101 protein-coding genes and 2 tRNA genes (2 of these 103 cut by a window edge) are annotated in these 113,257 nt (G+C 66.4%); 68 read left to right on the top strand and 35 right to left on the bottom strand.

Annotated features, from left to right (window positions below; genetic code table 11):
• A protein-coding gene (locus tag FEZ61_RS06185) for a GlxA family transcriptional regulator (RefSeq protein WP_160922678.1) crosses the window boundary here: on the bottom strand, positions 1-681 show its 5' portion. Its footprint begins 306 nt before the window's first position; only the first 681 of its 987 coding nucleotides appear in the window; its start codon is at positions 679-681; its stop codon lies beyond the left edge, outside the window.
• Between the two features lie 137 nt (positions 682-818).
• Here FEZ61_RS06185 and scpB point away from each other — a divergent pair, with 137 nt between their 5' ends.
• Complete coding sequence (gene scpB, locus FEZ61_RS06180) at positions 819-1,562, top strand: SMC-Scp complex subunit ScpB (RefSeq protein WP_173147787.1); 744 nt, start codon at positions 819-821, stop codon at positions 1,560-1,562.
• 244 nt (positions 1,563-1,806) lie between these two features.
• On the opposite strand, the gene gap is transcribed toward scpB, so the two are convergent.
• A complete protein-coding gene (gap, locus tag FEZ61_RS06175; protein WP_017641313.1) occupies positions 1,807-2,811 on the bottom strand; it encodes a type I glyceraldehyde-3-phosphate dehydrogenase in 1,005 nt (334 codons plus the stop codon).
• Positions 2,812-2,947: 136 nt separating this feature from the next.
• Here gap and edd point away from each other — a divergent pair, with 136 nt between their 5' ends.
• The 12 genes from edd (at position 2,948) to FEZ61_RS06115 (ending at position 16,746) form a co-directional block, all read left to right on the top strand.
• Positions 2,948-4,777: a phosphogluconate dehydratase gene (gene edd / locus FEZ61_RS06170; protein WP_173147785.1), complete on the top strand. Its 1,830-nt coding sequence runs from the start codon at positions 2,948-2,950 to the stop codon at positions 4,775-4,777.
• Positions 4,774-5,751 carry a glucokinase gene (locus FEZ61_RS06165; protein WP_064309577.1) on the top strand — a complete coding sequence of 326 codons (978 nt, stop codon included), beginning with the start codon at positions 4,774-4,776 and terminating at the stop codon, positions 5,749-5,751. Before edd ends, FEZ61_RS06165 begins: the two co-directional genes overlap by 4 nt.
• Positions 5,752-6,013: 262 nt before the next feature.
• Positions 6,014-6,754: a response regulator transcription factor gene (locus FEZ61_RS06160; RefSeq protein ID WP_017641311.1), complete on the top strand. Its 741-nt coding sequence runs from the start codon at positions 6,014-6,016 to the stop codon at positions 6,752-6,754.
• Positions 6,744-8,192, top strand: a complete 1,449-nt coding sequence (locus FEZ61_RS06155) for an ATP-binding protein (RefSeq protein WP_173147783.1) — start codon at positions 6,744-6,746, stop codon at positions 8,190-8,192. Before FEZ61_RS06160 ends, FEZ61_RS06155 begins: the two co-directional genes overlap by 11 nt.
• A 123-nt stretch (positions 8,193-8,315) precedes the next feature.
• Positions 8,316-9,578, top strand: a complete 1,263-nt coding sequence (locus FEZ61_RS06150; protein ID WP_173147781.1) for an ABC transporter substrate-binding protein — start codon at positions 8,316-8,318, stop codon at positions 9,576-9,578.
• A 141-nt stretch (positions 9,579-9,719) separates the two neighbouring features.
• Positions 9,720-10,637: a sugar ABC transporter permease gene (locus tag FEZ61_RS06145; RefSeq protein WP_017641308.1), complete on the top strand. Its 918-nt coding sequence runs from the start codon at positions 9,720-9,722 to the stop codon at positions 10,635-10,637.
• Positions 10,630-11,460 carry a carbohydrate ABC transporter permease gene (locus FEZ61_RS06140; RefSeq protein WP_017641307.1) on the top strand — a complete coding sequence of 277 codons (831 nt, stop codon included), beginning with the start codon at positions 10,630-10,632 and terminating at the stop codon, positions 11,458-11,460. Before FEZ61_RS06145 ends, FEZ61_RS06140 begins: the two co-directional genes overlap by 8 nt.
• A gap of 11 nt (positions 11,461-11,471) precedes the next feature.
• Positions 11,472-12,572, top strand: coding sequence for a sn-glycerol-3-phosphate ABC transporter ATP-binding protein UgpC (gene ugpC, locus FEZ61_RS06135; protein WP_173147779.1), 1,101 nt, complete (start codon positions 11,472-11,474; stop codon positions 12,570-12,572).
• 128 nt (positions 12,573-12,700) lie between these two features.
• A complete protein-coding gene (locus tag FEZ61_RS06130; protein WP_173147777.1) occupies positions 12,701-13,606 on the top strand; it encodes a carbohydrate kinase in 906 nt (301 codons plus the stop codon).
• Positions 13,607-13,646: 40 nt separating this feature from the next.
• Positions 13,647-14,858, top strand: coding sequence for an AGE family epimerase/isomerase (locus FEZ61_RS06125; RefSeq protein WP_173147775.1), 1,212 nt, complete (start codon positions 13,647-13,649; stop codon positions 14,856-14,858).
• Between the two features lie 221 nt (positions 14,859-15,079).
• A complete protein-coding gene (locus FEZ61_RS06120; RefSeq protein ID WP_173147773.1) occupies positions 15,080-16,480 on the top strand; it encodes a carbohydrate porin in 1,401 nt (466 codons plus the stop codon).
• 92 nt (positions 16,481-16,572) lie between these two features.
• On the top strand, positions 16,573-16,746 hold the full coding sequence (locus FEZ61_RS06115) for a DUF1289 domain-containing protein (protein ID WP_082900493.1): 174 nt from the start codon (positions 16,573-16,575) through the stop codon (positions 16,744-16,746).
• A 232-nt stretch (positions 16,747-16,978) separates the two neighbouring features.
• Here FEZ61_RS06115 and FEZ61_RS06110 read toward each other — a convergent pair whose 3' ends face one another.
• A complete protein-coding gene (locus tag FEZ61_RS06110) occupies positions 16,979-17,854 on the bottom strand; it encodes a LysR family transcriptional regulator (RefSeq protein ID WP_173147771.1) in 876 nt (291 codons plus the stop codon).
• A 140-nt stretch (positions 17,855-17,994) separates the two neighbouring features.
• On the opposite strand from FEZ61_RS06110, the gene leuC reads away from it, so the two are divergent.
• The 18 genes from leuC to FEZ61_RS06020 all read left to right on the top strand — a co-directional run bounded on the left by leuC (position 17,995) and on the right by FEZ61_RS06020 (position 36,124).
• Positions 17,995-19,419: a 3-isopropylmalate dehydratase large subunit gene (gene leuC, locus FEZ61_RS06105; protein ID WP_017641300.1), complete on the top strand. Its 1,425-nt coding sequence runs from the start codon at positions 17,995-17,997 to the stop codon at positions 19,417-19,419.
• Positions 19,420-19,430: 11 nt separating this feature from the next.
• On the top strand, positions 19,431-20,075 hold the full coding sequence (gene leuD, locus FEZ61_RS06100) for a 3-isopropylmalate dehydratase small subunit (RefSeq protein WP_173147769.1): 645 nt from the start codon (positions 19,431-19,433) through the stop codon (positions 20,073-20,075).
• Positions 20,076-20,120: 45 nt separating this feature from the next.
• A complete protein-coding gene (locus FEZ61_RS06095; protein WP_017641298.1) occupies positions 20,121-20,885 on the top strand; it encodes a class I SAM-dependent methyltransferase in 765 nt (254 codons plus the stop codon).
• A gap of 19 nt (positions 20,886-20,904) precedes the next feature.
• Positions 20,905-21,987, top strand: coding sequence for a 3-isopropylmalate dehydrogenase (gene leuB / locus FEZ61_RS06090; RefSeq protein ID WP_173147767.1), 1,083 nt, complete (start codon positions 20,905-20,907; stop codon positions 21,985-21,987).
• A gap of 57 nt (positions 21,988-22,044) precedes the next feature.
• Positions 22,045-23,157 carry an aspartate-semialdehyde dehydrogenase gene (gene asd / locus FEZ61_RS06085; RefSeq protein WP_007158663.1) on the top strand — a complete coding sequence of 371 codons (1,113 nt, stop codon included), beginning with the start codon at positions 22,045-22,047 and terminating at the stop codon, positions 23,155-23,157.
• 78 nt (positions 23,158-23,235) lie between these two features.
• On the top strand, positions 23,236-24,231 hold the full coding sequence (locus FEZ61_RS06080; protein WP_173147765.1) for an aspartate-semialdehyde dehydrogenase: 996 nt from the start codon (positions 23,236-23,238) through the stop codon (positions 24,229-24,231).
• Between the two features lie 123 nt (positions 24,232-24,354).
• Entirely contained in the window at positions 24,355-27,033 is a 2,679-nt protein-coding gene (locus FEZ61_RS06075; RefSeq protein ID WP_173147763.1) for a FimV/HubP family polar landmark protein, read from the top strand.
• A gap of 71 nt (positions 27,034-27,104) precedes the next feature.
• The gene (truA, locus tag FEZ61_RS06070) at positions 27,105-27,956 is read left to right on the top strand and encodes a tRNA pseudouridine(38-40) synthase TruA (protein ID WP_017641294.1); all 852 of its coding nucleotides are present in this window, start codon (positions 27,105-27,107) and stop codon (positions 27,954-27,956) included.
• A 54-nt stretch (positions 27,957-28,010) separates the two neighbouring features.
• On the top strand, positions 28,011-28,640 hold the full coding sequence (locus tag FEZ61_RS06065) for a phosphoribosylanthranilate isomerase (protein WP_173147761.1): 630 nt from the start codon (positions 28,011-28,013) through the stop codon (positions 28,638-28,640).
• 211 nt (positions 28,641-28,851) lie between these two features.
• On the top strand, positions 28,852-29,721 hold the full coding sequence (gene accD, locus FEZ61_RS06060) for an acetyl-CoA carboxylase, carboxyltransferase subunit beta (RefSeq protein WP_017641292.1): 870 nt from the start codon (positions 28,852-28,854) through the stop codon (positions 29,719-29,721).
• Positions 29,721-31,013 carry a bifunctional tetrahydrofolate synthase/dihydrofolate synthase gene (folC, locus tag FEZ61_RS06055; RefSeq protein WP_173147759.1) on the top strand — a complete coding sequence of 431 codons (1,293 nt, stop codon included), beginning with the start codon at positions 29,721-29,723 and terminating at the stop codon, positions 31,011-31,013. The genes accD and folC overlap by 1 nt, the downstream gene beginning before the upstream one ends.
• Before the next feature lie 3 nt (positions 31,014-31,016).
• Positions 31,017-31,676: an SPOR domain-containing protein gene (locus FEZ61_RS06050; protein ID WP_160922661.1), complete on the top strand. Its 660-nt coding sequence runs from the start codon at positions 31,017-31,019 to the stop codon at positions 31,674-31,676.
• Positions 31,677-31,730: 54 nt separating this feature from the next.
• Positions 31,731-32,276 (top strand): CvpA family protein, encoded by a 546-nt coding sequence (locus FEZ61_RS06045; RefSeq protein WP_017641289.1) that lies wholly within the window; start codon positions 31,731-31,733, stop codon positions 32,274-32,276.
• Positions 32,277-32,358: 82 nt separating this feature from the next.
• Complete coding sequence (purF, locus tag FEZ61_RS06040) at positions 32,359-33,867, top strand: amidophosphoribosyltransferase (RefSeq protein ID WP_017641288.1); 1,509 nt, start codon at positions 32,359-32,361, stop codon at positions 33,865-33,867.
• A 10-nt stretch (positions 33,868-33,877) separates the two neighbouring features.
• Positions 33,878-35,089 carry an O-succinylhomoserine sulfhydrylase gene (locus FEZ61_RS06035; RefSeq protein ID WP_173147757.1) on the top strand — a complete coding sequence of 404 codons (1,212 nt, stop codon included), beginning with the start codon at positions 33,878-33,880 and terminating at the stop codon, positions 35,087-35,089.
• Positions 35,086-35,853: an SDR family oxidoreductase gene (locus tag FEZ61_RS06030; RefSeq protein ID WP_017641286.1), complete on the top strand. Its 768-nt coding sequence runs from the start codon at positions 35,086-35,088 to the stop codon at positions 35,851-35,853. The genes FEZ61_RS06035 and FEZ61_RS06030 overlap by 4 nt, the downstream gene beginning before the upstream one ends.
• Before the next feature lie 80 nt (positions 35,854-35,933).
• A tRNA-Val gene (locus FEZ61_RS06025) sits at positions 35,934-36,009 on the top strand.
• 38 nt (positions 36,010-36,047) lie between these two features.
• Positions 36,048-36,124 (top strand) — tRNA-Asp (locus FEZ61_RS06020).
• A gap of 53 nt (positions 36,125-36,177) precedes the next feature.
• On the opposite strand, the gene FEZ61_RS06015 is transcribed toward FEZ61_RS06020, so the two are convergent.
• Both FEZ61_RS06015 and kdgR read right to left on the bottom strand, forming a co-directional pair.
• A complete protein-coding gene (locus FEZ61_RS06015; RefSeq protein WP_017641285.1) occupies positions 36,178-36,495 on the bottom strand; it encodes a hypothetical protein in 318 nt (105 codons plus the stop codon).
• Between the two features lie 22 nt (positions 36,496-36,517).
• Positions 36,518-37,300, bottom strand: coding sequence for a DNA-binding transcriptional regulator KdgR (gene kdgR / locus FEZ61_RS06010; protein ID WP_026083874.1), 783 nt, complete (start codon positions 37,298-37,300; stop codon positions 36,518-36,520).
• Positions 37,301-37,600: 300 nt separating this feature from the next.
• Here kdgR and FEZ61_RS06005 point away from each other — a divergent pair, with 300 nt between their 5' ends.
• From FEZ61_RS06005 to FEZ61_RS05970, 8 genes are all read left to right on the top strand, one after another.
• Positions 37,601-38,584: a sugar kinase gene (locus FEZ61_RS06005; RefSeq protein WP_017641283.1), complete on the top strand. Its 984-nt coding sequence runs from the start codon at positions 37,601-37,603 to the stop codon at positions 38,582-38,584.
• Between the two features lie 4 nt (positions 38,585-38,588).
• Positions 38,589-39,800 carry a D-mannonate dehydratase ManD gene (gene manD, locus FEZ61_RS06000; RefSeq protein WP_093251876.1) on the top strand — a complete coding sequence of 404 codons (1,212 nt, stop codon included), beginning with the start codon at positions 38,589-38,591 and terminating at the stop codon, positions 39,798-39,800.
• Between the two features lie 14 nt (positions 39,801-39,814).
• Positions 39,815-40,843 (top strand): Zn-dependent oxidoreductase, encoded by a 1,029-nt coding sequence (locus tag FEZ61_RS05995; RefSeq protein WP_093251871.1) that lies wholly within the window; start codon positions 39,815-39,817, stop codon positions 40,841-40,843.
• A 69-nt stretch (positions 40,844-40,912) separates the two neighbouring features.
• Positions 40,913-42,190 (top strand): MFS transporter, encoded by a 1,278-nt coding sequence (locus tag FEZ61_RS05990; protein WP_026083873.1) that lies wholly within the window; start codon positions 40,913-40,915, stop codon positions 42,188-42,190.
• Positions 42,187-43,620: a mannitol dehydrogenase family protein gene (locus FEZ61_RS05985; RefSeq protein WP_173147755.1), complete on the top strand. Its 1,434-nt coding sequence runs from the start codon at positions 42,187-42,189 to the stop codon at positions 43,618-43,620. Before FEZ61_RS05990 ends, FEZ61_RS05985 begins: the two co-directional genes overlap by 4 nt.
• A 1-nt stretch (position 43,621) precedes the next feature.
• A complete protein-coding gene (uxuA, locus tag FEZ61_RS05980) occupies positions 43,622-44,806 on the top strand; it encodes a mannonate dehydratase (RefSeq protein WP_173147753.1) in 1,185 nt (394 codons plus the stop codon).
• On the top strand, positions 44,806-45,816 hold the full coding sequence (locus tag FEZ61_RS05975; RefSeq protein ID WP_173147751.1) for a zinc-binding alcohol dehydrogenase family protein: 1,011 nt from the start codon (positions 44,806-44,808) through the stop codon (positions 45,814-45,816). Before uxuA ends, FEZ61_RS05975 begins: the two co-directional genes overlap by 1 nt.
• A gap of 13 nt (positions 45,817-45,829) precedes the next feature.
• Positions 45,830-47,386, top strand: a complete 1,557-nt coding sequence (locus tag FEZ61_RS05970) for an altronate dehydratase family protein (RefSeq protein ID WP_173147749.1) — start codon at positions 45,830-45,832, stop codon at positions 47,384-47,386.
• 332 nt (positions 47,387-47,718) lie between these two features.
• Here the strand turns inward: FEZ61_RS05970 and FEZ61_RS05965 are convergent, their stop codons facing one another.
• Positions 47,719-48,264, bottom strand: a complete 546-nt coding sequence (locus tag FEZ61_RS05965) for a ProQ/FinO family protein (protein WP_059315147.1) — start codon at positions 48,262-48,264, stop codon at positions 47,719-47,721.
• A gap of 348 nt (positions 48,265-48,612) precedes the next feature.
• Entirely contained in the window at positions 48,613-49,161 is a 549-nt protein-coding gene (locus tag FEZ61_RS05960; protein WP_093251852.1) for a cysteine hydrolase family protein, read from the bottom strand.
• A gap of 107 nt (positions 49,162-49,268) precedes the next feature.
• On the opposite strand from FEZ61_RS05960, the gene FEZ61_RS05955 reads away from it, so the two are divergent.
• Together FEZ61_RS05955 and FEZ61_RS05950 are read left to right on the top strand one after the other, a co-directional pair.
• Positions 49,269-50,258, top strand: a complete 990-nt coding sequence (locus FEZ61_RS05955) for a GlxA family transcriptional regulator (protein WP_173147747.1) — start codon at positions 49,269-49,271, stop codon at positions 50,256-50,258.
• A gap of 246 nt (positions 50,259-50,504) precedes the next feature.
• Positions 50,505-52,535: an ATP-binding protein gene (locus FEZ61_RS05950; RefSeq protein WP_173147745.1), complete on the top strand. Its 2,031-nt coding sequence runs from the start codon at positions 50,505-50,507 to the stop codon at positions 52,533-52,535.
• Positions 52,536-52,678: 143 nt separating this feature from the next.
• On the opposite strand, the gene FEZ61_RS05945 is transcribed toward FEZ61_RS05950, so the two are convergent.
• A complete protein-coding gene (locus FEZ61_RS05945; RefSeq protein ID WP_173147743.1) occupies positions 52,679-53,239 on the bottom strand; it encodes a hypothetical protein in 561 nt (186 codons plus the stop codon).
• Positions 53,240-53,568: 329 nt separating this feature from the next.
• Here FEZ61_RS05945 and FEZ61_RS05940 point away from each other — a divergent pair, with 329 nt between their 5' ends.
• Positions 53,569-54,084 carry a DUF1566 domain-containing protein gene (locus FEZ61_RS05940; protein WP_242455113.1) on the top strand — a complete coding sequence of 172 codons (516 nt, stop codon included), beginning with the start codon at positions 53,569-53,571 and terminating at the stop codon, positions 54,082-54,084.
• Positions 54,085-54,136: 52 nt separating this feature from the next.
• On the opposite strand, the gene FEZ61_RS05935 is transcribed toward FEZ61_RS05940, so the two are convergent.
• Positions 54,137-54,847, bottom strand: coding sequence for an SOS response-associated peptidase family protein (locus FEZ61_RS05935; RefSeq protein WP_093251832.1), 711 nt, complete (start codon positions 54,845-54,847; stop codon positions 54,137-54,139).
• A gap of 415 nt (positions 54,848-55,262) precedes the next feature.
• Here FEZ61_RS05935 and FEZ61_RS05930 point away from each other — a divergent pair, with 415 nt between their 5' ends.
• Entirely contained in the window at positions 55,263-57,671 is a 2,409-nt protein-coding gene (locus tag FEZ61_RS05930; protein ID WP_173147739.1) for a membrane-bound PQQ-dependent dehydrogenase, glucose/quinate/shikimate family, read from the top strand.
• Here the strand turns inward: FEZ61_RS05930 and FEZ61_RS05925 are convergent.
• From FEZ61_RS05925 to FEZ61_RS05910, 4 genes are all read right to left on the bottom strand, one after another.
• Positions 57,637-58,083: a DUF6691 family protein gene (locus tag FEZ61_RS05925; RefSeq protein ID WP_173147737.1), complete on the bottom strand. Its 447-nt coding sequence runs from the start codon at positions 58,081-58,083 to the stop codon at positions 57,637-57,639. The two genes, FEZ61_RS05930 and FEZ61_RS05925, sit on opposite strands and share 35 nt — an antisense overlap.
• On the bottom strand, positions 58,080-58,490 hold the full coding sequence (locus FEZ61_RS05920; RefSeq protein ID WP_178121337.1) for a YeeE/YedE thiosulfate transporter family protein: 411 nt from the start codon (positions 58,488-58,490) through the stop codon (positions 58,080-58,082). The genes FEZ61_RS05925 and FEZ61_RS05920 overlap by 4 nt, the downstream gene beginning before the upstream one ends.
• The gene (gene bigR, locus FEZ61_RS05915; protein WP_201973584.1) at positions 58,487-58,783 is read right to left on the bottom strand and encodes a sulfite-sensing transcriptional repressor BigR; all 297 of its coding nucleotides are present in this window, start codon (positions 58,781-58,783) and stop codon (positions 58,487-58,489) included. The genes FEZ61_RS05920 and bigR overlap by 4 nt, the downstream gene beginning before the upstream one ends.
• Before the next feature lie 155 nt (positions 58,784-58,938).
• Positions 58,939-59,802, bottom strand: coding sequence for an NmrA family NAD(P)-binding protein (locus FEZ61_RS05910; protein WP_173147733.1), 864 nt, complete (start codon positions 59,800-59,802; stop codon positions 58,939-58,941).
• Between the two features lie 106 nt (positions 59,803-59,908).
• On the opposite strand from FEZ61_RS05910, the gene FEZ61_RS05905 reads away from it, so the two are divergent.
• A complete protein-coding gene (locus FEZ61_RS05905; RefSeq protein WP_093251801.1) occupies positions 59,909-60,787 on the top strand; it encodes a LysR family transcriptional regulator in 879 nt (292 codons plus the stop codon).
• A gap of 109 nt (positions 60,788-60,896) precedes the next feature.
• Positions 60,897-63,098 carry an OsmC domain/YcaO domain-containing protein gene (locus tag FEZ61_RS05900; protein WP_173147730.1) on the top strand — a complete coding sequence of 734 codons (2,202 nt, stop codon included), beginning with the start codon at positions 60,897-60,899 and terminating at the stop codon, positions 63,096-63,098.
• Between the two features lie 41 nt (positions 63,099-63,139).
• Here FEZ61_RS05900 and FEZ61_RS05895 read toward each other — a convergent pair whose 3' ends face one another.
• From FEZ61_RS05895 to FEZ61_RS05840, 12 genes are all read right to left on the bottom strand, one after another.
• Positions 63,140-64,756 (bottom strand): gamma-glutamyltransferase family protein, encoded by a 1,617-nt coding sequence (locus tag FEZ61_RS05895; protein ID WP_173147729.1) that lies wholly within the window; start codon positions 64,754-64,756, stop codon positions 63,140-63,142.
• A gap of 16 nt (positions 64,757-64,772) precedes the next feature.
• Positions 64,773-65,861, bottom strand: a complete 1,089-nt coding sequence (locus tag FEZ61_RS05890) for a polyamine ABC transporter substrate-binding protein (protein WP_173147727.1) — start codon at positions 65,859-65,861, stop codon at positions 64,773-64,775.
• A 13-nt stretch (positions 65,862-65,874) separates the two neighbouring features.
• Positions 65,875-66,651: an amino acid ABC transporter ATP-binding protein gene (locus tag FEZ61_RS05885; RefSeq protein WP_173147725.1), complete on the bottom strand. Its 777-nt coding sequence runs from the start codon at positions 66,649-66,651 to the stop codon at positions 65,875-65,877.
• A gap of 2 nt (positions 66,652-66,653) precedes the next feature.
• Positions 66,654-67,421, bottom strand: a complete 768-nt coding sequence (locus tag FEZ61_RS05880; protein ID WP_173147723.1) for an amino acid ABC transporter permease — start codon at positions 67,419-67,421, stop codon at positions 66,654-66,656.
• 12 nt (positions 67,422-67,433) lie between these two features.
• The gene (locus tag FEZ61_RS05875; protein WP_017641252.1) at positions 67,434-68,240 is read right to left on the bottom strand and encodes an ABC transporter substrate-binding protein; all 807 of its coding nucleotides are present in this window, start codon (positions 68,238-68,240) and stop codon (positions 67,434-67,436) included.
• A 40-nt stretch (positions 68,241-68,280) separates the two neighbouring features.
• The gene (locus tag FEZ61_RS05870; protein ID WP_017641251.1) at positions 68,281-68,967 is read right to left on the bottom strand and encodes a GntR family transcriptional regulator; all 687 of its coding nucleotides are present in this window, start codon (positions 68,965-68,967) and stop codon (positions 68,281-68,283) included.
• Positions 68,968-69,146: 179 nt separating this feature from the next.
• Positions 69,147-69,974: a phosphodiesterase gene (locus FEZ61_RS05865; RefSeq protein WP_173147721.1), complete on the bottom strand. Its 828-nt coding sequence runs from the start codon at positions 69,972-69,974 to the stop codon at positions 69,147-69,149.
• A 9-nt stretch (positions 69,975-69,983) separates the two neighbouring features.
• A complete protein-coding gene (locus tag FEZ61_RS05860; RefSeq protein WP_173147718.1) occupies positions 69,984-71,015 on the bottom strand; it encodes an ABC transporter ATP-binding protein in 1,032 nt (343 codons plus the stop codon).
• A complete protein-coding gene (locus FEZ61_RS05855) occupies positions 71,012-71,806 on the bottom strand; it encodes an ABC transporter permease subunit (RefSeq protein WP_173147716.1) in 795 nt (264 codons plus the stop codon). Before FEZ61_RS05855 ends, FEZ61_RS05860 begins: the two co-directional genes overlap by 4 nt.
• Positions 71,803-72,660 (bottom strand): ABC transporter permease, encoded by an 858-nt coding sequence (locus tag FEZ61_RS05850; RefSeq protein ID WP_173147714.1) that lies wholly within the window; start codon positions 72,658-72,660, stop codon positions 71,803-71,805. The genes FEZ61_RS05855 and FEZ61_RS05850 overlap by 4 nt, the downstream gene beginning before the upstream one ends.
• A gap of 1 nt (position 72,661) precedes the next feature.
• On the bottom strand, positions 72,662-73,675 hold the full coding sequence (locus FEZ61_RS05845; protein ID WP_173147712.1) for an ABC transporter substrate-binding protein: 1,014 nt from the start codon (positions 73,673-73,675) through the stop codon (positions 72,662-72,664).
• Entirely contained in the window at positions 73,672-74,673 is a 1,002-nt protein-coding gene (locus tag FEZ61_RS05840; RefSeq protein WP_173147709.1) for a LacI family DNA-binding transcriptional regulator, read from the bottom strand. Before FEZ61_RS05840 ends, FEZ61_RS05845 begins: the two co-directional genes overlap by 4 nt.
• A gap of 277 nt (positions 74,674-74,950) precedes the next feature.
• Here FEZ61_RS05840 and FEZ61_RS05835 point away from each other — a divergent pair, with 277 nt between their 5' ends.
• From FEZ61_RS05835 to FEZ61_RS05810, 6 genes are all read left to right on the top strand, one after another.
• Complete coding sequence (locus FEZ61_RS05835; RefSeq protein ID WP_173147707.1) at positions 74,951-76,705, top strand: ABC transporter permease subunit; 1,755 nt, start codon at positions 74,951-74,953, stop codon at positions 76,703-76,705.
• Positions 76,706-76,718: 13 nt separating this feature from the next.
• Entirely contained in the window at positions 76,719-78,026 is a 1,308-nt protein-coding gene (locus FEZ61_RS05830; protein WP_173147705.1) for a nitrate/sulfonate/bicarbonate ABC transporter ATP-binding protein, read from the top strand.
• A 26-nt stretch (positions 78,027-78,052) separates the two neighbouring features.
• On the top strand, positions 78,053-79,111 hold the full coding sequence (locus FEZ61_RS05825) for an ATP-binding protein (protein ID WP_173147703.1): 1,059 nt from the start codon (positions 78,053-78,055) through the stop codon (positions 79,109-79,111).
• Positions 79,108-79,749 (top strand): response regulator transcription factor, encoded by a 642-nt coding sequence (locus FEZ61_RS05820; RefSeq protein ID WP_173147702.1) that lies wholly within the window; start codon positions 79,108-79,110, stop codon positions 79,747-79,749. Before FEZ61_RS05825 ends, FEZ61_RS05820 begins: the two co-directional genes overlap by 4 nt.
• 140 nt (positions 79,750-79,889) lie before the next feature.
• Positions 79,890-81,518, top strand: a complete 1,629-nt coding sequence (locus FEZ61_RS05815) for a methyl-accepting chemotaxis protein (RefSeq protein ID WP_173147700.1) — start codon at positions 79,890-79,892, stop codon at positions 81,516-81,518.
• Between the two features lie 254 nt (positions 81,519-81,772).
• Entirely contained in the window at positions 81,773-82,987 is a 1,215-nt protein-coding gene (locus FEZ61_RS05810; protein ID WP_173147698.1) for an HD-GYP domain-containing protein, read from the top strand.
• A gap of 34 nt (positions 82,988-83,021) precedes the next feature.
• Here the strand turns inward: FEZ61_RS05810 and FEZ61_RS05805 are convergent, their stop codons facing one another.
• The 3 genes from FEZ61_RS05805 to FEZ61_RS05795 all read right to left on the bottom strand — a co-directional run bounded on the left by FEZ61_RS05805 (position 83,022) and on the right by FEZ61_RS05795 (position 85,374).
• Positions 83,022-83,645 (bottom strand): VOC family protein, encoded by a 624-nt coding sequence (locus tag FEZ61_RS05805; RefSeq protein ID WP_064309523.1) that lies wholly within the window; start codon positions 83,643-83,645, stop codon positions 83,022-83,024.
• 370 nt (positions 83,646-84,015) lie between these two features.
• Positions 84,016-84,465 carry a hypothetical protein gene (locus FEZ61_RS05800; RefSeq protein WP_156522389.1) on the bottom strand — a complete coding sequence of 150 codons (450 nt, stop codon included), beginning with the start codon at positions 84,463-84,465 and terminating at the stop codon, positions 84,016-84,018.
• A gap of 75 nt (positions 84,466-84,540) precedes the next feature.
• The gene (locus FEZ61_RS05795) at positions 84,541-85,374 is read right to left on the bottom strand and encodes an IclR family transcriptional regulator (protein ID WP_173147696.1); all 834 of its coding nucleotides are present in this window, start codon (positions 85,372-85,374) and stop codon (positions 84,541-84,543) included.
• A gap of 82 nt (positions 85,375-85,456) precedes the next feature.
• Between FEZ61_RS05795 and FEZ61_RS05790 the strand changes: the two genes are divergently transcribed.
• From FEZ61_RS05790 to FEZ61_RS05755, 8 genes are all read left to right on the top strand, one after another.
• Complete coding sequence (locus FEZ61_RS05790; protein WP_173147694.1) at positions 85,457-86,269, top strand: enoyl-CoA hydratase/isomerase family protein; 813 nt, start codon at positions 85,457-85,459, stop codon at positions 86,267-86,269.
• Positions 86,266-88,353, top strand: a complete 2,088-nt coding sequence (locus FEZ61_RS05785; protein WP_173147692.1) for an acetate--CoA ligase family protein — start codon at positions 86,266-86,268, stop codon at positions 88,351-88,353. Before FEZ61_RS05790 ends, FEZ61_RS05785 begins: the two co-directional genes overlap by 4 nt.
• Before the next feature lie 217 nt (positions 88,354-88,570).
• Positions 88,571-89,398: an ABC transporter ATP-binding protein gene (locus FEZ61_RS05780; RefSeq protein ID WP_173147690.1), complete on the top strand. Its 828-nt coding sequence runs from the start codon at positions 88,571-88,573 to the stop codon at positions 89,396-89,398.
• 26 nt (positions 89,399-89,424) lie between these two features.
• Positions 89,425-90,192, top strand: a complete 768-nt coding sequence (locus FEZ61_RS05775; protein ID WP_017641233.1) for an ABC transporter permease — start codon at positions 89,425-89,427, stop codon at positions 90,190-90,192.
• Between the two features lie 42 nt (positions 90,193-90,234).
• Complete coding sequence (locus FEZ61_RS05770) at positions 90,235-91,233, top strand: ABC transporter substrate-binding protein (RefSeq protein ID WP_173147688.1); 999 nt, start codon at positions 90,235-90,237, stop codon at positions 91,231-91,233.
• Positions 91,234-91,297: 64 nt separating this feature from the next.
• Positions 91,298-92,548: an OprD family porin gene (locus tag FEZ61_RS05765; protein WP_064309519.1), complete on the top strand. Its 1,251-nt coding sequence runs from the start codon at positions 91,298-91,300 to the stop codon at positions 92,546-92,548.
• A gap of 18 nt (positions 92,549-92,566) precedes the next feature.
• Positions 92,567-94,648, top strand: a complete 2,082-nt coding sequence (locus FEZ61_RS05760) for a 3-hydroxyacyl-CoA dehydrogenase NAD-binding domain-containing protein (protein ID WP_173147686.1) — start codon at positions 92,567-92,569, stop codon at positions 94,646-94,648.
• A gap of 148 nt (positions 94,649-94,796) precedes the next feature.
• A complete protein-coding gene (locus tag FEZ61_RS05755; protein WP_173147684.1) occupies positions 94,797-96,122 on the top strand; it encodes a M20/M25/M40 family metallo-hydrolase in 1,326 nt (441 codons plus the stop codon).
• A gap of 54 nt (positions 96,123-96,176) precedes the next feature.
• Here FEZ61_RS05755 and FEZ61_RS05750 read toward each other — a convergent pair whose 3' ends face one another.
• Positions 96,177-97,301, bottom strand: a complete 1,125-nt coding sequence (locus tag FEZ61_RS05750) for an MFS transporter (protein ID WP_173147682.1) — start codon at positions 97,299-97,301, stop codon at positions 96,177-96,179.
• A 264-nt stretch (positions 97,302-97,565) separates the two neighbouring features.
• Between FEZ61_RS05750 and FEZ61_RS05745 the strand changes: the two genes are divergently transcribed.
• Both FEZ61_RS05745 and FEZ61_RS05740 read left to right on the top strand, forming a co-directional pair.
• On the top strand, positions 97,566-97,994 hold the full coding sequence (locus tag FEZ61_RS05745) for a DUF2231 domain-containing protein (RefSeq protein ID WP_158894380.1): 429 nt from the start codon (positions 97,566-97,568) through the stop codon (positions 97,992-97,994).
• The gene (locus FEZ61_RS05740) at positions 97,991-99,286 is read left to right on the top strand and encodes a sorbosone dehydrogenase family protein (protein WP_064309515.1); all 1,296 of its coding nucleotides are present in this window, start codon (positions 97,991-97,993) and stop codon (positions 99,284-99,286) included. The genes FEZ61_RS05745 and FEZ61_RS05740 overlap by 4 nt, the downstream gene beginning before the upstream one ends.
• A 45-nt stretch (positions 99,287-99,331) precedes the next feature.
• On the opposite strand, the gene FEZ61_RS05735 is transcribed toward FEZ61_RS05740, so the two are convergent.
• The 5 genes from FEZ61_RS05735 to FEZ61_RS05715 all read right to left on the bottom strand — a co-directional run bounded on the left by FEZ61_RS05735 (position 99,332) and on the right by FEZ61_RS05715 (position 104,280).
• Positions 99,332-99,640, bottom strand: coding sequence for a cytochrome C oxidase subunit IV family protein (locus FEZ61_RS05735; protein ID WP_173147680.1), 309 nt, complete (start codon positions 99,638-99,640; stop codon positions 99,332-99,334).
• Positions 99,637-100,266 carry a cytochrome c oxidase subunit 3 gene (locus FEZ61_RS05730; protein ID WP_173147678.1) on the bottom strand — a complete coding sequence of 210 codons (630 nt, stop codon included), beginning with the start codon at positions 100,264-100,266 and terminating at the stop codon, positions 99,637-99,639. The genes FEZ61_RS05735 and FEZ61_RS05730 overlap by 4 nt, the downstream gene beginning before the upstream one ends.
• On the bottom strand, positions 100,263-102,326 hold the full coding sequence (locus tag FEZ61_RS05725; RefSeq protein ID WP_173147676.1) for a cbb3-type cytochrome c oxidase subunit I: 2,064 nt from the start codon (positions 102,324-102,326) through the stop codon (positions 100,263-100,265). The genes FEZ61_RS05730 and FEZ61_RS05725 overlap by 4 nt, the downstream gene beginning before the upstream one ends.
• Positions 102,319-103,170, bottom strand: a complete 852-nt coding sequence (locus FEZ61_RS05720; protein WP_346342859.1) for a ubiquinol oxidase subunit II — start codon at positions 103,168-103,170, stop codon at positions 102,319-102,321. Before FEZ61_RS05720 ends, FEZ61_RS05725 begins: the two co-directional genes overlap by 8 nt.
• A gap of 210 nt (positions 103,171-103,380) precedes the next feature.
• Entirely contained in the window at positions 103,381-104,280 is a 900-nt protein-coding gene (locus FEZ61_RS05715) for a LysR family transcriptional regulator (RefSeq protein ID WP_173147673.1), read from the bottom strand.
• A 146-nt stretch (positions 104,281-104,426) separates the two neighbouring features.
• Here FEZ61_RS05715 and FEZ61_RS05710 point away from each other — a divergent pair, with 146 nt between their 5' ends.
• From FEZ61_RS05710 to FEZ61_RS05695, 4 genes are all read left to right on the top strand, one after another.
• Entirely contained in the window at positions 104,427-105,506 is a 1,080-nt protein-coding gene (locus tag FEZ61_RS05710) for a 4-oxalomesaconate tautomerase (RefSeq protein WP_173147671.1), read from the top strand.
• Between the two features lie 58 nt (positions 105,507-105,564).
• Positions 105,565-106,878 carry a C4-dicarboxylate transporter DctA gene (dctA, locus tag FEZ61_RS05705; RefSeq protein ID WP_173147669.1) on the top strand — a complete coding sequence of 438 codons (1,314 nt, stop codon included), beginning with the start codon at positions 105,565-105,567 and terminating at the stop codon, positions 106,876-106,878.
• 114 nt (positions 106,879-106,992) lie between these two features.
• Positions 106,993-108,306, top strand: coding sequence for a citrate:proton symporter (locus tag FEZ61_RS05700; RefSeq protein ID WP_017641218.1), 1,314 nt, complete (start codon positions 106,993-106,995; stop codon positions 108,304-108,306).
• Between the two features lie 72 nt (positions 108,307-108,378).
• Complete coding sequence (locus FEZ61_RS05695) at positions 108,379-109,632, top strand: OprD family porin (protein ID WP_173147668.1); 1,254 nt, start codon at positions 108,379-108,381, stop codon at positions 109,630-109,632.
• Positions 109,633-109,674: 42 nt separating this feature from the next.
• On the opposite strand, the gene FEZ61_RS05690 is transcribed toward FEZ61_RS05695, so the two are convergent.
• Positions 109,675-110,460, bottom strand: coding sequence for a substrate-binding domain-containing protein (locus FEZ61_RS05690; protein ID WP_093251664.1), 786 nt, complete (start codon positions 110,458-110,460; stop codon positions 109,675-109,677).
• A gap of 151 nt (positions 110,461-110,611) precedes the next feature.
• Between FEZ61_RS05690 and FEZ61_RS05685 the strand changes: the two genes are divergently transcribed.
• From FEZ61_RS05685 to FEZ61_RS05675, 3 genes are all read left to right on the top strand, one after another.
• The gene (locus tag FEZ61_RS05685; protein WP_173147666.1) at positions 110,612-111,289 is read left to right on the top strand and encodes a response regulator transcription factor; all 678 of its coding nucleotides are present in this window, start codon (positions 110,612-110,614) and stop codon (positions 111,287-111,289) included.
• The gene (locus FEZ61_RS05680; RefSeq protein ID WP_173147664.1) at positions 111,267-112,649 is read left to right on the top strand and encodes a HAMP domain-containing sensor histidine kinase; all 1,383 of its coding nucleotides are present in this window, start codon (positions 111,267-111,269) and stop codon (positions 112,647-112,649) included. The genes FEZ61_RS05685 and FEZ61_RS05680 overlap by 23 nt, the downstream gene beginning before the upstream one ends.
• A 119-nt stretch (positions 112,650-112,768) precedes the next feature.
• On the top strand, positions 112,769-113,257 hold the 5' end (the start) of the coding sequence (locus FEZ61_RS05675) for a D-alanyl-D-alanine carboxypeptidase family protein (protein WP_242455112.1). It continues 672 nt past the right edge of the window; only the first 489 of its 1,161 coding nucleotides appear in the window; it begins with the start codon at positions 112,769-112,771; its stop codon lies beyond the right edge, outside the window.

The following is a 113,257-nucleotide window of genomic DNA, read 5'->3' as shown; positions in this document are numbered from 1 at the left end:
GGCCAGGCGGGGCGTCCGTCCCGGATCGGGCGCCAGGCAGGCGCTGAATTGCGCCTGGCCACCGGGACGGCGAAGGAACATCACCAACCGACGCGCCACCGCCAGCGCCAGCGGACGTCCGAGATCGGCTTCCACCAGCGCCAGGGCCAGGTCGATACCGGCGGTGACGCCGGCCGAGGTAAAGACATGGGGATCGCCATCGCGCCCCAGTGGATCATAGGTATGCAGGCGGTCGCCCTGGACCTCGATGTCCGGAAAGGCCGCTAGTTCGTCGACATAGGCCCAGTGGGTGGTGGCCCGGCGGCCGTCGAGCAGGCCGGCGCTGGCCAGCATCAAGGCGCCGGAACACACCGAGCCAAGACGCCGCACCCGGGGTTCCAGATCGCGCAGCCAGGCCTGCAGGCCGGCATCCTGGCGTAGCGTCTCGATGCCTATGCCGCCAGGGATCAGCAGGGTGTCCACCTCATCCACGTCCAGGTCGTACCAACCCTGTTCGGCCTGGATGCCGATGCCGGCTGACGTCCTGACCAAGCCTTCGGCGGCGCCCAGCAGGCGCAGCTGATAGTAGGCGGGCAGGCCCTGACGTTCCCGTTCCAGGTTGGCCGAGGCGAATACCTGCAGCGGGCCGGTGACGTCCAGGCTCATGACGTCGGGGTAGAGCAGGGCAGCGATCAGCGGCATGGGTGGCTCTCCGTAGCAATCCGGGAAGCATGCCTGGGCGTTCCTATTGGCGACAAGGTCAAAGATCCCACGGATCTGGCCATCGGTTGGCAGGTTGCATTTGGCGTGACCCGCGCCCGGCCTTATCATCGCCGCCCATGAACTACACCGATCCCAAGCAACTGGCACCCTTGCTGGAAGCCATCCTGCTCGCTGCCGGCCGCCCCCTGACCCTGGAGCGTCTGGCCGAACTCTTCGAAGAATACGAGCGCCCCGAGCCCGCCCACCTGCGTGCCGGTCTCGCCGTGCTCGGTGGCTCCTGTCGCAAGCGCGGCTTCGAGCTCAAGGAGGTGGCGTCCGGCTATCGCCTGCAGGTGCGCGAAAAGTACGCGCCTTGGGTCGGGCGACTCTGGGAAGAGCGCCCGCCGCGCTATTCCCGCGCCATGCTGGAGACCCTGGCGCTGATCGCCTATCGCCAGCCGATCACCCGTAGCGAGATCGAGGAGGTGCGCGGCGTGGCGGTCAACAGCCAGATCGTCAAGACGCTGTTGGAACGCGACTGGATCCGCGTGGTGGGCTATCGCGACGTCCCCGGCCGCCCGGCCATGTTCGCCACCACCAAGGCCTTTCTCGACTACTTCGACCTGCGCAGTCTCGATCAGCTGCCGCCCCTGGCCGAGGTCCGCCAGTTGGAACCCGAACCGGCGTCGGTGCTGGAAGACCCCGAGTTGAGCCTGGCGGCACTGGGGGTAGGGGAGCCGGAGCAAGAAGAGGACACCCTGGTGGTTCCCGAGCGCACCAGCTTTCGCACCCTGCTCACCGAGCTGGACGCCATGGAGACCGGCCTCAAGACCGATTTCGACGACCTGCGCCAGGCGGCGGACGAAGAAGACGAGGGTTGAGTCAGCCCTGTTGGGCTTCGCTGCGCTCAGCCCAACCTACATAAGCCTCCCCAGTGGCTGATCCGTATCGCGGCCATGCCGGTGCGCCGTAGTGACCGCTCCTCCAGGCTCCGATTTAACTGTAGGAGCGGCCCATGGCCGCGATATTCGAATAGGTTGGCGCTTCGCATAGCGAAGCCCAACACTCTCGCCAAAACGAAAAAAGCGCCCGAAGGCGCTTTCTTCCAACCCAGACCTACAGACCTCAGGCCGGCGCGTTGACCAGCGCCTTGCAGGTATCGAGCATACGGTTGGAGAAGCCCCACTCGTTGTCGTACCAGGCCATGATCTTCACCAGCTTGCCGCTCACCTTGGTGTGGTTGGCGTCGAAGATCGACGACAGGCGGTTGTGGTTGAAGTCGATGGAGACCAGCGGCTTGTCGTTGTAGCCCAGCACCGGCGAGGCTTCGGCCGCGGCCTTCATGAAGGCGTTGATGGTCTTGGCGTCGGTTTCCTTGGCGGTCAGTATGGTCAAATCGACCAGCGACACGTTGATGGTCGGTACGCGCACCGCCATGCCGCTAAACTTGCCTTGCAGCTCAGGCAATACCAGACCCACGGCCTCGGCGGCACCGGTCTTGGTCGGAATCATCGACTGGGTGGCCGAACGCGCCCGGAAGGGATCGGAATGGTAGACGTCCGACAGGTTCTGATCGTTGGTGTAGGCATGGATGGTGGTCATCAGACCGTTCTCGATGCCCAGCTCGCGCTGCAGTACTTGGGCGACGGGCGCCAGGCAGTTGGTGGTGCAGGAGGCGTTGGAGATGATCTGGTGCGACTGACGCAGGATGTTGTCATTGACGCCATAGACGATGGTGGCGTCCACGTCCTTGCCCGGTGCCGAGATGATCACCTTGGAGGCGCCGGCTTCCAGATGGGCAGCGGCCTTGTCGCGGCTGGTGAAGAGGCCGGTGCACTCGAACACCACGTCGACCTTCAGGTCCTTCCACGGCAGCTCGGCCGGGTTGCGGATGGCCGTCACGGCGATGCGATCGCCATTGACCACCAGCTTGTCGCCCTCGACGGACACCTCGGCAGGGAAGCGGTCATGAACGCTGTCATACTGTAGGAGATGCGCATTGATGGCGGCGTCGCCCAGGTCGTTGATCGCGACGACCTCCAGGTCCTGGCGATAGCCTTCGGTATACAGCGCCCGCAGCACGTTGCGGCCGATGCGTCCAAAACCATTGATGGCAATACGAATACTCATTGAGAGAAACCTCGCGATAGCTGGGTTTTGTTGTAAAAAACATTACACATGACGCGTGCTAAGCGGAATAATAGCGCCAATTTGGCTGTGAATGTTTTAAATAACAACAAATTTAGCCCGGTGGAGAATCGAAACCATGCATCCTCGCGTCCTCGAAGTCACACAGCGGTTGGTGGAACGCAGTCGTCCGACCCGTGAGCGTTACCTCGCCATGATCCGGGCCGCCGCCAGCGACGGTCCGCAGCGCGGCAAGCTGCAATGCGCCAATTTCGCCCATGGCGTCGCCGGGTGTGGATCCTCGACGGATAAGCAGCGCCTCCGTTTGATGGACCAAGCCAACGTCGCCATCGTTTCCAGCTACAACGACATGTTGTCGGCTCATCAGCCCTACGAGCACTACCCGGAGCTGATCAAACAGGCGCTGCGCGAGATCGGCTCCGTCGGTCAGTTCGCCGGCGGCGTGCCGGCCATGTGCGACGGCGTGACCCAGGGCGAGGCCGGCATGGAGCTGAGCCTGGCGAGTCGCGAAGTCATCGCCATGTCCACCGCCGTGGCCCTGTCGCACAACATGTTCGACGCCGCGCTGCTGCTGGGCATCTGCGACAAGATCATCCCCGGCCTGATGATCGGCGCGCTGCGCTTCGGCCATCTGCCGATGATCTTCGTCCCGGGCGGCCCCATGCCGTCGGGCATCTCCAACAAGGAGAAGGCGCGCGTGCGCCAGGCCTTCGCCGAGGGCAAGGCGACCCGCGAGGAGTTGCTGGAGTCGGAGATGAAGTCCTACCACAGCCCCGGCACCTGCACCTTCTATGGCACCGCCAACACCAACCAGGTGGTGATGGAAGTGATGGGCCTGCACCTGCCGGGTTCTTCCTTCGTCAATCCCTACACCCCGCTGCGTGACGAACTCACCCGCGAGGCGGCGCGCCAGGTAACCCGCATCACCCATCAGGGCGGCAACTTCATGCCGCTGGGCGAGATCGTCGACGAGAAGTCCATCGTCAACTCCGTGGTCGCCCTGAGCGCCACCGGTGGCTCGACCAACCATACCCTGCACATCCCGGCCATCGCCCAGGCCGCCGGCATCCAGCTGACCTGGGACGACATGGCCGAGATCTCGGCGGTGACCCCGACCCTGGCGCAGGTCTATCCCAACGGCAAGGCCGACGTGAACCACTTCCACGCCGCCGGTGGCGTCAACTTCATGGTGCACACCCTGCTCGAAGCCGGGCTGCTGCACGAAGACGTCAACACCATCATGGGCCGCGGCCTGTCGCGCTACCTGCAGGAACCCTTCCTGGTGGACGGCAAGCTGGAGTGGCGCACTGGGCGCGCCGAGAGCCTGGACGAAGACATCCTGCGTCCGGCCAGCCGCCCGTTCAACGAGGAGGGCGGCCTGCGCGTCATGCAGGGCAATCTCGGGCGAGGTGTGATGAAGGTGTCGGCCGTGGCGCCCAAGCACCAGCTGGTGGAAGCGCCGGCGCGCGTCTTCCACGACCAAAGCGAATTGGCAGAGGCCTTCAAGGCCGGCCAACTGGAGCAGGATTTCGTCGCGGTGGTACGCTTCCAGGGACCCAAGGCCCTGGGCATGCCCGAGCTGCACAAGCTCACTCCCTATCTTGGTGTGTTGCAGGACCGTGGTTACAAGGTGGCTCTGGTCACCGACGGCCGCATGTCCGGCGCCTCGGGCAAGGTTCCGGCGGCGATTCATGTCTGCCCGGAAGCCATCGACGGCGGTCCGCTGGCCAAGGTCTGTGACGGCGATCTCATCCGCGTCGATGGGCGTACCGGAGAGCTGAGGATTCTGGTCCCGGCGGACGAATGGATGGCCCGCCAGACGGTCGAAGCGCCCCAGGGCACCGGGGTAGGCTGTGGTCGTGAGTTGTTCGCCTTCATGCGCGGCGCCATGAGCACGGCTGAATCGGGTGCCAGTGCATTTACTTCCAGCCTGGAGGCGCTGAAATGAGTTTGGCTTTGGTTGGCGACATCGGGGGCACCAATGCCCGCTTCGCCCTGTGGCGTGACGGTCGCCTGGAGGCCATCGAGGTCTTCGCCTGTGCGGATTACGCCTGTCCGGAAGACGCGGTACGCAAGTACCTGGCGCAGACCGGCGTGGCGCTGGATGACATCACCGCCGTGTGCCTCGCCTGTGCGGGCCCGGTGGGCGAGGGTGACTTCCGCTTCACCAACAATCACTGGGTGATCAAGCGCGAGCAGTTCTGCCGCGAGCTGGGTCTGACCCATCTGCTGCTGATCAACGATTTCACGTCCATGGCCTGGGCGATCGCCCGCCTGGATCCGGCGGACTCCGTCCAGGTGCGCGACGGCATCGCCTTGCCGACCCGCCCGCGCCTGGTGATCGGTCCCGGCACCGGCCTGGGTCTCGCCAGCCTGGTGCCCAGCGGCAAGGATCGCTGGATCGTACTGCCGAGCGAGGGCGGTCACGTCGACCTGCCGATCAACACTCAGCGTGAATTCGATATTTGGAAGATCCTCAAGCGCCAGTTCGGCAACCACGTCTCCGCCGAGCGCGTGGTGTCCGGCAGCGGCCTGGTCAACCTCTATCACGCGAGTTGCGAGCTGGACGGCCGGACCGCCGCCCTGCACAGCGCGGCGGACATCTGCGAGCTGGCGCTCAAGGGCGATCCCTATGCCGATGCCGTGCTGGAGCAGTTCTTCATCTGGCTGGCGCGGGTCGCCGGCAACGCGGCCCTGACCCTGGGTGCCCTGGGTGGCGTTTACATTGCCGGTGGCATCCTGCCGCGTTTCGTCGAGCGCTTCCAGAGCGGGGCCTTCGCCCATGCCTTCGCCGACAAGGGCAAGACCAGCAGCGCCTACCTCAAGGACATCCCGGCCTGGCTGGTGACCGCCGAGTATCCGGGGCTGTTCGGTGCCGGCGTCGCCCTGGATCAAACCATCGCCGAGGCGCGACAGGTCTAAGAGCCTGTTCAAAGTCTGCTACGCGTCGGCCAAACTGCGTCAAAAATGGCTTCGGAATGCTCATTTACCATTCGTAAACCCGAGCGCGGGTCCGATCCGCTTCCTCAGCCATTTTGGCCTTGTTTGGCTCTAGCTCGCGATCCTTTGAACAGGCTCTGATCCACCCCGGGGTGGGCGACTACTCAAGGTCGCCCGACCTCGGTATGCTGCCGGCACTACCGGTAGCTGGCCTCCGGCCAAGACAACAAGAGCGAACATCGCCATGTCCACCCTGGGCAAATCCCTCCTGGTCGTCGACGACGACGGGGAAATCCGTGAGCTTCTCGACGCCTATCTCACCCGTGCCGGCTATCAGGTGCGCGCCGTTGGCGATGGCCGCGAGCTGCGCCGGGCGCTGGGGGACTTCGTCCCCGACCTGCTGATCCTCGACGTCATGCTCCCCGGCGAAGACGGCTTCGCCCTCTGCCGCTGGATGCGCGAGCAGTCGAGCTGCCGCCAGGTGCCCATCATCATGCTCACCGCCAGTTCCGACGAGGCGGATCGGGTCATTGGCCTGGAACTGGGCGCCGACGACTACCTGGGCAAGCCCTTCAGCCCCCGCGAACTGCTGGCGCGCATCAAGGCGCTGTTGCGCCGGGCCGGCTTTGGCGAAACGCGTCCGGTGGCTACCGGTCTGCTGACCTTCGACGACTGGCGCCTAGATCCGGTCAGTCATCGGCTGTTCCACCGCGACGGCGAGGAGGTCATCCTCTCCGGCGCCGATTTCACCCTGCTCAAGCTGTTTCTCGACCATCCCCAGCAGATCCTTGATCGCGACACCATCGCCAATGCCACCCGTGGCCGCGAGGTGCTGCCGCTGGAGCGCATCGTCGACATGGCGGTGAGTCGCCTGCGTCAGCGTCTGAGGGACACCGGCAAGTCGCCGCGGCTGATCCGTACCGTGCGTGGTTCCGGGTATTTGCTCGCCGCCGAGGTCAGCGGGCTGGTCGCCGATGCGGTGTAGCGGTCCGCTCGCGCGGCTGGTGCCGCGTTCCCTGCTGGCGCGGATGCTGCTCCTGACCCTGCTGGCGGTGCTCCTGGCCCAGGGCGCCTCGGCGCTGTTCTGGTCGGCCGCATTGCGCAGCGATCGCAACCAGGGCCTGCAGACCGCGGCCCGCAGCCTGGGCTATTCCATCGCCGCCAGCGTGCGTTATTTCAGCCTGCTGCCACCGGCCTATCGGCCGCTGGTGCTGGAACAGCTGCGCAACATGGGCGGCACGCGCTTCTTCGTCTCGCTCAACGAAAAGCCGCTGACCATGCAGGCACTGCCCGCGACCCCGGGGCGTCGCGCCGTGCTGCAGGAGGTCGAAGCGGTGCTGCGCGAACGCCTGGGCGCCACCATGCCCATGTACGTGGAATTCATCGGCCCGCAGCAGCTGCGGCTGTTCAACGGTGCCTTGGCGCTCGACGAACTGCCGCGCTCCTGGGCGCACTATGCCCTGAGTCTGGAGCCACTGGAGCCGCCGGTGCTGGTGACCCAGATCCGCATCGGCGAAGGGGAGTGGGTGTATCTGGCGACCCTGATGCCGGCGCCTTACTACAGCCTGGACGAGTCCTGGCTGCCCCTGCAGCAGCTGCTGTTCATGGTCTTCAGCAGCGCCTTCCTGCTGCTGTTCATCGGCCTGCTGATCCGCTGGCAGAGTCGCCCGCTCAAGCGGCTGTCGCGCGCTGCGCGGGAGCTGTCGCTGGAGGTCCATACGCCGCCGGTGCGGGAGGAGGGCGCCCAGGAGATCCGCGAGGTCACCCGCGCCTTCAATGCCATGCGTGAACGCATCGCCCGCTATCTGGACGAGCGCGCCCAGCTGTTCAGCGCCATCTCCCACGACCTGCGCACCCCCATCACGCGGCTGCGGCTGCGTGCCGAGTTGGTGGACGACGAGGTGATGCAGGCCAAGCTCGTGCGTGATCTCGACGAGCTGGATCTGTTGGTGAAGGGCGCCCTGCAGTGCGTCAAGGACACCGACATCCACGAGAATCTGGAGCCGGTCGACCTGCAGGCGCTGCTGGTGCAGCTGGTGGAGCCCTTCACCCAGGAGCAGCCCCCGCGGGTATGCCTCACCGGAGAAGCCCAGGGCACCCTGCTGGGCAAGCCTCTGGCGCTCAAGCGCTGCATCGGCAATCTGCTGGACAACGCCCTCAAGTATGGCCATCGCGCTCATTTGCAGGTGGAAGACGACGGTCATGCCTTCGTCCTGCATGTCGACGACGAAGGGCCAGGGGTGCCCGAGCAGGAGCTGGAGCAGGTGTTCCAGCCCCATGTCCGCCTGGCCACCGACCGCCAGGGTTACGGCCTGGGCCTGGGCATCGCCCGCAACCTGGCCCACGCCCATGGCGGCGAGGTGGAGCTGCGCAACCGCCGCGAGGGCGGTCTGCGGGTGACCCTGACCCTACCGCGCAGCTAGGCAGGACCCTACCGCTATGTCACCAGCTCGTGACAAAACGCCTTCCCTTCGTTACCCACGGCCGCAGTCGTCTGACTAGACTCGGCTCAGCTCCAATAAAAAAACAACAAGGAACGACCCCTCATGAAGGCATTGAATCGTCTCGCTCTCGCCGTTTCCCTTTCCTGCGCCGCGCTGGCTGCCCCCCTAACCGCCCATGCCGGTGAGGTCGAGGTGCTGCACTGGTGGACCTCCGGTGGCGAGGCTCGCGCCGTCGATGTGCTCAAGCAACTGATGCAGAAGCAGGGCGATACCTGGAAGGACTTCGCCGTGGCCGGTGGCGCCGGCGAGGCCGCCATGACCGTGCTCAAGACCCGCGCCGTCTCCGGCAACCCGCCGTCCGCTGCCCAGCTGAAAGGCCCCGACATCCAGGAGTGGGCCAGCATGGGCTTCCTGGCCAACATCAGCGACATCGCCAAGCAGGGTAACTGGGACACCATCCTGCCCAAGCGCGTGGCTCAGACCATGCAGCACGACGGCGAGTACGTCGCGGTGCCGGCCGGCATCCACCGCATCAACTGGCTGTGGATCAACCCCGCCGTCTTCAAGAAGGCCGGCGCCAAGGTCCCCACCACCCTGGACGAATTCTTCGAAGCCGCCGACAAGCTCAAGGCCGCTGGCGTCGTGCCCCTGGCCCACGGTGGTCAGAACTGGCAGGACGGTACCATCTTCGAATCCCTGGTCATGGCCATCATGGGCCCGGAAGGCTACGACAAGGTCTTCGTGCATACCGATGCCGACACCATCCGCAGCGACAAGATGGTCGAGGTCTTCAAGACCTTCAAGCGCATCAAGGGCTACGTCGATCCCAACGCCGCCGGTCGCGACTGGAACCTGGCCACCGCCATGGTCATCGAGGGCAAGGCAGGCATGCAGATCATGGGCGACTGGGCCAAGGCGGAATTCACCGCCGCCGGCAAGAAGCCGGGCGTCGACTACGAATGCGTGGTCATGCCAGGCACCCAGGGCGACTTCATCTACAACATCGACTCCCTGGCCATGTTCAAGATCAAGAACAAGGACAACCAGAAGGCCCAGGACGATCTGGTGCGCACCGTCATCGACAAGCCCTTCCAGGAGGTCTTCAACCTCAACAAGGGCTCCATCCCGGTGCGTAACGACATCGACCTGTCCAAGTTCGACAGCTGCGCCCAGCAGTCCGCCAAGGACTTCCAGGCGGCCAACGCCGATGGCAAGGCCGAGCCGAGCATGGCGCACAGCATGGCCAACACCAGCTACGTGCAGGGCGCGATCTTCGACGTGGTGACCAACTTCTTCAACGACGCCAACGCCGATCCGAAGAAGGCCACCGAGCAACTGGTCGCCGCCATCCAGGCCGCGAAGTAAGCGCAAACAGCCATCGGTGAGGATTGTTTATCGCGGCCGTAGGCCGCTCCTACAGGCCGATCGTCGGCTGTAGGAGCGGCCCATGGCCGCGATCATCCAACTGCCTGACGCCCAGATAATACCACCCCTGAGAACGCCTCCATGGCTCTTACCGAAACTCTTCCTGCGACGGCGGTCAGCCGACGCCCGGACCGGCTGCAGCGCCTGCTGCCCAAGCTGGTGCTGGCGCCCACGGCCATCGCCATGGTCGTCTGCCTCTATGGCTACATGCTGTGGACGGCGGTGATCTCCTTTACCAACTCGCGCTTCCTGCCCAGCTACAATTTCGCCGGTTTCGCCCAATACGCGCGGCTGCTGGAAAACGATCGCTGGCTGGTGGCCTGCAAGAACCTGGCGATCTTCGGTGGCCTGTTCATCCTGTTGAGCCTGGCCATCGGGGTCTTCTTCGCCATCCTGCTGGACCAGCGCATCCGCCGCGAAGGCTTCATCCGCACCATCTACCTCTATCCCATGGCGCTGTCGATGATCGTCACCGGCACCGCCTGGAAGTGGTTGCTCAACCCCGGCATGGGGCTGGACAAGCTGCTGCGCGACTGGGGCTGGGAAGGCTTTCGCTTCGACTGGCTGGTGGACCCCGACCGGGTCATCTACTGCCTGCTGATCGCCGCCCTCTGGCAGGCCTCGGGTTTCGTCATGGCCATGTTCCTCGCCGGCCTGCGCGGCGTGGATTCCTCCATCCTGCGCGCCGCCCAGGTCGACGGGGCAGGGCTGCCCACCATCTACCTGCGCATCGTCCTGCCGAGCCTGCGGCCGGTGTTCTTCAGTGCGGTGATGATCCTCGCCCACATCGCCATCAAGAGCTTCGACCTGGTGATGGCCATGACCGCGGGTGGCCCCGGCTACGCCTCGGACCTGCCGGCGGTGTTCATGTACCAGCACACCTTCACCCGCGGCCAGATGGGCTTGGGTTCGGCCAGTGCGGTGTTGATGCTTGGCGCGGTGCTGGCGGTGCTGGTGCCCTACCTCTACTCGGAATTGCGGAGCAAGCGAAATGGCTAAGGCTCTGAACGTCAATCGCGTGGCCATCCACGCCACCCTGATCATCGCCTGCGCGGTCTATCTGGTGCCGCTGCTGGTGATGCTGCTGACCAGCTTCAAGACCCCGGATGATGTCCGTACCGGCAACCTGCTGAGCCTGCCCCTGGACTGGACGGTGATCGGCTGGCTCAAGGCCTGGGACGTGGTGCACAGCTACTTCTGGAACTCCTTCATGATCACCGTGCCCGCGGTGATCATCTCCACCTTCATCGGCGCGCTCAACGGCTACGCCCTGTCGAAGTGGCAGTTCCGCGGTTCGAATCTGCTATTCAGCCTGCTGCTGTTCGGCTGCTTCATTCCCTTCCAGGTGATCCTGCTGCCGATGTCCTTCACCCTTGGCCAGCTGGGCCTGGCCAACACCACCGCCGGCCTGGTGCTGGTGCACGTGATCTACGGCCTGGCCTTCACCACGCTGTTCTTCCGCAACTACTACGTGGGCATTCCCGATGCCCTGATCAAGGCGGCGCGGCTGGACGGAGCGGGCTTCTTCACCATCTTCTTCAAGATCCTGCTGCCGCTATCCACGCCCATCGTGATGGTCAGCCTGATCTGGCAGTTCACCCAGGTGTGGAACGACTTCCTGTTCGGCGTGGTGTTCGCCAGCGGCTCGTCGCAGCCCATCACCGTGGCCTTGAACAACCTGGTCAACACCAGCACCGGCGCGAAGGAATACAACGTCGACATGGCCGCCGCCATGATCGCCGCGCTGCCGACGCTGCTGGTCTACATCTTCGCTGGCAAGTATTTCGTCCGGGGCCTGACCTCGGGCGTGGTCAAAGGATAAGGAAGGCCACCATGGCAGCTCTCGAACTCAAAAGCGTACGCAAGACCTACGGCAACGCCGCCCAGGAAGCCCTCAAGGGCATCGACATCCGCATCGACGCCGGGCAGTTCCTCATCCTGGTGGGGCCCTCCGGGTGCGGCAAATCCACCCTGATGAACGCCATCGCCGGCCTGGAAGACATCAGCAGCGGCGCCATCTGCCTGGACGGCGAGGACGTCACCCAGGTCGAGCCCAAGGATCGGGATATCGCCATGGTGTTCCAGTCCTACGCCCTGTATCCGACCATGACCGTGCGCGAGAACATCGCCTTCGGCCTGAAGATCCGCAAGACGCCAAAGGAGCAGATCGACGCCGAGGTGGCGCGGGTCAGCAAGCTCCTGCAGATCGAGCATCTGCTCGAGCGCAAGCCGGCGCAGCTCTCCGGTGGCCAGCAGCAGCGGGTGGCCATGGGCCGCGCCCTGGCCCGGCGGCCCAAGCTCTATCTGTTCGACGAGCCGCTGTCCAACCTCGACGCCAAGCTGCGGGTGGAGATGCGCACCGAGATCAAGCTGATGCACCAGCGCCTGCAGACCACCACCGTCTACGTCACCCACGATCAGATCGAAGCCATGACCCTGGGCGATCGGGTCGCGGTAATGAAGGATGGCGAGGTGCAGCAGTTCGGTACTCCCGAGGAGATCTACAACAACCCGGCCAATCTCTTCGTCGCCAGCTTCATCGGCTCGCCACCCATGAACTTCGTGCCGGTGCGCCTGGAAGCGCGCGAGGGCAGGGTGGTCGCCCGCGTCACCGGCGATACCGGCGACAGCCAGGTGGATTTGCCCGATCTGGATCCGGCGCTCGCCGGGCGAGAGGCTATCCTTGGGGTGCGTCCGGAGCAGATTCAGTCGGCGCATCCGGCCGACAGTGCTGTGCCGGGGATCCTGACGCGGATCCAGGTGGTCGAGCCGACCGGCCCGGACACCCTGCTGTACGCCGAGTGGAATGGCACCAAGGTCTGCTGCCGGGTGGCCCCGGGCGAAGCGCCGCGGGCCGGCGACCAGGTGCTGTGGCGGATCGATTCGCGACGGGCGGTGCTGTTCGATCCAGCCAGCGGTCGCCGACTTTCTTGAACAGAGTTCATGGCTGAAACGTTACAGCAGTGGTAAGGTCCGCCCGCCGCCGCGCCTGAGGTCGGGTTGCGGCCTTACCAAAGGCTCGGGATCGACTCCCGGCTGCCGTGACAGACAGGAGAACAAGAATGGCACTACCCCGCGTTGTGGTCTTTGGCGAAGCCCTCACCGACATCGTCCAGGGTAATCCTGGCGAATGGCGGGGTTATCCAGGCGGCGCCCCCTGGAACGTGGCGCGTGGCCTGGCCCGGCTGGGCGTGACAAGCGCCTTCGGTGGTGCCATCAGCCAGGACGGTCTGGGTGACGAGATCGCCTGGCAATCGGAAACCGCCGGTCTCGATACTCGCTTCCTGCAGCGCGTCGCCGCCGATCCGCTGGTGGCCATCGTGCCGTCCAGTCGTCCGCCGCGCTATTTCTTCGCTGGCGAAGCCGATCTCCAGTTCGATCCGGCGCTGCTGCCCGAAGGCTGGCTGGAGGCCGCCGAAGTCTGCCATTTCAGCTGCATCAGCCTGGCCCGCTATCCGCTGGCCGATACCCTGCTGAGCCTGGCCCGCCAGGCCAAGGCCGCCGGCAAGCGTCTGAGCTACGATCCCAACTGGCGCAACCTGATGGACGATCGCTATCGCCAGCAGACCTTTCCCGAACTGGTGCGCCTGGCCGACGACATCAAGCTGTCCGACGAAGACATCCGCCAGATCTATCCGGGCCTGGACGAGCGCGCCGCGCTGGACGAATTGCGCGCCCTCAATCCACAGGCCCGCATTCTCTTCACCCGTGGCGAGCACGGCCTGGTGCTCTATACCCCGGACGGCGAATGGCAGCAGCCCGCCATCGCCGTGGACGTCGTCGATACCGTGGGCGCCGGCGATGCCTCCATGGCCGGCTGGCTGGCCTCGGGCCTGCTGGGCCTGACCGACCTGCAGCAGCGCCTGAGATTCGCCGCGGCCAGTGCCTCGGTGTCCTGCCGCCATGCCGGCGCCTATGCGCCGACCCGTGCCGATGTCGAAGCCCTGCTGCAGGTGAGCCCTCACTAGACCGCTTTCCCACAACAACAATAGCCGCCAAGGAAACCCGATGGACTTCCCCGATTTTCGTCGTCGCGACACCCTGCTGGAACACGTCCGCCACACCCTGGCGTTCTACCATCCCCGCTGTGTCGATCCCCAAGGCGGCTTCTATCACTTCTTCAAGGACGACGGCACGGTCTACGACCGCCAGACCCGCCATCTGGTCTCCAGTACCCGCTTCGTCTTCGATTTCGCCATGGCCTACCGGCACTATGGCGATCCGGCCTACCTGGATGCGACCCGTCATGGCCTGAGGTACCTGCGCGAGCGGCATCGCCAGGCCAACGGCGGCTATGCCTGGTTGCTCGACGGCGACACCGTGGTGGATGGCACCAATCACTGCTATGGCCTGGCCTTCGTGGTGCTGGCCTATGCCCATGGCCTGCTCGCCGGGATCGAGGAAGCGCGTGGCTGGCTGAGCGAAGCCTGGGAATCCCTGGAGACCCATTTCTGGCGTGAAGCCGATGGCCTCTACGTTGACGAGATCAGCGCCGACTGGCAGACCGTGGCCCCGTATCGCGGCCAGAACGCCAACATGCACGCCTGCGAAGCCCTGCTGGCCTCCTTCGAAGCCAGCGGCGAGGTGCGCTACCTGGATCGCGCCGAGACCCTGGCGCGCAACATGACCCAGCGCCAGGCGGCCTTGACCCAAGGGCAGGGCGGGGTGGCCGACGAGGTCTCCGGTGGCCTGGTCTGGGAGCACTACCACAGCGACTGGTCCATCGACTGGGACTACAACCGCGACGATCCGGCCAACCTGTTCCGGCCCTGGGGTTTCCAGCCGGGGCACCAGATCGAATGGGCCAAGCTGCTGCTGATCCTCGAACGCCATCGCCCCCAGCCCTGGCTGCTTCCGCGCGCCCAGGCGCTGTTCGATATCTCCTGGCGTCTGAGCTGGGACGGCGAGCACGGCGGCCTCTATTACGGCTTCGCCCCGGACGGCTCACCCTGCGATCCGGACAAGTATTTCTGGGTGCAGGCCGAGGCCCTGGCCGCCGCGGCGCTGCTGGCCGAGCGCAGTGGCGAGGCCCGCTATTGGGAACACTATGAGGCGCTCTGGCGCTACAGCTGGACGCATTTCATCGATCACGAGCACGGCGCGTGGTGGCGCCTGCTCGACCGTCGGAACCACAAGTACTCCGACGACAAGAGTCCGGCCGGCAAGGTCGACTACCACACCATGGGTGCCTGTTACGAAGTCCTCAACGTCCTGCCGTAAGAGCCTGTTCAGAGTCTCGCGAGCTAGAGCCAAACCAGGCGAAAAGGGCTGAGGAAGCGGAGTTTACGAGTGGTAAATGAGCATTCCGACGGAGCTGGCCTTCCAGGCCCTTTTCAACGCCGTTTGGCCGACGCGCAGCAGACTTTGAATAGGTTCTAAGTATTAGAGACGCGGGTTTCGTGCCCTGGGTGTCATCACTTCAATAAAAAGGGATCTCAGTAATGAACAAGCAAAACCACAAGAATCGTCCGGGGCGCGCACTGCCCCTGGTATCGCTGCTGGCCCTGGCGGTCGCCGCGGGTGCCCAGGCGGCGCCCCAGGCCAATCCGGGTGGCAACTTCAGTGGCGTCAACAACACCGAGGCCGCCTTCGAGCCGCTGGGCAACACCATGACCGGTGACTGGGGTGGCGTGCGCAAGGACCTGCGCGACAAGGGCTGGGACATCAAGCTCGAATACGTGGGCGAGGGCGCGACCAACCTGCGTGGCGGCTACGACGACGATCGCACCGGGCGCTGGAGCTCGCAGTACATGTTTGGCCTGTGGGGCGACATGAACAAGATCGCCGGTTGGGAAAACTCGGTGTTCAAGCTGGCCATCACCTCCCGTGACGGCCGCAACCTCACCGACGACCGCATCACCGATCCGCGCGTCGGCGGCTACTCCTCGGTGCAGGAAGTCTATGGCCGTGGCCAGACCTGGCGTCTGACCCAGCTGTGGCTGTCCAAGGGCTTCTTCGACGGTCGCCTGGATATCAAGGCTGGTCGCTTCGGCGAAGGCGAGGACTTCAACTCCTTCGAGTGCGACTTCCAGAACCTGGCGTTCTGCGGTTCCCAGGTCGGTAACTGGGAAGGCATCTGGTACAACTGGCCGGTCAGTCAGTGGGCCCTGCGCGTCAAGTACAGCCTGACCCCCGAGTTGTTCGTCCAGGTCGGGGCCTACGAGCAGAATCCGTCGCTGCTGGAAACCGGCAACGGCTTCAAGCTCAACAGCAGCGGCACCAAGGGTGCGGTCCTGCCGGTGGAAATGGTCTGGTCGCCCAAGGTCAACGGCCTGCCGGGCGAATACCGCGTCGGCTACTACTACAGCACTGCCGATGCCAACGACGTCTACGAAGACGTCAATGGCAACTCCGCGGCCCTCACCGGGCTGGACTACAAGGAGCACTCCAGCAAGCACGGCTACTGGGTCGTGGCGCGCCAGCAGATCACCGCGCACAACGATGACCCGAGCCGTGGCCTGTCGGTGTTCGCCAACTTCACCGCCCACGCCAAGGACGTCAACAAGGTCAGCAGCTACGTCCAGGCCGGCCTGGTCTACAAGGGCCCCTTCGACGGTCGTCCCAAGGATGACATCGGCTTCGGCATCGCGCGCATCAGCACCAATAGCGACTTCCGCGACAATCAGCGCGCCCTCAACCAGGCCGCCGGTGCCACCGATTACAACGATCCGGCCTTCACGCCGCTGCAGCACAACGAGTACGACGCCGAGATCTACTACGGCGTGCACGTGACCAACTGGCTGACCGTGCGCCCCAACCTCCAGTACATCAAGAGCCCGGGTGGCGTGCGTGAAGTCGACAATGCCGTGGTCGGTGGCCTGAAGGTTCAAGCGGTTTTCTAAATCGCCCCCATAGTCCGCCATCCTGCCCGATGGCGCTGGACAGGGCCCTGCAGTGGTTATACTGCAGGGCCTTTTTCATTTCCGAGGTTGCCGTGGGTAAGGTCGAAAGTCCCTGCATCAGCCAGTGCAAGATCAAAGATGACGTCTGCCAGGGATGTGGCCGCAAACGCTCAGAGATCAAGGGATGGAAAGAGCTGAAGGACCGCGAGCGCAAGGAAGTCATCGACAAGTCGAAGAAGCGCCTGAAGAAACTCAAGAAGGGCTGATGCGTTCCTGACGGCACCGTAGGTTGGGTTGAGCGCAGCGAAGCCCAAGGTTGCCCAGGCTGACTCCGCGTTGTTGGGCTTCGACGATGAAGCCGTCTCAACCCATCCTACGGCGCTGATCGCGGCCATAGGCCGCTCCTACAGGTTAGCTCCGTACTTGTAGGAGCGGCCCATGGCCGCGATTGCCAATGCCGGAAACGCATGCCTAATCAACAGGTATACGCTGAACGCGTTACTTCCCTTCCACCTCATCCAGCAATCCCATGAACGCCTGGGCCGCATTCGAATGGGTGCGCTCCGTATGCAGGATGTACCCCAGGCGCCGCTCCAACTGAATTCCCGGCAGCGGCAGCCGGCGCACCTGGTCGTCCAGCAAGGTCCGCGGCAGCACGCTCCAGGCCAGGCCGATGGACACCAGCATCTTGATGGTCTCCAGGTAATTGGTGCTCATGGCGATATTGGGTATCAGTCCCTGGGCATCGAACAATCCATGCACGATCAGCCGGGTAAAGGTGTTGCCACCGGGAAACACCGCTGGATGCCGTGCCACGTCGGCCAGGGTGACCCGGTCCTGGTTGGCCAGCGCATGCTCGGGCGCCGCCACGAAATCCAGGGGATCGCGCCACACCGGCACCGCCTTGATCGGCGCCGCGGTCTGGGGCGCCAGGGTAATGATGGCCAGCTCCACCCGCCCATGCAGGATCTCGTCGTAGGCGGCTTCCGAATCGAGAAAGCGGATATCCAGCGCCACCTCGGGATATTCCCGGGTAAAGCGCCTGAGGATCGGCGGCAACCGGTGCAGGCCGATATGGTGACTGGTCGCCAGCGTCAGTCGGCCGCCGATGGCACCATTGAGATTGGTCAGGGCGCGCCGGGTGTCATCGATCACGCCGAGAATCTGATAGGCGCGGGGGAGCAGGGCACGTCCGGCCTCGGTCAGGCTGACCTCGCGCCCGATGCGATCGAACAGTCGCAGCCCCAGCTGCAGCTCCAGCGCCGCGATGCGCTTGCTCACCGCCGGCTGGGTCAGGTGCAGGCGCTCGCCGGCGTCGGAAAAGCCGCCGGTTTCGGCCACCGCGACGAAGGCATTCAGATTGGCGAGGTCCAAACGTCGAATTCCTGTTGGTTATGCGCTTCATGAAAAAGATGAATTTGTTTCATGCGAGCCTAGCGCGGTATCTTTGACCCCACAAGCACCAAGGGCATGCAAAGGCCCGTGCCGTTCCACGCCTGATGAGGAATCCACCCATGGCTGGCAAGACGCTCTACGACAAACTCTGGGATATGCATCTGGTCAAGCAGCGCGACGACGGTTCGGCGCTGCTCTACATCGACCGCCACATCATCCACGAAGTGACCTCGCCCCAGGCCTTCGAAGGTCTGCGTCTGGCCGGCCGCAAACCCTGGCGCCTCGACGCCAACCTCGCGACCCTCGACCACAACGTGCCCACCACCCCGGACCGCAAGGAAGGCCTCGACTCCATCAAGGACGAGACCTCGCGCATCCAGGTCCGCACCCTGGACGAGAACTGCGACGACTTCGGTATCACCCAGTTCAAGATGAACGACGTCCGCCAGGGCATCGTTCACGTCATCGGCCCGGAGCAGGGCGCCGTGCTGCCCGGCATGACCGTGGTCTGCGGTGACTCCCACACCTCCACCAACGGCGCCTTCGCCGCTCTGGCCCATGGCATCGGCACTTCCGAGGTCGAGCACGTGCTCGCCACCCAGTGCCTGGTGGCCAAGAAGATGAAGAACATGTTGGTGAAGGTGGAAGGCGACTTGCCCTTCGGCGTGACCGCCAAGGACATCGTTCTCGCCATCATCGGCAAGATCGGCACCGCCGGCGGTAACGGCCATGCCATCGAATTCGCCGGCAGCGCCATCCGCGCCCTGTCCATGGAAGGCCGCATGACCATCTGCAACATGTCCATCGAGGCCGGTGCCCGGGTGGGCATGGTGGCGGTGGACCAGACCACCATCGACTACGTCGAGGGTCGTCCCTTCGCGCCCACTGGCGCCGTCTGGGAGGCCGCCGTGGCCGAGTGGCGTGGCCTGGTATCCGATGCCGATGCCCACTTCGATACCGTGGTCGAGCTCGACGCCACCCAGCTCAAGCCGCAGGTCAGCTGGGGCACCTCGCCGGAGATGGTCCTGGCCGTCGACCAGCAGGTGCCGGACCCGGCTCGCGAAGCCGATCCGGTCAAGCGCGGCTCCATCGAGCGCGCCCTGAAGTACATGGGCCTCAAGGCCAACCAGCCGATCACCGACATCGTGCTCGATCGCGTCTTCATCGGCTCCTGCACCAATTCCCGCATCGAGGACCTGCGCGCCGCCGCCGCCGTGGCCAAGGGCCGCAAGGTCGCCGCGACCCTCAAGCAGGCACTGGTGGTGCCAGGCTCCGGTCTGGTCAAGGCCCAGGCCGAGCGCGAAGGCCTGGACAAGGTGTTCATCGAAGCCGGCTTCGAGTGGCGCGAGCCGGGCTGCTCCATGTGCCTGGCGATGAACGCCGACCGCCTGGAGAGTGGCGAGCACTGCGCGTCCACCTCCAACCGCAACTTCGAAGGCCGGCAAGGCGCCGGTGGCCGTACCCACCTGGTGAGCCCGGCCATGGCCGCCGCCGCTGCCATCGCCGGTCGTTTCGTCGACGTCCGCGACTTCGCCACCGCCTGAGGAGCCTGACCATGCAAGCCTTTACCCAGCACACCGGTTTGGTCGCACCCCTGGATCGCGCCAACGTCGATACTGACCAGATCATTCCCAAGCAATTCTTGAAGTCGATCAAGCGCACCGGCTTCGGCCCGAACCTGTTCGACGAGTGGCGCTACCTGGACGTCGGCCAGCCCGGCCAGGACAACAGCAAGCGCCCGCTCAACCCCGAGTTCGTGCTCAACCAGCCGCGCTATGCCGGCGCCAGCATCCTGCTGGCCCGGGAAAACTTCGGTTGCGGTTCCAGCCGCGAACACGCGCCCTGGGCGCTGGATGGCTACGGCTTCCGTTCGGTGATCGCGCCCAGCTTCGCTGACATCTTCTTCAACAACAGCTTCAAGAACGGCCTCTTGCCGATCATCCTCAGCGATGCCGACGTCGACGACCTGTTCCGTCAGGTCGAAGCCAGCGAGGGCTACCAGCTGGTGGTCGATCTCGAGAGCCAGACCGTGCGCCGTCCCGATGGCGTGGCGCTGTCCTTCGAGATCGATGCCTTTCGCAAGCACTGCCTGCTCAACGGCCTGGACGACATTGGCCTGACCCTGCAGGATGCCGACGCCATCGGGAGTTTCGAAGCCCGCTATCGCCAGAGCAGTCCCTGGATGTTCCCCAGCGCCTGAACCCAGTCGCCGGCCCTGAAGGTCGGCGCTCTTTCCGGAGGCTCCATGAGCGGTGACCACGAGCAACACGTACAGCAGCAATTCGGCGCCACCGCCGAGGCCTACCTGACCAGTACCGTCCATGCCCAGGGCGCCGAACTCGCCGAATTGCGTGACGCCGTGGCCCAGCGCGAAGGCGCCAAGGTGCTGGATCTCGGGTGCGGTGGCGGTCACGTCAGCTACAACGTGGCGCCTGTGGCCGGCCAGGTGGTCGCCCTGGATCTGGCCGAGGAAATGCTCTCGGTGGTCAAGCGCACCGCCGCCGAGCAGGGCCTGGACAACATCAGCGTCCAGCCCGGCATGGCCGAGCACCTGCCCTTCGGCGACGCCAGCTTCGACTTCGTCTTCAGCCGCTATTCGGCGCACCACTGGCGCGACATCGGCGCGGCCCTGCGCGAAGTGCGCCGGGTGCTGCGACACGGTGGCGAAATGGCCATCATCGACGTGGTCTCGCCGGCCAACCCGCGCCTGGACACCTACCTTCAGACGGTGGAGATCCTGCGCGACATCAGCCATGTGCGTAACTACTCCCTGGCCGAGTGGCACCGCCTGCTGGACATGGCGCGCCTCGGCGTGACCCGCTGCCGCCGCCAGCGCCTGCGCCTGGACTTCGCCAGCTGGACCGGGCGCATGCGTACGCCCGAGCCGCAGTGCCAGGCCATCCGCAGCCTGCAGAACAAGATCGGTCAGGAAGTCCGCCAGTATTTCGAAATCGACCGCGACGGCTCCTTCAGCGTCGACGTCATGGTTCTCTGGGCCCAGCCCATCTGATTTGGAACAGGAAAAGACAATGAGCAAGCAGATCCTCATCCTGCCGGGCGACGGCATCGGTCCGGAAATCATGGCCGAGGCGGTCAAGGTGCTGGAAGCGGTCAACCGCGACCATGACCTCGGCTTCGAGCTGGTCCATGACGACCTGGGTGGCGCCGCCATCGATCGCTACGGCGTGCCTCTGGCCGACGAGACCCTGGCGCTTGCCCGCGCCGCCGATGCCGTACTGCTGGGCGCCGTGGGTGGTCCCAAGTGGGACAAGCTCGAGCGCGACATCCGTCCCGAGCGCGGTCTGCTGAAGATCCGTTCCGCCCTGGGCCTGTTCGGCAACCTACGTCCGGCCATCCTCTATCCGCAACTGGCCGAGGCCTCGACCCTCAAGCCGGAAGTGGTTTCCGGCCTGGACATCCTCATCGTCCGCGAGCTGACCGGCGGCATCTATTTCGGCTCGCCGCGCGAGACCCGGGTGCTGGAGAGCGGCGAGCGCCAGGCCTTCGACACCCTGCCGTACAGCGAAGGCGAGATCCGCCGCATCGCCCGCGTCGGCTTCGACATGGCCCGTCTGCGCGGGAAAAAACTGTGCTCGGTGGACAAGGCGAACGTCCTCGAATCCAGCCGCCTGTGGCGCGAAGTGGTGGAGGAGGTGGCCAAGGACTATCCCGACGTCGAACTCAGCCACATGTACGTCGACAACGCCGCCATGCAGCTGGTCCGCGCACCCAAGCAGTTCGACGTCATCGTCACCGACAACATGTTCGGCGACATCCTCTCCGACGAAGCCTCGATGCTGACCGGCTCCATCGGCATGCTGCCCTCGGCGTCCCTGGATGCCCATAACAAGGGCATGTACGAACCCTGCCACGGCTCGGCGCCCGACATCGCGGGCCAGGGCGTCGCCAACCCGCTGGCCACCATCCTCTCGGTGGCCATGATGCTCAGATACACCTTCGGCGCCGCCGCGGCGGCCGAGGCCATCGAGGCGGCGGTGGGCCAGGTGCTGGATCAGGGCCTGCGGACCGGCGACATCTGGTCGGAAGGCAAGCAGCGGGTGGGTACCCGCGAGATGGGCGAAGCAGTAGTAGCGGCGCTCGTTAGGCGTTAATCTGATCGGCCGCCAGGGGAGGCGGCCGTCCTCCAAGACAACAAAGGTGCAGTAGCGATGAAACGTGTAGGTCTGATCGGTTGGCGTGGCATGGTGGGCTCCGTGCTCATGCAGCGCATGCTCGAAGAGCGGGATTTCGACTTGATCGAGCCCGTGTTCTTCACCACCTCCAACGTCGGCGGCGAAGGCCCGGCCATTGGCAAGGGCGTGGCGCCGCTCAAGGATGCCTACAGCATCGACGAGCTCAAGACCCTCGACGTTATCCTCACCTGCCAGGGCGGCGACTACACCAGCGAGGTGTTCCCCAAGCTGCGCCAGGCCGGCTGGAAAGGCTACTGGATCGACGCGGCCTCCAGCCTGCGCATGCAGGACGACGCCGTCATCGTGCTGGACCCGGTCAACCGCCGCGTCATCGACCAGGCCCTGGCCGATGGCCGCAAGGACTTCATCGGCGGCAACTGCACCGTCAGCCTGATGCTGATGGCCCTGGGCGGGCTGTTCGAAGCCGGTCTGGTGGACTGGATGAGCGCCATGACCTACCAGGCGGCCTCCGGCGCCGGTGCCCAGAACATGCGCGAACTGATCCGCCAGATGGGCGCCACCCACGCCGCCGTGGCCGACAGTCTGGCCGATCCGGCCAGCGCCATCCTCGACATCGACCGCCAGGTCGCCGAGACCCTGCGCAGCGAAGCCTTCCCCACCGAGCAGTTCGGCGTTCCCCTGGCCGGCAGCCTGATTCCCTGGATCGACAAGGAACTGCCCAACGGCCAGAGCCGCGAAGAGTGGAAGGCCCAGGCCGAGACCAACAAGATCCTCGGTCGCTTCAAGAATCCGATTCCCGTGGACGGCATCTGCGTGCGCATCGGCGCCATGCGCTGCCACAGCCAGGCGCTGACCATCAAGCTCAACAAGGACGTGCCGCTGTCCGACATCCACGGTCTGATCAGCCAGCACAACCCCTGGGTCAAGCTGGTGCCGAACAACCGCGACGTCAGCATGCGCGACCTGACTCCGGCTGCCGTCACCGGCACCCTGAGCGTGCCGGTCGGCCGCCTGCGCAAGCTGAACATGGGTTCCCAGTACCTGGGTGCCTTCACCGTTGGCGACCAGCTGCTGTGGGGTGCCGCGGAGCCGCTGCGGCGCATGCTGCGGATCCTGCTCGAGCAGTGAGCTGACGGTTAAACGTTTGCTTAGGGAGGAGGGCCGCCAGTAAAGTGCGGCCCTCTTTCGTTGCGGACCGTCCCCATCATGACTGCCAGAGATATCGCCCTCATCGGCGCCACCAGTGCCCATGGCGAAGCCATTCGTGAACTCCTCGACGAGCGCGACGTGCCCCTCGGCCGGCTGCACCTGCTCGCCAGTGGTGAGTCGGCAGGTCAGAATCTGCCGTTCCGAGGCAGCAACCTGCGCGTCACCGGCGTTGACGGCTTCGATTTCGCCCAGGTCGGCATCGTCATCCTCGCCGTACCGGCCACCGTGGTGGAAGGTCTCAGGCCGCAACTCACCGCCGCCGGTTGCGCCGTGCTGGATCTCAGTGGCGCCTCTGCCGCGCGCTCCGTACTGCCCCGGATCAACGGCGAGCGTCTGGACAATCTCTCTGCCGCCGCCTGGCTCGGGGTGCCCCTGGCAGCTACCCAGGCGGCCGCCAGCGTGGCAGCGGTGCTCGCTCGCCTCAATACCCTCGGCGACGCTTCCTTGACCGCCTGCCTGGCGGCGTCCGGCGCTGGCCGTGGCGGCGTCGAGGAATTGGCGCGTCAGGCCACCGAACTGCTCAATGGCCGGCCGGTCGAGGCACGGCTGTTCGAGGGCCAGCTGGCCTTCAATCTGCTCGGTCGCACCGGTGCGCCGGCCGCGGATGGCTATACTGCCCAGGAACATCGCCTGCTGGACGAATGTGAGCAGGTGCTGGGCGAGACCTTGCCGGTACTGGATGTCACCGCGCTGCAGGCGCCGGTGTTCTTTGGCGACAGCCTGGCGCTGAGCCTGAGGGCCCAGGCGCCCTGGCAATTGGAGCAGGTGCTGGAGGCCCTGGGGGACGAGCCGGGCCTGGCGCTCGACGAAGAGCTCGATTGTCCGTCCGCGGTAGGCGATGCCTTGGGGCGGGAAGAGGTGTTGGTAGGGCGCGTCCGATTGCATCCACGGGATGCTCGACGACTGGAGTGTTGGCTGGTGGCGGACAACGTCAGATTATCGGCGCTCACAGCCGTTCAACTGGCCGAATTGTTGCTTAAACAGTCGGCCTAAAAGATACTTCGTGAAATGCTTCGCCCTTTTGGCTTGAGCAAAGGGGCGGTGGACATGGCACGCAGCGATGGACACAGGCGCCCGCACGGTGGCGCGATCGACAGCTTCTAAAAAGGGACGGTCATGGTTCGAGTTCAGAAACTGGTGCGGGCAATTGCAGCGGCGAGCGCCTTGATGTCTGGCGCGGCCCAGGCCCTCAGCCTGGGGGAAATCCACCTCAATTCCGCCCTCAATCAGCCCTTCGATGCCACCATCGATCTGTCGGACCTGCGCGACCTTGGCGCCGCCGAATTGCGACCCAATCTGGCCTCCGCCGAGGATTTCGGCAAGGCTGGGGTGGACCGCGCCTTCTTCCTCAACGATCTCAAGTTCACGCCGGAGGTGCGCAACGGGCGCACCGTCATCCGCGTGACCTCGGCGCGCCCAGTGCGCGAGCCCTATCTCAACTTCCTGCTCGAAGTGAACTGGCCGAGTGGCCGGATCCTGCGCGAGTACACGGTGCTGCTGGATCCGCCGCTCTATACCCCCCAGGCCGCGGCAGCGCCGTTCGCACCTCAGGTCCCAGCCGCACCGCGGGCGCGCACCACCTCGCCGAGTGCGCCGCGTCCGGCCACGCCCCCTGCCGCGCCGGCGCCGAGCGCGACCCAGGCGCCTGGCACCTACACCACCGAGCGGCGCGATACCCTCTGGGAAGTGGCGGCGCGCAATCGCCCGGCGTCCAGCGTCACCGTCGATCAGACCATGCTGGCGATCCAGGACCTGAATCCCGACGCCTTCATCGATCGCAACATCAACCTGATGAAAAGCGGTCAGGTGCTGCGCCTGCCCGATCAGGCTCAGGCCGGCGCGCGGCCCCAGCGTGAGGCGGTGGCCGAGATCGCCCGCCAGACCCGCGCCTGGAAGCAGGGTGGCGACAGCGCCTCCGCGGGGACGCCACGCCGGCAGGTAGATGCATCGGCCCAGCCGAGTGGCAACGAGACGTCGACACCCGCCGCGCCCAAGGACAACCTCAAGCTGCTCTCCGGTCAGCCCTCCGGTCGCGCCGGCGAGTCCGCCGGTGGCAAGGGCGGTGACCAGGCCCTGGCCGATCGCCTGGCGGTGACCCAGGAGAGCCTGGACACCACCCGCCGCGAGAACGAAGAACTCAAGAGCCGCCTCGGCGATCTGCAGTCGCAGCTCGACAAGCTGCAGAAGATCATGCAGCTCAAGGACGCCCAACTGGCGCGGATGCAGGCCAACATGGCCAATCCCCAGGCCGCGGGCCAGCCGGCCCAGCCGCCGGCATCGCCTGAAGCCGCGGCTCCGGTCACGCCCGCGGCCGCCGAGAACACCGCCACGCCGGCGCCTCAGGAGCCGGCGGCGGCGACCCCGGTCACTCCAGCCGAGGGCACCCCCGCACCGACCACCACGCCGCCCGCCAGCGAGGCAGGTACCGGCGCGGCACCGCCCGCTGCCAGCGAGCCCAAGGTCATTCCGGTCACGCCAAGCACCCCGGCGACCGAACCGACCGAGGCGACCAACAGCTTCCTCGACGAGATCCTCAGCAACCCGCTGTGGCTCGGCATCATCGGCGGCAGCGCCTTGCTGGCGCTGCTGGTCCTGCTGATGATCAACTCGCGTCGCAATGCGGTGAAGGAAGCCGAGCGTGAGCGTGACGCCGAAGCCGCGCGCAACGATACGGTGTTCGAGGCGGATCCCGAACTTGGCGACCACCACGCACTCGCCGGCCTGGAACTGGGGCAGGGTACCCAGGACGGCGCGCAGGACGCCGACGCCCAGGACGACGCCCTGGGTCAGGCCGACATCTACATGGCCTATGGTCGCTTCAGTCAGGCGGCCGAGGTGCTCAAGAAGGCCAGCGACCAGGAGCCCCATCGCGCCGATCTGCGCCTCAAGCTCATGGAAGTCTATGCCGAGATGGGTGACAAGGATGGCTTCCAGCGCGAGGAGCGCGAACTCAAGGAGATCGGCGGCGCTCAGCCAGCAGTCGAGCACCTGAAGTCGCGCTATCCGGCAATGGCCACCGTGGCGGTGGCCTCGGCTGCAGTCGGGGCGGCTGCCCTGGCCGCCGCCCACGAACTGAGCGAGGAGCAGACCCGCAATCAGGGTTTCTCGGCCACCGAGGACAGCCAGGACTTCGATCTGTCCCTGGATGACTTCGGCAGCGAGGACACCCAGTCGAATCAGCCGGCTGGTCCGGCCGAGGAGCCGCTGTTTGGCGAAGCCTTCGCCGATGCTCAGGCCAAGGCCGCCGACTCCCGCGACGATTTCGACTTCGATCTCAATTTCGATGCCGAACCCACGGCTACCTCGGCGACCACTCCGGCCGCCAAGGACGACGACTTCGCCCTGGACTTCAGCGAATTCGAGCGGCAGGGCGATCCGGCACAGGACGAGCCGCTCGCGGGTACCAACGCGGGTTCGGCCTTCGACGAGCCGCTGGATGCGCCCGCTACGCAGACCGCCGACGCCGAGCTGCCAGCAAGTTTCGACCTGTCCGATTTCGACGACGAGCAGCCGGCGCCCAAGCGCGAAAGCGACGAAGAGTTCGCCGCCCGCCTGCAGGAGGCCTCGCGCCAGTTCGATGCCGAGACCACCAGCGGCACAGGCGGTGGCGACGGTCTGGACGACTTCGACTTCCTCTCCGGTGAAGACGAGACCGCCACCAAGCTGGACCTGGCGCGCGCCTACATCGACATGGGCGATCCCGAGGGTGCCCGCGACATCCTCGATGAGGTGCTGGCCGAGGGCAATGCCGGACAACAGCAGGAAGCGCGGGAGATCATCGCCCAGCTCAGCTGACCGCGGCCGGGCTTGGCAGAGGAGGGGAGGCGCTATAAGCTGCCTCCCCTTTTTTTCGCCTGGCCGTCGCCTTGGATTTTCTAGACCCCACCATCATCGTTCCGCCCCAGCGCATTGCGCTCGGCGTGGAGTACAAGGGCGCGCGCTATCGCGGTTGGCAGCGCCAGCAGCCGGGCGTGCGCTCCGTTCAGGAGACCCTGGAAGACGCCTTGTCCGAGGTCGCCGCGGCGCCCATCGCGCTGCACTGCGCCGGGCGTACCGACTGTGGGGTACACGCCACTGGCCAGGTGGTGCATTTCGAGTCCCCCGTCGCGCGGCCGCTCAAGGCCTGGGTGATGGGCACCAACGCCAATCTGCCGTCCGACATCAGCGTCACCTGGGTCAAGCCGGTCAGCAACGAGTTCCACGCCCGATTCAGCGCCATGGCACGGCGTTATCGCTACGTGATCTACAACGACCCGATCCGGCCCGCCCACCTCGCCGAGGAGGTCACCTGGAATCATCGTCCGCTGCGCATCGAGCCCATGCGCGAGGCGGCCCAGGTGCTGCTCGGTACTCATGACTTCACCTCCTTTCGGGCCAAGGCCTGCCAGGCCAAGTCGGCGATCAAGACCATCCACCACCTGCGTCTCTGGCAGAGCGGGCGGCTGATCGTCCTCGACATCCGCGCCAATGCCTTCCTGCACCACATGGTGCGCAACATCGCCGGAGTGCTGATGGCGGTGGGCTGTGGCGAGCGGCCGGTGGAGTGGGTGAGCGAGGTTCTGGCGGCGCGGGAGCGACGGCTGGGTGGCGTCACCGCCCATCCCTATGGCCTCTACCTGGTGGACGCCGAATATCCCGAAAGCACGCCCGTGCCCAAGCGGCCGCTGGGGCCGCTGTTCCTGGGGCATATCCCCGAGCTGGATGACCCCCAAGGCTGACGCTGCGCGGGTGGTCTGCTAACATCCATCGATTTGGAACGAGGTCATTCCGGTTTGGCTAACGTTCGAGTGAAGATCTGCGGGATCACCCGGGTCGAGGATGCGCTGGCCGCCGCGGCTGCCGGCGCCGATGCCATCGGCCTGGTGTTCTATGCGCGCAGCCCGCGCGCGGTGAGCGCTGCCCAGGCGCGTCAGATCGTGGCGGCGCTGCCGCCCTTCGTGACCACTGTCGGGCTCTTCGTCGATGCCTCGCCCTGCGAGATCGAGGAGACGCTGGATGCCGTGCCCCTGGATCTCCTGCAATTCCACGGCGACGAGACGCCGGCGCAATGCGCCCGTTACCGCCGTCCCTATATCAAGGCTCTGCGCATGCGCGAGGACATCGACCTCGTCGCCATCGCCGGTGACTACGCCGGCGCCCGCGGCTTGCTGCTCGACACCTATGTCGCCGGCGTGCCTGGGGGGACCGGTCAGGCCTTCGACTGGACGCGGGTACCGCAGGAACCCTCGCTGCCGCTGATCGTGGCGGGCGGGCTGGACGCGGACAACGTCGCCACGGCCATCGCCGCGTCTCGGCCCTATGGCGTGGACGTGAGCGGCGGCGTAGAGCAGGCCAAGGGCATCAAGGATGCCGCCGAGATCGCGCGTTTCGTGGCGGCCGTGCGAGGTGCCCCGGTCGCCTGATGTGACCCTCGTCAGGTGGTCGCCGTCCACACCTGCGACATATTCAAGCGGATCCGCCCCTGGTGGGTCTGCCGTCCGGCCCCCAGGGAGCCGGCATGCGACAACAGGGTAGCGGCCCGGGATACAGCGGGCGCTGCCGAACCTATTACAGATGCTCAAGGAAGGCGTGGCCCAGGCCGCGCTGGGAGCCCATGCAAGTGGAGAGAGATGCATGAGCAATTGGCTGGTCGACAAACTGATTCCTTCCATCATGCGGTCCGAGGTGAAGCGCAGTTCGGTGCCGGAAGGTCTTTGGCACAAGTGTCCGGCCTGCGAAGCGGTCCTCTACCGTCCGGAGCTGGAAAAGAACCTGGACGTGTGCCTGAAGTGCGGTCACCACATGCGTATCAACGCGCGTCGCCGCCTGGACATCTTCCTCGACGCCGAAGGTCGTGAAGAGCTGGGCACCGAGCTGGAGCCGGTGGACCGGCTGAAATTCCGGGACAGCAAGAAGTACAAGGATCGCTTCACTGCAGCACAGAAGGAAACCGGCGAGAAAGACGCCCTGATCTCCATGCGTGGCACCCTCAAGGGCATGCCGGTGGCGGTCTGCGCCTTCGAATTCTCCTTCATGGGCGGCTCCATGGGCGCCGTGGTCGGCGAGCGCTTCGTGCGCGCGGCCAACGTGGCCCTGGAACAGCGCTGCCCGCTGATCTGCTTCTCCGCCTCCGGTGGTGCGCGGATGCAGGAAGCCCTGATCTCCCTGATGCAGATGGCCAAGACCTCCGCGGTGCTGGCGCGCCTGCGCGAAGAGGGCATCCCCTTCATCTCGGTGCTGACCGATCCGGTTTACGGTGGCGTCTCCGCCAGTCTGGCGATGCTGGGTGACGTCATCGTCGCCGAGCCCAAGGCGCTGATCGGCTTCGCCGGCCCGCGCGTGATCGAGCAGACCGTGCGTGAAAAGCTGCCGGAAGGCTTCCAGCGCAGCGAATTCCTGCTGGAGCATGGCGCCGTCGACCTCATCGTGTCGCGCAAGGAATTGCGTGATCGCCTGGCGCGTCTGCTGGCGACCTTCCAGCACCAGCCGGTTCCGGCGGCCTGATGGCTGCGCGCAGCCTCGCGCAGTGGCTGGCCTATCTCGAGCAGCTGCATCCGTCAGCGATCGACATGGGCCTGGACCGGGTGCGCGAGGTCGCGCAGCGGCTGGGCCTGACCCGGCCGGCCCCGCGGGTGGTGACCGTGACCGGCACCAACGGCAAGGGCTCTACCTGTGCCTTTCTCGCCAGCCTGCTGCGCGCCAGCGGGCAGCGGGTGGGCGTCTATGCCTCGCCGCATCTGGTGCGCTACAACGAGCGCGTCGACGTGGACGGCACCCTCGCCAGCGATAGCGAGCTCTGCACCGCCTTCGCCGCGGTGGAAGCCGCGCGGGGCGAGATCAGCCTGACCTATTTCGAAGTGGGTACCCTGGCCGCCTTCTGGCTGTTCGAGCGTGCCCGGCTGGACGTCGCTGTTCTCGAAGTCGGTCTGGGCGGGCGCCTGGATGCGGTCAACCTGATCGACGCCGATCTGGCGTTGGTTACCAGCATCGGCCTGGATCACGCCGAATGGCTGGGCGATACCCGCGACAGCGTCGCCGTGGAAAAGGCCGGGATCTTCCGCGCTGGCAAGCCGGCCCTCTGTGGCGATCTGCAGCCGCCCGCGCCGCTGGCCGCGGCCGCCGAACGCCTGGGTGCCCCCTTGCTGCTGCGCGGGGAAGCCTTCGATCTGCAGATCGAGAGCGCCAGCTGGTTCTGGCGCGGGCGCGATGCCCAGGGCAATGACCTGGCGCTGCCGGGCCTGCCGCTGCTGGATCTGCCCATGGAAAATGCCGCTCTGGCCCTGCAGGCCTACGCCTTGCTCGACCAGCCCTGGCTGCCGGAGCGGATCGCGGTGGCCCTCCAGGCCACGCGCATGACCGGTCGGCTCGATCGTCGCCAGGTCGAGCGGGCAGGGGAAACCCTCAATGTCCTGCTGGACGTGGCCCACAATCCCCACGCCGCCGAGTACCTGGCCCGGCGCCTGGCGATGAAGCCGGTCGCCGGCGTGCGGCGTGCGGTGTTCGGCGTCCTGGCCGACAAGGACCTGGATGGCATCCTGGCGCCCCTGGCAGCGCTGTTCGCCGACTGGGCGGTGGCGAGTCTGCCGACCCCGCGCAGTCGCGACGGCGCCGAGGTTGCCGTCATCCTGAGGGCGCAGGGTGCCCGGGCCGAGGCCCATGCTTCGCTGCTGGCGGCCTTCGAAGCCCAGCTGGCGGCCAGTTCGGCAGCCGACGAGGTGGTGGTGTTCGGCTCCTTCTACAGCGTCGCCGAAGTCCTCGCGCAGCTCTCTTCCCTATCCGAATCCGCGGAGGCATAACCCATGCTCAAGCAAAGAGTCATAGGCGCGCTGGTACTGCTGGCGCTGATCATCATCTTCGTACCCATGCTCTTCAATCGCCAGGACGACGCCCGCAAGGTAGCGGTCGAAGCGCCGCCCCAGCCGACCGCGCCCACCGTGCCCAGTACCGAGGTTCAGCCGGTGCAGACGCCCGAGGCGCCGCCGGTGGTGGTGGTGCCGGACGAGCCGGCCAAGCCGCTCGGCAAGCCGCAGACGCCCATCGCCGGTACCTCCGGTCAGGCGCCGGCGCAGAATGCCCCGGTGACGGCGCCGCCGCCCCAGCCTGCCGCGCCGGTCGCCAAGGCGCCTGCAACCCCTGCGCCCGTGGCCAGTGCTCCCGTGGCACCGACGGCTACCCCGGCGCCGGCGGCCAAGCCGGACTCGCGCCTGGGCGCGGCCAACCTGCCCAACAGCTGGTCGGTGCAGCTCGCCAGTCTGTCGTCCCGGCCCAGCGCCGATGCCCTGCAGGCCAAGCTGCGCAGTCAGGGCTACAACGCCTACGTGCGGACCGCCGATGGCATGAATCGCGTCTTCGTCGGACCGGTGATAGAGCGCAGCGAGGCGGATCGCCTGCGCGATCAGCTCAACAAGCAGAATGGCGTCAAGGGTTTCGTCGTACGCTTTCAGCCGGAGCGCGGTTAACCCGGTCACAAGGCTCTGCTAGAATGCAGGGCCTTTTTGTAAGTGGACCTTGCCGTGGGCTTCACCTGGGTGGACTGGGCGATCGTCGCCGTCGTCATCGTTTCCTGCCTGATCAGTCTCAGGCGCGGCTTCGTCAAGGAAGCGTTGTCATTGGCCACCTGGATCGTGGCCGGTGGCGTGGCCTGGGTCTTCGGCGGGGCGCTGTCCAACTACCTGGTCGACTATATTCAGGTGCCTTCCGGGCGGGTGATCGCCGCCTGTGTCATTCTCTTCGTGCTGACGCTGCTGGTCGGTGCCCTGGTGAGCTTCTTGCTTGGCGAATTGATCCGCGTCACCGGATTGTCGGGCACCGATCGCTTTCTCGGCATGGCCTTTGGCGCCGCCCGCGGTGCGCTGTTGATCACCGTGGCCGTGGGCCTGTTGAGCCTGGGGCCGGTCCAGCAGGATGGCTGGTGGCAACAGTCGGTGCTGGTTCCACATTTTCTTTTAGTGGCCGATTGGTCGAAGAATCTGCTGTTGGGCTTTGCCGGCCAATGGCTGGGCGCGACGCCCATGCCCAGTCTGCAACTGCTGCCGCAGCTGGGGCCCAAGGCTCCTTGAACGCTTTTCCAGGCCTCGCACTGCCGGGGTCATCCTGCGATGGTTCGCCGTCGCATCACTTGAAACAGTGGGGTCGCGTCACATGTGTGGCATCGTAGGTATCGTGGGCAAGACTAACGTCAACCAGTCGTTGTACGACGCGCTCACCGTCCTTCAACATCGCGGTCAGGATGCCGCCGGTATCGTCACCAGCCTGGACGGTAAACTCTTCCTGCGCAAAGACAACGGCCTGGTCCGCGATGTCTTCCAGCAGCGGCACATGCAGCACCTGGTCGGCCACATGGGCATCGGCCATGTGCGCTATCCCACCGCCGGCAGCTCCAGCTCCGCCGAGGCGCAGCCGTTCTACGTGAATTCGCCCTATGGCATCACCCTCGCGCACAACGGCAACCTGACCAACGTCGAGCAACTGTCCCGCGAGATCTACGAATCCGATCTGCGCCACGTCAACACCACCTCCGATTCCGAGGTGCTGCTTAACGTCTTCGCCCACGAGCTGGCGGTACGCAACAAGCTGCAGCCCACCGAGGACGACGTCTTCGCCGCGGTTTCCGAGGTTCATGAGCGTTGCCGTGGCGGTTACGCCGTGGTGGCCATGATCACCGGCTATGGCATCGTCGGCTTCCGCGATCCCAACGCCATCCGCCCCATCGTCTTCGGTCAGCGCCACACCGAATACGGCGTGGAGTACATGATCGCCTCCGAGAGCGTCGCCCTCGATGTACTCGGCTTCACCCTGATCCGCGACCTGGAGCCGGGCGAAGCGGTTTACATCACCGAGGACGGGCGTCTCTACACCCGCCAGTGCGCGCAGAATCCGCACTACGCACCCTGCATCTTCGAACACGTCTACCTGGCGCGCCCGGATTCCATCATCGACGGCATCTCGGTCTACAAGGCCCGCCTGCGCATGGGCGAGAAGCTTGCCGAGAAGATCCAGCGCGAGCGGCCCGAGCACGACATCGACGTGGTCATCCCGATTCCGGACACCAGCCGCACCGCGGCGCTGGAGCTGGCCAACCACCTGGGCGTCAAGTTCCGTGAGGGCTTCGTCAAGAACCGCTACATCGGTCGGACCTTCATCATGCCCGGCCAGGCCGCGCGCAAGAAGTCGGTGCGCCAGAAGCTCAACGCCATCGAGCTGGAATTCCGCGGCAAGAACGTGATGCTGGTGGATGACTCCATCGTCCGCGGCACGACCTGCAAGCAGATCATCCAGATGGCCCGCGAAGCCGGCGCCAAGAAGGTCTACTTCTGCTCGGCGGCTCCGGCGGTGCGCTTCCCCAACGTCTACGGCATCGACATGCCCAGCGTGCACGAACTGATCGCCCACGGCCGCACCACCGAGGAGGTCGGCGAGCTGATCGGCGCCGACTGGCTGATCTACCAGGATCTGCAGGACCTGCAGGAAGCCGTGCGTACCCGCAAGGCGCCCAAGGTCGAGCAGTTCGACTGCGCGGTGTTCGATGGCGAGTACATCACCGGCGACGTCGATGCCGCCTATCTGAATCGGATCGAGCAGGCACGCAACGACGCGGCTAAGGGCAAGCACAAGGCGGTCAGCGCCATCATCGATCTCTACAACGACTAAGGAGCTGCACATGAGCCAAGACTGGGATGCCGGACGCCTGGACAGTGATCTCGAGGGCGCGGCCTTCGAGACCTTGGCGGTGCGGGCAGGGCAGCAGCGCTCGCCGGAAGGCGAGCATGGCGAAGCCCTGTTCCTGACCAGCAGCTATGTGTTCCGGACCGCCGCGGATGCCGCGGCGCGTTTCGCCGGCGAGGTGCCGGGCAACGTCTACTCGCGCTACACCAATCCCACGGTGCGTACCTTCGAGGCCCGCATCGCAGCCCTCGAAGGGGCCGAGCAGGCGGTGGCCACCGCCTCGGGCATGTCGGCCATCCTGGCCATGGTGATGAGCCTGTGCAGCGCCGGCGACCATGTGCTGGTCTCGCGCAGCGTGTTCGGCTCCACCATCAGCCTGTTCGAAAAGTACTTCAAGCGCTTCGGTATCGAGGTGGACTATCCGCCGCTGGCCGATCTCGATGCCTGGCAGGCGGCCTGCAAGCCCAATACCCGGCTGTTCTTCGTCGAGTCCCCGTCCAATCCCCTCGCCGAGCTGGTGGACATCGCCGCCCTGGCCGAGATCGCCCATGCCCAGAGCGCGCTGCTGGCGGTCGACAACTGCTTCTGCACCCCGGCGCTGCAAAAGCCGCTGGCGCTGGGTGCCGACATCGTCATCCATTCGGCGACCAAGTACATCGATGGCCAGGGCCGCGGCATGGGCGGCGTGGTCGCTGGCCGTGCCGAACAGATGAAGGAAGTGGTGGGCTTCCTGCGTACCGCCGGACCGACCCTGAGCCCCTTCAACGCCTGGCTGTTCCTCAAGGGCCTGGAGACGCTGAAGATCCGCATGCAGGCGCACAGCCAGACCGCACTGGAGCTGGCGCGCTGGCTGGAAGGCCAGCCCGGCGTCGAGCGGGTCCACTATGCCGGCCTGCAAAGCCATCCGCAGCATGAGCTGGCCTGCCGTCAGCAGTCGGCCTTTGGCGCTGTGGTGAGCTTCGAGGTGGCCGGTGGGCGCGACGCTGCCTGGCGTTTCATCGATGCCACCCGGATGATCTCCATCACCACCAACCTGGGCGATACCAAGACCACCATCGCCCACCCGGCGACCACCTCGCATGGGCGGCTGTCGCCCGCCGAGCGCGCCAATGCCGGGATCAGCGACAGCCTGATCCGCATCGCCGTGGGTCTCGAAGACCTGGGTGACCTGCGGCAGGATCTGGCCCGCGGACTGGCGGCCCTATGAGTCTGACGTTCGCACCGGTGGAATTGCGCGTCGCCCTGGTCACGGGTGCGGCGCGGGGGATCGGGCTGGGCATCGCCGCCTGGCTGGTGGCCGAAGGCTGGCGGGTAGTGGTGGCCGACATCGAGCAGGAGCGCGGCGCCAAGGTGGCTGCTGCCCTTGGCGAACGCGCCTTGTTCGTCGCCCTGGACGTGGCTGACGAGAGTCAGGTGGAGTCCGCCGTCGCCCAGGTGATCGGCCAGTTCGGGCGGCTGGACGCCCTGGTCAACAATGCCGGTCTCGCCACCGCCCAGGGCCAGCCGCTGGAAAGCCTGGCGCTGGCCGAGTGGCGCAAGGTGCTAGGGGTGAATCTGGACGGCCCCATGCTGATGGCCAAGCATTGCGCGCCCTATCTGCGCGAGCAGCAGGGCGCTATCGTCAACATCGCCTCGACTCGAGCCCGGCAGTCCGAGCCCCACAGCGAGGCCTATGCCGCCAGCAAGGGCGGATTGCTGGCCCTGACCCATGCCCTGGCCATCAGCCTGGGCCCGGAAGTGCGGGTGAATGCCCTCTGCCCGGGTTGGATCGATGCGCGCGATGCCCATGTCCGCGAAGCCGAGCCGCTGTCCGCCACCGACCATGAGCAGCATCCGGTCGGGCGGGTAGGGACGGTGGAAGATGTCGCGGCCTGCGTGGCCTGGTTGCTGAGCGGCAACGCTGGTTTCATCAGCGGTGAGGCTATCACCTTGGACGGCGGCATGACCCGCAAGATGATCTATCGGGAATAGCGCCTCGTAGAAAATAAAATTGGAAAATTCCTTGACGGATCAAGGGGCTACGAGGAGAATGCGCGTCACCCGAAGGGGATGGCTGATTAGCTCAGCTGGGAGAGCACCTGCATCACACGCAGGGGGTCGGCGGTTCGATCCCGTCATCAGCCACCAAACTCTTCGGGAAGTGTTCCGCAAGGTACACGCACTGCGCGGCGGTAGTTCAGTCGGTTAGAATACCGGCCTGTCACGCCGGGGGTCGCGGGTTCGAGTCCCGTCCGCCGCGCCATATGAGTTGTTTTGGGTCCTCTGAACTGCCCGAACGACGCAAGAGAAGCTGCCTTAGGGCAGCTTTTTTTGTGCCTGGAAAAAAGCCGTGCCTACCGTTTGCCAGCAGGCGTCGCGGCAAGCGCGTTTGGCCATGAGCGTCAGGATGTCATGGCCCTCCACCAGGAGGCCGAGGTACAGGAAACCGTCGATGGTCCGCGGCCGGAGAGGAACGACGGCGTTGGCGGCGCTTCGGCGGCTGCTGCAGGGCAGGCCGGTGGCCTCGTGCCGATCGTGAATTCGGCCACCCCCGACCTGAGACCGGCGCGCCACCTCGTTGCTGGCGCTGGACCCCTGGCTGGCGCCTGTAGCGGGATCGATGTCCTCGGCCATCAGGACCTGTTCTCCGACGGCGCTAGCGCGCCGGGGCACCCAACTGGGCCGAGATGCGCGCCGTGGTGGCAAGCATCTGCTCGACGTACTCGGCCTTGAGGTCTTCACGAAAGCGGAAGCAGGGAAAGGAGACGCTCAGGCCGGCGATGACCTGGCCGAAGCGATCGCGGATCGGCGCCGCCAGGCACCTCATGTTGTCTTCGAATTCCTCATGGTCCTCGGCGAAACCCAACGCGCGGACGCGTGCCAGTTCCGTCAGGTAGGCAGCCAGGCTGTCGAGGGTGTTGGGCGTGCGACGGACAAAGGTCTCCTGGGCGAGGATCTGTCGTACCTCGGCCTCCGGCCGCCAGGCCATCAGCACCTTGCCGATCCCGGTGCAATACAGCGGCGCCCGCCGCCCGATACGCGAATACATGCGCAGGGTGTAGCGCGAGTCGAGCTTGTGCACATAGACGATGGCGCCCTCGTCGAAGATGCCGAGGTGGACGGTCTCGCCGGTGAGGTCGTTGAGCAGGCGCATGCCCGATTCGGCTTCGCGGACCAGTTCCAGCTGCGGCAGGGCGCGGGCGCCCAGTTCGAACAGCTTGACGCTCAGGCGGTAGCGGTCCTCGGCATCCTGGACCACATAGCCCAGGGCCTTGAGCGTCTGCAGGAAGCGGTGGACGGTGCTTTTCGACAGGTCCAGCTGCTGCGCCAGCTCCGAGACGCCGCAGTCGTCCTCGCGTTCGCCGAGGGCTTCCAGTACGGCCAGGGTACGTCCGACCGCACTGACCATGTCGTTGCCGAGAGAAGTCGATTTTTCCATGAGACCGCCGGTCGCCTATTTGGTGGAACAGTGTTCCATTCTGATTGACGGATGCGGGAATTGCCAGCAACACTGGGTCCAGCAAAACGGAACACTGTCCCGAAAGTAGCTCGACGACGGTGACCGTCCCCTTCGGTGGCTCAGGTCGCCGGATCGAACAAGAACAATAGCCAGGTCCACAGTCATGATGCCCGTACGCCAGCCGCTGGTTGTCTCTTTGTCTTTTCGCGCTCTGATCAGGCGCGGATCTTCGCCTGTCGCCAGGGTGCAAAGTTCGTCTACGGCCTGGAGCAAGGACGCATGAGCGCGGCCTTCCTAGCGACTCCCATCACCCGCATCGGCCTCATCGGTGAATGCATGGTCGAGTTGCGCAGCCAAATGGATGGCCAGCTGGGCCAGGCCTTTGGCGGCGATACCCTGAATGCTGCTGTCTATCTGCGGCGGCTATTGGGGGGCGACGGGGTGCAGGTGGATTACCTCACCGCGGTGGGCGACGACAGCCTGAGCCAGGCCATGCGCGCCTGCTGGCGTGAGGAGGGCGTAGGGGACGAGCGGGTACGGGTGCTGCCCGGACGTCTGCCGGGCCTCTATCTGATCCAGACCGACGCCGACGGCGAGCGGCGCTTTCTCTACTGGCGCGGCGAGGCGGCGGCGCGTGAGTGTTTCGACGGTGCCGAGGCCCAACCGCTGCTGGCGTCTCTGGCCGAGTATCAGGTGCTCTACCTCAGCGGTATCAGCCTGGCGGTGCTGACCGATACCGGCCGCGAGCGGCTGCTGGAGGCTCTGCGCCAGGCTCGTGCCGCCGGCACCCGCATCGTCTTCGACAACAACTACCGGCCGCGGTTGTGGCCGAGTGTCCAGGCCGCGCGCACGGCCTATCACCGGCTGTTGCAACTGACCGATCTGGCGCTGGTGACCTGGGAAGACGATGCCGCCCTGTTCGGTTTCGCCGACGAGGCGGCGCTGTTCGCCCAGTACGCCGAGTGGGGCGTGGCCGAGGTAGCGCTCAAGCGCGGCGCACGCAGCTGCCTGCTGCAGAACCGCCAAGGACGCCAGGAAGTGGCCGGCGAAGCGGTGGCCCGGGTGGTCGATACCACGGCCGCCGGGGACTCCTTCAGCGCCGCCTACCTGGCCTGCCGCCTTCAGGAGGGAGCGCCCGCAGTGGCCGCCTCCTGGGGCCATCGCCTGGCGGCCACGGTCATCCAGCATCCCGGCGCGCTCATCTCGCGCGCGGCCATGCCGGCCATGCCGCCCCTGTTTCTTTCTCTCACTGCCCAGGCCTGAAGCCATGAAGATCACTGAAGCCCGCGTCATCGTCACCTGTCCCGGTCGCAATCTGGTCACGCTCAAGATCGTCACCGACGAAGGCCTCCATGGCCTGGGTGACGCCACCCTCAATGGCCGCGAGCTGGCGGTCGTCGCCTACCTGGAGGAGCACGTGCTGCCGGCGCTGATCGGTCGTGACGCCCACCGCATCGAAGACATCTGGCAGTACCTCTATCGCGGTGCCTACTGGCGGCGCGGACCGGTGACCATGACCGCCATCGCCGCGGTGGACGTGGCGCTCTGGGATCTCAAGGCCAAGGCCGCTGGTATGCCGCTGTACCAGCTGCTCGGCGGCAAGAGCCGCGAGCGGGTGATGGTCTATGGCCATGCCACCGGCAAGGACATCGAGAGCTGCCTGGACGAAGTGGCCCGCCATGTCGAGCAGGGCTATCGCGCGGTGCGGGTGCAGTGCGGGGTGCCGGGCATACCCACCACCTATGGCGTGGCCAAGCGCGAGGGCGAGCGCTACGAACCGGCCGACAGCGACCTGCCGGCCGAGCACGTCTGGGACACCGCCAAGTACCTCAATCACGTGCCCAAGCTGTTCGCCGCGGTGCGCGAGCGCTTCGGCGACGACCTGCACCTGCTGCACGACGTGCACCACCGGCTGACGCCCATCGAAGCGGGGCGGCTGGGCAAGAGGGTCGAGGAATACAACCTGTTCTGGCTGGAGGACTGCACCCCGGCGGAAAACCAGGAAGCCTTCCGGCTGATCCGCCAGCACACCACCACGCCGCTGGCGGTGGGCGAGGTGTTCAACTCCATCCACGACTGCCGTGAGCTGATCCAGGAGCAGCTGATCGACTACATCCGCGCCACCCTGGTGCATGCCGGCGGCATCACCCACATGAGGCGCATCGCCGATCTGGCGGCGCTCTACCAGGTGCGCACCGGCTTCCACGGCGCCACCGACCTGTCACCGGTGTGCATGGGCGCGGCGCTGCACTTCGACACCTGGGTACCCAACTTCGGCATCCAGGAGCACATGCCCCACGAGGCGCGCATCGAGGAGGTCTTCCCCCATGCCTATCGTTTCGCGGACGGCCATTTCACTCCGGGCGAGGTGCCCGGCCATGGCGTGGACATCGATGAAGACCTCGCCGCCCGTTATCCGTACAAACGCGCCAGCCTGCCGGTGAACCGGCTGGTGGACGGCACCCTGTGGCATTGGTGAGCGAGGAATCCAGGATGAAAGCCTTTCAGGTCAGAGCACCCCACGAATTCAGCATCGAAGAGGTCGCGGTGCCCGTGTTGGCACCGAGCGAGGTCCGCGTCGGGGTGGCCTATGCCGGCATCTGCGGCTCGGACATGCACATCATCCATGGGCAGAACGCCTTCGTGCGCTTTCCCCGCGTCACCGGCCATGAATTCGCCGGGGTGGTGCGCGAGGTAGGCGAGGGCGTGAGCGGCCTGGCGGTGGGCGATCCGGTCTGCGTCGATCCGGTGATCGCCTGCGGCAGCTGCTATCCCTGCCGCATCGGCCGGCCCAATGTCTGCAGTCGCCTGCAGGTGCTGGGGGTGCATCGCGATGGCGGCTTCAGCGAAGAGGTCTGCGTGCCCGCGGCCAATGCCCATCGCCTGCCGCCCGGTTTGCCGCTGGCCCAGGCCGCGCTGGTCGAGCCCTACAGCATCGCCCTCAATGTGCTGGAGCGGATGCAGGTCTTTCCCGGCGATTCATTGCTGATCTATGGCGCCGGGGTGATCGGCCTGACCCTGGTGCAGATGGCCAGGGCGCTGGGCATCGCCGACATCACCGTGACCGATGTGCTGGACGATCGCCTGGCCACCGCCCGTGCCCTGGGCGCGACCCGCACTCTCAATGGCCGCGATACCGATGTCGAGGCGGCGCTGCGCGAGGCCACCGGCGGCGAGGGCGTGCCCCTGATCGTCGACGCCGCCTGCCATCCGGCCTTGCTTCCGGAGATCGTCCGCCTGGCCTCGCCGGCCGGGCGCATCGGCCTGCTGGGTTTCAGCGCCACGCCCAGCGAGCTGGTGCAGCTGGAGATCATCAAGAAGGAACTGACCCTGGTGGGCTCGCGGCTCAACAACGGGCGCTTCCCGCGGGTCATCGAGCTGCTGGCGGCGGGCAAGCTGGATGCCGCGGCGCTGATCAGCCATCAGGTGGCCAGCCAGGAGATGCCGAGCGCCATCGAGCTGATCGAAAGGCACCCCGAGCAGACGCGCAAGGTGCTGGTGCAGTGGGGCGGCAACGTCTGAAAAATCCGACTCCCCCTGGGGAGTTCTCTTATGCCTTACCGAATAAAGACAATGAGCGGGAGGTAACAAATGGCTGGACAAGGTCGTGGGCTGGTACTCGTCATGCTGTTCCTGGCGGGAGTCGTCAACTATCTGGATCGCTCGGCGCTGTCGGTGGCGGCGCCATTGATCCAGAAGGACTTCGCGCTGAGCGCCGGCGAGATGGGGCTGCTGTTCAGCGCCTTCTTCGTCGGCTATGCGGCGTTCAACTTCATTGGCGGCTGGGCCGCCGATCGCTATGGCGCCAAGACCACGCTGCTGCTGGCCATGGTGCTCTGGTCGGCGTTCAGTGGCCTGACGGTGCTGGCCTCGGGCTTCGCCGCGCTGATCGTGATCCGGGTGCTGTTCGGTATGGCCGAGGGGCCCTTGAGCGTCTCCACCAGCAAGATGGTCAACAACTGGTACGCGCCCCATAACCGGGGTCGCACCCTGGGCCTGTCGATGTCGGGCACCCCTTTGGGCGGGGCCATCTCCGGCCCCATCGTCGGGGTGATCGCCGTGGCCTACGGCTGGAAGGTGTCCTTTATCGTCATCATGCTGATCGGCTTCGTCTGGGCCGTGGTCTGGTACCTCTGGATCAAGGACAAGCCGACCGGCCAGTTGGCCGCCGACATCGCCGCCGAGGAGCGCGCCGTGGCCGTGGTGGATACCGAGGTGCGGCCGCTCAAGTACTATCTGCGCCAGCCCACGGTGCTGTTCACCGCCCTGGCGTTCTTTGCCTACAACTACACCCTGTTCTTCTTCCTGACCTGGTTTCCCAGCTACCTGATCCAGGCCTACGGCCTCAACGTGAAGGACATGAGCATTGCCACGGTGATCCCCTGGGTGCTGGGCTTCATCGGCCTGGCGGTGGGCGGCTATCTGTCCGACTGGGTGTTCCGCAAGACCGGCCGGCTGATGTTCTCGCGCAAGGTGGTGCTGGTGACCTGTCTGCTGGCCTGTGCCCTGTGTATCGCCGTGGCTGGCCTGGTCAGCACCCTCTATGCGGCCGTGGCGCTGGTGGCGCTCTCGGTGTTCTTCCTCTATCTGACCGGCGCCATCTACTGGGCGATCATCCAGGACACGGTGCCGGCGGCGCGGGTCGGCGGGGTGAGCGGCTTCATGCACTTCCTGGCCAACACCTCGGGCATCATCGGCCCGGCGGTGACCGGCTACCTGGTGCAGTTCACCGGGGCCTTCACCAGCGCCTTCCTGCTGGCCGGCGCCCTGACCGTGATCGGCTCGCTGTGCGTGGCGCGCTTCGTCAAGCCGCTGGCCGAGCGGCCGGCGAGCGCACCGACCGAGCTGGCCGCGGGAGGCACCCGATGAGCGACTTCGAACGGATCCCCTCGCGCTATCCGGCGCCGGCCATCGGTATCGTCCACCTGGGACTGGGCGCCTTCCACCGTGCTCACCAGGCGGTCTACCTGGAACGCAACCTGGCTCGCCATGGTGGTGGTGCCTGGGGCCTGAGCAGCGCCAACCTGAGGTCGGGGCGGGCGCTGGTGGAGACCCTGCGCGCTCAGCAGGGTCGCTATCACGTGGCCGAGTACCGCAACCGGCGCGAAGGGGTGCTGCGCGAGATCGGCGCCCTGCGCGAGGTGCTCTATGCCGGTGACGGCGGTGCCGAGCGCGAGGCCCTGCTGGCGCGGCTGGCCGATCCCGGGGTGCGCATCGTCACCCTGACGGTGACGGAAAAGGGTTACTGCCTGAGTCCCGCCAGCGGTGCCCTGCGGCGCGACGATCCCGGCATCGTCCACGACCTCGCCGAACCGCGGGCGCCGCGCACCCCACCGGGGCTGCTGGTGGAAGGCCTGCGCCGCCGGCGTGCCGCGGGTATCGCACCCTTCACCGTGCTCTGCTGCGACAACATGCCCGACAACGGCCAGCGGACCCGCCAGGCGGTGGTGTCCCTCGCCGAGGCCCAGGACGCGGGCCTGGCGGCCTGGATCGCCACCGAGGTGGCCTTTCCCTGCAGCATGGTGGATCGCATCGTGCCGGCCATGGACGAGGCCGCCTTCGCGCGCTTGCGCGACCTTGGCTGCGATGACCCGGCCGCGGTGGTGGGCGAGGCCTTCAGCCAGTGGGTGATCGAGGATCGCTTTCCTCAGGGACGCCCGGACTGGGAACACGAAGGGGTGCAGATGGTGGCGGACGTCCGCCCCTTCGAGACCATGAAGTTGCGCCTGCTCAATGGCAGCCATTCGCTGCTGGCCTATGTGGGCAGCCTGGCCGGCCACGGCACCGTGGCCGAGGCCATGGCCGACCGTCAGCTGGCCGCTCTGGTGCACCGCTACATGAGTCGCGAGGCGGCGCCAACCCTGGACATGCCCGATGGTGTCGATCTCGACGCCTATGCCGAAGCCCTGGTCGCACGCTTTCGCAACGATGCCCTGCAGCACCGGCTGCGCCAGATCGCCATGGATGGCTCGCAAAAGCTGCCCCAGCGCTGGCTGCTGGGAGCCCAGCGGCTGCTGGAGCAGGGCAATGATTTCTCCTGTACCGCCCTCGGCGTGGCGGCCTGGATTCACTTTGGTGACGCCGAGGGCGAGGCCCTGGACGATCCCCTGCGCGCCACCCTGGCCGCCTTGCCTAAGGGCGTGGCGCGGGTCGATGCCGTCCTGGCGCTGGCCGAGGTCTTTCCGCCAGCGTTGGCCGAGCAGGCCGCCTTCCGCGAAGCGGTGCAGCAGGCCCATCGGCGCATCGCCGAGGCGGGCATAGGCACGGCCATCGCCGACTTGACCGATCAAGGAGTCTGACATGGAACATACCTGGCGCTGGTTCGGCCCGCGCGATCCCATCTCCCTCGCCGATATCTGCCAGACCGGTGCCACCGGCATCGTCACGGCGCTGCACGAGATTCCCAATGGCGAGGTCTGGCCGGTAGCGGCCATCGCCGAGCGCAAGGCGCTGATCGAGGCGGCGGGTCTGAGCTGGTCGGTGGTGGAAAGCATCCCGGTACACGAAGACATCAAGCGTGGCCTGCCGGGGCACGAGCGCTACCTGGACAACTACCGGCAGAGCCTGCGCAACCTCGCCCAGTGCGGCATCGACGTGGTCTGCTACAACTTCATGCCGGTGCTGGACTGGACCCGCACCCAGCTGGCCCATCGACTACCCGACGGCGGCTGGGCGCTGAGATTCGATCAGGATGCCTTCGCCGCCTTCGACCTTTGCATCCTGCAGCGGGACGGGGCCGAAGCGGACTACTCCGCCGCGGAGATCGAACGGGCGCGTCGCCATCACGACGGTCTCGACGCGGCCGGTCGCGAAGAGCTGGTACGCACGCTGATCGCCGGGCTGCCCGGTGCCGAGGAAGGCTATTCGGTCGCCGACCTCCGACAGTTGCTGGCCACCTATGCCGGGATCGACGCCGCGCGCCTGCGTGAGCACCTGGCGGTCTTCCTGCTGGCCGTGGTGCCGGTGGCGGAAGAGGTGGGGATCCGCCTGGGGGTGCATCCGGACGATCCGCCCCGGCCGCTGCTGGGATTGCCCCGCGTGGTCTCCACCGCCGCCGACGCCCAGTGGCTGCTGGAGGCGGTGCCCAGCCCCGCCAACGGCCTGACCTTCTGCACCGGCTCCTATGGCGTGCGCGCCGACAACGACCTGGTAGCCATGGCCCGCCAGTTCGCCTCGCGCATTCACTTCGTCCACCTGCGGGCGACCCGCCGTGAGGAAGATCCACGCAGCTTCCACGAAGCCCATCATCTGGATGGCGACGTGGACATGGTCGGGGTGATCCGCGAGTTGGTGCGCGAGGAGCGTCGCCGCGAACGCGAAGGCGGGGCGCGCCTGCCGATGCGACCGGATCACGGTCACCAACTGCTGGATGATCAGGGCCGACGGACCAATCCAGGTTACTCGCTGATCGGCCGGCTCAAGGGCCTGGCCGAATTGCGCGGCGTGGAACAGGCCGTGCGTCGTCTGGAAGAGGAGAGACACTGATGTTGACCATCGTCTGTCAGGAACCCGGTCTGCTGCGCGCCGAGCAGCGGGAGAAGCCCCCGCGTCGCCCGGGCGAAACCCTGGTGCGCATCGAGCGGGTCGGGGTGTGCGGCACCGACCTGCACATCTTTTCCGGCAATCAGCCCTACCTGAATTATCCGCGGGTCATGGGCCACGAGATCTCCGCCACGGTGACCGAGACCGAAGCCGACTCGGGCCTCGCCGAGGGCGACCTGGTCTATGTGATGCCCTATTTGTCCTGTGGCGATTGTGTGGCCTGCCGCCAGGGCAAGACCAACTGCTGCACCCGCATCCAGGTCCTGGGCGTGCATTGCGATGGCGCCATGACCGGTTACCTGAGTCTGCCCCACAGCGCGCTGTTCCGTGCGGATGGCCTGGATGCCGATCAGGCGGCCATGGTGGAGTTTCTCGCCATTGGCGCCCATGCGGTGCGGCGCGGTGAGGTAGCCGCCCAGCAGCAGGTGCTGGTGGTGGGCGCCGGTCCCATCGGCATGGCGGTGGCACTGTTCGCCCACCTGCGCGGGGCGCGGGTGACGGTGCTGGACGGCCGTACCGATCGCCTTGCCTTCTGCGCCGAGCATCTTGGGGTGCAGGCCACGGTCGCGCTTGGCGAGGACGACGAGGCGCGCCTGCGCGACCTCACCTGCGGCGATTTCTTCGACGTGGTGTTCGACGCCACCGGTAATCCCCGTGCCATGGAGCGCGGCTTCGCCTTCATCGCCCATGGCGGCAAGTACGTGCTGGTGTCCATCGTCCAGGGCAACCTGAGCTTTGCCGATCCGGAATTTCACAAGCGCGAGGCGACCCTGCTCGGTAGCCGCAACGCCACCGCCGAGGATTTCCGCCACGTGCACGATTGTCTCCGACGCGGGCTGGTACCCACCCAGGCATTGAATACCCACCGACTGCGCCTGGAGGAGGTGCCCGAGGCTTTCCCACCCTTGCTCGATCCTGCCGAGGGCGTGGTCAAGGCGCTCATCGAATGCTGAAGCGGAGACGGACATGGAACTGATCACCCGCAGCGGCGCCGCGGCGGCCGCCCGCGCCACCCTGCGTCTGCATCCCCAGGATGATGTGCTCATCGCCCGCCAGCCACTGGTGCCGGGCCTGGAACTGCCGGAGGAAGGGGTGCAGGTTCGCGAACCTGTGCCCGCCGGTCACAAGGTCGCCGTGCGCCCTATAGCGGTGGGCGAGCCGGTACGACGCTATGGTCAGATCATCGGCTTCGCCCGCGAGGCCATCGCCGCCGGCAGCCACGTCCACGTGCACAACCTAGCCATGGGCGACTTCACCCGGGAGCATGCCTTTGGTATCGAGGCCCGTGGCGCACCAGCGCCCATCGAGCGCAGTTTCCTGGGGATCGTCCGGCCGGACGGGCGGGTAGCGACCCGCAACTACATCGGCATCCTCACCTCGGTGAACTGCTCGGCGACGGTGGCGCGAGCCGTGGCCGACCACTTTCGGCGTGACGTCCACCCCGAGGCGCTGCAGCCCTATCCCCATGTCGACGGCGTGGTAGCCCTGACCCATGGCGTCGGTTGTGGCATCGATACCCAGGGAGAGGGCATGGCGGTGCTGCGTCGCACCCTGGGCGGCTACGCGGCCCATGCCAATTTCGCCGCCGTGCTGTTCATCGGCCTGGGCTGCGAGGCCAACCAGATCCCCACGCTGCTGGCTGACCAGGGTCTCGCCGAGCATGCGGGGCTGTGCAGCCTCAACATCCAGGACAGCGGCGGTACCACCGCCACCGTTGCTCGCGGCATTGAAGCCGTAAAAGCCCTGTTGCCTGCGGCCAACGAGGTGGAGCGCGAACCGGTCAGCGCCCGGCATCTGATCCTTGGTCTGCAATGCGGCGGATCGGACGGCTATTCAGGCATCAGTGCCAACCCGGCGCTGGGCCGCGCGGTGGATCTGCTGGTGGCCGCCGGCGGCACCGCGATCCTTTCGGAAACCCCGGAGATCTACGGCGCCGAACACCTGCTCACCCGACGCGCCGCCAGCCCGGCGGTAGGCGAGCGACTGGTGGAGCGCATCCGCTGGTGGGAGGACTATTGCGCCCGTGCGGGCGCCAGCCTGGACAACAATCCGTCGGCGGGCAACAAGGCGGGTGGCCTGACCACCATCCTGGAGAAATCCCTCGGCGCGGTGATCAAGGCCGGCTCCACCGATCTCATGGCGGTCTACGGCTATGCCGAACCGGTGCGCAGCCCCGGTCTGGTGTTCATGGACACCCCCGGCTACGACCCGGTCTCGGCCACCGGTCAGGTGGCGGGCGGCGCCAACCTCATCGCCTTCACCACCGGGCGCGGTTCCGCCTATGGCTGTGCACCGACGCCATCGCTCAAGATCGCCACCAACACCCGCCTGTGGGAGAGTCAGCGCGACGATATGGACGTGGATTGCGGCGGCCTGGTCGATGGCAGCACCACCCTGGAAGAGCGCGGCGCCTTCATCTTCGAACGCCTGCTGGCACTGGCCTCGGGTGAGCGCAGTCGCAGCGAGTTGCATGGCTATGGGCAGAACGAGTTCGTGCCCTGGCAACTGGGTGCGGTGACCTGAAGGGTGAACCCGCTCGCCTGATAGACAGCGGGCACCCGCATCCCCTTGGAGAAGGGCGCCGCCTATTGGTGGAGGCTGCCAAGCGGAAGCAGGGGCTCGACGTCTTGGAATGACGCGATGAAGCCTATCAGGCTCGGCTATCCCGGCTGCGGGGCAGGTGCCAGACTTCGGCCCCGCAGCGAACGCTGCAAGGATGAAAGGGGTGTGGCGACGGAGATAGCGACCACCAGATGGCCGCGCCAGTCGCGATCGTTACCGGAGAAGTAGCCTTGCTGCTGTAACAGCAACCCGTCGTCGAGTGGCGCGCCGCCCAGGGCAGCGCGCCATCGGCGTCAGGCCGATTCGCCGTCCGCGGGAGCGGCGACGGGTTCGGTGGCTTCGGGCTCGGCGGGCGAGGCCGTTTCAGCCTTGGCCTTGGCCTGCTCGCGGCGGGCCTGGGCGCGCTGGCGGCGCGCCTGCTGCTTGGCATAGACCGCCTGGGAAGCGGTCACGCTGCCGGCCGGCTGGCCATTCAGGTCCAGACGAGGCGCGTCCTCGGTCATGGCCGCCCAGTAGCGAGTGCCGCGACACCAGGTGGCGATGGCCTGCTTGAGCTGGTCACCGGTGATGCCCAGCCGCTCCAGGTGCTGCTCGGCGTCTTTCAGGATACCTTCCTTGAGCGGCACCTTGGGCGCAGGGTTGACCGGGAAGGCCAGCGGGAAATGCTTTTGCAGGCGGCGGATGCCCTCGACCACCGGATCCTGCTCGCGGGGCTTTTGCTCGCGGGGCTTGGCTTTCGGTGAAGGTCTCCGCGCCGGCCGCTCTTTGCTCTCGGTCGTTACCTGCGCTTTCTCGGCCCGCAGGCGGTCGCGTAGTTCAGCTAGTTGCTCAAAGCCCATCGTTCAGCTCACCGCTCCAAATAGAATTCACGTGCAAGGGTAACCCATGCCGGGCTTGGACCGCGCCCTTTGCAAATCGGCACGGCCAAACCGGTTAGCTCGTCATTCTAAAGGCTGGCCTGCCGATAAGGCATCCTTGAAAGTGTCCTTCCCGGCGGATGGTGGTCCTGACGGACGTTTTCTAGCCACCACCGGTCAGGCGCGATACCTACTGCGTCTTTGGAAAACAGTCCGAACATCGGCTGGAGAATACCTGCTGCGCGGGGCCGACCCTGTCGAGCCGGTACCTGAGGCTGCGGCGCGACGGCTGAAATTCCTCGCCGGCCTGGGCAACCTTTCGCCAGCGCATTAGCCGGCGAGATAGGCGTCGGTGGATTCCAGGCTCGCATAGGCAAAGGCTAGCGCCGCCATCAGGGCGGCATGCACCTGGGCAGCCGGCACCCGGACGCCTTTAAATTCCAGATCGAGGGTGGCGCAGGCATCGTGGATTACCGTCACGGCGTAGCCCATGTCGGCCGCGGCCCGGACGCCCGCATCGATGCACATATGGCTCATGGCGCCCACCACGACGAGCGAGCCGATACCCCGCTCGTCCAGCAGCTGCTTCAGGTTGGTTTCCCGAAAGGCATTGGGATAATGCTTGACCACCACCGGCTCGCCAGCCTGGGGCGTGACGGCCGCCTGGATCGCGACGCCCTCGCTGCCAGGCACGAAAATCGGTGCCTCGCTGCTGAGCGACTGATGCTGCACATGGATCACCGGGACGCCCTGGTCGCGGGCGTTGGCGATGATCCGGGCGGCGTTGGCGACCGCGGCCTCGATGCCGTCGAGGGGCAATTTGCCGGTGGGGAGGTATTCGTTCTGCAGATCGATGACGACGACGGCGTGCTTGCTCATGTCCAGCTCCTCGGAAGATGCTTCAGGTCTTGGGTCCGGTCATGATTGGCCAGCCGCGCCGGCAGGCGAAGGGGCGTGACCGACAACATCAGGGGTGCCAGCGACACATGCACGATCAACCACCGGTCGAACTCGGTCTGCTGCTCTATCCCGGCGCGCAACTGGCGACGGTCCACGGCCTCACGGATCTGTTCGAGATCGCCGGGCGCCTGACCGGGACCGCGGAGGATGCGGAGCGCCCTCGATTGCGCGTCAGCCACTGGCGGCTGGAGAAGGGCGCAGCGGCGCCCAGGCGGGTCTACGACTCGCTGCCCACAGCGAGCGGCTCACCCAGCGTGCTGATCCTGCCACCCAGCCTGGCTGAGCCGATCACACCGGAGGCTGCTGCGCCCTATCGCGAGTGGCTACGTCGCCAGCACCAGAGCGGCGTGCGTCTGGCCTCGATCTGCGCCGGCGCCTTTCTGCTGGCTGAAACCGGCTTGCTGGACGGCCGCACCGCCACCACCCACTGGCTCTATGTCGAGCGCTTCAATGCGCGTTTCCCTGCCGTCCGCCTGGACGCCGACCAGCTCCTCATCGATGGCGAGGATCTCGTCACCGCGGGCGGCCTCATGGCCTGGACCGACCTCGGCCTGCGCCTGGTCGATCGGTACCTGGGCGCCAAGCGGATGCTCGATACCGCGCGCATCCTGGTCATCGACCCGCCGGGTCGGCAGCAGCGCTACTACAGCGCCTTTTCGCCGCGCCTGAGCCATGGCGACAGCGCCGTCCTCGCCGTTCAGGAGTGGCTGCAGGAAACCGGCGCCCAGGACATCGCCCTGGCTACCCTGGCCCAGCGCGCCGGACTCGAACAGCGCACCTTTTTGCGCCGCTTTCGCCAGGCGACTGGCATGACCACCACGGCCTACTGTCAGCAATTGCGCGTCGGCCGCGCCCGGGAGCTGTTGCAGGCCAGCCGTCTGCCCCTCGAACGCGTCGCCTGGGAGGTGGGCTACAGCGATCCGGGCGCCTTCCGCAAGGTCTTCACCCGTGTCGTGGGACTGAGCCCGGGGGATTACCGGCGGCGGTTCGGGGGTGTGGTGAGGGCAGGGCGGTGAGGCCCGCTCTCGCTGCAACGCATGCTCATCCGCGAGTCTAGCCAGCACCAGACCGACGTCTGCTGCTCTCACCCGAACCCATCAGGCCTGCTGGATCGGCATGCTTCATGGCTCCACCAAAGGCGTCTCGTCTTCTTAGTTGAACCGAGCGCTGGCGATCGGCCTCCACTGAAGGAGACAAGACAGGGGTGTCTGGACTAGACCAGGCATCGACTCGCTTCGCGACGACCGACTCCGCAGGTGCCAATGCGTCAGGATCCAAACTTCCAGTTGCTGTTCGAAGGACTTCCCCATCTGGTGCTGGTGCTCTCTCCAGGTCCTGACTTCATCATGGTGGCAGCCAACGAAGGACGCCTGCGCGGCACCAATACCCGCCGTGAAGACTGCATGGGGCGGTCGATATTCGAGGTGTTCGGCCGCAATCCCGACGGCAGGTCGGAATTCGGCGCCGGCGTGTTGCGCGCTTCGCTGGAGCGGGTGATGCAGAGCCGTGAGCCCGATCGCATGGCGGTGACCCAGTACGACATTCCGCGGCGGTCCAGCGAAGGCGGCGGCTTCGAGGTGCGTTACTGGAGTCCGTTGAACGTTCCGGTGCTGGACGACCAGGGTGAGGTGATCTACATCATCCACCAGACCGAAGACGTCACCGAACAGGTGCTGGCCCAGCAACATTCCCGCCCTAGTCTCAAGCTCGCCGACGAACGCTTTCGGGCGGCGCTGCTTGCCTCCGAAGCCGGTATCTTCGACTGGTACCTCGACGAATGTCGCTTCTATTGCGATAGCGCCCTCCAACAGCTTTTCGGCCTGCCCGATGTCCTGACGACGAATCCCGTCGAGCGCTTCCTGGACTTCGTGCATGGGGGCGACAGGGACGTGCTACGCGGATGCCTGGCCGATTGCCTGCAGGGGAAGGATTTCGCTGTCGAGTTTCGGCTCCACCGCGGGGCAGGAGAGCAGTGGCTGCTGAGCAAGGGCAAGGTCTTTCGCGACGCCGCTGGCCAGCCGTCCTATGTGACCGGCACCTGCGTCGACATCACCGCCCGCAAGCGAGCCGAGAAGGCGCTGTTCGAACTCAACGAGACGCTGGAAGCGCGCGTCTCCGCCGAGGTGGCCGAGCGCTCCCGGGTGGAAGACACCCTGCACCAGGCGCAGAAGATGGAGGCGGTCGGTCAGCTCACCGGTGGTATCGCCCATGACTTCAACAACTTGCTCACGGGCGTCATTGGCAGCCTAGAGCTGATGCAACGGCGCCGACGCGGTGGCGATGCGAGTGAGGACGAGCGCTACATCAACGCGGCGGTCACCTCGGCCCAGCGGGCGGCGGCGCTTACCCAGCGGCTACTGGCGTTTTCCCGCCGGCAGACCCTCGATCTCAAACCGCTCGAGGTCAATCCACTGGTGGCCTCGCTGGAAGACCTCCTGCATCGCACGACCCGGGAAAACATCGCCATCCGGACGCAGCTGGCCGCCGGCCTGTCGCTGGTGCGGATGGATGCCAACCAGTTGGAAAGCGCCATCATCAACCTGGCCATCAACGCCCGCGATGCCATGCCCGATGGCGGCACCATTACCATCGCCACCTCAGCCGTGCACGTCACCGCAGAGCAGGGCGCGGCCATGGAGCTCAAGGAGGGCGACTACGTGATGCTCTCCGTCGCCGATACCGGTCTGGGCATGACTCCCGAGGTCCTGGCCAAGGTCTTCGAGCCCTTCTACACCACCAAGCCGATCGGGCAGGGCACGGGCCTGGGGTTGTCCATGGTGTATGGCTACATGCGCCAGGCCAATGGCGCCGTCCGTATCCTCTCGCAACCGGGGAAAGGAACAAGGGTGCAACTCTACATGCCGTGCCTGGGTGGGGAGGTGGGCATCCTCGCGGTCGAGGAGCAGAAGGCTGCGCCTCTGGGAGGCGGCGAGGTGGTCCTGGTCGTCGAAGATGAGGCCGTGGTTCGCTCCCTGATCCTGGAGGTGCTGGGTGAACTGGGCTACCGGACCCTGGAAGCAGCGGATGCCCAGGAGGCCATACCCTTCCTGGAGAATCCTCAACGCATCGATCTGATGATTTCCGATGTGGGTCTGCCTGGCATGAATGGCCGCCAACTGGCGGACCTGGCCCAGGCCAATCGTCCGGAGCTCAGGGTGCTGTTGGCGAGCGGTTATGCGGAAGGCTCGAACGTGAGTGGTTATCTCGCCGCCAACATGGAGATCATCACCAAGCCCTTCGCCATCGATACCCTGGCCAACAAGATCAACGAGATGCTGAATCCGGAGGGTTGAGGGCGGGTCTTCGTTGAAGCAGGGCTGCCGGGCTTGCGTCTGGCAGCGCCCCTGAGGCGTAAAGACCGTTCTGGTGCTCTGGCGACGAACCGCAAAGGGGAACGTTACCCGTCCTTGGTCAAAGGCGCTTACCGAAGACGGCGTTACCCCGCCTTTTCATAGACGGCAACGCTCCAGTAGCCACTACCGCTATTGCCTGTTGCGGCCCAGCCGCCACGCTGCAGCTGCCTGGCGATCAGGCGGTTCATGAAGCCGTGTCCCAGCAGCAATACGCTTCCCGGGGTGCGCCCGGCCAGAGCGACGAGCTGATCCGCCGCCTGGTGCGCCCGCCCCTTTGCCTGGGCATAGGACTCCGACTCCTTCGCCAGCCCGCAGAGCCAGAGCAGACGAAAGACGAACGCCCAGGTGAAGGGCGACAGGCGCAGAATCGGAACGCTCACCACGGGCAGCGCTGCCTCGCAGAAGACCGAATCCCTGATGGTTGGTGCTATGCCCAGCGCGGCGAGAGAGGTCAGGGCACGTGGGGCAGTGCTGGTGGCTGTCAGGCCGATATCCCTGACTGCGGCTATTGCCTCCGAAGTGGGGGTATCCGTGCCTATTTCGGACCGATCATAGTCCGCGATCCAGCGCGCCATAGCAGAGGAGGCCATGGCGGGACAGCTCTTCAGCGCCGGCTTGCCATGGCGCATCAGTATGATTTTCATCGAGCTTGGCCATTTAACGAAGATGATACGGTTGGAGTCATGGATAAGCCGCTGGAATCATGCTTCGGCCGGCGTTATCCATTCTTCTGGCGATAAGTTTCTATAAGTTTGCCGGCGTGGTTCTAGGTTATTACAAAGAACGGCTGCAAGCTTATGATCTTCAGGAAAAAGGCGTGGCAGTTTGGATAAGTCACTTGGAATCAAGGCCTTATAAAGTATTGATAGTGCGTTCGTAGTATTTTTGTTGTTTGTTTTTCATGATATACACGCGCTCGTTTATTTGGTCTTAATTGCTGTTTGGCGTTTCTGGAGTAGTTATTTTGCAAGGGATGTTGATGAGGCTGGGAGTGGGGTTGTCGTGTTTTGGGGGGCTCCTGTTGAGTTCGGCAGTAGCGGCCACCTGCGTCGAGCATCCGCCACTACAACTGCAGATCGCGGGCGACAGCGCCCTGGACAGCCAGGCCCAACTGGTCTGGAAGCGTTGTCTGCTGGGAACGACCTGGAACGCACGGACCAAGGGTTGCGAGGGTGTGGCAAAGGGGTACTCGCAGAAGGAGGCCCAGCGCGCCGCTCAGGCTGTTCTCGGCGAGTGGCGCCTGCCCACGGAGCCTGAGCTGGAGACCCTGTTGGTGGAAAGCTGCGCGGGCCTGAAGCTTGATCGACGCGTCTTTCCCAATGTCGCAGCGGCGGATTTCGGCGAAGGCGCGAAGATCTGGACGAGTTCGGAGGCCTTGCCGGGAATGTTCTACTTCCTCAATTTCAGCGTTGGCGGTCTGGATATGCACTCCGCTGGCTTCGGTCTTGGTGTCTTGCTGGTCAAGGATGCCAAGGGCAAGAGGCAATAAGGGCAGACCATGGGCGCGGCGGGCTGGATTACAAGGCTCACGCTGATCGCGCCTACACCAGTGGCTCGGCGATCCGCTCTAGCAGTTCAGGCCCATCGTTCTTCACGCTGCCCACGGCTTTGCCGACCGGATACCAGTGGAAGGCCTCCACCGGCGTTCCTTCGATCTCACCAATCTCGGCGGCGCGTTCCATGGACAGCTCGGGATCCAGCCATTCGCGGGCAATGGTCGGGGGCAGGACCAGGGGGCGGCGGTCATGGATATCGACCATGCCGGCGTCGGAAGCTGCGGTGACGATGACGAAGCCATCATCCTCCTGGGGTGCCTGGTCTGCCGGCCGGAAGTGGCCGATGGCGGCGAAGAACAGCGGCTCGCCGGATTTCAGCTGGATGAAATAGGGCTGCTTGCGCTTCGGGTCCTCAGGATCCTTTTTCCATTCGTACCAGCCATCCGCGATCACCAGGGCGCGGCCCCTTTGCCAGAGGCCGCGAAACATCCGGCTGGTGGCCGCCGTTTCGACGCGGGCATTGATCACGGGCGGACGCTTGGCCTGGCGCGCCCAGGCAGGCTGGTAGCCCCAGAGCACCGGGTCCAGGTGCAAGCCATCCTCCTGCTGATTGAGCAGCAGCACCCGGGTGCCGGGTGCCACGTTGTAGCGGCCCAGGGCGCGAGGTTCCAGGCCGGTGCGGACGTCAGCCGCATTGGCGCCCAGGGCGTCCAGATAGTCGAGAGCGTAACGGTACTGGGCAAAGCGGCCACACATGGGCGCCTCCTGGGGCAAGGGATCAAGGCGAGTGGCGCTTTTGGCGCTGGCCTGGACGGTCCGCAAGCGGAAGTCCACTGCCCGCTGTTCGCCGAGGCAACCTGTCAGAGGCTTGGACAGTGACGTTTGGCTGAAGTACCCGCAGCGTCCGCGCCGGCCTCATCATGAAAACGAGACCGGTGGTGGCTGATCGGGAGGAGGGCCTCTGCACAGGTCGTGGCCAGGCAATGCCCGTAGTGAGGAAGGGTCACGGCGGTCCAGCTCGGGCGATCTTCAGGCGAGTGAGCCGGCAAGTAGGCAGAGCAAGGCTAGTTCCACCCCTCGCCATCTTTGAAATTTCTTGCAAAACATTTGAACACCAGCCGGTCGTGCCTAGTCTGCCAGTGGAGAACAACAAACCTGGCGGATAAGACGCATGAAGTCCTGGCTCCTGACGAAACCCCGGTTATCCGGCTTGCTCATCCTGCTCCTCGGCATACTGCTGGCCGCTGGCGGGGCCTGGCTGCTGCTGTTGGGCGGCAGCGCCTATTACCTGGTTGCCGGCATAGGCCTCTGCCTGACCGGCAGCTTGCTGATGAAGGGGCGCCGGCTGGCGCTGTGGGTGTACGGCCTCGTCTGGCTGGGCAGCGTACTGTGGGCGTTCTGGGAGGTTGGCCCCGACGTCTGGAAGCTCGAACCCCGACTCATGCTACCGACCCTGCTGGGGCTCTATCTGCTGTTGCCCTTCATCCGTCGGCGCCTGGACGGCAACCGCAGGGTTTCAGGGGCAGGCTATGTGATCGTTCCCCTGGCCGCCGCGGTCCTGGTCGGCGGGCTGTTCTTCGCCCATCCCTATCCGCCAGACCAGCCTCTGGCAGCCGTCGCGCCAGGTAGCCAGGTGACTACCAATGCCTCGGGTGTCGCCGAGGGTGACTGGAATTTCTATGGGCGCACCGCCGAAGGCGAGCGCTGGTCGCCGCTGGCGCAGATCACGCCTGACAATGTCAGCCAGTTGCAGGAGGCCTGGACCTACCGCACGGGCGATCTGCCCAGGGGCGACGAAAACAAGCACGGCTACGAATTCAACTTCGAGGCCACGCCGATCAAGGTTGGCGACACCCTCTACTTCTGCACCCCGCACCGGGAAGTCATCGCCCTCGATCCGGACACCGGCGAGCAGCGCTGGCGCTTCGATCCGCGCGCCGATACCTCGAACAATGCCTACCTGGCCTGCCGTGGCGTGGCCTACTACAAGGCCCCCGAAGGAACGGCGACGGCCTGTCCGGAGCGCATCATCTCGTCGGTGGGCGATGCCCGCATCATGGCCCTCAATGCTCGTACCGGGGAGCTGTGCCAGGACTTCGGCAAAGGCGGTTATGTCTCGCTGCGGCAGTATCTGGGCGAGGTACCCAAGGGCTTTCACTTCGTGACCTCGCCACCGCTGGTGATCCACGACCGCGTGGTGCTCGGGGGCTGGATCTATGACGGCCAGAAGACCAACGAGCCATCAGGCGCCGTGCGGGCCTTCAACCCCATCAATGGCGAGATCGTCTGGGCCTGGGATATCGGCCATCCGGACGATCCGGTGGTCCATCCGGCGCCAGACCAGACCTTCACCCGGGGCACGCCCAACGCCTGGGGCGTCTATACCGCCGATGTAGCGCGCGGGATCATCTACCTACCCACCGGCAATGCGGTGCCCGACTACTACGGCGCCGAGCGCAGACCTTTCGACGAGAAGTATTCCAGCTCCCTGGTGGCGCTGGACGTGGACACGGGTGCGCCGCGTTGGAGTTTCCAGACGCTGCACCATGACCTCTGGGACATGGACGTACCCATAGGGCCATCGCTGGTGGACCTGCCGGACGGCAATGGCAACAGCGTCCCCGCGCTGGTGCAGACCACCAAGCGCGGCGAACTCTTCATGCTCAATCGGGTGACCGGCGAACCCATCGCCCAGGTCGAGGAAAAGCCGGCCCCCCGGGGCGGGCTGCCGGAGGAACATGTCGCGCCGACCCAACCCTATTCGACGGGCATGCCCACCTTCGCGCCGCCGGAGATCAGGGAGTCCGACACCTGGGGCGTGTCGCCCCAGGACCAGTTGCTGTGCCGGATCGAATTCCGCCAGATGAACTACAAGGGCGCCTTCACGCCCTTCGAGCTGGACAAGACCACCCTGGTGTATCCGGCGTTCGACGGCGTGATCGACTGGCACGGCGCCTCCATCGACCCGGAGCGCAAGCGCCTCTATGCCAACCTCAGCTACATCCCCTTCAAGGCCGAGGTCTATGCCCGGGCGGATGCCGAGCGCGAAGGGCTGGTGGAGCCCTGGGACGGCAAGGGCACACCGCCGCGGCCGAAGAAGTTCGCCATCAACCCGCAATACGGCACGCCCTATGTGGTCAAGGTCGATCCCTGGCTCGGCCTGCTCGGTGCGCCCTGCAAGGCGCCGCCCTGGGGACAGCTGGCGGCCGTGGACCTGAAATCCCGCACCCTGGCCTGGCAGCATGACGTGGGTACCACCCGCGACATGGGCCCTCTGGGCCTGCACGTGGCGCCGCCGTTTCCCACCGGCATGTTCAATATCGGCGGCCAGATCAATACCCGCTCGGGGCTGATCTTCATGGGCGCCACGGCGGACAACTACATGAGGGCCTTTTCCGCGGCCAGCGGCCAGGAGCTTTGGAAGACGCGCCTCCCCGCGGGGGGCCAGGCGACGCCCATGACCTATACCGGGCGTGATGGCCGCCAGTATGTGGTCATCGCCGCAGGTGGTCATGGTGGTCTGGGCACCAAGGCGGGGGACTACCTCAAGGCCTACGCCTTGCCTGGAAATGCCCACTAGCGCGGCGGTCATGCAGCACCATCCCCAGTACCATGGCCACGACGAAACCCTGGACCTTGGCGATACCCAACCCCAGGCCCGCCAGCGCGGGCCCGGGGCATAGCCCGGCCAGCCCCCAGCCAAGGCCAAAGAGCAGGGAGCCTAGTAGCAGGCGGCGGTCGACAGGTACGGTGGGCGGCAGGTGAAAGGCGCTGTCGAGCAGGGGCCGCGCCAGCCGGCGCTGGAGCTGGACCGCGGGCAGCGCCACCAGCAGGGCGCCGCCCAGCACGAACAGCATGCCAGGGTCCCAGTGTCCGCTGGCGAGATCGAGAAAACCCAGCACGCGGGCGGGATCGAGCATCCCCGAGAGGGCCAGGCCGCTACCGAAGAGCAGGCCAGCTAGCAGCGCTACGACCAGTCGCCACGATTTCATCGCAGCAGCCCCAGCAGGGTGGCCGTGGCCAGGCCACAGGCCAGGAAGACGGCGGTGGCGGCCAGCGAGCGGCGCGAACCTCGGGCCACGCCGAGGATGCCATGGCCGGAGGTGCAGCCCGAGCCCAGCCGCGTCCCGAAACCGACCAGCAGCCCCGCCAGTAGCAGTTGAGGCCAGGTCGCGTCCACGGTCAGGGAGGGAGGCGCGTGCAGGCCGCTCACCAGCAGCGGTCCCAGCACCAGGCCCAGCACGAAGACCAGGCCGGTGCCGGCCTGCTGTCCGCCGAGCAGCCGGCCGAAGATCCCGCTGATGCCGGCGATCCGCCCATTGACCAGCAACAGCAGGCTGGCGGCCAGGCCCAGCAGCAGACCGCCGCCCAGGGGGGGCATATAGGAGACGAGGATCATGGTGTCTGGCTCTCGGGCTGGCAGAAGATCTGGTAGAGCGCCTGCAGCAGCTGGGCGGCCTTGTCTTCGGTGAGCCGGTAGAAGATCTGCTTGGCCTCGCGGCGGGTGGTGACCAGGCCAGCCTCACGCAGCACGCCGAGTTGTTGGGAAAGGGTCGGCTGATGAATATCCAGACGGGCTTCCAGTTCGCCGACCGCGTACTCACCTTCGGCGAGGGCGCAGGCCAGCAGCAGGCGAACCGGATGCGCCAGGGTCTTGAGTAGGGCGGCCACCTCCCGGGCGCGGGTCTGCATGTCCTGGGGGGAGAGGACCGCGCCTGGGGTGGGGCTGGTAGGTGGAGTGGTCATGAGCAAGCCCGACTTATTCAATATACAGTTTTATATAATGTATATTGTCTAGCTGGCAAGTCGGGGTCGTCGGGCGGCCCAGGCTCAGGGGTGGCGCACGGTCAGTCGATCAGCGACCGGGCGAAGTCGCGATAGCTGTGCAGCGGGCGCCCGAGCATTTGCACCAGCCGCTCACGGTCCCCAGGTTGCGGAAGCATGCCGTCGCTGACATAGCGCTCGGCCATGAGTCTCATTTCGTAGGCCATCCAGGCCGGCATGAAGGTCGCCATGTTCTGCTCGAAGCCGCGCGGATCGTCACCGGCGTAGTGGATGGGGCGGCCCAGCAGTTCGCTCCAGATCGCCGCGGCGCCTGCGCCGGTGAGGCTGTCCGGGCCGACCAGGTTGATCGTTTCGCTGGGCAGCCTGCCTGGCGCCTGGTCGCGGCGGATGAGTTCGAGGGCTGCGACCTCGGCGATATCCCGGGCGTCGACCATGGCCACGCCCTTGCTGCCGATGGGCATGGGATAGATCCCATGCTGCAGGATGATGTCCTTGATCATGACCTCGTTGTCGATGAAGTAGGTGGGCCGCAGGACGGTGGCACTGAAACCCATGGCGTCCAGCATCCGCTCGCCGCCGAACTTCACGGCGAAGTGCGGCACGTTGACCGCGGTGTCAGCGCCAAAGACCGAGAGATAGACGATCCGCTCGACCCCGCTTTCCCGGGCGATGTTGAGGGTGATGAGCGCCTGGGTGAATTCGTCGCCGGTCACGGCGTTGAGCAGGAAGAGGGTGGAAACGCCAGCGAAGGCGCTGCGCAGTGAATCGAGATCCAGCAGGTCGCCCCGGATGACTTCCACCGCGGCGGGGAAAATGGCGTTGGCCGGATTGCGTGTCAGCACCCGGACCTTGGCCTGGCGCTGTACCAGTTGGTGGACGAGGTGGCGGCCTACGCGGCCGGTGGCGCCAGTGACGAGGATGGTCATGTCGGTAACTCCAGGTGGGTGAGGGGTAGAGCCACCTTAAGTCGTCCCACCTTAGGCCAATAGCCGCTAGGATAGGGACATACCGTTCCATTATTGAGACAGCTTGATGGACTTCAGCCTGCTGGCCGATTTTCAGCTCATCGCCACTCATGGCGGCATTGGCAAGGCCAGTCGTGCCAGTGGCCGACCCAAGGCCAGCCTGTCGCGGCGGCTGGCCGAATTGGAAGAGGCGCTGGGGATACGCCTGATCGAGCGCGGCGGGCGCAGCCTCGTCCTAACGCCTGCCGGTGCTGAATTGGCGGCCCGTACCCTGGGGCCGCTGCGCGAGATTCAGGAGGCGGTGGCCGCGGTGCAGGAGGGCGTGGCCGTACCCCGCGGGCGGCTGCGCATCGCGGCGCCGCTGCTGTTCTCCCAGGTGGCGCTGGGCCGGCTGAGTGCGGATTTCCGGCGGCAGTACCCCGAGATCCTCATCGAGGTGGTGGCCGAGGATCGCCTGGCCGATCTGGTGGAGGAACACTTCGACCTGGCCATTCGTATCAACCCCGCGCCCGACAGCACCCTGGTGGGTCGCTGCTTCGCCCGGGACCGCCGGGTGCTGGTCGCTGCGCCGGGCCTCGAAGGCCCTCTCGCGTCTGGCGCCGAACCTGCACCTCTGCCTGCGGTGGTCATGCCCGGCCAGCGCGAGGGCGAGGTCTGGACACTGACGGAGGATGGGGAGCGCTTCCTGCCCCAGCCGGTCTTGCAGCTGACTTCGCTGCTGACCATCCGCGAGGCGGTACTGGCCGGGGCGGGTGCGGCGCTATTACCGCTTTCGCTGGTGCAACGTCAGCTGGACGAAGGCGCGCTCAGGCGCTGGGGCACCCTCGCCGGTGAGACCGAACTCTGGGTGCTGCACACCTCGCGACGACTGCAGAGCCCCAAGGTGAAGGCCTTCGTCGACTTCCTCTGCGCACGGTATCCAGACGGCACCTTTCTGCTGGACTAGCGACTGACGAGGCCTGCCCCGTGGTCCACGGAACGACAGCCTGCGTATCACCCGCAGCCCTTTGTCCGGATAATGGCGGCCAATCTGTCTCCAAACCGGAATGCTGTGCATGGAAATCAAGGTCAATTTTCTCGACAACCTGAGGCTCGAGGCCAAGTTCGACGACTTCTCGGTGATCGCCGATCAGCCCATCCGCTACAAGGGTGACGGCTCCGCCCCGGGGCCCTTCGACTATTTCCTGGCGTCCTCGGCGCTCTGCGCGGCCTATTTCGTCAAGCTCTACTGCCAGACCCGCGACATCCCCACCGACAACATCCGCCTGGCGCAAAGCAACATCGTCGACCCGGAGAACCGCTACAAGCAGACGTTCAAGATCCAGGTCGAGCTGCCGGCGGATCTCTCCGACAAGGATCGCCAGGGCATCCTCAGATCCATCGACCGCTGCACGGTGAAGAAGGCGGTGCAGGCCGGCCCCGATTTCATCATCGAAGCGGTGGAGAGTTTGGACGCCGACGCCCAGGCCCTGCTGTTGCCCAGCGATACCGGCAGCGAGACCTACATTCCCGGCAAGGACCGACCGCTGGAAGAGACCATCGCCAAGCTCTCCGGCATCCTCGCTGACCTGGGCATGAAGGTGGAGATCGCCTCCTGGCGCAACATCGTGCCCAACGTCTGGTCGCTGCACCTGCGCGATGTGCAGTCGGCGCTGTGCTTCACCAACGGCAAGGGCGCGACCAAGGAAGCCGCCCTGGCCTCGGCGCTGGGCGAATTCATCGAGCGCCTCAACTGCAATTTCTTCTACAACGACCAGTACTGGGGCGAGGCCATCGGCAACGCGGCCTTCGTCCACCACCCCGACGAGCGCTGGTTCCAGCCCGGGCCCAAGGACGCGCTGCCCCGGGAGATCCTCGACCGCCATTGCCGCAAGCTCTACGACCCGGAAGGCGAATTGCGCGCCTCGCACCTGCACGACACCAACTCCGGCAACGTGGCGCGCGGCATCTGCGCGCTGCCCTTCGTGCGCCAGTCCGATGGCGAGGTGGTGTACTTCCCCTCGAACCTGATCGAGAACCTCTACCTCAGCAACGGCATGAGCGCCGGCAACACCCTGGCCGAAGCCCAGGTGCAGTGCCTGTCGGAAATCTTCGAGCGGGCGGTGAAGCGCGAGATCCTCGAAGGCGAACTGGCGTTGCCCGACGTGCCCGAGGCGGTGCTGGCGCGCTATCCCGCCATCGTCGAGGGCATCCGCGGCCTGGAGGCCCAGGGCTTTCCGGTGCTGGTCAAGGATGCCTCCCTGGGCGGCGAATTCCCGGTGATGTGCGTGACCCTGATGAACCCGCGCACCGGTGGGGTGTTCGCTTCCTTTGGCGCCCATCCGCGCCTGGAGATCGCCCTGGAGCGCAGCCTCACCGAGCTGTTGCAGGGCCGCAGCTTCGAAGGCCTCAACGACCTGCCGCAGCCGACCTTCGAGAGCCAGGCGCTGATGGAGCCGAACAACTTCGTCGAGCACTTCATCGACTCCAGTGGCCTGGTCTCCTGGCGCTTCTTCAGCGCCAGGGCCGACCATGATTTCGTCGACTGGGATTTCTCCAGCGAGGGCGAAGACGCCACCGCCCAGGAGGCCGCCACCCTGTTCGGCATCCTCGCCGAACGGGATCTGGAAGCCTACATGGCGGTGTACGAGGAGTTGGGCGCGCCGGCCTGCCGCATCCTGGTGCCCGGCTATTCGGAGATCTATCCGGTCGAGGACCTGATCTGGGACAACACCAACAAGGCGCTGGCGGTGCGCGAGGACATCCTCACCCTGCACCAGCTGGACGATGCGGCCCTGGAGTCCCTGCTCGAACGCCTGGACGATACCCAGGTGGACGACTACACCCGCATCGCCACCCTGATCGGCGTGGAGTTCGACGAGAACACCGTCTGGGGTCAGCTGACCGTGCTGGAGCTCAAGCTGCTCATCCATCTGGCGCTTCAGCAGTTCGAAGAGGCCAAGGAAGAGGTCGAGACCTTCCTGCAGTTCAACGACAACACCCTGGAGCGTGGCCTGTTCTACCAGGCGCTCAATGCGGTGCTGGAAGTCGAGCTGGACGACGAACTGGAACTGGCCGACTTCGAGGTCAACTTCCGCCGGATGTTCGGCAACGAGCGCCTGGACGCTGCCCTGGGCTCGGTCTCGGGCGAGGTACGCTTCCCTGGCCTGACGCCCACCAGCCTCAGGCTGGAAGGCCTCGACAAGCACCTGCGGCTGATCGACAGCTATCGCAAGCTGCACGCCGCCCGTGCCAGGGCGGCCGGTATCGCGCTCTGAGGGAGCGCCCCGCCCGGAGCCGGGCGGGGCCGTTCCGGCGGTCAGCAGACCGCGATATGGGAATCCGCGCGCGGCTCGGTGCCGCCGCAGAGCACGCCGGTCTGCGGATCGCGGACGATGATCTGGCCGCGACCGAAGTCGGTGGAATCGTGGGCGATCTCGATCTGGTGACCGCGCCGCGCCAGGCCACTGGCCAGGGCGCGCGAAGCCGCCTGTTCGATGCCGACCTTCATCTCCCCCAGCCACTGCCAGCGCGGGGCGTCCAGCGCCGCCTGGGGATTGAGGCCGAAGTCCACCAGGTTCATCACCATCTGCACATGCCCCTGGGGCTGCATGTAGCCACCCATGACGCCGAAGGGGCCGATGGGCACGTCACCCTTGCTCAGGAAGCCTGGGATGATGGTGTGGAAGGTCTGCTTGCCCGGCGCCAGGGCGTTGGAGTGCCCGGCATCCAGGCTGAATTCCGAACCGCGATTCTGCAGGCCGATGCCGCTGTCGGGCAGGACCACGCCGGAGCCGAAGCCGTGGTAGGCGCTCTGGATGAAGGACACCATGTTGCCCTCACCATCGGCGGTGGCGATGTAGACGGTGCCGCTGGCCTGGGGATCGCCATGCAGCGGCGGATGGGCCTGGTCGGTGATCTCGGCGCGGCGGCGGTCGGCGTAGGCGTCGTCCAGCAGGACGCTGGCGGCAACGCGCATGTGCTCGGGATCGGTGATGTAATGCAGGCCGTCGGCATAGGCCTTCTTCATGGCCTCCAGCTGACGATGCCAGGTGAGCTGGCTGTCGCGCTGGTCGAAGTCGTAACCCTTGAGGATGTTCAGGGTCATGAGGGCGATCAGGCCCTGGCCACTCGGCGGAATCTCCCACACCTGATAACCGCGGTAGTCGACCTTGATCGGCTCCACCCAGCGCGGCTGGTAGCCGGCCAGGTCCGCTGCGCTCAGCTGGCCGCCGCTGGCCGCGGCATGATCCGCCAGGCGCTTGGCGATGGCGCCCCGGTAGAAGCTCTCACAGCGGGTCTGTGCCAGTTCTTCCAGGGTGCGCGCCTGGGCCGGATTGCGGAACAGCTGGCCGGCAACCGGCGCCTGGCCGTCGATGAGGAAGGTGTCGAACCAGGCTTCCAGCTCGGGCGCCTGGTCCCGGCTGGCCTGGTACTCGGCCTGGGCGATGCGCCACTGGTGGGCGACCACCGGCGACACCGGGAAGCCGTCGCGGGCCAGGGCGATGGCGGGTTCGAACAGGGTGGCGAAGGGCAGCTTGCCGAAGCGGCGCGACAGCTCGGCCCAGGCCGCGGGGCAGCCCGGCACCGTGACCGGCAGCCAACCGTGCACCGGCATGCGCTCGTGGCCGGCGGCCTTGACCGTGGCGATGTCGAGGCTGGCCGGGGCATGGCCGCTGGCGTCCAGGCCGTGCAGCTGGTCCTTGACCCAGACCAGGGCGAAGGCATCGCCGCCAATGGCGTTGCCGGTAGGTTCCACCACGGTCAGGGCCGCGGCGGTGGCGATGGCCGCATCGATGGCGTTGCCACCCTGGCGCAGCATGGTGATGCCGGCTTCGGCGGCCAGCGGCTGGGAGGTGGCGACCATGCCATTGCGCGCGAAGACGCTCTGGCGTTGCGAGGCGTAGGGGTAGTCGTGGGCAGAGAAATTCAGCATGGCAGGCTCTTCGGGGTCATTGTCCGGTCTTGATGCGGGTCCACTCGCGGGTCATCAGCCGCTGGATCTGCGGCGGCAGATCGGCGGAGACGTAGAGGCGCTCGGCGATGGCCTCGCTCGGGTAGATGCCCGGGTTGTCGCGCACCTTGGCATCGAGCAGAGCGGTGGCGTCGCGGTTGGGGTTGGCGTAGCCGACATAGTCGCTGACCGGGGCGATCACCTCGGGGCGCAGCAGGTAGTCGATCAGCGCCAGGGCGCCCTTGGAGTTCTTGGCGTCCTTGGGGATGGCGAGCATGTCGAACCAGAGATTGGCACCTTCCCTGGGGATCACGTAGCGCACGTCGCTGGTCTTGCCGGCTTCCCTGGCGCGGCTCTGAGCCTGCATGACGTCGCCCGAATAGCCCATGGCCACGCAGACGTCGCCGTTGGCCAGGTCGGTGATGTACTTGCTGGAGCTGAAATAGGTCACCGACGGCTTGAGCTGCTGCAGCAGCGCGGAAGCCTTGCGGTAGTCCTCGGGCCTCTGGCTGTTGGGGTCCAGGCCCAGGTAGTGCAGGGTTTGGGCGAAGACCTTCTGCGGCGCATCGAGCAGGGCCACGCCGCAGCCCTTGAGTTTGGCCAGGTTCTCCGGCTTGAACAGCAGGTCCCAGGAATCCACTGGGGCGCCATCGCCCAGGGCGGCGCGCACCTTGGCGGCGTTGTAGCCGATGCCCACGGTGCCCCAGAGGTAGGGGACGGCGTAGCGATTGCCGGGATCGGCCGCTTCCAGGCGCTGCATGAGCCGTGGATCCAGATGCTGCCAGTTGGACAGCCGGCTGCGATCCAGTGGCTGGTAGGCGCCCGCCTTGATCTGCTTGGTGAGGAACTGGTTGGACGGCACCACCAGGTCATAGCCGGAGTGGCCGGACAGCAGCTTGGCTTCGAGCATCTCGTTGGTGTCGAAGACGTCGTAGCGCACCTGGACGCCGCTGGCCTCGGTGAACTGCTTGAGGGTGTTCGGACCTATGTAGTCCGACCAGTTGTAGAAACGCACCTCGGACTCGGCGGCCTGGGTCAGGGGCGTCAGGCAGAGGGCGAGGGCGGCCAGCAGGGGACGAACGGCCATGGAGGTCTCCGGTCTAGAGCACGCGGCTGAGGAATTCGCGGGTGCGCGGATGGGTGGGATTGCCGAACACCTGGGCCGGCGGGCCTTCCTCGATCAGTTCGCCCTGGTGCAGCACCACCACGCGATCGGCCACCTCGCGGGCGAAACCCATCTCGTGGGTCACTACCACCATGGTCATGCCGTCTTCGGCCAGCTCCTTCATCACCTGCAGCACCTCGCCCACGGTTTCCGGGTCGAGGGCGCTGGTGGGTTCGTCGAACAGCATGGCCTGGGGTTTCATCGCCAGGGCGCGGGCGATGGCGACACGCTGCTGCTGGCCGCCGGAGAGTTGCGCCGGATAGTGATCGGCCTTGTCGGACAGCCGCACCCGGGCGAGCAGGGCGCGGGCCTGCTCCACGGCGACGGCGCGCGCCACGCCCAGCACCTGGATCGGCGCTTCGATGATGTTTTCCAGCACCGTCATGTGCGGGAAGAGGTTGAACCTCTGGAACACCATGCCGATGTCGCGGCGGCGGCGGGCGATATTGCGCTCGGAGTCCCTGACTCTCGATCCGTCGGGACGCTCGCGAAAGCCCATCAGCTCGCCGTTGACGCGAATGGTGCCGCCCTGGATGTCTTCCAGGTGGTTGAGGCAGCGGATGAAGGTGGTCTTGCCCGAGCCGGAGGCGCCGATCAGCACCACCACCTCGCCACGGCGCACCTCCAGGGTCACGCCCTTGAGGATCTCCAGCTCGCCGAAGGCCTTGTGCACCTCCAGCGCCTGGATCACGGATTCTTGCGTGGTCGTCATGGCTAGCGTCCCCGTAGCTTGAAGCCCTGCAGGCTGAACAGCCGGCCGGTGGCGGTGGGCCGGTGACCGTCGGCCTTGCCGAAGCGCCGCTCCAGCCAGGCCTGGAAGAAGCCCCAGAGGGTGGTCAGGACCAGGAAGTAGATGGCCACCACCAGGTACAGCTCGAAGACGCGGAAGGTGGCCGAGGTGATCATCTGGGTGCTGAGCAGCAGCTCCTGCACCCCGATGACGCTGACCAGGGTGGTGTTCTTGAGCATCACGTTGAACTCGTTGCCGAGCGGCGGAATGATCACCCGCAGCGCCTGGGGCAGCACGATGCGGCGCATCAGCTTGGCCGGCGTCATGCCCAGGGAGCGCGCCGCCTCGTACTGGCCGCGATCCACCGCACCGATGCCGGCGCGGATGATCTCGGCCATGTAGGCGCCTTCGTTGAGGCCCAGGGCGATGATGGCCGCCTGGATGTTGCCCGGGATCACCAGGAAGCCCAGGTCCAGGTCCTCGAAGCGAAAGATGCCGCCGGCCGCCAGGGCCGTGTAGAGGAAGACGATCTGCACCAGCAGCGGCGTGCCGCGCATCAGCCACACATAGCCGCGCACCGGGTATTGCAGCGCCCGGTAGCGCGACAGTCGCGCCAGCGCCGCCAACAGGCCGAGCGCGCAGCCCAGCAGCATGGCGCCGATGGCGATGACGCAGGTCAGCCAGAGGCCGTAGAGGTAGACGTCGCTCGGGTGCAGCAGGTACTGCCAGAACACATCCCAGCTGAAGTTCATCGTGGCCTTCCCTTAATCGAGCTTGTCGCCTTCCAGGTGCCACTTGGCCATGAGGGTGGCGTAGCTACCATCGGCCTTCATGTCGGCGAGGATCTGGGTGAGGGCGCTGCTGAGCTGGCTGTCGTCCTTGCGCACGCCGATCCCGGTGAGGATGCGGGCGAAGGCCGGCACGCCGGTCTCGAACTGCCCGGGCGCCACGCCCTGGTAGTAGGCGGCGGTTTCCACGGTGGTGCCGTAGGCGTCGGTCTGGCCCAGGCGCAGGGCCTGGAAGGCGTCGGTGTCGCTGTTGTAGGCCACCAGCTTCATGGGCGCCTTGCCGGCCTTCTTCAGCTCTTCGTTGTGGGCGTCGAGCAGGGTGCGGATGGTGGAGCCATTGAGCACCGCCACCTTCTTGCCGGCGAGGTCGTCCAGGGTGTGGATGCCGGCCTTGTTGCCCGCCGGCACCACCACCGCCTGGCTGGAGTACATGTAGTTGACGATGTCGATCACCTGGCGCCGCTCGGGCTTGTCGAACAGCTGGTCGATGAGCAGATCGCACTGGCCGGCCAGCAGCGCCGGGATCAGGCCGGAGAAGGGCACCACGCGCCAGTCGACCTTCTTGTCGCCGAGCCGCTTGGCGATCTCGGCGCCGAGGTCGACGGTGAGGCCCTTGGGCTTCTGGGCTTCGTCGAAGAAGCCGATCGGCGGGGTATCGAGAGCGCCGCAATAGGTGATCTTGGACGCCTTGGCCAGGCGCTCGGGGATCTGCGGGGCGGCCTGGGTGAAGCCGGCGACGAGGGTCAGGGCGAGCAGACTGCAAGAAAGCCGGTGGCGGGTCATGGTCTTCTCCGGAAGGACGGGGGTGGGCAGGGCGGATGGCTCAACGCGGGGGCTCAGGTCGGGTCTGGTCGCCCGATCGTTCGATGAAGGTCAGCAGGTCGGGCACCGTGCCCTCGATGTGCTCGCGCAACACCCGCTCGGCTTCGGCGGCATCGCCGGCGCGCAGGGCGGCGAGGATGGGCGCGTGCTCGTCGCGGGCCGACTGGGGGCGATCGACGTGCAGCCAGAGCTGCATGTGCGGCTCGATCAGGGCATAGAGGCCATTGATCTGGCGCAGCAGCCGCGGCCGACCGGCCAGGCTGCACAGGTATTCGTGGAAGGCGCGGTGCTGGGCGACCCAGGCGCCGGGCTCCTGCTCGTCGTCCAGGTCTTCCAGCAGGCGTTCCAGGCGCGTCATCTCGCGAGGGCCGACATGGGGCGTGGCCAGACGGATGGCCAGGCCTTCGAGGGCGCTGCGCATCTCGAACACCTCGCGCATGTCCTCCAGATCCAGACCGCTGACCACCGCGCCGCGATGCGGCCGGAGGATCACCAGGCCTTCGGCGGCGAGGCGCTGGAAGGCGCTGCGCACCGGCATGCGGCTCATGCCCAGGGTGGTGGCGATGTCCTCGGCGATCAGCCGCTCGCCATTGCGATAGTGACCGGCGCAGATGGCCTGCAGCAGATGGCGATAGGCCTCTTCTTCGGCGCTCAGGGCAGTGGAGCGGGACAGGGCGGAGAGCGGCATGAACTGGCTTCCTGGATTTTTGTATCCAATCTGCCAAGGCAAGGCTCATGCCAGTGAGCCTAGTGCTTGCCAGCGCTGGGCCGCAGGTCAGCGCCGTCAGGCGTTGGCGTTACCTTTTGCACCACCCTGGGTCGCAGCAGTGGCCGCTCTGCTACCTCAGGACCCGAAACGGGGCGGTGTCAGTCCAGCAACTGGCCGTCGGCGGCGAAGAAGGGGTAGGGCCCGGGATAGTTGCCCAGCGGCAGATGGTGGGTCACCAGGGCCGCGTCCGCCCAGCGATGCAGCAGCAGGCCCGGCGGCTCCAGGCGGAAGCGCGACGGCGCCGCCTCGCGCAGGTCCAGGTCGACCTGGTGCGACACGCCGGGGCAGACGCAGGCCAGGGTGCCGCCAAAGCGGCGCTGGATCAGCCGGTGCAGATGCCCGCAAAGCAGCCGCTCCACCTGGGGATGACGGCGGATGACGGCTTCCAGCTCGGCGCCGCCGTCCAGGCCGATGCGATCCATATGACCGATGCCGACCGGGAAGGGCGGGTGATGCAGGAGCACCAGGGTCGGCTGCGCGGGCGCCTGGCTGAGCTGGTCGTCGAGCCAGGCCAGCTGAGACGCATCGAGACGACCGCCGTGCTCGCCGGGAATATGGGTATCCAGGCCGATCAGCCGCAGCGGGCCGCAATCCTGCTGCCAGTCCAAGGTGCCCTGGGTCGGTAGATAATGGTGGTCGGCGAAGGCGGCGCGCAGGGCGGCGCGGTCGTCGTGGTTGCCGGGGATGACGAAGAAGGGCATGACCAGTTCGGTCAGCACTTCACGCAGGGTGGCGTATTCCTCGGGAGTGCCGAAATCCACTAGGTCGCCGGTGATGACCAGGGCATCCGGGCGCGGCTGCAGGGCGTTGAGGCGGTCCACCGCCAGGCGCAGGGCGCCGAGGGTATCGACCACCCCGTAGGAAAGCCGGCCGCCGGCCTTGATGTGCAGGTCGCTGAGCTGGGCCAGCAGGAAGGGCGCGGACATGAGGATCTCCTAGGAAGCCAGGGTGAAGAGCGCGTCGGGGCGCACGCTCAGGTGCAGAAGGTCGCCCGGTTGCGCCTGCAGGGGCTGGGCGGTGTCCACCAGCAGCGGCTGGCCGGTGCCCACCTCCACCAGCAATCGCGAATGGGCGCCCTGGAAGAACCGGCCGACCAGGATGCCGGTGAGGTGCGCGGGCGTCGCGCTCGGCTCCAGGTGTTCTGGGCGGCAGAACAGGGTGCTGGCCTGGCCGTTCCAGGGCAGCCGTCCGCCGGCGACTGCCACCTCGGCGCCGCTGTGGCCGCGCACCTCGAAGCGGTTGAGCTGGCCGACGAAACCGGCGACGAAGCGACTGGCCGGCCGCTGGTAGATCTGGGTAGGGGTGCCGATCTGGGCGATGCGGCCTTCGCCCATCACCACGATGCGATCGCCTAGTGCCAGGGCTTCCTGCTGGTCGTGGGTGACATAGACCGCGGTGGTGCCGAGTTCGCGCAACAGGGCGCCGATGTCGGCCCGCAACTGCTCGCGCAACTGGGCGTCCAGGGCTGCCAGGGGTTCGTCGAACAGGAGCACCCGCGGCCGTGGCGCCAGGGCACGGGCCAGGGCCACGCGCTGGCGCTGGCCGCCGGACAGCTGCTGGATGCGCCGGTCGGCCAGGGCCTCCAGCTGCATCATGGCCAGCAATTCGGCGACCCGGGCATCGCGCTCGGAGCGCGTCAGGCCACGGATTTTCAGGCCGTAGGCGATGTTGCCGGCCACGTCCAGGTTGGGGAACAGGGCGTAGTTCTGGAACACCATGCCGACGTCGCGCCGCTCGATGGGCAGGCCGGTGACGTCACGGTCGTCGAACAGCACCTGGCCGCCGGCATCGGGCTGCTCCAGGCCGGCGATCAGGCGCAGGGTGGTGGTCTTGCCACAGCCGGACGGACCAAGGAACACCAGGGTCTCGCCCGGGTGGATGTCGAGGTCCAGGGGCTGCAGCACCTGGCGGCCTCCGGCAAAGGTCTTGGCGCAGTGGCGCAGGCGAACGGCGGTACCTTGGGTCATCGCAGGGCTCCACGGGAGAGACGGGCGCTGAGGGCCTGGAGGGCGACCAGCAGCGGCACGATCAGCAAGAGGAAGATCAGGGTGTAGGCGGAGCCCACCTCCAGCCGCGCCGAGGCGTAGCTGTTGGCCAGACCCACCGGCAAGGTCTTGGTCAGGGGCGTGTGCAGCATCCAGGTGAGGTTGAATTCCCCCAGCGAGAGGGTGATCACCATGAGGCTGCCGGCGAGGATGCCGGCGCGGGCATTGGGCACCACCACACCGAAGAAACGCCGCCAGGGACCGGCGCCCAGGCTCGCCGCCGCTTCTTCCAATTGCGGCAGCTGGCTGCGCCTGAGCACGGCCATCACCGGGCGGATCAGGAAGGGCAGAGTGAACAGCAGGTGGCCCACCAGGATGATCGCCGGGCTGCGACGAAAGCCGCCAAGGTGCCCGTAGGTCAGCAGCAGCGCCAGGGCCGAGGCGAAGCCGGGCATGGCCACCGGCAACACCAGCAATTCCTCGAAGGCGCGGGCGAATCTGTTGTCCAGCCGGACCAGGGCATAGGCCGCCGGGACGCCGAGCAGTACGGCCAGGGCTGCCGTGCCCAGCGCCAGTTGCAGCGACAGCCAGACGGTGGGGGCATAGGCTTGCCAAACCTGGATCACCCAGTCGAGGGTGAGGCCGCTGGCGAGGCCCTGGAAGTAGTTGCGAGTGAGGCCGGCCAACACCGAGAGCAGCAACGGCACCAGCAGGAAGGCCGCCACCAGCAGGGTGAACAGCAGTTGCAGCCAGAAACGCAGGGGGCGATTCATCGCAGGTCTCCCTGGACACCGCCGAGGCGCCGGGCCAGCAGCAGGACCAGCCAGGTGACGAGGCCGAGCACCACCGAGAGCGCTGCCGCCACGCCGAAGTTGGCGAAGTTGGTGAAGGTGTCGTAGATGGCGATGGGCGTCACCGAGAGCCGTGTGCCGAGGGTGAAGGCGGTGCCGAAGGCGCCCATGGCGGTGGCGAAGCACAGCGCGCCGCTGGACAGCAGCGCCGGGGTCAATCCGGGGATCAGCACATCACGCACCACGGCGAAGAGCCCGGCGCCCAGGGAGCGGGCGGCTTCTTCCAGACTGGTGTCGAGGGTTTCGCAGGCTGCCATCACCGTGAGGATCACCCGCGGTATGGAGAAATAGAGATAGCCGAGAAACAGCCCGAACAGCGAATAGGCGAACACCCAGGGCTCACCGAAGAGACTGCGGCCGAGGCCGGCGAACAGGCCCTGGCGGCCACCCAGCAGGATGATCAAAAAGCCCACTACGACGCCCGGAAAGGCCAGCGGAAAGGTCAGCAGGGCCACCAGCAGGCTGCGTCCGACGAAGGCATGGCGCGCCAGGAAGCAACCGGCGATGCCTGCCACCAGCAGGGTGGCCAGGGTGGTGACGGCGGCCAGGGCCACCGTCTGGGCGAGTCCGGACAGATAGCCGGCGCTGGTCAGCACCTGCCAGTAGCCGGAGCTGCCAGCGGCGTCCGGGCGGGCGCCGAGCACCAGCAGGTGGGTCAATGGCAACAACCAGAAGGCCAGCAGGAAGGCGCTCGCCGGTGCCAGGGCGACGAGCACCGGCCAGGGCAGCCGGCGCGGCACCCGGCGGCGCCCGAGGGAAACGGCGAGGCCCTGCATCTCAGCGCACCTCGGCCTGGTAACGTTTGGCGAAGGCTTCCTGGACCGCCGCCATGTGGCCGTAGTCGACGGTGCCGGCGCGGGCATAGTCGGCGGCGGGCAGGAAGCGCGCCTTGACCTCGTCCGGCAGCGGCACGTCCCGCACCGGGCGCAGATAGGCTTGGGCCCAGAGCGCCTGGCCCTTGTCCGACAGCACATAGTCCAGCACCTTCTCGCCGTTGGCGCGGTGCGGCGCGCCCTTCACCAGGCTCATGGTGTAGGGCACGGTCAGGCTGCCTTCCTGGGGAATGACGAAGGCCACCGGCGCCTGGTCCTTGTAGCGGGCGCGATAGGCGTTGAAGTCGTAGTCCACCAGAATCGGGATCTCGCCGGAGAGCAGGCGGGCATAGGCGGTCTGCTTGGGCACGATGGGATCGTTGGCGGCCAGTTTCTTGAAGAAGGCCATGGCCGGACCGAAGTCGTCTAGGTTGCCGCCCAGGGCCTGGTTGAGCGCTACCGCGGTGACGTAGCCGACGAAGGCGCTGGAGGGGTCCAGGTAGCCCACCAGGCCGCGGTACTCGGGCTTGAGCAGGTCGGCCCAGCGCTGCGGCACCGGCTTGCCGCCCAGGGCCTGGGTGTTGACCATGAAGCCGAGGGTGCCGGAATGGATGGCGGTCCACTGGCCCTTGGGGTCCTTGAGGCCGGCGGGAACCTGGTCCCAGTGCTTGGGCCGATAGGGCTGCAGCACCCCTGCCTTGTCGGCCTGGATGCCAAAGGTCACCCCGTAGTAGACGACGTCGGCCACCGGGGCTTCGCGTTCGGCCACCAGCTGGGCCAGCGACTGGCCGGAATTCTTGTTGTCCTGGGGCACCTGGATGCCGGTATCGGCGGCGATGGCCTTGAGCTGGGCACCCCAGTCGGCCCACTCCAGCGGGCAGTTGTAGCAGATGGCGGTTTCGGCGGCCTGAGCGCTGGCCAGGCCACAGGCCAGGGCGACGCCGGCCAGGAGACGACGCAAGGGGAAGGGTGATTTCATCGGTAGGGCTCCTTCAAGGGGCCGGCACTGGTGCCGGGACGGACGAGGCAGGGCAGACACTGCTGGTGGGTGGCACTGCCGGCGATCAGCGCCAGCAATTCGGTGACGAGCACGGCGCCCAGGCTCTGCAAGGGCTGCATGACGCTGCACAGGCTGGGTTCGAGGCGGGCGCCCATGGCGATGCCATCGAAACCCACTACCGAGAGTTGATCGGGCACGGGCACCCCGTGGCGCTGCAGTTCGGCGATGACGCTGATGGCCAGCAGGTCGTTGGTGCAGAGCAGGGCGGTAGGGGCGTGACGCTCCAGCAGCGGCGCCAGCTCCGCCCAGTCGGCGTCGGTGTGGCTGGCCAGCTCCAGGCGCGGCAGCGTCGGCAGGCCGGCGGCGGCCATTGCCTGGCAATAGCCGGCGAAGCGGCGCTCGCTGCGATCCGACTGCAGCGCCGGTCCCGAGACCAGGGCGATGCGGCGGTGCCCCAGGCCGAGCAGGTGCTCGGTGGCCATGGCCATGCCCTGGCGGTTGTCCACCGCCACCGCCGCATAGGGGCGCTGGGGTTCGTGATAGGCGAGAATGAAGGGCGTCCGCTCCTGGCTCAGCTCGGCCAGCACCTCGCTACGGTCGGCATCGGCCACCGTCAGTACCAGGCCGGCGACGCGCTGGCGCAGTAGCTCCTCCACCACCGCCGCTTCGCGCTCGGGCTGGTAGTCGGTGGTGGCGATCACCAGGGAATACCCCTGGCTGCGCGCGGTGCGTTCCATGGCCTGCAACTGCTCGGCGAACACCGGGTTGAGCAGGCTGGGCACCACCACGCCGATCAGCCGGGTGCTCTGCTGACGCAGCTGGCGACCCAGCAGATTGGGACGGAAATTGAGACTGCGCGCGGCGTCCAGCACCCGCTGCCGGGTGCTCTCGCGCACCTGCTCGGGGTTGGCGAAGGCGCGTGCCGCGGTGGCCCGGGAGACCCCCGCCTGTTGCGCCACCTGTTTCAGATCGGTCATGCCGGCCTCGTTTGAGATCGATCTCATTGGCGGCAGACAATGCCGGCGGCAGATGTCGGGACGATGACAGCGAGATGAAGCTTCTGCTCTGGCGCCGGGCGCCGATAGGTCCTCCGGCGCGCAGGGCAGCAGGCGAGGGCGGGATATACCTTGGTATAGCCAAACGTCCTTCGTTTCGATGGCTGGGACGGGGTGGCGCGCCTAGATTAGCCCGGTGTCCAGACCCTGCGCGGCAGGGTCGGCCGCTCTCCCAAGGCCCCCTTCAAAGAGGTACGCCATGAAGACCCTTCCTGGCCTCTACACCCCCGCCGTGGCGCCGCGCTCGCTGCGACAGCGTCCCACCTCCCTGTGGGCCGATGCCCTTTGCCTCGCCCTCGGGCTGATCACCTTGGCGCTGATCTGGCATGGCGTCGCCGAGATGCGCGCGCCCCTGGCCGTGCTCGACGCCGATCCCATGACCCTGGACCTGGCGCGGCTGCCCGAGTACGCCCTGCGCACCACCCTGCGCATGTTCATCGCCCTGAGCGCCTCGCTGCTGTTCACCTTCGTCTTCGCCACCCTGGCGGCCAAGAGTCGCAAGGCGGAGCTGCTGATCCTGCCGGCCATCGACATCCTGCAGTCGGTGCCCATCCTCGGCTTCCTGACCTTTACCGTCAGCTTCTTCCTGGGCCTGTTCCCGGGGCGGCAACTGGGCGCCGAGTGCGCGGCCATCTTCGCCATCTTCACCAGCCAGGCCTGGAACATGGCGTTCGGCTTCTATCAGTCGCTGCGCACCGTGCCCGAGGACCTGCAGCAGGTGAGTCGCCAATTCGGGCTGTCACCCTGGCGGCGGTTCTTTCGCCTGGAGCTGCCGTTCGCCATCCCCGGTCTGGTATGGAACACCATGATGTCCATGTCCGGCGGCTGGTTCTTCGTGGTGGCCTCGGAAGCCATCACCGTGGGCGACAACACCATCAACCTTCCCGGCATAGGCTCCTGGCTGGCACTGGCCATCGCCCGGCAGGACATCGCCGCCATCGGCTGGGCGGTGCTGGCCATGGGGCTGGTGATCCTGGTCTACGACCAGCTGTTCTTCCGCCCGGTGGTGGCCTGGGCCGATCGCTTCCGCGTCGAGCAGACCGCCAGCCAGCAGGTGCCGCGCTCCTGGGTCTACGACCTGGTCCGCCGCGCGCGCCTGGGCCGCATGCTGGGTGGCTTCGGCAGTTTCTGCACCCAGCTCGCCACCCCGCGGATCCGCCGCGCCTGGCCGCACTGGCACCTGGCGCCGCAAAGCCGCGCCTGGCTGCAACGCGGGCTGGACGTGCTCTGGTACTGCGCGCTGCTGCTGGTGCTGCCCTATGGCGTCTATGCGCTGTATCGCTTCATCGCCGCCGACGTCTACTGGGTGGAAGCGGTCTCGGTGCTCGGCCTGGGTCTGCTGACCATGGCCCGGGTGCTGCTGCTGATCGCCGTCGCCAGCCTGATCTGGGTGCCCATCGGCGTCTGGATCGGCCTGCGCCCGGGCTGGTCGCAACGCTTGCAGGCAGTGGCCCAGTTCCTCGCCGCCTTCCCAGCCAACGTGCTGTTCCCGGTGGCGGTGGTGGGCATCGTCAGCTTCCACCTCAATCCGGACATCTGGCTGTCGCCGCTGATGGTGCTGGGCACCCAGTGGTACATCCTGTTCAACGTCATCGCCGGCGCCAGCGTGCTGCCCAACGACCTGCGCGAAGCGGCCCGGCTGTTCGGCCTCAGGCGCTGGCAGTGGTGGCGGCAGCTGGCCCTGCCGGCGATCTTTCCCTACTACGTCACCGGCGCCCTGACCGCCGCGGGTGGCTCCTGGAACGCCAGCATCGTCGCCGAGGTGGTGAGCTGGGGCAATGAACGCCTGCAGGCCCATGGCCTGGGCGCCTACATCGCGCAGATGACCACCGCCGGTGACTTCCCCCGGGTCGCCCTGGGCATCGTGGTGATGTCGATCTTCGTCCTTGGTTTCAACCGGCTGCTCTGGCGGCCCCTGTATGCCTACGCCGAACGGCGCCTGCGGCTCGATTGAGAGGAGACCTGCCATGAACCTGCCTACCTTGAACCCGCGTCCCCTCATCGACGTGCAGAACGTCCGCCAGCTGTACGGCAACGCCGGTGGCCCGGCCCGGGTCGTGCTGGACGAAGTGTCCCTGACCTTGCACGAAAACGAGATCGTCGGCCTGCTGGGTCGCTCCGGCTCGGGCAAGTCGACCCTGCTCAGATCCATCGCCGGGCTGCTCACCCCCAGCGGCGGCACCGTCGCTTTCCCACCCAAGGACGACGGCCAGCGCGCCCGGGTCAGCATGGTATTCCAGAGCTTCGCGCTGTTTCCCTGGCTGACCGTGCTGCAGAACGTCGAGATCGGCCTGGAGGCGCTGCACGTGCCGCTGGACGAGCGCCGTCGCCGCGCCCTGGCCGCCATCGACCTGATCGGCCTGGACGGCTTCGAGAGCGCCTATCCCAAGGAGCTCTCCGGCGGCATGCGCCAGCGCGTCGGCCTGGCCCGTGCCCTGGTAGTGCACCCGGACGTGCTGCTGATGGACGAACCCTTCTCGGCGCTGGACGTGCTCACCGCCGAGACCCTGCGCACCGACCTGCTCGACCTCTGGGTCGAAGGCCGTATGCCGATCCGCTCGATCCTCATGGTCACCCACAACATCGCCGAGGCGGTGCTGCTCTGCGATCGGGTGCTGATTTTCTCCAGCAATCCCGGGCGCGTCGCCAGCGAGATCCGCATCGACCTGCCGCAGCCGCGCAACCGCCACGATCCGGCCTTCCGCGAACTGGTGGAGGAAATCTATGTGCGCATGACCGGCGAGACCACGCCGACACCCCACGAAGGGGGTGTTCCCGGCAACGGCCTGGGGATGCGGCTGTCGACCGTCTCTACCAATGCCCTGGCCGGGATGCTGGAGGCGGTCCAGGCCGCGCCCTATGACGGTCGCGCCGACCTGCCGGAACTGGCCGGCGGGCTGGGTTATGCACTGGACGAGCTCTTTCCCCTGGCCGAGGTGCTGCAACTGCTGCGCCTCGCGGTCCTCGAAGGTGGCGATCTGCGCCTGCTGCCGGCCGGCCGCGCCTATGTCGAGGCGGGGGTGGACGTGCGCAAGCAGCTGTTCGCCCGCCAGTTGCTCAACTTCGTGCCCCTGGTGGCCCATATCCGCCGGGTGCTGGACGATCGCCAGGGCCACACGGCGCCGGCGCGGCGTTTCCGTGACGAGCTGGAGGACTTCATGGACGAAGCCGACGCCGCCCGCACCCTCGGCAGCGTCATCCAGTGGGGGCGCTATGGTGAGCTCTTCGCCTATGATCAGGCGGCCGATATGTTCAGCCTGGAAAATCCGGGCTAGGCACGCCTTCGAACGAGAGACTGGCCATGGATCGACGACCCTTCGCCACCACCACCTACTGGCTGCGGCTCGGGGGCCTCTGCGCCCTGGCGCTGGGCATTGCCTTGCTGGATACCCTGACCGATCGGGAGATCGCCATTGGTGTCTTCCAGGTGGTCGTGGTGCTCCTGGCCGCGGGTTTCCTGTCCACCCGCGGGGTCACGGTCACGGCGCTGGGTTGCGCGGGGCTGGTGCTCTGCAGCTACCTGGCCACCCGTACCGGCGACCGCGAGGCCGGGCTGGTCAACTGCATTATCAGCCTCCTGGCCATCGTCGCGGTCGCGGCGCTGTCGCTGCGCCTGGAGGCGGCCAAGCGCGCCGCCGATGCGGCCCGCGCACGGCTGGTCCAGGCCGGACGCCTGAGCCAGCTGGGTGAATTGGCCGCGTCCATCGCCCATGAGGTGAATCAGCCGCTCACCGCCATCGCCGCCAGTGGCAATGCCTGCCAGCGCTGGCTGAGCAATCAGCCGCCCCAGGTGGAGCGCGCCGTGCAGGCGGCGCAGCGGGTCATCGACGACGCCCACCGTGCCAGCGCGGTGATCGCCCGGGTGCGCAGCCTGGTGCGCCAGGCGCAGGTGGCCAAGGATTGGCTCAACGTCGCCGATACCGTGGAGCAGGTGCTGGATTTCGTCCGCACCGAATTGAACCAGCGCCAGATCGCCGTGGAGGTCCGCCTGCAGGAGGGCCTGCCGCCGCTGCTGGCCGACGAGAGCCAGTTGCAGCAGGTCATCCTCAATCTGCTGCTCAACGCCCTGGATGCCCTCGAAGGAGTCGCTTCCGAGCAGCGCCGGCTGGTCATCCAGGTGGGGCAGGACACCGCTGGCGCCATCCGCCTGGGCGTGGAGGACAGCGGTCGCGGCTTGACGCCCGGCGCGCGTGAGCAGATGTTCGAGGCCTTCTACACCACCAAGGCGCAGGGCATGGGCCTGGGCCTGGCGCTGAGTCGCTCCATCGTCGAGGCCCACGGCGGGCGGATCTGGGCCACTTCATTGCCGGAGGGCGGCACCGGGGTCTACTGCAGCCTGCCCAAGGATCCACAACCATGACCTCAGCGAGCATGACCGACCAGATCCAGCCCACCCTGGTCCACTTGGTGGACGACGACGCCTCGGTCCGCGCCGCCTTGGAGGATCTCCTAGCGTCCGTGGGGCTCAGCACCCACAGCTATGTCTCGGCCGCCGACTTTCTCGACCGTGCCCGACTGGACGAACCGGGCTGCCTGGTGCTGGACGTGCGCATGCCCGGCATGAACGGCCTGGACCTGCAGCAGGAATTGCAGCGGCGTGGCCTGGCCTTGCCGATCATCTTCATCACCGGCCATGGCGACATCCCCATGTCGGTCCGGGCGATGAAGCAGGGCGCCCTGGAATTCCTCACCAAGCCGTTTCGTGACCAGGACCTGCTCGATGCCATCGGCCAGGCGCTGCGCAAGGCACAGGACGCCCATGCCCAGCGCCGGCACTTGCAGGAGCTGCAGGCCCGCCTCGACACCCTCAACGACGGCGAACGCGCGGTACTGGCGCGGGTGGTGACCGGCCTGCTCAACAAGCAGATCGCCGCTCAGCTGGGGGTCAGCGAGATCACCGTCAAGGTGCGTCGCGCGGCCCTCATGCGCAAGCTGCAGGCCGGCTCCCTGGCGGAGCTGGTCAAGATGGTGGAGCGGCTGGAGGCGTCGCGCGGCTAGGCCGTTGCGACGCGCCATACAGCCGCTGGACAACCTCCACAGCTTTCTTGTCGCGCCAATCGCTGACGCGCTAAAGAAAGAAATTAGTCAGTCGATACGGGCGTTAGAGGATCGCCTTCCGCCGATCCAAGGAGCCCGTCTTGAACCTTCGTCAGCTACGCATCGCCCCCCGCGCCATCCTGTGCTTTGGCACAGTCACCCTGTTCGTGATGCTGCTCGGCGCCTTCGCCCTGGTCCAGCTCAAGGCCCTGCGCGCCACCGAGCAGGCGATGGAAGCCGAATGGCTGGCGAGCGTCCAGACCACCGATGACATCCAGGTCGCGCTGCTGCACACCCGCCTCGAAAGCATCCGGTTGCTGGCCAGCGAGGACAGTGCCGCCATGGCCCTCGCCACCCGGCAGATCCATGTGAATCGCGATCTGATGAACGCCCGGACGGCCTATTATCGTGACCACCTGATTTCCACCGCCGAGGAACGCAGCAACTTCGACCAGGCCGCGCTGCAGATGAAAGGCTATCTGGACGGACTGGATCGGGTCGTGACCCTGGCCGCCAGCGATCGCACCGAGGCCCTCAAACTGGCCAATGGCGAGCAGCGCCAGCGAGCCGAAGGCTATCAGGAACAACTGACCCGGCTGCGCGAGTTCAACAGCGAAGGCGCCCGTCAGGCAGGTGCAGCAGCCACCGGCATCTATGACCGCAGCGTCAGCATTGTCGTCGGCATCATGCTGCTGGCCGTGCTGGTGACCCTGCTGCTGGCCTGGCGCCTGACTCGCAGTCTGGCCCAGCCGATCGGGGCTTCCCTGGCCGTGGCCGACGCCATCGCCCAAGGCGAGCTGACCGGCAAGATAGATCCCAGCGGCAGGGACGAAGCCGCCGGGCTGATGCGCGCCCTGGCGCAGATGCAGGACAACCTCAAGGACACCCTGCATGGCATCTCCGGTTCGTCCAACCGCCTGAGCGACACCGCGCGCACCATGCACGCCGTCACCGACCAGGCCAGTCGGGCCCTGGCCAGCCAGAACGCCGAGATCGACCAGGCCGCCACCGCGGTCACCGAGATGAGCGCCGCGGTGGAAGAGGTGGCCCGCAATGCGTCCTCCACCTCCCAGGCTGCGCGGGAATCCAGTGCGGCGGCGGAAAACGGCAATGCCAAGGTCGGCCAGGCCCTCGACGCCATGCAGCGCCTCACGCAGCAGGTGCAGTCCACCTCGGTGCAGGTCGAAGGCCTGGCTGGCCAGGCCCAGGACATCAGCCAGGTGCTCAGCGTGATCGGCTCCATCGCCGAGCAGACCAATCTGCTGGCGCTCAACGCTGCCATCGAGGCCGCCCGGGCGGGCGAGCAGGGTCGCGGTTTCGCCGTGGTCGCCGACGAGGTCCGCGCCCTGGCGCATCGCACCCAGACCTCCACCCGTGAGATCGAGCAGATGATCCAGGCGATCCAGAAGGGCTCGGCCGAAGCCGTGGATTCCATGCAGCTCAGCACCACCCAGGCCCAGGCCACCTATGCGGTGGCTCAGGAAGCCGGGGCGGCGCTGAGCGACATCCTCCAGGCCGTGCGCCTGATCGACGAGCGCAACCTGCAGATCGCCACCGCCTCCGAAGAACAGGCCCATGTCTCCCGCGAGGTCGACCGCAACCTCATCAGCATCCGCGATCTCTCGGTGCAGACCAGCGACGGCAACCGCGAAACCGTGGGTGCCAGCGAACAGCTGTCCGAACTGGCCGGCGAACTGCAGACGCTGGTGCGACGCTTCAAGCTGGCGTAAGGGGAGGGCGCGCAGAAGATACTGCGCGCCTGGAATCGCTCCGCCTTTGCTGCCAGGGGAGTTTCCCTGGCGCCGAGCGTTCGAGGAGTGGCCTGTCTGCTGGTTAATGTCAGATAAATTACCTCTGACGACTGAATTCTGCCGGCTCGTCGGTAAGGGCGTCCCCTGTTCTTTGAGGTATGGTGGCTTTTTGCTATAAATGATTATTGCAATATCTAAATAGCCGAATCCATCAAGGCGCTCCTGTAGACACCATGGCTCTGCCCGAATACAGCATCAGACTTCCGGTCTCCCAGTTGCAGCTGGGCATGTACGTCTGTGAACTGGATCGGCCCTGGGCGGGCACGCCTTTCCTGTTCCAGGGTTTTCCCATTCAGAGCGTGCAGGACCTCCGCACCCTGCGCGACACCTGCGAATTTGTCTGGGTGGATCGCCGTCAGAGCCATTCGGTGCCCCCCCTGGCAGCCAACCTGCCGGCCGGTGATCAGACCAGGACCTATGCCATCGACTACCGGGAGGCGGTCAAGGCCACCGAACCGGTGTGGCGGGACGCCCGCGCCGTGTCGATGCGCATGCTCGACGCCGTCCGGTTCGGCCAGGAGCTCGACGTCAGCGAGGTGCGGCGTGCAGTGGGGGCGTGCGTCGAGAGCGTGCTCAAGCATCCCGCGGCCAGTCTGTGGCTGGCACGCATCAAGCAGCGTGACCATTACACCGCGGAGCACTGCCTGCGCGTTTCCCTTTATGCCATCGCCCTGGGCAAGGCCCTGGGCATGCTGCCTCTGGAACTGGAAGAGCTCGGGGTATGCGGCATGCTGCACGACGTCGGCAAGATCAAGGTACCCGACGAGATCCTCAACAAGCCCGGTCGCCTGACCGACGAAGAATTTCTCATCATGCAGGCCCATACCACCTATGGCTGGCAATTGCTGATGGGCAACAGCGAGGTGCCGCCCGCTGCCGTCGATGTCGCCCATACCCATCACGAACGGGTGGATGGCAAGGGATATCCGCGGCAACTGCCGGCGCAGCGCATCCCCTTCAAGGCCAAGATCATCGCCGTGGTGGACGCCTATGACGCCATCACCAGCGATCGCCCCTACAGCGAGGGCCGTTCCAGCCTGGAAGCCTTGCGGGTCCTTTTCGAAGCGCGGGGCACGCAATTCGACGAAGTCGTCGTCCTGGCCTTCATCCAGCTGATCGGCGTCTATCCGCCCGGTGAGATCGTCGAGCTGAGCACGGGGGAGGTTGGGATCATCATCGGCTTCGACGCCGGCAGCAAATTGAAGCCGCGGGTCCTTGTCGTGCTGGACGCGGACAAGCAGCCGCGGCCAGAGCGGGTGCTGGACCTGGCGCGCAATCCGCTCGATAGCCAGGGGCGCCTCATCAGCGTCCGCGCGGTGAAGCCCTCGGGTGCCTATGGCATCGATATCGATGCCTATCGTGCCCAGGGGCTGGTGGTGCCGGGCTGAGTGGGCGAGCGGGTCAGCCGTCAGCGGTTGGCCATCAAAGGGTCTTCAGACCCGTTGGCGTCTCCAGATAGGCCAGCAAGCCGGGTCTCTCGCCAGGCATCACCGCGACGGGGCCGGAAAAGCCGATCGCCTCCAGCTGTTGCCCGAGCACTGCGGCATCGGGATGCCTGAGCTCCAGGCGCTGCAGGCGGCAGCCCTGATCGATCAGCGCAGCCGCGGGGTGCCGGGCGTCGCCCCAATCGATCAGGCTGGGCAGGACACCGCTCAGCGGCAGCTGCCCATCGGCGTGGATCGAGATCTGCCAGGCCAGCGTGCCGCGGCTCATCGACTCGATGCGGCCGAAGGTCTGCATGAGGCGCGCATCCGCCTCTGCCAATCCCCGGGTCCTGGCCACCCAGTGGGCCAGGCGGGGCTCCGCATCGGACCCCAGCTCATCCAGCCCAAACCAGCGTGGTCTGGTCGGCGGTGGAGCGTCCGGATCCGGGGCGATGACCTCCAGATAGCAGTCGCCAAGGCGCAGCAAGAGGTTGTGGGTACCTATGCGCGGATGCTTACCGCCTGGCTGCATCGCTACCCCGAGTCGTTCTTCGACGTACTGGGCGCCTGCGGCGAGCGTTGGGGCCACGACGACCAGATGATCCAGGCTGGAAGCTCTCATAAGCGCGACTCCTGATATGGAAAGATTCGATGTCGGGTATTAAGTGTAGCGCTCGTAGTCTGCTAAGAACTTCAACGCACAAAGGTTGGGATGGCTTAACCTGCCAGTTCATACGTCCTCGGGATAGCCCATAGCTATCGCAACATCACCTTCCTTTAACTCGCCTTTTAATAGATGTAGCCGTGAGCCTTCTGTTGAAGGCGTAGAGGACCAATATGCACGGCCGCCTGAGTTGGTAGAGAGGTCATCATGGCATTGCAAGATCAGTGGTTCGAAACAGCAGTGCAAGAATTTTTTAGTTTTGCATAACGCAAATGGGAGTTCGTCAGTAAGACATGGCTGGTGTAGCGGAGCCAATCATGTTGCTGAATTACGGAATAGATATTATCTTATCGAGGAACGCCTTTGTGTTATCACTTTTGAGATCGCTTACGTACCAGTTGCCAGTGGCTCTTCTGAAGCCAACAACTAGGCCGGCTACTTCTCCATCATCCCTTTCTACAATATAAGCTCTCGAGTCAAATATTTGTGCTTTTTCTACGGCTTCGACTTTATACACATCAAAGACTTTCCTTCCGTCAAGCCAGTTTTGCCAATGTTTCTCTCCTTCAATCAATACTGGCTTTTCTTTTTCTTTTAACCATGGAACTATCTTTCCCTGGAAGGTTTGCAGCCAGCAGCTTTTTGAAAAATTTGATTTGATACAGTCGAGGAGCCGAGCCTCGACGCTGTCTCTTATGTCAGGTGACTGTTCAGTGGCATAGATTAAGAAGGGTGTAGAACAAAGCAGAGCTAAAATTGTAATTTTCAAATGGCCCAAGTTTTATACCCTAGTAATTGGCTTTAATAGGTGGCTGGCTATGCCGGCCATTATAGTTCTTCAAGGAAATGGCCGTCATCCAGCCACCACCCCACACGCCGCCCTGATCTTCCCGGCCAATTCCAGCAGCACCCCGGCATAGCGCTCCTCGATCTCCGCCTCCGACAGCGGGGTGGCCAGGCTGATGTTGAGGGCATGGGTGCGATAGCCAGGGAGGCCGAGGGGGGTGGCGATGGCGACCACTTCGGGTTGCCAGGCAGCCAGGCAGTAGCCTCTGCTACGGACGCTGGCTAGGGCGGCGCGGATCTCCTGTTCCAGTGGCGCCCGGCGTGCCTCGCAGCGGCGGGCGCAGAAGGTGGCGATCAGCGTTTCGCGCTGGGCTTCGCCCAGGCCGGCGAGGCAGGCGCGGCCCAGGGAGGTGATGTCCATCGGCAGGCGCTGGCCGACCAGGACGTTGCGCGGGGTCTTGCGTTGACTCAGGCGAATCGATTCCAGGTAGATCATCTCGTCGCGGTCCGCCGCCGCCAGGCTGACGTTGACCTGGTGTTCCCGCGCCACCTTGATCATCAGCGGCGAGGCGGCCTGCAGGAGGCTGCTGCCCTGGTGCATGGCATGGGCCAGGCCGAGAAAGGTCGGCGCCAGGCGATAGGCGCTGCGGCCGCCGTCGTAGTCCAGAAAGCCGGTACGCACCAGGGTCTGGGTCAGGCGGCTGACGGTGGACTTGGCCAGGCCGAGGAGGTCGCTGAGGTCGCCATTGGTGAGGTATTCGGTGCCCGGACGAAAGGCGCGCAGGACATCCAGGCCACGCTCCAGCGAGCGATTGGCCGGCGCCTTGCCCTGGCCAGGCATGTCGGCGGCGTTCGGCTCGGCGACGGCGTGTTCCACCTGATGGAATGGCTGCGTTGTCATGACAGGTCTCCTCGCGCAGATTGAGTTCAAGCCTGGCGCAGATCCGGGCAGCCAATCAACCCAAGAATAAGAGAGGCCTCCCATGACGACAGCTCCCGAATCCTCGACCCCCATCGAACTGACGGTGACCCAGGGCATCGCCACCCTGACGCTCAACCGCCCCGAAGCGCGCAATGCCATCAGCGACGACATGCGCACCCTGCTGATCGAGCACCTGGAGCGCATCGCCGCCGACAGCGCGATCAAGGCGCTGATCCTGACCGGTACCGGCAAGGGCTTCTGCGCCGGCGGCGACATCAAGGGCATGCAGGCGCGCATGAGTGCGCCGGCCGGTTCGGTGGCCTTCAACGGCTGGAAGCGCCAGCAACGGGTTCACCATGCCGTTTCGCTGCTGCACAACCTGCCCAAGCCGACCATCGCCGCGGTCAACGGCGCCGCCACCGGGCTGGGCTGCGACATGGCGCTGAGCTGCGACTTCATCATCGCGTCCGAGCAGGCGTCCTTCGCCATGAGCTACATCGCCCGCGGCCTCATCCCCGACGGTGGTGGCCTCTACTTCCTGCCACGGCGGGTCGGCCTGAGTCGGGCCAAGGAGCTGATCTTCACCGGTCGCACCGTCGCGCCGGGCGAAGCCGAGCGCATCAACATGATCGACCGGGTGGTGCCCCACGACGATCTGCTGCCAGCGGCCCAGGACTGGGCGCTGCAACTGTCCGCCGGTTCCGCCACGGCACTGGGCCTGAGCAAGTCGATCCTCAACAATACCTTCGAGCTGACCCAGGGCCAGATCTCGGCCATGGGCAGCCAGGCCCAGGGTATCTGCTACACCTCCAGCGAGCATCAGGAGTCGGTCGCCGCCTTCCTGGCGCGCAAGAGCACGGGTGGCCAGCGATGAGCGCCCTCGACCGTCTGCTCAGCCCGGCCAGCGTCGCCGTCATCGGCGCCTCGGGCGACGCCCGCAAGACCTCCGGCCGGCCCATCGCCTTCCTGCGCAAGCATGGTTTCCAGGGACGCCTCTACCCGGTCAATCCGCGTTACGAGGAGATCGACGGCCTGCGCTGCTATCCCTCCATCGCCGAATTGCCCGAGGTGCCGGACGTGGCCGTCATCCTGCTGGGTGCCGAACGTGCCAATCAGGCGGTGGCCGAACTGGCGGCGCTGGGCTGCGCGGCGGCCATCGTGCTGGCCGGCGGCTATGGCGAAACGGGGGAGAGCGGCATCCGCCGCCAGGCGGAACTCCAGGCGGCGCGCGGCAGCATGCGTATCCTCGGCCCCAACACCATCGGCCTGGTCAACGTCAGCGAGCGCATCACCCTGTCCGCGAGTGGCGCCCTGGACATGGACGCCCTGCTGCCGGGCAAGGTGGCCTTGGTCTCCCAGAGCGGCGGCATCCTCGGTGCCTTGCTCTCTCGCGGCGTGGCGGCCGGCATCGGCTTTTCCAAACTGATCTCCACCAGCAACGAGGTGGATCTGGACGTCGCCGACTTCGTCGACCATCTGGCCGGCGATCCGGCTACCGCGGTGATCGCCCTCTACCTCGAAGGGCTGCGCGGCACCGCCAGGTTCACCCGCGCCGTGGGCCGGGCCCGCGCCGCCGGCAAGCCGGTGGTAGTGTTCAAGGTCGGCCGTTCGGAAGCCGGCGCCAGCGCCGCGGCCTCCCATACCGGCGCCCTGGCCGGCTCGGACGATCTCTATTCGGCCTATTTCCGCCAGCTCGGGGTGATCCGCGCCGAGACCTTCGCCGATCTGCTGGACATTCCCTTCGCCCTGGCCAGTGGCCGGGTGATGCAGGGCACCCGGGTAGCCATCCTGACCTCCACCGGTGGCGCCGGCACCCTGATCGCCGACAACCTGGGCGTCAACGGCTTCCAGACCCCGCCGCCCGGCGCGGAGACGGCGGCGCGACTGCGCGCCCTGGACGTCGGCGACCAGGCGGTGCTCGACCGCAATCCCATCGACCTGACCCTGGCGGGTCTGCAACCGGAGGTGATGCGTGGCGCCATCAGCATCCTGCTGGACAGCCCCGACTATGACGCGGTGATCAGCGTGGTGGGTTCCTCCGGGGTGGCCCAGCCGCACCTGATGGCCGATGCCATCCGCGACAGCCTGGCCAATTCGGAGAAGCCGGTGCTGGCCTATATCAGTCCCCATGCGCCGGCGGCGGCGCAGCGCATCAACGGTTCGGGCGGGGTGGCCTTCAGCGCCCCCGAAAGTTGTGCCGGAGCGCTCAAGGCGCTGGCCTTGCAAGGCAGCTATGCAAGGCAGCGCCCGGGGCAGCTCGGCGCCGCCCCCTCGGCCGAGTCGGTAGCTCTGGCGGACCTGCAACCCGGTCCACTGGACGAGGCGCGCAGCAAGCAGCTCTACGAGACCTTCGGCATTCCGGTGACCCGCGAGCGGGTAGTGGGCGATGCGCGTCAGGCCGAGGCGGCGGCCCGCGAACTGGGCGGCGAGGTGGTGCTCAAGGTGCTCTCGGCGCGCATCCCGCACAAGAGCGAGGTGGGTGGCGTGGCCCTGCGCCAGCGACCCGAGGACATCGGTGGGCGGCTGGAACGGATGCGCGATGAGGTGACCGCCCAGGTCGGCTTCAATCCCGAGGCCTTCCTGGTGCAGGAGATGGTCAGCGGCGGCGAGGAGCTGATCCTCGGTTTCACCCGCGATCCGCAACTGGGCCCGGCGCTGCTGCTGGGCATGGGTGGAGTGACCGCCGAACTGTTCCAGGACACCACGCTGCGCCTGCTGCCGGTGACCCTGGAAGATGCCCGGGAAATGCTCGCCGAATTGCGTACCTATCCCTTGCTGGACGGCTATCGCGGCCGACCCAAGGCCGATGTCGAGGCCGCCGCGCACTGCATCGTCGCCTTCTCCGACATGGCCCTGCGCCTGGGCGAGCGGCTGCAGGAGGCCGAGATCAATCCGCTGCTGGTCAGGCCGCAAGGGCAGGGCGTGGTCGCCCTCGATGGTCTCACGGTGCTGAGCTGAGGCGACGCTGTTCCACAGGGTGGAACAGCGCCATTGCCGCTCAGGTTCACCCTTGCATAATCCAAGAACGCTTCATTTCTGACTCATAACAATAAGTAGGTCACTATGAACAGCTTCCAGATCAACCTCCCATGGTGTGCATTCCTACCGTCAGGCGCCGTCGCGTCGTTCATGAGTCCTGAACCCGACGCCACGTCCTCGAACCGGGAGTAACGCTATGTCCGCCGTACTGAAGAACGCCACCCCTCGCGAGCCGATCGGCAGCATCGCCCCGGCGCCCACCGTGATTTCCTTTCGCAACGTCGCCAAGGCCTTTACCGTCAAGGGCGTGGCCAAGCAGGCGTCCCACAGCATCAACGTCGACATCCAGCAGGGCCAGGTGGTGACCATCGTGGGTCCCTCCGGCTGTGGCAAGTCGACCATGCTCAACATGGTGGCCGGGCTGTTCGCCCCCACCGAGGGCCAGGTGCTCTACGGCGGTCAGCCGGTCAAGGGCATCAACGGCCGCACCGGCTACATGACCCAGAGCGATCACCTGCTGCCCTGGCGCGACGTGGCCGGCAACATCGCCGTGCCCCTGGAGATCCGCGGCGTGGGCAAGACCGAGCGCCAGGCGCGCATCCGCGACCTGCTGGCCCTGGTCGGCCTGGAGGGGCACGAGAAGGCCTATCCGAGCCAGCTCTCCGGCGGCATGCGCAAGCGCGCCGCCCTGGCCCGGCTGCTGGCCTACGATCCCGAGACCCTGCTGATGGACGAGCCCTTCGCGGCGCTCGATGCCCAGCTGCGCATGCGCATGCAGACCGAGCTGTTCAAGCTCAGTCGCCAACTCAAGAAGACCGTGCTGTTCGTCACCCACGACCTGGACGAGGCGGTGGCCCTGGGCGATCGCTGTCTGATCTTCTCCGGCCGTCCCGGCACCATCGTCCGTGACGTGACCATCCCCCTGGGCGACGAGCGCAACATCCTGCAGCTGCGCAAGGACCCGCGTTACCACCAGCTCTGCGGTGACCTCTGGGAATTTATCACCCCGAGCCAAGACGCCTGAGCGGCCCACCCCTGGAGAATCCTGCTATGAACATCTTTCTCGGCCGCGTCGCCATCTTCGCCGTCATCCTGCTGTCCTGGCAGTTCGCCTCGGGACCGCTGGTGGATCCCTTCTTCGTCAGCTCGCCCAGCGAGATCGGCGGCCGCTTCGTCGAGCTGGTCGCCAGCGGGCGGCTGTTCGCCCATGGCTGGATCACCGTCGTCGAGACCCTGGCCGGCTTCTTCTGCGGCGCCTGCGCCGGGATCAGCGTCGGCCTGCTGCTGGGCCGCAACGAGACCCTGGCCAAGCTGCTCGATCCCATCCTGATCTCCATCTACAGCCTGCCCAAGGTGGCCCTGGCGCCGCTGTTCATCATGTGGTTCGGCATCGGCATCGAGATGAAGATCATCCTGACCGCCACCATCGTGTTCTTCCTGGTGTTCCTCAACACCTACAGCGGCGTGCGCGCGGTGGAGCGCGAGCAGCTGGAGATCCTGCGGCTGATGGGCGCCAAAGAACATCACCTGATCGGCAAGGTGGTGCTGCCCTCGGCCATCCAGTGGGTGTTCACCGGGCTCAAGCTGTCGGTGCCCTATGCGCTGATCGGCGCCATCGTCGGCGAGATCATGGCGGCCAACCGCGGCCTGGGCTACCTGCTGCAGGACGCCGCCGGCCAGCTGGACACCGCCGGGGTCTTCGCCGCGCTGCTGGCGATCATCTTCCTGGCGCTGCTGCTGCAGGCGGCGGTGCGCAAGCTGGAAACCGCGCTGATGCCCTGGAAGAAGGAACAGGACGCCCGCGAACTCTCGATCTGAATGCTCCCACTACCCATTACAAGAAGAAGAGAGGTCTTTGCCATGTCGTTCAAGCGTCTGTTTTCCGCCCTTGGCCTGAGTGCCGCGCTGCTGACCACCACCCCCGCCGTGCAGGCCGATGAAGCGGTCAAGGTGGCCATAGGTACCGAAGGCTTCGTGCACATGCCGCTGTTCGTGGCGCTGGATGCCGGGCTGTTCAAGAAGCACGGGCTGGACGTCAGCCTGGTCAAGTTCAAGGGTGGCGGCGCCGCCGCCTCCGGGCTGGTCAGCCGCTCGGTGGAGTTCTGTTCCTGCGCCATCCAGAACGCCATCAACGCCAAGGTGAAGGGCGCCGACGTGACCCTGCTGGGGCGCATGGTCGGCCAGTACGCCAGCAATGTGGTGATTCGCCAGGAGGTGGCCGATCGCCTGGGGCTGAACGCCAACTCCACCGTCGAGCAGCGCCTGGCCGCCTTCAAGGGGCTGCGCCTGGCGGTCAGCGGCACCGGCGGCAGCGCCGACTTCCTGGTGCGCTTCCTTGGCCAGGAAGCCAAGCTGCAGTCGGAAAAGGATTTCACCCTGCTGTACCTGAACAACGGCGGCGCCATGCTGGCCGCCTTCGCCCAGGGCCGCATCGACGGCTTCGCGCTGTCGTCGCCGGCGTCGGACAGCGCGGTGATCGAGCAGCAGGGCTTCACCCTGCTGGACATGTCCGAGGGCCAGGTAAAGGCCCTGGACGGCTATCCTTCCATCGCCCTGAGTGCCCGCCGCGAGTGGTCGCAAGAGCATCCGGACACGGTCAAAGCCTTTCTAGCCGCGCTCAACGACGCCACCCAGCTGATCAGCCAGCATCCGGACGAGGCCGCCAAGGCCGTGCGCACCCGCTTCGAAGGCGTCAACGACGAGGTCTATGCCGCCGCCTGGAAGAACAACCGCAAGTCCTTCCCCGCGACGCCCTATCTCACCGATGAGGACGTCCAGCGCGCCATTACCTTCCTGGGCCAGATCCAGAACACCCAGATCCCCGGTACCGCCGCCGATTACCTGACGCAGGTGCGCTGAGCCGCACGCTTCCTTCCATTCCCCTGGTACGCCGCGGGTGGCCAGGGTTCGGTAGAGACCTCCTATGCACAGGCATCATGACAAGCCGATCCTGGCGGCAGGGCTGGGTATTGCCCTGCTGTCGCCCCTGACCTATGCCGAGGGCTTCCTCAAAGACAGCAAGGCCACCCTGGAACTACGCAACTTCTATATGAATCGCGACTTCCGCGACGGCAGCGGCCAGTCCAAGCGTGAGGAGTGGGGCCAGGGCTTCATCCTCAAGTACGAATCCGGCTTTACCCAGGGCACCCTTGGCTTCGGCCTGGACGCCCTGGGCCTGGTGGGGTTGAAGCTCGATTCGGGCCGTGGCCGCACCGGCACCGGTCTGTTGCCGGTAGACGACGAGGGCCGCGCGCCCGGCGAATACGCCAAGGCCGGGGCGACCTTCAAGGCGCGCCTCTCCAGGAGCGAATTGCGGATCGGCACCCTGCTACCGCGTTGGCCGACCCTGGTCACCAACAATGGCCGCCTGCTGCCCCAGACCTTCGAGGGCAGCCAGTTCGAATTCAAGGAGATCAAGGGTCTGACCCTGACCGGCGCCAACATCCAGCGCACGGTCTATCGCGACAGCTCCGGGGCCGACGGCCTCGCGCTGAACAACAAGAATCGCCGTTTCAGCGGCTCCCTCGAGGGGGGCGATTTCAATGTCGTCGGCGCCCTCTACCGCTTCGGCACCACCACCGATGTGAGCGCCCAGTACGCCGTGCTGGAAGATGTCTATCGCCAGCGCTTTCTCGGCCTGACCGACCGCCGCAAGGGCGACTGGGGCGCCTTCCTCACCGAGGTGCGGCTGTTCAACAGCGACGACGAGGGTCGCGCCCGCGGCGGACGCATCGACAACCACGCCTTCAGCGCCCTGGGTACCTACAAGCGCGCCGGCCACTCCCTGGGCCTGGGCTATCAGAAGATGTCGGGCTCGACGGCCTTTCCCTACGTCAATGGCACCGACCCCTATCTGGTCAACTTCGTCCAGGTGGGCGACTTCGCCGAGACCAACGAGCGCTCCTGGCAGGCGCGCTACGACTATGACCTCGGCCAGCTGGGTATCCCCGGCCTGAACTTCATGACGCGCTTCGTACGCGGCAGCCAGGCCGAACTGCGCGGCGGCGCGTCCGGCGGCGAACGGGAACTGGATGTGGAGCTGCAATACGTGCTGCAGGGCGGCTCGCTCAAGGGCCTGAATCTGCGCCTGCGCAGCGCCACCTACCGTTCCGATTTCTCGCGGGACGCCAATGACGTCCGCGTCATCGCCAGCTATCCGCTGTCGCTGCTCTGACCCTTCGGGAGACCCTACATGACCATCGTAACCCTGCAACGGATCGACGCCCTGGGCGTCATCACCCTGGACCATCCACCGGTCAATGCCCTGTCCCGCGAGGTGCGTGCGGGGCTCCTGGCTCGGCTGCAGGAGGCCCTGGCCGATGACGGGATCCAGACGCTGGTGATCACCTGCGCCGGGCGGACCTTCGTCGCCGGCGCCGACCTCCGCGAATTCGACCTGCCGCTGCAGGAGCCCCATCTGCCGGCTGTGCTGGCGGCCTTCGAAGCCTCGCCCAAGCCGGTGATCGCCGCGCTGCATGGCACGGTATTGGGCGGCGGGCTGGAGCTGGCGCTGGCCTGTCATTACCGGGTCGCGGCGACCGCTACCACCTTCGCCTTGCCGGAAGTCAGCCTGGGCCTGATCCCGGGCGCGGGCGGCACCCAGCGCCTGCCGCGCCTGGTTGGCGCACCCCTGGCGCTGGATATGATCGTGGGCGGCACGCGCATGGATGCCAGTGCGGCGCTTGGCGCGGGGCTGATCGATGGTCTGGGCGAAGGTGAACCTCTGGCCCTGGCCCAGGATTTTCTGCGTGATCATCCCTCCTTGTCGCCACGGCCGACGGCGGCGCAGACAGTATCTCCGTTCGACCCCGATTCCTTCGAGGCCCAGGCCCGCGGGCTGCTGCGCAAGTTTCCGGGCCAGGAGGCACCGGTGCTGGCGCTGGACGCCTTGCGCGGTGCCTGGCAGCTGCCGCTGTCCGCCGCCCTGCAGCGCGAGCGTGAGCTGTTCGTTGCCCGGCGCGAGTCCGCTCAGGCCCGGGCCATGCGCCAGGTGTTCTTCGCCGAGCGCGCCCTGGCGGGTCGTAATCGCGCCCTGGCCACGGCGGCGCCTCTCGTAGCGTTGCGGCAGGTGGCGGTGATCGGCGCGGGGCTGATGGGCAGCGGTATCGCCCTCTGCCTGGCCAACGCCGGCCTGGCCACCGTCCTGATCGATACCCAGCCCCAGGCCCTGGAACGAGGCCGCGCCACGATCGACGGCTACTTCTCCGGAGCCCTGGCCAAGGGCCACCTGACGGCGGATCAGGCCAGCGCGCGCGCCGCCCTGATCCGCTGTGAAGCGACCCTGGACGCGGTAGCCGACGCCGATCTGATCATCGAGGCGGTGTTCGAGGATCTGGTGGTCAAGCAGGAGGTCTTTCGTCAGCTCGATCGTCTGGCCAAGCCTGGCGCCATCCTGGCCACCAACACCTCCTATCTCGACATCGATGCCATCGCCGGGGTGACCGGCCGGCCCGAGGCGGTGATCGGCATGCACTTCTTCAGTCCGGCCCAGGTGATGAAGCTGCTGGAGGTGGTTCGCACCCGCGCGGTCGCGCCTGCGGTACTGGCCACTGCCCTGCAGCTGGGCGAGCGCCTGGGCAAGACCACGGTGGCGGTGGGCAACTGCCATGGCTTCGTCGGCAATCGCCTGCTGGCGGTACGCGAGCGCGAGGCGACCCTGCTGGTGGAAGAGGGCGCAGCACCCGAACAGGTCGACCGGGTGCTGCGTGAATTCGGCTTTCCCATGGGCCCCTTCGAGCTGCGCGACCTGGCCGGGATCGACATCGCCTGGCGCAATCGCCAGGGGCGGGGTGAATCCCTCAGCCCTGCCGAGCGGGCCTGCGACCTGATCGAGCAGCTGCACGCCCGCGGCCGTCTTGGCCAGAAGTCCGGCGCCGGCTACTACCGCTATGGGCCGGGTCAGCGCCAGGGCCAGGCGGATCCCCTGGTCGCCGAGTTGCTCGCCGCCCACCGTCAGCGCCGGGGCATCGCCCCACGCAGCCACAGTGATACGGAGATCCTCGAACGCTGCCTGTTCGTGATGATCAACGAGGCGGCCTGGCTGCTGGAGGAGGGCATCGTCGAGCAAGCAGTGGACATCGATCTGGTCTGGCTGCACGGCTACGGCTTTCCGCGCTATCGCGGCGGGCTGCTGTACCACGCCGACGAGTGTGGGCTGGAGCGGATCGTCACCACCCTGGAAGGCTGGTCCGCCGCCCTGGCCGAGCGCGGGACGCGAATCTCTCCGCGGCTCAGGCAGCTGGCGGCCGAGGGGCGGAGGTTTCTGGATTCCTGAGTCGCGAAGAGCACCCTGAACGACGCTGCATATCCGAGAGCGCCGGGTTCTTTGACCTTTCGTTCGCGGGCACCTAGGGTCAGGCGGGGCGCATTCGTCTGACGATTGCGCTTCTTCGGAACACCAATTCAGGCAATGGGAGTGTCAGATGTCTTTTGCTCGTTCGGCCTTGGCCAATCGCTTTTCCGCACTCGTGCTCACCGCTGCGACCGCCACCCTGGCGCTGCCCCTGGCCGCCGCGCCGGGCGTCGAGGGTTCCCTCTCCGCCGTGCAGGGCAATGCCCGGGTCGCCAAGGCCCTGGAAGCGCTGCGCGCCGATGATGGCCGCACCTTCACGGAACAGAAGCACATCGCCCAGATTCCTGCGCCGCCGTTCAAGGAAAAGGTGCGTGCCGAGTATTACCTCAAGCGCTTCCAGGAGCTGGGGCTCAAGGACGCCAGCATCGCCCCGGAAGGCTATGTGATCGCCACCCGCAAGGGCAGCGGCCAGGGGCCGCAGCTGGTGGTCTCGGCGCACCTGGATACGGTGTTTCCCGAGGGCACTGACCTGACCCTCAAGGAACAGGACGGCAAGACCTATGGCCCCGGCATCGGCGATGACGCCCGGGGCCTGGCGGCGCTGTTGTCGGTGATCGACGCCCTGAACAAGAGCGGCATCGAGACGGTGGGCGACCTGGTCTTCGTCGGCACCGTAGGCGAGGAGGAGCTGGGCAACCTGCGCGGGGTGAAGGCCCTGTTCAAGGATCGCCAGGGCATCGACGGCTTCATCTCGGTGGATGGCATCGACGTGCGGCGGATCGTCAATCGCGGCACCGGTAGCCACCGCTACGAGATGACCTTCAAGGGACCGGGTGGCCACAGCTTCGCCGAGTTCGGGCGACCCAGCGCCATCCACGCCATGGGTCGCGCCATCGCCAAGATCGCCGAGGTGCGGCCGCCCAAGGAGCCCAAGACCACCTTTACCGTGGGCACGGTGCAGGGCGGCACCTCGGTCAACGCCATCGCCGGCGAAGCGCGCCTGACCCTGGACATGAGATCCAACGAAGAGGCCGCGCTGCTGGCCGAAGAGAAGGAGATACTGGCCCTGGTGCAGGACGCGGTGAAGGAGGAGAACAAGCGCTGGGACACTGATCAGATCTCGGTCGACATCAAGCTGATCGGTGATCGTCCGGCCGGTGGCACGGCGGAGGATTCGCCCATGGTGCAGACGGCGCAGCGCGCCATCGTCGCCGTCACCAACGGCGCCAAGGTCACCTTGAGCGGCGGCAGCACCGACTCCAACACCGCCATGTCCCTGGGCGTGCCAGCCATGACCATCAGCGGCGGCGGGGAGGGCGGCAGTGCCCACTCGCTGGCGGAGTGGTACAAGCCGGTGGACGCCTACCAGGGCCCGCAGAACGTGCTGCTGACCAGTCTGACCCTGGTGGGCGTCAAGGGTGTCAGCGAGCCAGTGCTGCAGGCGAAAGGCAAGTAGCGCAAGTCCGCCCTGGCACCCGTCCGCAAGGGCGGGATGCCAGGGCCGGCGGGCTCACTCGCGCGCCGGCTTCACGCTCAGGCACGCCAGGGAGCTGACCAAGATCGCCAGGCCGGACAGCGGGTACAGCAGGGTCGAAGGCACCAGCGGGATGAGCACGCCCGCCAGCAGTGGACCCACGCTGGCGCCCACGTCGCGCCACATGGCGTTGGAGGCCAGCGCCGGCAGCCGTGCCTGGCCGGGATGGCGGGCGGCGACTAGGGTCACCACCAGGGGGATCTGCAGGGCGCGCAGGATCAGCACCCCGCCGGCGCCGAGGATCAGCCAGTGGAAGCCGAAGGCGATCAGGAACAGCGCGGTCAGCGTCGAGCAGACCACCAGCATGGGCGCCGCGCCATAGCGATCCGCCGCCCGGCCGCCGAGCGGGCTGAGCAGCATGTCGGACACATAACGCAGCGCCATCAGCAGCCCGGCCACCAGCACCGCGTCGCCGCCCAGCACCGCCTGGGAAAAGGCCGACAGGCCAAAGATGAACAAGCCGTCCAGGGTCACTCCTTCGATGAAGGACCAGGTGACGATGCGATCCGGCCAGCGCAGGCGGCGCCCGGGTGCCGGTAACTGGTGCCCGGCGCTGGGCAGCCCCAGCGCCAGCAGCAGGCCGATCAGGCAGAGGCCGCTGCAGAGCAGCAGCACCGCGCGCGGTCCGTACTGCAGGGTGAGCCAGGCGCCCGCGGAGAGGGCCAGCATGGGGCCGATGGCGATCAGCGACCGGGACGTACCGGTGCGCCGGGCAGCACCGGCCGGGTCGGCGGTGGCCAGGACCTGGGTGGACAGGTTGAAGGTGGCGAAACTCAGGCCCCAGGCCAGGCGTAGCCCCAGCAGCGCCCAGAAACCCGAGAGGTTGGCGTTGCCCAGGGCGCAGAGCGCGGCCACCGCGGCGGCCACCACCAGGCTGCGCCGATCGCCGCAGCGGGCATAGAGCTGCACCACATAGCGATAGCCGACGATGCGGATCACCCGGTTGGCGGCCAGCAGGATGCCGGCCTCGATCAGGGTGATGCCGAAGACCGGGGCGTACATGGGCAGGACGAGGTAGAGCAGCACGTCGCTGGGCAGGCAGAAGGCGAGGACGATGGCCGCGCGCCGGGAGGCCTGGTCGACGGACCGGGAAGAGCTCATGCGCGAAAGATTCCTGTGGACGAGGTGACGTCCAGCCCTTCGGTCGGCAGCTGGACAGCGGGTTGCACGGGCGGCATTGCCGGACAGGCGCCTGGCAGAGGCCGTGGCTGCAACGAGACTGTCATTATCTCTTCTTTTGCAAGAGGTGTCCGCCAGGCGAAGCGGCTGAACTAACCCCGGGCGCGCGCAATCCTTTTCAGTGCGTCTTGCGTTGCGCAGTGGCTGCCCGGCCCTGCCACGTCCCGTCTAGAAAAGGAGTCGTCAGTGACCGTAGCTGCCCACCATTACCATCCTGTCCGACCCGGCCCGCTGCACGCGCTGCTGCTGGCCGGCTCCGTCCCGCTGTTCATCGGCGGTCTGCTCAGCGATATCGCCTATTACCAGACGATGCAGATCCAGTGGGCCAACTTCGCCGCCTGGCTGATCGCCGGCGCCCTGTTGCTGTCCGGGCTGGCCCTGCTGTTCGCTCTGGGCAACCTCTTTGGCGCCCGTTTCCGGGGTCGCCGGCCGGCGGCCTATTTCCTCCTGCTGCTGCTGGCCTGGGTGCTGGGGCTGGTCAATGCCTTCGAACACGCCAAGGACGCCTGGGCGGTGATGCCCGCCGGGCTGATCCTCTCGGTGGTTGTTTCGGTGCTGAGCCTGGTGGCCGCCTGGATCGCCCTCTCCAACCTGCGTTCGGAGGTGGTTCGATGAGCACTCCAAGAGCCTTGAGCGTCCTTGGTCTGGCCGTGCTGCTGGCCGCCTGCGGCAACGAAGGCGGTGCCGACACCCAGGCACGCGGGCCCGATCCCAAGCTGCCCGAACCCCAGCGGGGCCTCCTGCCGAGCATGAAGATCGCCGAGCCGGCCCCCTGGGGCGATCGCACGCCCACCGTGCCCCAGGGCTACACCATCACCGCCATCGCCACTGACCTGCGCATTCCGCGGCAGATGCTGGTGCTGCCCAATGGCGACATCCTGGTGGCCGAGGGCCGTGGCGGCAACGCGCCCAAGCTGAAGCCCAAGGACGTCATCGCCGGCTACATCAAGGCCCAGGGCAACACCCAGGTGAAGGGTGGCAATCGCCTGACCCTGCTGCGCGATGCCGACGGCGATGGCAAATACGAACTCAAGACGGTGTTCGCCGAGAATCTCAACGCGCCCTATGGCCTGGCCTTCGCCAATGGGCGGATCTATGTGGCCAACCAGGACGCCCTGGTCAGCTTTCCCTACCAGGACGGCCAGACCCAGGCCAGCGGCGCGCCGGACAAGCTGGTCGACCTGCCGGCGGCGATCAATCACCACTGGACCAAGTCCCTCGCCGCGAGCGCCGATGGTCGCTACCTCTATGTGGGCATCGGCTCCAACAGCAACGTCGGCGAGCGCGGCATGGATGTCGAGGTGGATCGCGCGGTGATCTGGCAGATCGATGCCCAGAGCGGCGCGCACAAGAACTATGCCACTGGGGTGCGCAATCCCACCGCCCTGGCCATCCAGCCCGACAGCGGCCAGCTGTGGGCGGTGGCCAACGAGCGCGACGAGATCGGCCCGGACCTGGTGCCGGACTACCTGACCTCCATCCGCGAGGGCGGCTTCTATGGCTGGCCCTACAGCTACTGGGGGCAGAACGTCGATACCCGCGCCCAGCCGCAGGATCCGGCCAAGGTCGCCGCCGCCATCAAGCCCGACTACAGCCTGGGCTCCCATGTCGCCGCCCTGGGGGTGACCTTTGCCACCGCGGCGGTGGGTGGGCAATTCACCGATGGCGTCTTCGTTGGCGAACACGGCAGCTGGAACCGCGACAAGCCGGTGGGCTACCGCGTGGTCTTCGTGCCCTTCCAGCAGGGCCGCCCGGCCGGCGAGCCCATCGACTTCGCCACCGGGTTCTTTGGCGACGATGGCAAGACCCGCGGCCGACCGGTCGGGGTGGCGGTGGACCAACGTGGCGGCGTGATCATCGCCGACGACCTGGCCAACACTATCTGGCGGGTGACGCGCACCCAGTAAGGTGGGTGACGATCCGGTTGCCGTCTTTCGGGACGGCGACCGTTATCAACCCATGCGGTGGTGCAGATCACCCAGCACGATCAAACTACCCACCACCATCAGCACCAGGATCAGGCTGGTGAACAGCAGCAGATAGAGGTCGGGGCGGTGCGAGCGACCCAGGCTGATATGCAGAAAGCAGCGCAGGTGCACCAGGATCTGCAGCAGGCCCAGGCCGAAGATGACGCCCAGGGTGGTCCCGCGTGGCCAGGTCGGGAAGAGCACTAGACCGATGGGGATCAGGCTCAGCGTCACCGCCAGCACCAGGCCGATCACATAGCTCGCCAGTTCGCGGCGATAGTCGTCACGCTTCATGGCAACAGCCCCTGCAGGTAGACCACCGACAGGATGGCGACCCAGACGATATCGAGAAAATGCCAGAACAGCCCCAGGCGCATCAGCCGGGTCTTTACTGGCGTATCCAGACCGAACACCCTCAGTTGTACCAGCATCACCACCAGCCACAGGCAGCCGCTGGCGACGTGCACCCCGTGCATGCCCACCAGGGCGAAGAAGGCCGAGAGAAAGGCGCTGCGCTGGGGCAGGGCGCCCTTGTCCGCCATGCCGAGGAAGTCGTGCACCTCCAGGCCGAGGAACACCAGCCCCAGGGCCAGCGTCACCAGCAGCCAGGTCACCAGGGGCCGCAGCCGACCCTCGTGGTACTTCATCGCCAGCGACGCCAGACCGTAGGTGAAGCTGCTGGCCAGCAGCACCAGGGTCTGCAAGGTGACGCTGCCCAGTTCGAAGACGTCCCGGGCCACCGGTCCCCCGGCAGTGGCGTGCTGCAGCGTCGCATAGATGGCGAACAGCAGCGCGAACACCAGGGCGTCGCTCATCAGGAAGATCCAGAAGCCGAACAGCGAGTATTCGGCCTCGGCGTGGGTCGCGTGATCGGTGTGACCGACGTTGAGGCCGGCGTGGTTCATATCACGCGAACTCATGGCCCCATCTCCGCCAGGCCACGATTGCCCGGCCCGGTTTCCTCGTCGCGCGTGACGGGGCGGGTCGCGGCGACCTCATCCAGCCAGGCCTCATGTTCGCGCCGAACGTCCGCCGCCGAGATCAGTCGCTCGGTATCGCGCTGGAAGCTGCGGGCGATGACCGCCCCCCAGGCCACCAGCAGCCCCAGTACGGCCATCCAGCCGATGTGCCACACCAGGCCGAAGGCACAGGCGAAGCCCGCCGCGCCGACGATGGCCGGGACGGCACTGTTCTTGGGAAGCACCAGATCGGCATAGGTCCGCGGCCGGTCGTAGGCCAGGCTTTGTTCCTTGAGCCAGGTGAAGGGATCCCGGTCGTTGATCGGCAGCGGCACGGCGAAGTTGTACTCCGGCGGCGGCGCGGCGACCGCCCATTCCAGGGTCCGGCCGTTCCAGGGATCACCCGCCGGCACCCGCGCACTGTCGCGGCGACGAATGCTCACCACCAGCTGAATCACCAGGCTGCCCAGGGCGGCCAGCAGCACTACCGCGCCGAGTTCGGCGACCCACAGCAGCGGGGCGAAATCGGGGTTGTGGATGGCCTGGCTGCGCCGCGGCAGACCGGAGACGCCCAGCACATACAGGGGCATGAAGGCGAGGATGAAGCCCAGGCCGAAATTCAGCGCGGCGATGCGGCCCCAGCGCTCGTCGAGGCGAAAGCCGAAGGCCTTGGGAAACCAGAAGTGGTAGCCCGCCAGCATGCCGAACAGCATTCCCGGGATCAGCATGTTGTGGAAGTGGGCGACCAGGTAGACGGTGTTGTGCACCTGATAGTCCACCGGCGGTGTGGCCAGGGTGATGCCGGTGAGGCCGCCGATCACGAACAGCATGATGAACATTACCGCGTAGATCAGCGGCGTGGTCAGGCGGATGCGACCGCGGAACATGGTTGCCATCCAGTCGTAGATCTTCACCCCGGTGGGAATGCCGATGAGCATGGTGGCGATGCCGAAGGCGGCGTTGATCTTGGGGCTCTGGCCCATGGTGAAGAAGTGGTGCAGCCAGACGGTAAAGGACAACACGGCGATCACCAGGGTGGCCCAGACCAGCGAGTGATAGCCATAGAGCCGCTTGGTGGAAAAGGTGGCGAAGACCTCGGAGAACACTCCGAAGGCCGGCAGGATCAGGATGTACACCTCCGGATGGCCGAACAACCAGAACAGGTTGATGTAGTTCATCAGGTTGCCACCCTGGGTGTTGGTGAAGAAGTGGAAGTCCAGGTAGCGGTCCAGGGCCAGCAGCAGAGTGGCCACGGTCAGCGGCGGCATGGCGAAGATCATCAGGATGCTGGTGCACAGCGCTGTCCAGCTGAACAGCGTCATATGGAACAGGCGCATGCCGGGCGCTCGTTCCTTGTAGAGGGTGACGGCGAAGTTGAGGCCGGTCAGGGTGCTGCCCAGGGAGCTCAGGGTCAGGGCCCAGATCCAGTAGTCGGGACCGACGCCGGGCTGGTACTCGGCACCGGTGTAGGGCGGATAGCCGCTCCAGCCACCGGTGGAAAAGCGCCCCAGCACCAGCGAGACCATCACCAGCGCCGCCCCGGCCACGGTCAGCCAGAGGCTGATGGCGTTGAGCAGGGGAAAGCGCACGTCGCGGGCGCCGATCTGCAGCGGCATGACGAAGTTGATCAGCCCGGTCAGAAAGGGCATGGCGACGAAGAACACCATGATGGTGCCGTGGGTGCTGAACAGCTGGCCGAAGTGTTCCGGCGGCAGGTAGCCCGGCGCATCGATGGCCAGCGCCTGCTGGGTGCGCATCATCACCCCTTCCACTAAACCGCGGCTGAACATCACCAGGGCCAGCACCACATACATGATGCCGATGCGCTTGTGGTCCAGGCTGGTGAACCACTCCTGCCAGAGATAGCGCCACTTGCCGAGCCAGGTGATCACCCCGGCGGTAGCCAGGGCGCCGAGGATCACCACGCTGGCGCCGCAGGTGGCGACCAGGCTGTAGAAGGGCAGGGCGTCGTAGCCCAGGCGGCCGAACAGCAGGTGCCAGAGGGCCGAGGAATCAGTCATGGGTGGCTCCCTGGAAGGTATCGCAGGCGGGTACCGGATCCTGGCGATAGCGTGCCAGCACCCAGGCGAAGAGGGCGGGTTGGGTCAGGCGCAGCTGGGCGGCCTGCTCCAGGGTGCCGGGACGGGCCAGCACCTGGTAATGGGCGCAATCCAGGGCCTCGCGAACCTGGCTCATGTGCTGAGTCCAGGCTTGGAAATCCGCTTCCGCCAGCACCCGGATCGGGAAGTGCTGATCCTGGAAACCCTCGCCGCTGTACTGGGCATTGCGACCCTCGAACTGGCCGGGCACGGGAATCTGCAGATAGCGCTGGGTCTGCATGCCGGCCATGGCATAGATCTGGCCCCCCAGGCGCGGCAGCAGCAGGGACTGCATCACCGTATCGCTGGTCAGCCTGAGTTGCACCGGACGACCTGCCGGCAGGACCAGTTCATTGACCGTGGCGATCCCCTGTTCGGGATAGAGGAACAGCCACTTCCAGTCCAGCCCGATCACCTGGACCTCCAGCGGCGTCACGCCGGGTGTCGGTGAGCGATAGGGGTCCAGGCTGTGGGTGCGGGTCCAGACCAGGAAGGCCAGGGCTGCCACGATCAGCGCCGGGACGCCCCAGGCGAAGACGTCCAGCAGCCAGGAGAACTCCCAGCGCGGCCGGTAGGCGGCGCGGTCGTTGCCGTGGCGATAGCGCCAAACGATCAGCGGGGTGAGCAGGATCACCGGCAGCACCACCACCAGGGCCAGACCGACGATCCACAGCAGCAGGTCGCGTTCGCCACTGGCGGCGAGGCCGGCCGGGGCGAAAAAGCCGTGTTGCAGCGGAGAGCAGCCCGTGAGCGAAGCGGCGAGCACCAGGCCGGCCAGCGCTCCGACGGCGGAGCGGCGCTTCGAGGTGCTTTCCGGACGAGGAGTAGAAGGACGCGATATTCGCGCTAGGGACATGAGCGGACCCGACCGTAACCAGTTGTTGCAGCCAACAGACCGCCCGAGGGGGCGCGACGTTCACTGGATACTGGCGCTTGGCCGCTGCTGTTCAGGAAAGGGGCGCGTGCATGGCGCGGACTAGGGCTGTTCGGTCTTCCACTGGCCGAGCAGGATGGCGACGAATTTTTCCGCGGCGGGCGACAGCGAGGCGCCGCGGCGCGAGACCAGGCCGAGGGTGCGGGTCACTTCCGGATCGGTGAGGGGCACGCTGACCAGGGTCGGGTGGTCGGCGTCCGGCATGGCCAGGCTGGGCATGGCCGAGACGCCGAGGCCGGCTTCCACCATGCCCAGGGAGGTGGACAGGTGCTGCACCTCGTAGAACCACTTGGGGCGGATGCCGCGCGCGGAGAGGGCATGGTCGAGCAGCACCCGGTTGCCGCTGAGGCGCCCCACGCCGATCAGCCGGTGCTCGACCAGCTCGGCCCAGCTGATCGAGGGGCGCCCGGCCAGTTCGTGGTCACGCCGGCAGGCCAGCACGAACTGCTCCTGCACCAGGGGGACGAATTCGATGTCCGGATGCTGGCCGCTGAGCATGTTGATGCCGAAGTCGGCCTCGCCGCGCAGTACGGCCTCCAGGCCGTCGTTGGCGCTGAGGTCCAGCAGCCGGATGCGGATCTTGGGGTATTGCTCGTTGTACTGGCGGATCACCGAGGGCAGGAAGTAGAAGGCCGCGGTGGGGATGCAGGCCAGGGTGACCTGGCCGGTCTGGCGCTCGGCCAGTTCGCGGATGCTGAGGATGGAATCCTCGAAGTCGTCCAGCAGCCGCCGCGCCTTGGGCAGGAAATCGCGGCCGACGCTGGTGAGTCCGACGCGACGAGTGGTGCGCTCGAGCAAGGGCGTGCCCAGGCCGTCTTCCAGCTTTTTGATGCGTCGGCTCAGGGCCGGTTGCGACAGGTGCAGGGCGTCGGCGGCCTCATGGAAGCTGCCCAGTTCGGCGATTTTCACGAAAGATCGAATATCTTGCAGCTCGTATTCCATGAACAGTCTCGGCTCCTGCGGGCTCGTTATTGATTATCCAAGTGGAATAATAGCGCTGATATTTGCATTGGATAGATTTATGTCCGGCTGCCAATCTTGCCTGCAGAACATCAATAACCGCTATTGATCAACAAGAGTCAGCAGTCATGCAACGTATTCCCTGCGTTCTCATGCGAGGCGGCACCTCCAAGGGCCCTTTCTTCCTCGCCAGCGACCTGCCCAGCGATCCCGTCCAGCGCGACGAGATGCTGATCGACCTCATGGGTGCCGGTCACGAACTGGAAATCGACGGCATTGGTGGCGGCAGCCCCCAGACCAGCAAGGTCGCCATCATCAGCCCGTCCAGCCATCCCGATGCCGACGTGGACTATCTCTTCGTCCAGGTGATGGTCGCCGAGCGCCGCGTCGATACCGCGCCCAACTGCGGCAACATGCTCTGTGCCGTGGGTCCCTTCGCCGTGGAGCAGGGGCTGGTCGCCGCTGAAGACGGCAAGACCCTGGTGCGCATCCGCAACCTCAACACCAACAGCTTCGTCGATTCGCTGGTACATACGCCCGGCGGCCTGGTGCGCTATGAAGGCGACACCGCCATTGATGGCGTGCCCGGTACCGCCGCACCGGTCCAACTGACCTTTCTCGACGCCGTGGGCAGCAAGACCGGCAAGCTGTTTCCCACCGGCCAGGCTACCGATGTCTTCGATGGCGTGCCGGTGACCTGCATCGACATGGCCATGCCGATGATGATCGTCGAGGCCCGCCACCTGGGCGTGACCGGCAGCGAGCGGCCGGCCGAGCTGGACGCCAACACGGCGCTGCTGGCGCGGCTGGAAGCCCTGCGTCTGCAGGCGGGTCGGGCCATGGGTCTGGGCGATGTCAGCGGCAAGGTGATCCCCAAGCCGGTACTGGTCTCTCCGCCCCAGCACGGCGGCACCCTGCAGGTCCGCTATTTCATGCCGCACAGCTGCCACCGCGCCTTGGCCATCACCGGTTCCATCGGCCTGGCCACCGCCTGCGTCACCCCGGAAACGGTGGTGATGGCGCTGCTCGGCGAGTCGGCGCGTGACCTGACCCACGTCCGCCTGGAGCATCCCAGCGGCGGGATCGACGTCGTGCTGTCGCGCGGCGGCGCGGACGGCACTACCATCCAGGCCTCGGTCGTCCGGACCGCGCGCCGCCTGTTCGCCGGTCACGTGTACGCGCCCACCGCGCGGAGGCACGCCAGCTAAAGCGATATCCCCCCAACTACCAGCGCATCCGCACAACTTCAATAAACGGTGATGCCCCATGAAACTTGCCAAATCGCTGTACTTCCAGATCCTCTGCGCCGTGGTCCTCGGGGTGCTGGTCGGTCACTTCTGGGCGCAACAGGCCGTCGCGCTCAAGCCCCTGGGTGACGCCTTCATTAAGCTGATCAAGATGATGATCGCCCCCGTGGTGTTCTGCACCATCGTCACCGGCATCGCCGGCATGACCGACAAGAGCACCCTGGGTCGGCTGATGGGCAAGACGCTGCTGCTGTTTCTGGTGCTCACCGTCATCAGCCTGTTCATCGGCCTCGGCGCGGTCTATCTGTTCCAGCCCGGCGTAGGCATGAACATCGATCCCGCGACCCTGAGCACCGCCAGCATCGCCCAGTACACGGCGTCGGCGGCCAAGCTCAGCGTGGTGGACTTCTTCATGCACATCATCCCGGACACCTTCATGGGGGCGTTCAACAAGGGTGAGGTGCTGCCGGTGCTGTTCATCGCCGTGCTGTGCGGCTTCGCGCTGTCCGCCATGGGCGAGCGCGGCCGGCCGGTGCTGGAGGTGCTTGAGTCGGCGTCGCAGATGGTCTTCCGCATCTTCGGCTACCTGATGCGCTTCGCGCCGGTGGGTGCCTTTGGCGCCCTGGCCTTTACCGTCGGCCAGTACGGCATCACCTCGCTGGGTTCCCTGGCCAAGCTGATCGCCACCCTCTACATCGCCTGCGCCTTCTTCGTCTTCGTGGTGCTGGGCGCGCTGTGCCGCTCGCGCGGCTTCAGCCTGTGGAAGCTGCTGCGCTACTTCCGCGAGGAATTCCTGGTGGTGCTCGGCACCTCGTCCACCGAGCCGGTGCTGCCGCGCATGCTGCAGAAGCTCGAAGGCCTGGGCTGCAAGAAGGGCGTGGTCGGCCTGGTGTTGCCCACCGGTTATTCCTTCAACCTGGACGGCACCGCCATCTACCTGTCGCTGGCCGCGGTCTTCATCGCCCAGGCCTGCAACATCGACCTCACCATCGGCCAGACCCTGACCATGCTGGCGATCATGCTGCTGTCCTCCAAGGGTGCGGCAGGGGTGACCGGCAGCGGCTTCGTCGCCCTGGCCTCGACCCTCACCGTGATCCATGACATCCCCCTGGCCGGTCTGGCCCTGCTCATCGGCATCGACCGCTTCATGTCCGAGGCCCGCGCCCTGACCAGCCTGGCCAGCAACGCCGTGGCCACCGTGGTGATCGCGCTGGGCGAGGACGCCTGCGATCGCAACAAGCTGATGCGTGCCCTGGAAACCGGCAAGGCCGAACCCGTGGTGCTGCCCGAGGCCGCCGAGTGGACGGCACCGGACGTTCGTCCCCACGCCTGATCGTTTAAACCCCGCTACCGCTGCAGTCCCACCTCCGCGCCGTCACCTGGCCGGAGGAGGGGATCGGCTGGCCCGCGTTTGGCCAGGCACACGACAAGAACAAGGGATATGCCTATGCTCGCGCTTCTCGGTCTGATCATGGTGGTGACCTTCACCTACCTGATCATGAGCAAACGTCTGTCGCCCATCGTGGCGCTCACCGTGGTGCCCATCGTCTTCGCCCTCATCGGTGGCTTCGCTCCCACCACCGGCAAGATGATGCTCGACGGCCTCAAGATGGTGGCGCCCTCGGCGGCGCTGCTGCTCTTCGCCATCCTCTTCTTCGGCCTGATGATCGATGCCGGACTGTTCGATCCGCTGATCCGCAAGATCCTCAAGCGGGTCAACGGCGACCCGGTGAAGATCGCCATCGGCACCGCGCTGCTCTCGCTGCTGGTGGCCCTGGACGGCGACGGCACCACCACCTACATGATCACCTGCGCCGCCATGCTGCCGCTGTACAAGCGCATCGGCATGAATCCCATGGTGCTGGCGACCGTCTCCATGCTCTCGCTGAGCATCATGAGCGGCATGAGTCCCTGGGGCGGCCCGGCCACCCGCGCCATCGCCGCCCTGGGGCTGGACGCCACCGCCTACTTCATTCCCATGCTGCCCACGGTGATCGGCGGGGCGGCCTGGGTGGTCTTCACCGCCTTCCTGCTCGGTCGCCGCGAGCGCGCGCGCATCGGCAACGTCGCCCTGGAAAGCGGCGGGGCGGCGGGCGGCAAGTGCTATATCGAGGAGATCCTCGGTGACTCGCCGAACAAGCGCCCCCGCCTGGCCTACGTCAATCTGGTGCTGGTGATCGCGGTGATGACCGCCCTGGTCATGGGTGTGATGCACGCGGCCATCCTCTTCATGATCGGCTTCGTGCTGGCGCTGATGATCAACTACCCGCAGCTGGAGTTGCAGAAGGAGCGCATCCTGGCGCACTCGGGCAACGCCATGACCGTGGTGCTCCTGGTGTTCGCCGCGGGCATCTTCGCCGGCATTTTTTCCGGCACCAAGATGGTCGATGCCCTGGCCCAGACCCTGGTCGACTGGATTCCGCCGGCCTGGGGCCACTGGTTCCCGCTGGTGGTGGCCATCACCAGCATGCCGCTGACCTTCGTGCTGTCCAACGATGCCTATTACTTCGGCGTGGTGCCTATCCTGGCCAATGCCGCCGCGGCCTATGGGATCGATCCGGTGGAGATCGCCCGCGCCTCGGTGCTGGGCCAGCCGGTGCACCTGATGAGTCCGCTGGTGGCCTCCACCCTGTTGCTGGTGGGCATGGTCGACCGCGACATCGGTGACTTCCAGAAGGCCACCGTCAAATGGGCCGTGCTGACCTCCCTGGTCATCACCGCCATCGCACTGCTCACCGGCGCCATCTCCTTCTTCGTCTGATCCTCCTGGCGGGCGGGCATGCTCGTGCCCGCCCGCTGCAATCCCACTCCAAAAACAACAAGAGACTTCCTCATGTCCCAACTCCTCAAGGGTGGCGCGGGTTGCGCCGCCCTGTGCGCCTGTATGCCCTTCGCCGACGCCGCCGGCTTCCTCGAAGACAGCAAGCTCAGGCTGCAACTGCGCAATGTCTACTTCAACGAGAACTTCCGCGACGAACAGGGCCTGAGCGCGCGCGCCGCTGCCACGGCCAAGAGCGAGCGCACCGAGTGGGCTCAGGGGTTCCTGCTGGACTACCGCTCGGGCTTCACCCAGGGCACCGTCGGTTTCGGCCTGGACGCTCTCGGCCTGCTGGGCGTGCGCCTGGACTCCGGGCGCGGGCGTAGCGGTACTGGATTGTTGCCGGTGCACAGCGACGGGCGGGCGGCGGCGGAGGCCAGCGCCTTCGGCGCCACCGCCAAGGCGCGGCTGGGCAAGACGGTGGTCAAGCACGGCACCCTGTTGCCCAAGACCCCGGTGCTGGTCTACAACGATGCCCGCCTGCTGCCCCAGACCTACCAGGGCACCCAGGTCACCAGCGACGACATCCAGGGCCTGACGCTGACCCTGACCCACCTCGATCGCTTCAAGCTGCGCGATTCCACCGACAGCAACGGCCTCTTTCCCGACGGCTACAGCGGCAGCCAGTCCGGCAATTTCAGCTACGGCGGTGCCGAGTACCAGGTGAGCAAGAGCCTGAGGCTCAGCTACTTCCACGGTGAGCTGAACAACTTCTATCGCCAGGATTTCGCCGGTATCCAGCATGACCTGCCGCTCGCCGGCGGGGTGCTGACGGGCGACCTGCGTTACTTCAAGAGTCGCGACACGGGCGCGGCCTACGCGGGCAAGATCGACAACGACATGCTCAGCGGCCAACTAACCTATTCCAACAGCGGCCATACGGTCGGCGCGGGATTGCAAAAGCTCAGCGGGGATGCCGGCCTGCCTTACATCAGCGGTGCCACCGTCTATTCCTTCAGCAACGTCGGCATCGGCAAGTTCATCGAGGAAGACGAGAAGACCTGGCTGCTCAGCTACGTCTACGACTTCAAGACGCTGGGGCTGCCCGGGCTGACCTTCATGACCCGCTACATCAGCGGCGAAAACAGTCGCTCCGGCAGCGAAGGCCTGCACGAGTGGGAACGCGATGTGGAACTGGCCTACGTGGTGCCCAAGGGCTCGCTCAAGGGGTTCGGGGTCAAGCTGCGCAACTATGTCTATCGCGCCGACTTCGCCCGTGGTCGGGACAGCAATCGCCTGTACCTGACCTACGACCTGGCGCTCTGGTAGCAGAGGGGAGGAGGGGAGTCGCGAGGGCGACTCCCCTGGGGTTCACTGCGCGGGGATGGGCTTGAGGCCGCTGTCCTGGATGGCCTTGGCGGCGTCCTTCGAGGCCAGGTACTGCAGCAGAGCGCGGGCCGCATCCGGGTGCGTGCTCTTGCTGACCACGGCGCCGGAATAGAGGGTCATCTTCTGCGCCTGGTCGGGGATCAGGCCGACGATGTCGATGCCTTGCACGGGCTTCAATTCGCTCAGTTGCTGGAAGCCCAGCTGCGCGTCACCGCGGGCGACGACTTCGCCCACCGGCTCGGCGGGGATCATGCGCGCCTTGGCCTTAAAAGCATCGCTCAGCTGCATGCGCGGGAACAGGATGTGCGCCAGGTAGACGCCGCTGGCGCTGTCAGAATAGGCCACCGACTGGGCGTTCTCCAGGCTCTGCTTGAAGGCGTCCATGGTGGAGATGTCCGGCTTGGGCGCGCCCTTGCGCACCGCCAGGGCGATGAACGACTGGCCCAGGTCGACGCGGCTGTCCTTGAGCGCCTGGCCGTTGGCGACCAGCTTGTCCAAGGCCGAACCCACCATCAGCACCACGTCGGCCGGCTCGTTGCGGGCCAGGCGCTGGGGGATGGCCTGGGGCGTGTCGCCCATGGACGGCGCGGCGGCGATATCCAGTTTCACGCCGGTGGCCTTTTCATAGGCCGGCGCGACCTCACGGATGGCGCCCATGATCCCGCCCGAACTCAGCACCGTGAGGGTGGTGGCAGGTTGCGCCGCCAGCAGCGGCGTGGAAGCCAGCAGCAGGGCGCCGAAGGCGAGGGTGGGCAAACGTCGAAACATGGTGATGACTCCAGGGTGAAAAGACCGACGATAGACCGCGGGCGAGGCGGGAGCGCGTTAGTCCGAATGAAGAAAAATTTAGTTTACCGGCCTGGTGGTTTTCCCTAGGGTGTCCGGTCCGCCAGACCGGGCGCCAGATCCAGAGGCCGCTATGACCCAGGCTTTGGTCATCGAAGACGACAAGGTGACCGCTCACGCCATCGCCAGCGAATTGCAGGCTCAAGACTATCAGGTGCGCTGGGAACGCACCGGCCGCGACGGCCTGGCCGCGGCCATCGCCGGCGGCCACGACATCATCACCCTCGACCGCATGCTGCCGGATTTCGACGGCCTGACCATCGTCAGCACCCTGCGTGGCCTCGGCATCGCCACCCCGGTGCTGATGCTCAGCGCCCTGTCCGATGTCGACGAGCGCGTCCGCGGCCTGAGATGCGGCGGTGACGACTACCTGACCAAGCCCTTTTCCCTGGTGGAGATGATGGCCCGTCTGGAGGCACTGCTCAGGCGGCCGGTGGCCCAGTCCGCCAGTCACCAGCTGCGGGTGGGCGAGCTTACCCTGGACCTGATCGAGAACACCCTGACCCGCGCCGGCGAGGCCATCGCCCTGTTGCCCACCGAATTCAAGATCCTCACCTACCTGATGCGCAACGCCGGCCAACTGGTGACCCGCACCATGCTCTTCGAGCAGGTCTGGGGCTATCACTTCGATCCGGGCACCAACATCATCGACGTGCACATGGGGCGGCTGAGACGCAAGATCGAGCGGGCGGGGCGGCCGCTGGTGCATACCGTCCGCGGAGCCGGCTATGTCCTCGTCGTCCCGGACTAGGGCCGGCAGGCGCTGGCGCTCGGGGAGCAGTCGCCTGCTGGCGCTCTATGCGCTGCTCTTCGTGGCCTGGGGTGCGGTCTTCACCGGGGTGCTCTACTGGCAGATCTCCGGCTATCTGGGTGCCGTGGCGGAGCGCACCCTGCTGCAGCGGGCGCACTACTACGGCAAGGTGGCGGATGCCGACCTGCTGGGCGAGCTGCAGGCCAGCGAGGTCTATTCCATGCCCGGTATCGACGCCTACGGCCTGTTCGAAGCCGATGGCCGCTATGTCGCCGGCAACCTGGTCAAGCTCTTGCGCAACCTGCCGGACGATGGCCGGGTGCACTACCTGCAGCGGGGACTCCGGACCTCCGACGCCCTGGACGAGACGCGCAGCAGCCATGCCTTTCTGCAGCGCCGCGCGGACGGCCGCATCCTGGTGCTGGCACGCGATGGCGGTTCCATTTCGGCGGTGGGCGGCATCATCGGCCAAGCGCTGTTCTGGGGGCTGTCGCTGACCTTGATTCCCGGGCTGATCGGCTGGCACCTGTTGCGGCGGCGCCCGCTGCGGCGCGTCGAGCGACTGCAACGCAGCCTGGAGCGGATCGTCGCCGGTCATCTGGAGGAGCGGCTGCCGCTGTCACCGCGGCACGACGAACTGGACATGCTGGCCGATGCGGTCAATACCACCCTGGCCCAGCTGGAGCGCTCGATGCACGAGGTGAACGGGGTCTGCGACGGCATCGCCCATGACCTGCGCACCCCGCTGACGCGGCTGCGGGCGCGCCTGCACCAGTTGCAGCAGCTGCCGCTGGCCGAACCCCAGGCCGACAGCCTCGCGGAAGCTCTGGCCGAGACCGAAGCCATCATGTCGCGCTTCCAGGGCTTGCTGCGTATCTCCGAGCTGGAGGACACCCGGCGGCGCATGGCCTTCGCGCCCCTCGATCTGGCCGCGCTGCTGCGCCAGGCCCATGATTTCTACGAGCCCCTGGCCCAGGAAAAGGCCCAGACCCTGAGCCTGGAACTGGGTGAGGAACTGCCGGAGGTGCAGGGCGACGCCGAGTTGCTGTTCGAGGCCCTGGTCAATCTCCTGGACAACGCCCTCAAGTTCGCCCCCGAGGATGGCCAGGTGCGCCTGGTGGCACGCGGGGTCGGCACCGCGGTGCGCATCGAGGTGATCGACGACGGCCCCGGCATTCCCGAAGCCGAGCGGGAGAGCGTGCTGCGGCGGCTCTATCGCGGCGATGCCAGTCGCCAACAGCCGGGCTACGGCCTGGGCCTGTCGCTGGTGGCGGCCATCGTCCGCCTGCATGGTTTCAGCCTGAGCATCGAAGCGGCGGAGCCGGTGGGCGCCCGGGTGGTCATCACCAGCGCCGGCTGAGGCGCGGCTTCCTAAATTTTTCTTCATTTTGCTTCATTTGAGACCGCGGCAGGGCTCTCCCAGGATGGCGGGCCTCTTCCGCCACACCGGATCTGCCGCTCGTGAAACACCCCCTGCTACTGGGCCTCGCCGCCCTGGGTCTCGCCTGGCTCGGCCAGGTCGAGGCCGCGCCCGCCGCTGCGCCCGCCGCCAATGTGCTCATTCCCTCGCCACCCCAGCTCTCGGCCAAGGCCTGGGTACTGATGGATGCCACCACCGGCCAGGTGATCGCCGAGGAGGATTCCCACGAGCACCTGCCGCCGGCCAGCCTGACCAAGCTGATGACCGTCTATGTGGCGACCCGCGATATCCAGGCCGGCCAGCTCAAGGCCGACGATCAGGTCACCGTCAGCGAGCACGCCTGGCGCACCGAGGGCTCGCGGATGTTTCTCGATCCGCGCACCTCGGTGTCGGTGCATGATCTACTGCAGGGCATCGTCATCGATTCGGGCAACGACGCCAGCGTGGCCCTGGCCGAGCACATCGCCGGCAGCAACGAGAGCTTCGCCAGTCTGATGAACGCCACTGCGCAGCGCCTGGGCCTGCACGACAGCCACTTCATGAATCCC

Origin of the sequence: Pseudomonas sp. MS15a(2019), assembly GCF_013277805.1 — a bacterium.
In the GTDB taxonomy this organism is placed as follows: Bacteria; Pseudomonadota; Gammaproteobacteria; order Pseudomonadales; family Pseudomonadaceae; genus Chryseomonas; species Chryseomonas benzopyrenica.
The sequence above is the reverse complement of the archived record's forward strand: the minus strand, read 5'-3'. Positions and strand labels throughout refer to the sequence as shown.

Excerpts from the sequence above, each read along its gene's own strand:
- scpB (WP_173147787.1), top strand. The coding sequence starts at position 819 with ATGAACTACACCGATCCCAAGCAACTGGCACCCTTGCTGGAAGCCATC.
- gap (WP_017641313.1), bottom strand. The coding sequence starts at position 2,811 with ATGAGTATTCGTATTGCCATCAATGGTTTTGGACGCATCGGCCGCAAC.
- edd (WP_173147785.1), top strand. The coding sequence starts at position 2,948 with ATGCATCCTCGCGTCCTCGAAGTCACACAGCGGTTGGTGGAACGCAGT.
- FEZ61_RS06165 (WP_064309577.1), top strand. The coding sequence starts at position 4,774 with ATGAGTTTGGCTTTGGTTGGCGACATCGGGGGCACCAATGCCCGCTTC.
- FEZ61_RS06160 (WP_017641311.1), top strand. The coding sequence starts at position 6,014 with ATGTCCACCCTGGGCAAATCCCTCCTGGTCGTCGACGACGACGGGGAA.
- FEZ61_RS06155 (WP_173147783.1), top strand. The coding sequence starts at position 6,744 with ATGCGGTGTAGCGGTCCGCTCGCGCGGCTGGTGCCGCGTTCCCTGCTG.
- FEZ61_RS06150 (WP_173147781.1), top strand. The coding sequence starts at position 8,316 with ATGAAGGCATTGAATCGTCTCGCTCTCGCCGTTTCCCTTTCCTGCGCC.
- FEZ61_RS06145 (WP_017641308.1), top strand. The coding sequence starts at position 9,720 with ATGGCTCTTACCGAAACTCTTCCTGCGACGGCGGTCAGCCGACGCCCG.
- FEZ61_RS06140 (WP_017641307.1), top strand. The coding sequence starts at position 10,630 with ATGGCTAAGGCTCTGAACGTCAATCGCGTGGCCATCCACGCCACCCTG.
- ugpC (WP_173147779.1), top strand. The coding sequence starts at position 11,472 with ATGGCAGCTCTCGAACTCAAAAGCGTACGCAAGACCTACGGCAACGCC.
- FEZ61_RS06130 (WP_173147777.1), top strand. The coding sequence starts at position 12,701 with ATGGCACTACCCCGCGTTGTGGTCTTTGGCGAAGCCCTCACCGACATC.
- FEZ61_RS06125 (WP_173147775.1), top strand. The coding sequence starts at position 13,647 with ATGGACTTCCCCGATTTTCGTCGTCGCGACACCCTGCTGGAACACGTC.
- FEZ61_RS06120 (WP_173147773.1), top strand. The coding sequence starts at position 15,080 with ATGAACAAGCAAAACCACAAGAATCGTCCGGGGCGCGCACTGCCCCTG.
- leuC (WP_017641300.1), top strand. The coding sequence starts at position 17,995 with ATGGCTGGCAAGACGCTCTACGACAAACTCTGGGATATGCATCTGGTC.
- leuD (WP_173147769.1), top strand. The coding sequence starts at position 19,431 with ATGCAAGCCTTTACCCAGCACACCGGTTTGGTCGCACCCCTGGATCGC.
- FEZ61_RS06095 (WP_017641298.1), top strand. The coding sequence starts at position 20,121 with ATGAGCGGTGACCACGAGCAACACGTACAGCAGCAATTCGGCGCCACC.
- leuB (WP_173147767.1), top strand. The coding sequence starts at position 20,905 with ATGAGCAAGCAGATCCTCATCCTGCCGGGCGACGGCATCGGTCCGGAA.
- asd (WP_007158663.1), top strand. The coding sequence starts at position 22,045 with ATGAAACGTGTAGGTCTGATCGGTTGGCGTGGCATGGTGGGCTCCGTG.
- FEZ61_RS06080 (WP_173147765.1), top strand. The coding sequence starts at position 23,236 with ATGACTGCCAGAGATATCGCCCTCATCGGCGCCACCAGTGCCCATGGC.
- FEZ61_RS06075 (WP_173147763.1), top strand. The coding sequence starts at position 24,355 with ATGGTTCGAGTTCAGAAACTGGTGCGGGCAATTGCAGCGGCGAGCGCC.
- accD (WP_017641292.1), top strand. The coding sequence starts at position 28,852 with ATGAGCAATTGGCTGGTCGACAAACTGATTCCTTCCATCATGCGGTCC.
- folC (WP_173147759.1), top strand. The coding sequence starts at position 29,721 with ATGGCTGCGCGCAGCCTCGCGCAGTGGCTGGCCTATCTCGAGCAGCTG.
- FEZ61_RS06050 (WP_160922661.1), top strand. The coding sequence starts at position 31,017 with ATGCTCAAGCAAAGAGTCATAGGCGCGCTGGTACTGCTGGCGCTGATC.
- purF (WP_017641288.1), top strand. The coding sequence starts at position 32,359 with ATGTGTGGCATCGTAGGTATCGTGGGCAAGACTAACGTCAACCAGTCG.
- FEZ61_RS06035 (WP_173147757.1), top strand. The coding sequence starts at position 33,878 with ATGAGCCAAGACTGGGATGCCGGACGCCTGGACAGTGATCTCGAGGGC.
- FEZ61_RS06030 (WP_017641286.1), top strand. The coding sequence starts at position 35,086 with ATGAGTCTGACGTTCGCACCGGTGGAATTGCGCGTCGCCCTGGTCACG.
- FEZ61_RS06015 (WP_017641285.1), bottom strand. The coding sequence starts at position 36,495 with ATGGCCGAGGACATCGATCCCGCTACAGGCGCCAGCCAGGGGTCCAGC.
- kdgR (WP_026083874.1), bottom strand. The coding sequence starts at position 37,300 with ATGGAAAAATCGACTTCTCTCGGCAACGACATGGTCAGTGCGGTCGGA.
- FEZ61_RS06005 (WP_017641283.1), top strand. The coding sequence starts at position 37,601 with ATGAGCGCGGCCTTCCTAGCGACTCCCATCACCCGCATCGGCCTCATC.
- manD (WP_093251876.1), top strand. The coding sequence starts at position 38,589 with ATGAAGATCACTGAAGCCCGCGTCATCGTCACCTGTCCCGGTCGCAAT.
- FEZ61_RS05995 (WP_093251871.1), top strand. The coding sequence starts at position 39,815 with ATGAAAGCCTTTCAGGTCAGAGCACCCCACGAATTCAGCATCGAAGAG.
- FEZ61_RS05990 (WP_026083873.1), top strand. The coding sequence starts at position 40,913 with ATGGCTGGACAAGGTCGTGGGCTGGTACTCGTCATGCTGTTCCTGGCG.
- FEZ61_RS05985 (WP_173147755.1), top strand. The coding sequence starts at position 42,187 with ATGAGCGACTTCGAACGGATCCCCTCGCGCTATCCGGCGCCGGCCATC.
- uxuA (WP_173147753.1), top strand. The coding sequence starts at position 43,622 with ATGGAACATACCTGGCGCTGGTTCGGCCCGCGCGATCCCATCTCCCTC.
- FEZ61_RS05975 (WP_173147751.1), top strand. The coding sequence starts at position 44,806 with ATGTTGACCATCGTCTGTCAGGAACCCGGTCTGCTGCGCGCCGAGCAG.
- FEZ61_RS05970 (WP_173147749.1), top strand. The coding sequence starts at position 45,830 with ATGGAACTGATCACCCGCAGCGGCGCCGCGGCGGCCGCCCGCGCCACC.
- FEZ61_RS05965 (WP_059315147.1), bottom strand. The coding sequence starts at position 48,264 with ATGGGCTTTGAGCAACTAGCTGAACTACGCGACCGCCTGCGGGCCGAG.
- FEZ61_RS05960 (WP_093251852.1), bottom strand. The coding sequence starts at position 49,161 with ATGAGCAAGCACGCCGTCGTCGTCATCGATCTGCAGAACGAATACCTC.
- FEZ61_RS05955 (WP_173147747.1), top strand. The coding sequence starts at position 49,269 with ATGCACGATCAACCACCGGTCGAACTCGGTCTGCTGCTCTATCCCGGC.
- FEZ61_RS05950 (WP_173147745.1), top strand. The coding sequence starts at position 50,505 with ATGCGTCAGGATCCAAACTTCCAGTTGCTGTTCGAAGGACTTCCCCAT.
- FEZ61_RS05945 (WP_173147743.1), bottom strand. The coding sequence starts at position 53,239 with ATGAAAATCATACTGATGCGCCATGGCAAGCCGGCGCTGAAGAGCTGT.
- FEZ61_RS05940 (WP_242455113.1), top strand. The coding sequence starts at position 53,569 with ATGTTGATGAGGCTGGGAGTGGGGTTGTCGTGTTTTGGGGGGCTCCTG.
- FEZ61_RS05935 (WP_093251832.1), bottom strand. The coding sequence starts at position 54,847 with ATGTGTGGCCGCTTTGCCCAGTACCGTTACGCTCTCGACTATCTGGAC.
- FEZ61_RS05930 (WP_173147739.1), top strand. The coding sequence starts at position 55,263 with ATGAAGTCCTGGCTCCTGACGAAACCCCGGTTATCCGGCTTGCTCATC.
- FEZ61_RS05925 (WP_173147737.1), bottom strand. The coding sequence starts at position 58,083 with ATGAAATCGTGGCGACTGGTCGTAGCGCTGCTAGCTGGCCTGCTCTTC.
- FEZ61_RS05920 (WP_178121337.1), bottom strand. The coding sequence starts at position 58,490 with ATGATCCTCGTCTCCTATATGCCCCCCCTGGGCGGCGGTCTGCTGCTG.
- bigR (WP_201973584.1), bottom strand. The coding sequence starts at position 58,783 with ATGCAGACCCGCGCCCGGGAGGTGGCCGCCCTACTCAAGACCCTGGCG.
- FEZ61_RS05910 (WP_173147733.1), bottom strand. The coding sequence starts at position 59,802 with ATGACCATCCTCGTCACTGGCGCCACCGGCCGCGTAGGCCGCCACCTC.
- FEZ61_RS05905 (WP_093251801.1), top strand. The coding sequence starts at position 59,909 with ATGGACTTCAGCCTGCTGGCCGATTTTCAGCTCATCGCCACTCATGGC.
- FEZ61_RS05900 (WP_173147730.1), top strand. The coding sequence starts at position 60,897 with ATGGAAATCAAGGTCAATTTTCTCGACAACCTGAGGCTCGAGGCCAAG.
- FEZ61_RS05895 (WP_173147729.1), bottom strand. The coding sequence starts at position 64,756 with ATGCTGAATTTCTCTGCCCACGACTACCCCTACGCCTCGCAACGCCAG.
- FEZ61_RS05890 (WP_173147727.1), bottom strand. The coding sequence starts at position 65,861 with ATGGCCGTTCGTCCCCTGCTGGCCGCCCTCGCCCTCTGCCTGACGCCC.
- FEZ61_RS05885 (WP_173147725.1), bottom strand. The coding sequence starts at position 66,651 with ATGACGACCACGCAAGAATCCGTGATCCAGGCGCTGGAGGTGCACAAG.
- FEZ61_RS05880 (WP_173147723.1), bottom strand. The coding sequence starts at position 67,421 with ATGAACTTCAGCTGGGATGTGTTCTGGCAGTACCTGCTGCACCCGAGC.
- FEZ61_RS05875 (WP_017641252.1), bottom strand. The coding sequence starts at position 68,240 with ATGACCCGCCACCGGCTTTCTTGCAGTCTGCTCGCCCTGACCCTCGTC.
- FEZ61_RS05870 (WP_017641251.1), bottom strand. The coding sequence starts at position 68,967 with ATGCCGCTCTCCGCCCTGTCCCGCTCCACTGCCCTGAGCGCCGAAGAA.
- FEZ61_RS05865 (WP_173147721.1), bottom strand. The coding sequence starts at position 69,974 with ATGTCCGCGCCCTTCCTGCTGGCCCAGCTCAGCGACCTGCACATCAAG.
- FEZ61_RS05860 (WP_173147718.1), bottom strand. The coding sequence starts at position 71,015 with ATGACCCAAGGTACCGCCGTTCGCCTGCGCCACTGCGCCAAGACCTTT.
- FEZ61_RS05855 (WP_173147716.1), bottom strand. The coding sequence starts at position 71,806 with ATGAATCGCCCCCTGCGTTTCTGGCTGCAACTGCTGTTCACCCTGCTG.
- FEZ61_RS05850 (WP_173147714.1), bottom strand. The coding sequence starts at position 72,660 with ATGCAGGGCCTCGCCGTTTCCCTCGGGCGCCGCCGGGTGCCGCGCCGG.
- FEZ61_RS05845 (WP_173147712.1), bottom strand. The coding sequence starts at position 73,675 with ATGAAATCACCCTTCCCCTTGCGTCGTCTCCTGGCCGGCGTCGCCCTG.
- FEZ61_RS05840 (WP_173147709.1), bottom strand. The coding sequence starts at position 74,673 with ATGACCGATCTGAAACAGGTGGCGCAACAGGCGGGGGTCTCCCGGGCC.
- FEZ61_RS05835 (WP_173147707.1), top strand. The coding sequence starts at position 74,951 with ATGAAGACCCTTCCTGGCCTCTACACCCCCGCCGTGGCGCCGCGCTCG.
- FEZ61_RS05830 (WP_173147705.1), top strand. The coding sequence starts at position 76,719 with ATGAACCTGCCTACCTTGAACCCGCGTCCCCTCATCGACGTGCAGAAC.
- FEZ61_RS05825 (WP_173147703.1), top strand. The coding sequence starts at position 78,053 with ATGGATCGACGACCCTTCGCCACCACCACCTACTGGCTGCGGCTCGGG.
- FEZ61_RS05820 (WP_173147702.1), top strand. The coding sequence starts at position 79,108 with ATGACCTCAGCGAGCATGACCGACCAGATCCAGCCCACCCTGGTCCAC.
- FEZ61_RS05810 (WP_173147698.1), top strand. The coding sequence starts at position 81,773 with ATGGCTCTGCCCGAATACAGCATCAGACTTCCGGTCTCCCAGTTGCAG.
- FEZ61_RS05805 (WP_064309523.1), bottom strand. The coding sequence starts at position 83,645 with ATGAGAGCTTCCAGCCTGGATCATCTGGTCGTCGTGGCCCCAACGCTC.
- FEZ61_RS05795 (WP_173147696.1), bottom strand. The coding sequence starts at position 85,374 with ATGACAACGCAGCCATTCCATCAGGTGGAACACGCCGTCGCCGAGCCG.
- FEZ61_RS05790 (WP_173147694.1), top strand. The coding sequence starts at position 85,457 with ATGACGACAGCTCCCGAATCCTCGACCCCCATCGAACTGACGGTGACC.
- FEZ61_RS05785 (WP_173147692.1), top strand. The coding sequence starts at position 86,266 with ATGAGCGCCCTCGACCGTCTGCTCAGCCCGGCCAGCGTCGCCGTCATC.
- FEZ61_RS05780 (WP_173147690.1), top strand. The coding sequence starts at position 88,571 with ATGTCCGCCGTACTGAAGAACGCCACCCCTCGCGAGCCGATCGGCAGC.
- FEZ61_RS05775 (WP_017641233.1), top strand. The coding sequence starts at position 89,425 with ATGAACATCTTTCTCGGCCGCGTCGCCATCTTCGCCGTCATCCTGCTG.
- FEZ61_RS05770 (WP_173147688.1), top strand. The coding sequence starts at position 90,235 with ATGTCGTTCAAGCGTCTGTTTTCCGCCCTTGGCCTGAGTGCCGCGCTG.
- FEZ61_RS05765 (WP_064309519.1), top strand. The coding sequence starts at position 91,298 with ATGCACAGGCATCATGACAAGCCGATCCTGGCGGCAGGGCTGGGTATT.
- FEZ61_RS05760 (WP_173147686.1), top strand. The coding sequence starts at position 92,567 with ATGACCATCGTAACCCTGCAACGGATCGACGCCCTGGGCGTCATCACC.
- FEZ61_RS05755 (WP_173147684.1), top strand. The coding sequence starts at position 94,797 with ATGTCTTTTGCTCGTTCGGCCTTGGCCAATCGCTTTTCCGCACTCGTG.
- FEZ61_RS05750 (WP_173147682.1), bottom strand. The coding sequence starts at position 97,301 with ATGAGCTCTTCCCGGTCCGTCGACCAGGCCTCCCGGCGCGCGGCCATC.
- FEZ61_RS05740 (WP_064309515.1), top strand. The coding sequence starts at position 97,991 with ATGAGCACTCCAAGAGCCTTGAGCGTCCTTGGTCTGGCCGTGCTGCTG.
- FEZ61_RS05735 (WP_173147680.1), bottom strand. The coding sequence starts at position 99,640 with ATGAAGCGTGACGACTATCGCCGCGAACTGGCGAGCTATGTGATCGGC.
- FEZ61_RS05730 (WP_173147678.1), bottom strand. The coding sequence starts at position 100,266 with ATGAGTTCGCGTGATATGAACCACGCCGGCCTCAACGTCGGTCACACC.
- FEZ61_RS05725 (WP_173147676.1), bottom strand. The coding sequence starts at position 102,326 with ATGACTGATTCCTCGGCCCTCTGGCACCTGCTGTTCGGCCGCCTGGGC.
- FEZ61_RS05715 (WP_173147673.1), bottom strand. The coding sequence starts at position 104,280 with ATGGAATACGAGCTGCAAGATATTCGATCTTTCGTGAAAATCGCCGAA.
- FEZ61_RS05710 (WP_173147671.1), top strand. The coding sequence starts at position 104,427 with ATGCAACGTATTCCCTGCGTTCTCATGCGAGGCGGCACCTCCAAGGGC.
- dctA (WP_173147669.1), top strand. The coding sequence starts at position 105,565 with ATGAAACTTGCCAAATCGCTGTACTTCCAGATCCTCTGCGCCGTGGTC.
- FEZ61_RS05700 (WP_017641218.1), top strand. The coding sequence starts at position 106,993 with ATGCTCGCGCTTCTCGGTCTGATCATGGTGGTGACCTTCACCTACCTG.
- FEZ61_RS05695 (WP_173147668.1), top strand. The coding sequence starts at position 108,379 with ATGTCCCAACTCCTCAAGGGTGGCGCGGGTTGCGCCGCCCTGTGCGCC.
- FEZ61_RS05690 (WP_093251664.1), bottom strand. The coding sequence starts at position 110,460 with ATGTTTCGACGTTTGCCCACCCTCGCCTTCGGCGCCCTGCTGCTGGCT.
- FEZ61_RS05685 (WP_173147666.1), top strand. The coding sequence starts at position 110,612 with ATGACCCAGGCTTTGGTCATCGAAGACGACAAGGTGACCGCTCACGCC.
- FEZ61_RS05680 (WP_173147664.1), top strand. The coding sequence starts at position 111,267 with ATGTCCTCGTCGTCCCGGACTAGGGCCGGCAGGCGCTGGCGCTCGGGG.